General features: G+C 41.9%; 100 protein-coding genes, 5 pseudogenes and 1 riboswitch (2 of these 106 running past the window's edge). Of the genes and pseudogenes, 39 read left to right on the top strand and 66 right to left on the bottom strand.

The window, feature by feature from the left end; translation table 11 throughout:
- From modB to ANSO36C_RS24080, 4 genes and pseudogenes are all read right to left on the bottom strand, one after another.
- Positions 1-1,114, bottom strand: the 5' portion of a protein-coding gene (gene modB / locus ANSO36C_RS24095; RefSeq protein ID WP_251956569.1) for a molybdate ABC transporter permease subunit. 689 nt of this gene lie to the left of the window's left edge; only the first 1,114 of its 1,803 coding nucleotides appear in the window; its start codon is at positions 1,112-1,114; its stop codon lies beyond the left edge, outside the window.
- Between the two features lie 585 nt (positions 1,115-1,699).
- Positions 1,700-1,951: a hypothetical protein gene (locus ANSO36C_RS24090; RefSeq protein WP_251956568.1), complete on the bottom strand. Its 252-nt coding sequence runs from the start codon at positions 1,949-1,951 to the stop codon at positions 1,700-1,702.
- 70 nt (positions 1,952-2,021) lie between these two features.
- Complete coding sequence (locus ANSO36C_RS24085) at positions 2,022-2,603, bottom strand: class I SAM-dependent methyltransferase (RefSeq protein WP_251956567.1); 582 nt, start codon at positions 2,601-2,603, stop codon at positions 2,022-2,024.
- A 126-nt stretch (positions 2,604-2,729) separates the two neighbouring features.
- Positions 2,730-3,992 (bottom strand): annotated as a pseudogene (locus tag ANSO36C_RS24080) (RNA-guided endonuclease InsQ/TnpB family protein).
- Between the two features lie 341 nt (positions 3,993-4,333).
- Between ANSO36C_RS24080 and ANSO36C_RS24075 the strand changes: the two are divergent.
- Both ANSO36C_RS24075 and ANSO36C_RS24070 read left to right on the top strand, forming a co-directional pair.
- Positions 4,334-5,841, top strand: a pseudogene (locus tag ANSO36C_RS24075) (hydroxysqualene dehydroxylase).
- 107 nt (positions 5,842-5,948) lie between these two features.
- Positions 5,949-6,362 (top strand): DUF6464 family protein, encoded by a 414-nt coding sequence (locus ANSO36C_RS24070; RefSeq protein WP_251956566.1) that lies wholly within the window; start codon positions 5,949-5,951, stop codon positions 6,360-6,362.
- Positions 6,363-6,383: 21 nt separating this feature from the next.
- On the opposite strand, the gene ANSO36C_RS24065 is transcribed toward ANSO36C_RS24070, so the two are convergent.
- The gene (locus ANSO36C_RS24065) at positions 6,384-7,238 is read right to left on the bottom strand and encodes a fatty acid desaturase family protein (protein WP_251956565.1); all 855 of its coding nucleotides are present in this window, start codon (positions 7,236-7,238) and stop codon (positions 6,384-6,386) included.
- 179 nt (positions 7,239-7,417) lie between these two features.
- The gene (gene fmt, locus ANSO36C_RS24060; RefSeq protein WP_251956564.1) at positions 7,418-8,419 is read right to left on the bottom strand and encodes a methionyl-tRNA formyltransferase; all 1,002 of its coding nucleotides are present in this window, start codon (positions 8,417-8,419) and stop codon (positions 7,418-7,420) included.
- A 977-nt stretch (positions 8,420-9,396) separates the two neighbouring features.
- Between fmt and ANSO36C_RS24055 the strand changes: the two genes are divergently transcribed.
- Positions 9,397-10,719: a hypothetical protein gene (locus tag ANSO36C_RS24055; RefSeq protein WP_251956563.1), complete on the top strand. Its 1,323-nt coding sequence runs from the start codon at positions 9,397-9,399 to the stop codon at positions 10,717-10,719.
- A 430-nt stretch (positions 10,720-11,149) separates the two neighbouring features.
- On the opposite strand, the gene minE is transcribed toward ANSO36C_RS24055, so the two are convergent.
- The 5 genes from minE to ANSO36C_RS24030 all read right to left on the bottom strand — a co-directional run bounded on the left by minE (position 11,150) and on the right by ANSO36C_RS24030 (position 15,805).
- Entirely contained in the window at positions 11,150-11,437 is a 288-nt protein-coding gene (gene minE, locus ANSO36C_RS24050; protein ID WP_251956562.1) for a cell division topological specificity factor MinE, read from the bottom strand.
- A gap of 35 nt (positions 11,438-11,472) precedes the next feature.
- The gene (gene minD / locus ANSO36C_RS24045; RefSeq protein WP_229556863.1) at positions 11,473-12,279 is read right to left on the bottom strand and encodes a septum site-determining protein MinD; all 807 of its coding nucleotides are present in this window, start codon (positions 12,277-12,279) and stop codon (positions 11,473-11,475) included.
- Between the two features lie 173 nt (positions 12,280-12,452).
- Positions 12,453-13,520 (bottom strand): septum site-determining protein MinC, encoded by a 1,068-nt coding sequence (gene minC / locus ANSO36C_RS24040; protein WP_251956561.1) that lies wholly within the window; start codon positions 13,518-13,520, stop codon positions 12,453-12,455.
- 141 nt (positions 13,521-13,661) lie between these two features.
- Positions 13,662-14,984 (bottom strand): four-carbon acid sugar kinase family protein, encoded by a 1,323-nt coding sequence (locus tag ANSO36C_RS24035; protein ID WP_251956560.1) that lies wholly within the window; start codon positions 14,982-14,984, stop codon positions 13,662-13,664.
- Positions 14,985-15,142: 158 nt separating this feature from the next.
- A complete protein-coding gene (locus ANSO36C_RS24030) occupies positions 15,143-15,805 on the bottom strand; it encodes a hypothetical protein (RefSeq protein ID WP_251956559.1) in 663 nt (220 codons plus the stop codon).
- Positions 15,806-16,095: 290 nt separating this feature from the next.
- Here ANSO36C_RS24030 and ANSO36C_RS24025 point away from each other — a divergent pair, with 290 nt between their 5' ends.
- Together ANSO36C_RS24025 and ANSO36C_RS24020 are read left to right on the top strand one after the other, a co-directional pair.
- The gene (locus ANSO36C_RS24025; protein WP_251956558.1) at positions 16,096-17,181 is read left to right on the top strand and encodes an ABC transporter substrate-binding protein; all 1,086 of its coding nucleotides are present in this window, start codon (positions 16,096-16,098) and stop codon (positions 17,179-17,181) included.
- A 144-nt stretch (positions 17,182-17,325) separates the two neighbouring features.
- A complete protein-coding gene (locus tag ANSO36C_RS24020) occupies positions 17,326-18,219 on the top strand; it encodes an ABC transporter permease (RefSeq protein WP_251960428.1) in 894 nt (297 codons plus the stop codon).
- Positions 18,220-18,227: 8 nt separating this feature from the next.
- Here the strand turns inward: ANSO36C_RS24020 and ANSO36C_RS24015 are convergent, their stop codons facing one another.
- The gene (locus tag ANSO36C_RS24015; RefSeq protein ID WP_251956557.1) at positions 18,228-19,709 is read right to left on the bottom strand and encodes a GTP-binding protein; all 1,482 of its coding nucleotides are present in this window, start codon (positions 19,707-19,709) and stop codon (positions 18,228-18,230) included.
- Between the two features lie 283 nt (positions 19,710-19,992).
- On the opposite strand from ANSO36C_RS24015, the gene ANSO36C_RS24010 reads away from it, so the two are divergent.
- Positions 19,993-21,426, top strand: a complete 1,434-nt coding sequence (locus ANSO36C_RS24010) for a tyrosine-type recombinase/integrase (RefSeq protein WP_251956556.1) — start codon at positions 19,993-19,995, stop codon at positions 21,424-21,426.
- 594 nt (positions 21,427-22,020) lie between these two features.
- On the opposite strand, the gene ANSO36C_RS24005 is transcribed toward ANSO36C_RS24010, so the two are convergent.
- Positions 22,021-22,215 (bottom strand): hypothetical protein, encoded by a 195-nt coding sequence (locus ANSO36C_RS24005; RefSeq protein WP_251956555.1) that lies wholly within the window; start codon positions 22,213-22,215, stop codon positions 22,021-22,023.
- 123 nt (positions 22,216-22,338) lie between these two features.
- On the opposite strand from ANSO36C_RS24005, the gene ANSO36C_RS24000 reads away from it, so the two are divergent.
- Positions 22,339-22,716: a hypothetical protein gene (locus tag ANSO36C_RS24000; RefSeq protein WP_251956554.1), complete on the top strand. Its 378-nt coding sequence runs from the start codon at positions 22,339-22,341 to the stop codon at positions 22,714-22,716.
- 356 nt (positions 22,717-23,072) lie between these two features.
- Positions 23,073-23,804, top strand: coding sequence for a triose-phosphate isomerase (gene tpiA / locus ANSO36C_RS23995; RefSeq protein WP_251956553.1), 732 nt, complete (start codon positions 23,073-23,075; stop codon positions 23,802-23,804).
- A 228-nt stretch (positions 23,805-24,032) separates the two neighbouring features.
- Here tpiA and ANSO36C_RS23990 read toward each other — a convergent pair whose 3' ends face one another.
- Entirely contained in the window at positions 24,033-24,233 is a 201-nt protein-coding gene (locus ANSO36C_RS23990; protein ID WP_251956552.1) for a hypothetical protein, read from the bottom strand.
- Positions 24,234-24,404: 171 nt separating this feature from the next.
- Here ANSO36C_RS23990 and folP point away from each other — a divergent pair, with 171 nt between their 5' ends.
- Positions 24,405-25,265 (top strand): dihydropteroate synthase, encoded by an 861-nt coding sequence (gene folP / locus ANSO36C_RS23985; RefSeq protein ID WP_251956551.1) that lies wholly within the window; start codon positions 24,405-24,407, stop codon positions 25,263-25,265.
- Here the strand turns inward: folP and ANSO36C_RS23980 are convergent.
- Positions 25,262-26,104 (bottom strand): SPFH domain-containing protein, encoded by an 843-nt coding sequence (locus ANSO36C_RS23980; RefSeq protein ID WP_251956550.1) that lies wholly within the window; start codon positions 26,102-26,104, stop codon positions 25,262-25,264. The genes folP and ANSO36C_RS23980 overlap by 4 nt on opposite strands.
- 310 nt (positions 26,105-26,414) lie before the next feature.
- On the opposite strand from ANSO36C_RS23980, the gene rpsU reads away from it, so the two are divergent.
- Entirely contained in the window at positions 26,415-26,558 is a 144-nt protein-coding gene (gene rpsU, locus ANSO36C_RS23975) for a 30S ribosomal protein S21 (protein WP_458368253.1), read from the top strand.
- A gap of 169 nt (positions 26,559-26,727) precedes the next feature.
- Here rpsU and pth read toward each other — a convergent pair whose 3' ends face one another.
- From pth to psbH, 3 genes are all read right to left on the bottom strand, one after another.
- Positions 26,728-27,369 carry an aminoacyl-tRNA hydrolase gene (gene pth / locus ANSO36C_RS23970; protein ID WP_251956549.1) on the bottom strand — a complete coding sequence of 214 codons (642 nt, stop codon included), beginning with the start codon at positions 27,367-27,369 and terminating at the stop codon, positions 26,728-26,730.
- A gap of 33 nt (positions 27,370-27,402) precedes the next feature.
- Complete coding sequence (locus tag ANSO36C_RS23965) at positions 27,403-27,675, bottom strand: TatA/E family twin arginine-targeting protein translocase (RefSeq protein WP_251956548.1); 273 nt, start codon at positions 27,673-27,675, stop codon at positions 27,403-27,405.
- 141 nt (positions 27,676-27,816) lie between these two features.
- Positions 27,817-28,020 carry a photosystem II reaction center phosphoprotein PsbH gene (gene psbH, locus ANSO36C_RS23960; protein WP_251956547.1) on the bottom strand — a complete coding sequence of 68 codons (204 nt, stop codon included), beginning with the start codon at positions 28,018-28,020 and terminating at the stop codon, positions 27,817-27,819.
- A gap of 85 nt (positions 28,021-28,105) precedes the next feature.
- Here psbH and psbN point away from each other — a divergent pair, with 85 nt between their 5' ends.
- Complete coding sequence (gene psbN / locus ANSO36C_RS23955; protein WP_190939892.1) at positions 28,106-28,237, top strand: photosystem II reaction center protein PsbN; 132 nt, start codon at positions 28,106-28,108, stop codon at positions 28,235-28,237.
- 75 nt (positions 28,238-28,312) lie between these two features.
- Here psbN and ANSO36C_RS23950 read toward each other — a convergent pair whose 3' ends face one another.
- Positions 28,313-31,708 (bottom strand): alpha-mannosidase, encoded by a 3,396-nt coding sequence (locus ANSO36C_RS23950; protein WP_251956546.1) that lies wholly within the window; start codon positions 31,706-31,708, stop codon positions 28,313-28,315.
- Between the two features lie 88 nt (positions 31,709-31,796).
- On the opposite strand from ANSO36C_RS23950, the gene ANSO36C_RS34445 reads away from it, so the two are divergent.
- From ANSO36C_RS34445 to ANSO36C_RS34435, 3 genes are all read left to right on the top strand, one after another.
- Positions 31,797-32,090, top strand: coding sequence for a hypothetical protein (locus ANSO36C_RS34445; protein ID WP_323374494.1), 294 nt, complete (start codon positions 31,797-31,799; stop codon positions 32,088-32,090).
- Between the two features lie 80 nt (positions 32,091-32,170).
- Complete coding sequence (locus tag ANSO36C_RS34440; protein WP_323374493.1) at positions 32,171-32,794, top strand: hypothetical protein; 624 nt, start codon at positions 32,171-32,173, stop codon at positions 32,792-32,794.
- A complete protein-coding gene (locus ANSO36C_RS34435; protein WP_323374492.1) occupies positions 32,736-33,419 on the top strand; it encodes a hypothetical protein in 684 nt (227 codons plus the stop codon). The genes ANSO36C_RS34440 and ANSO36C_RS34435 overlap by 59 nt, the downstream gene beginning before the upstream one ends.
- A 190-nt stretch (positions 33,420-33,609) precedes the next feature.
- On the opposite strand, the gene arsS is transcribed toward ANSO36C_RS34435, so the two are convergent.
- The 5 genes from arsS to ANSO36C_RS23920 form a co-directional block, all read right to left on the bottom strand.
- Positions 33,610-34,617 carry an arsenosugar biosynthesis radical SAM (seleno)protein ArsS gene (arsS, locus tag ANSO36C_RS23940; protein WP_251956545.1) on the bottom strand — a complete coding sequence of 336 codons (1,008 nt, stop codon included), beginning with the start codon at positions 34,615-34,617 and terminating at the stop codon, positions 33,610-33,612.
- Between the two features lie 44 nt (positions 34,618-34,661).
- Positions 34,662-35,621, bottom strand: coding sequence for an inorganic phosphate transporter (locus ANSO36C_RS23935; protein ID WP_251956544.1), 960 nt, complete (start codon positions 35,619-35,621; stop codon positions 34,662-34,664).
- A 152-nt stretch (positions 35,622-35,773) separates the two neighbouring features.
- Positions 35,774-36,742 (bottom strand): arsenosugar biosynthesis arsenite methyltransferase ArsM, encoded by a 969-nt coding sequence (arsM, locus tag ANSO36C_RS23930; protein ID WP_251956543.1) that lies wholly within the window; start codon positions 36,740-36,742, stop codon positions 35,774-35,776.
- Positions 36,743-36,897: 155 nt separating this feature from the next.
- Entirely contained in the window at positions 36,898-37,572 is a 675-nt protein-coding gene (locus ANSO36C_RS23925; protein WP_251956542.1) for a response regulator transcription factor, read from the bottom strand.
- A 235-nt stretch (positions 37,573-37,807) separates the two neighbouring features.
- Positions 37,808-38,095: a Mo-dependent nitrogenase C-terminal domain-containing protein gene (locus tag ANSO36C_RS23920; RefSeq protein WP_251956541.1), complete on the bottom strand. Its 288-nt coding sequence runs from the start codon at positions 38,093-38,095 to the stop codon at positions 37,808-37,810.
- A gap of 200 nt (positions 38,096-38,295) precedes the next feature.
- Here ANSO36C_RS23920 and ANSO36C_RS23915 point away from each other — a divergent pair, with 200 nt between their 5' ends.
- Positions 38,296-38,913, top strand: coding sequence for a class I SAM-dependent methyltransferase (locus tag ANSO36C_RS23915; RefSeq protein WP_251956540.1), 618 nt, complete (start codon positions 38,296-38,298; stop codon positions 38,911-38,913).
- A gap of 208 nt (positions 38,914-39,121) precedes the next feature.
- Here ANSO36C_RS23915 and ANSO36C_RS23910 read toward each other — a convergent pair whose 3' ends face one another.
- The gene (locus tag ANSO36C_RS23910; RefSeq protein WP_251956539.1) at positions 39,122-39,613 is read right to left on the bottom strand and encodes a GNAT family N-acetyltransferase; all 492 of its coding nucleotides are present in this window, start codon (positions 39,611-39,613) and stop codon (positions 39,122-39,124) included.
- A gap of 190 nt (positions 39,614-39,803) precedes the next feature.
- Here ANSO36C_RS23910 and ANSO36C_RS23905 point away from each other — a divergent pair, with 190 nt between their 5' ends.
- The gene (locus ANSO36C_RS23905; protein WP_251956538.1) at positions 39,804-40,268 is read left to right on the top strand and encodes a CYTH domain-containing protein; all 465 of its coding nucleotides are present in this window, start codon (positions 39,804-39,806) and stop codon (positions 40,266-40,268) included.
- Positions 40,269-40,523: 255 nt separating this feature from the next.
- Positions 40,524-41,591 (top strand): NADPH dehydrogenase NamA, encoded by a 1,068-nt coding sequence (gene namA, locus ANSO36C_RS23900; protein WP_251956537.1) that lies wholly within the window; start codon positions 40,524-40,526, stop codon positions 41,589-41,591.
- Here namA and ANSO36C_RS23895 read toward each other — a convergent pair.
- Positions 41,590-41,757: pseudogene (locus ANSO36C_RS23895) on the bottom strand (sulfate ABC transporter substrate-binding protein); the annotation flags it as partial. The gene namA and the pseudogene ANSO36C_RS23895 overlap by 2 nt on opposite strands.
- 11 nt (positions 41,758-41,768) lie before the next feature.
- Positions 41,769-42,650, bottom strand: a complete 882-nt coding sequence (locus ANSO36C_RS23890; RefSeq protein WP_251956536.1) for a hypothetical protein — start codon at positions 42,648-42,650, stop codon at positions 41,769-41,771.
- Between the two features lie 432 nt (positions 42,651-43,082).
- On the opposite strand from ANSO36C_RS23890, the gene ANSO36C_RS23885 reads away from it, so the two are divergent.
- Positions 43,083-43,676, top strand: a complete 594-nt coding sequence (locus tag ANSO36C_RS23885; protein WP_251956535.1) for a hypothetical protein — start codon at positions 43,083-43,085, stop codon at positions 43,674-43,676.
- Positions 43,677-43,940: 264 nt separating this feature from the next.
- Positions 43,941-46,790, top strand: coding sequence for a CHAT domain-containing protein (locus tag ANSO36C_RS23880; RefSeq protein ID WP_251956534.1), 2,850 nt, complete (start codon positions 43,941-43,943; stop codon positions 46,788-46,790).
- 184 nt (positions 46,791-46,974) lie between these two features.
- Here ANSO36C_RS23880 and ANSO36C_RS23875 read toward each other — a convergent pair whose 3' ends face one another.
- From ANSO36C_RS23875 to ANSO36C_RS23855, 5 genes are all read right to left on the bottom strand, one after another.
- The gene (locus ANSO36C_RS23875) at positions 46,975-48,552 is read right to left on the bottom strand and encodes a calcium-binding protein (RefSeq protein WP_251956533.1); all 1,578 of its coding nucleotides are present in this window, start codon (positions 48,550-48,552) and stop codon (positions 46,975-46,977) included.
- A 923-nt stretch (positions 48,553-49,475) separates the two neighbouring features.
- A complete protein-coding gene (gene leuD, locus ANSO36C_RS23870; protein WP_251956532.1) occupies positions 49,476-50,084 on the bottom strand; it encodes a 3-isopropylmalate dehydratase small subunit in 609 nt (202 codons plus the stop codon).
- Positions 50,085-50,201: 117 nt separating this feature from the next.
- Positions 50,202-51,605, bottom strand: a complete 1,404-nt coding sequence (leuC, locus tag ANSO36C_RS23865) for a 3-isopropylmalate dehydratase large subunit (protein ID WP_251956531.1) — start codon at positions 51,603-51,605, stop codon at positions 50,202-50,204.
- A 575-nt stretch (positions 51,606-52,180) separates the two neighbouring features.
- Positions 52,181-52,720 carry a DOMON-like domain-containing protein gene (locus ANSO36C_RS23860; RefSeq protein WP_251956530.1) on the bottom strand — a complete coding sequence of 180 codons (540 nt, stop codon included), beginning with the start codon at positions 52,718-52,720 and terminating at the stop codon, positions 52,181-52,183.
- Positions 52,717-53,835: a phosphotransferase enzyme family protein gene (locus tag ANSO36C_RS23855; protein WP_251956529.1), complete on the bottom strand. Its 1,119-nt coding sequence runs from the start codon at positions 53,833-53,835 to the stop codon at positions 52,717-52,719. The genes ANSO36C_RS23860 and ANSO36C_RS23855 overlap by 4 nt, the downstream gene beginning before the upstream one ends.
- 515 nt (positions 53,836-54,350) lie before the next feature.
- Between ANSO36C_RS23855 and ANSO36C_RS23850 the strand changes: the two genes are divergently transcribed.
- The 7 genes from ANSO36C_RS23850 (at position 54,351) to ANSO36C_RS23820 (ending at position 64,010) form a co-directional block, all read left to right on the top strand.
- On the top strand, positions 54,351-54,851 hold the full coding sequence (locus ANSO36C_RS23850; protein ID WP_251956528.1) for a hypothetical protein: 501 nt from the start codon (positions 54,351-54,353) through the stop codon (positions 54,849-54,851).
- A gap of 178 nt (positions 54,852-55,029) precedes the next feature.
- Entirely contained in the window at positions 55,030-55,767 is a 738-nt protein-coding gene (locus tag ANSO36C_RS23845) for an RNA methyltransferase (protein ID WP_251956527.1), read from the top strand.
- 174 nt (positions 55,768-55,941) lie between these two features.
- A complete protein-coding gene (locus ANSO36C_RS23840) occupies positions 55,942-57,504 on the top strand; it encodes a serine hydrolase (RefSeq protein WP_251956526.1) in 1,563 nt (520 codons plus the stop codon).
- Between the two features lie 858 nt (positions 57,505-58,362).
- The gene (hsdR, locus tag ANSO36C_RS23835; RefSeq protein ID WP_251956525.1) at positions 58,363-60,885 is read left to right on the top strand and encodes a type I restriction-modification system endonuclease; all 2,523 of its coding nucleotides are present in this window, start codon (positions 58,363-58,365) and stop codon (positions 60,883-60,885) included.
- A 200-nt stretch (positions 60,886-61,085) separates the two neighbouring features.
- Positions 61,086-61,730 carry a type I restriction-modification enzyme R subunit C-terminal domain-containing protein gene (locus ANSO36C_RS23830; RefSeq protein ID WP_251956524.1) on the top strand — a complete coding sequence of 215 codons (645 nt, stop codon included), beginning with the start codon at positions 61,086-61,088 and terminating at the stop codon, positions 61,728-61,730.
- A gap of 408 nt (positions 61,731-62,138) precedes the next feature.
- Positions 62,139-63,608, top strand: coding sequence for a class I SAM-dependent DNA methyltransferase (locus tag ANSO36C_RS23825; protein WP_251956523.1), 1,470 nt, complete (start codon positions 62,139-62,141; stop codon positions 63,606-63,608).
- A gap of 30 nt (positions 63,609-63,638) precedes the next feature.
- On the top strand, positions 63,639-64,010 hold the full coding sequence (locus tag ANSO36C_RS23820) for a restriction endonuclease subunit S (RefSeq protein WP_251956522.1): 372 nt from the start codon (positions 63,639-63,641) through the stop codon (positions 64,008-64,010).
- Positions 64,011-64,050: 40 nt separating this feature from the next.
- Here ANSO36C_RS23820 and dprA read toward each other — a convergent pair whose 3' ends face one another.
- Complete coding sequence (dprA, locus tag ANSO36C_RS23815) at positions 64,051-65,166, bottom strand: DNA-processing protein DprA (protein ID WP_251956521.1); 1,116 nt, start codon at positions 65,164-65,166, stop codon at positions 64,051-64,053.
- A 259-nt stretch (positions 65,167-65,425) separates the two neighbouring features.
- On the opposite strand from dprA, the gene ANSO36C_RS23810 reads away from it, so the two are divergent.
- The gene (locus ANSO36C_RS23810) at positions 65,426-66,505 is read left to right on the top strand and encodes an alpha/beta hydrolase (RefSeq protein WP_251956520.1); all 1,080 of its coding nucleotides are present in this window, start codon (positions 65,426-65,428) and stop codon (positions 66,503-66,505) included.
- 315 nt (positions 66,506-66,820) lie between these two features.
- Here the strand turns inward: ANSO36C_RS23810 and ANSO36C_RS23805 are convergent, their stop codons facing one another.
- The 3 genes from ANSO36C_RS23805 to ANSO36C_RS23795 all read right to left on the bottom strand — a co-directional run bounded on the left by ANSO36C_RS23805 (position 66,821) and on the right by ANSO36C_RS23795 (position 69,094).
- Positions 66,821-67,510 (bottom strand): YdcF family protein, encoded by a 690-nt coding sequence (locus ANSO36C_RS23805; RefSeq protein WP_251956519.1) that lies wholly within the window; start codon positions 67,508-67,510, stop codon positions 66,821-66,823.
- The gene (locus ANSO36C_RS23800; protein WP_251956518.1) at positions 67,510-68,163 is read right to left on the bottom strand and encodes a DUF2301 domain-containing membrane protein; all 654 of its coding nucleotides are present in this window, start codon (positions 68,161-68,163) and stop codon (positions 67,510-67,512) included. The genes ANSO36C_RS23805 and ANSO36C_RS23800 overlap by 1 nt, the downstream gene beginning before the upstream one ends.
- A gap of 106 nt (positions 68,164-68,269) precedes the next feature.
- Positions 68,270-69,094: an SAM hydrolase/SAM-dependent halogenase family protein gene (locus ANSO36C_RS23795; protein WP_251956517.1), complete on the bottom strand. Its 825-nt coding sequence runs from the start codon at positions 69,092-69,094 to the stop codon at positions 68,270-68,272.
- 107 nt (positions 69,095-69,201) lie between these two features.
- Between ANSO36C_RS23795 and pirA the strand changes: the two genes are divergently transcribed.
- On the top strand, positions 69,202-69,357 hold the full coding sequence (pirA, locus tag ANSO36C_RS23790) for an arginine synthesis PII-interacting regulator PirA (RefSeq protein ID WP_251956516.1): 156 nt from the start codon (positions 69,202-69,204) through the stop codon (positions 69,355-69,357).
- A gap of 113 nt (positions 69,358-69,470) precedes the next feature.
- Here pirA and ANSO36C_RS23785 read toward each other — a convergent pair whose 3' ends face one another.
- The 4 genes from ANSO36C_RS23785 to ANSO36C_RS23770 form a co-directional block, all read right to left on the bottom strand.
- Positions 69,471-70,241, bottom strand: coding sequence for a Uma2 family endonuclease (locus ANSO36C_RS23785; RefSeq protein WP_251956515.1), 771 nt, complete (start codon positions 70,239-70,241; stop codon positions 69,471-69,473).
- 110 nt (positions 70,242-70,351) lie between these two features.
- Positions 70,352-70,795 carry a GNAT family N-acetyltransferase gene (locus ANSO36C_RS23780; RefSeq protein WP_251956514.1) on the bottom strand — a complete coding sequence of 148 codons (444 nt, stop codon included), beginning with the start codon at positions 70,793-70,795 and terminating at the stop codon, positions 70,352-70,354.
- A 347-nt stretch (positions 70,796-71,142) separates the two neighbouring features.
- A complete protein-coding gene (gene aspS / locus ANSO36C_RS23775; protein WP_251956513.1) occupies positions 71,143-72,930 on the bottom strand; it encodes an aspartate--tRNA ligase in 1,788 nt (595 codons plus the stop codon).
- A gap of 169 nt (positions 72,931-73,099) precedes the next feature.
- The gene (locus ANSO36C_RS23770; RefSeq protein WP_251956512.1) at positions 73,100-73,228 is read right to left on the bottom strand and encodes a type II toxin-antitoxin system HicA family toxin; all 129 of its coding nucleotides are present in this window, start codon (positions 73,226-73,228) and stop codon (positions 73,100-73,102) included.
- Positions 73,229-73,909: 681 nt separating this feature from the next.
- Positions 73,910-73,993: riboswitch (Fluoride riboswitch) on the top strand.
- A 95-nt stretch (positions 73,994-74,088) separates the two neighbouring features.
- Here ANSO36C_RS23770 and ANSO36C_RS23765 point away from each other — a divergent pair.
- Positions 74,089-75,450, top strand: coding sequence for a voltage-gated chloride channel family protein (locus ANSO36C_RS23765; protein ID WP_251956511.1), 1,362 nt, complete (start codon positions 74,089-74,091; stop codon positions 75,448-75,450).
- Between the two features lie 198 nt (positions 75,451-75,648).
- Here the strand turns inward: ANSO36C_RS23765 and ANSO36C_RS23760 are convergent, their stop codons facing one another.
- The 4 genes from ANSO36C_RS23760 to ANSO36C_RS23745 form a co-directional block, all read right to left on the bottom strand.
- On the bottom strand, positions 75,649-76,287 hold the full coding sequence (locus ANSO36C_RS23760) for a Uma2 family endonuclease (RefSeq protein WP_251956510.1): 639 nt from the start codon (positions 76,285-76,287) through the stop codon (positions 75,649-75,651).
- Between the two features lie 111 nt (positions 76,288-76,398).
- Positions 76,399-77,634, bottom strand: coding sequence for an LL-diaminopimelate aminotransferase (locus ANSO36C_RS23755; protein ID WP_251956509.1), 1,236 nt, complete (start codon positions 77,632-77,634; stop codon positions 76,399-76,401).
- A gap of 151 nt (positions 77,635-77,785) precedes the next feature.
- On the bottom strand, positions 77,786-79,141 hold the full coding sequence (locus ANSO36C_RS23750) for an NAD(P)/FAD-dependent oxidoreductase (RefSeq protein WP_251956508.1): 1,356 nt from the start codon (positions 79,139-79,141) through the stop codon (positions 77,786-77,788).
- A gap of 217 nt (positions 79,142-79,358) precedes the next feature.
- The gene (locus ANSO36C_RS23745; RefSeq protein WP_251956507.1) at positions 79,359-80,282 is read right to left on the bottom strand and encodes a DUF4349 domain-containing protein; all 924 of its coding nucleotides are present in this window, start codon (positions 80,280-80,282) and stop codon (positions 79,359-79,361) included.
- Positions 80,283-80,608: 326 nt separating this feature from the next.
- Here ANSO36C_RS23745 and ilvC point away from each other — a divergent pair, with 326 nt between their 5' ends.
- Positions 80,609-81,604 (top strand): ketol-acid reductoisomerase, encoded by a 996-nt coding sequence (gene ilvC / locus ANSO36C_RS23740; RefSeq protein ID WP_069070300.1) that lies wholly within the window; start codon positions 80,609-80,611, stop codon positions 81,602-81,604.
- A gap of 211 nt (positions 81,605-81,815) precedes the next feature.
- Here the strand turns inward: ilvC and ANSO36C_RS23735 are convergent, their stop codons facing one another.
- The 6 genes from ANSO36C_RS23735 to ANSO36C_RS23710 all read right to left on the bottom strand — a co-directional run bounded on the left by ANSO36C_RS23735 (position 81,816) and on the right by ANSO36C_RS23710 (position 88,327).
- Positions 81,816-82,298 carry an SET domain-containing protein gene (locus tag ANSO36C_RS23735; protein ID WP_251956506.1) on the bottom strand — a complete coding sequence of 161 codons (483 nt, stop codon included), beginning with the start codon at positions 82,296-82,298 and terminating at the stop codon, positions 81,816-81,818.
- Positions 82,299-82,386: 88 nt separating this feature from the next.
- Complete coding sequence (locus ANSO36C_RS23730) at positions 82,387-83,268, bottom strand: DMT family transporter (protein WP_251956505.1); 882 nt, start codon at positions 83,266-83,268, stop codon at positions 82,387-82,389.
- Entirely contained in the window at positions 83,268-83,408 is a 141-nt protein-coding gene (locus ANSO36C_RS23725) for a hypothetical protein (protein WP_251956504.1), read from the bottom strand. The genes ANSO36C_RS23730 and ANSO36C_RS23725 overlap by 1 nt, the downstream gene beginning before the upstream one ends.
- Before the next feature lie 391 nt (positions 83,409-83,799).
- A complete protein-coding gene (gene ovoA / locus ANSO36C_RS23720) occupies positions 83,800-85,137 on the bottom strand; it encodes a 5-histidylcysteine sulfoxide synthase (protein ID WP_251956503.1) in 1,338 nt (445 codons plus the stop codon).
- A gap of 347 nt (positions 85,138-85,484) precedes the next feature.
- Entirely contained in the window at positions 85,485-87,641 is a 2,157-nt protein-coding gene (locus tag ANSO36C_RS23715; protein WP_251956502.1) for a polyribonucleotide nucleotidyltransferase, read from the bottom strand.
- A 122-nt stretch (positions 87,642-87,763) separates the two neighbouring features.
- Positions 87,764-88,327 (bottom strand): GNAT family N-acetyltransferase, encoded by a 564-nt coding sequence (locus ANSO36C_RS23710; protein WP_251956501.1) that lies wholly within the window; start codon positions 88,325-88,327, stop codon positions 87,764-87,766.
- Positions 88,328-88,470: 143 nt separating this feature from the next.
- On the opposite strand from ANSO36C_RS23710, the gene ANSO36C_RS23705 reads away from it, so the two are divergent.
- Positions 88,471-91,734, top strand: a complete 3,264-nt coding sequence (locus tag ANSO36C_RS23705) for a DEAD/DEAH box helicase (RefSeq protein WP_251956500.1) — start codon at positions 88,471-88,473, stop codon at positions 91,732-91,734.
- A 156-nt stretch (positions 91,735-91,890) separates the two neighbouring features.
- Positions 91,891-92,727 carry an SWIM zinc finger family protein gene (locus ANSO36C_RS23700; RefSeq protein WP_251956499.1) on the top strand — a complete coding sequence of 279 codons (837 nt, stop codon included), beginning with the start codon at positions 91,891-91,893 and terminating at the stop codon, positions 92,725-92,727.
- Here the strand turns inward: ANSO36C_RS23700 and ANSO36C_RS23695 are convergent.
- From ANSO36C_RS23695 to psbD, 4 genes and pseudogenes are all read right to left on the bottom strand, one after another.
- Complete coding sequence (locus ANSO36C_RS23695; protein WP_251956498.1) at positions 92,670-92,861, bottom strand: hypothetical protein; 192 nt, start codon at positions 92,859-92,861, stop codon at positions 92,670-92,672. The genes ANSO36C_RS23700 and ANSO36C_RS23695 overlap by 58 nt on opposite strands.
- Positions 92,862-92,882: 21 nt before the next feature.
- Positions 92,883-93,068, bottom strand: a complete 186-nt coding sequence (locus ANSO36C_RS23690) for a PCP reductase family protein (RefSeq protein WP_251956497.1) — start codon at positions 93,066-93,068, stop codon at positions 92,883-92,885.
- A 130-nt stretch (positions 93,069-93,198) separates the two neighbouring features.
- Positions 93,199-94,591, bottom strand: a pseudogene (psbC, locus tag ANSO36C_RS23685) (photosystem II reaction center protein CP43).
- Entirely contained in the window at positions 94,575-95,630 is a 1,056-nt protein-coding gene (psbD, locus tag ANSO36C_RS23680) for a photosystem II D2 protein (photosystem q(a) protein) (protein WP_012409998.1), read from the bottom strand. Before psbD ends, psbC begins: the two are co-directional and overlap by 17 nt.
- A gap of 633 nt (positions 95,631-96,263) precedes the next feature.
- On the opposite strand from psbD, the pseudogene ANSO36C_RS23675 reads away from it, so the two are divergent.
- The 4 genes and pseudogenes from ANSO36C_RS23675 (at position 96,264) to ANSO36C_RS23660 (ending at position 100,472) form a co-directional block, all read left to right on the top strand.
- Positions 96,264-96,834, top strand: a pseudogene (locus ANSO36C_RS23675) (photosystem I assembly protein Ycf4).
- Positions 96,835-96,955: 121 nt separating this feature from the next.
- The gene (locus ANSO36C_RS23670; protein ID WP_251956496.1) at positions 96,956-97,753 is read left to right on the top strand and encodes a peptidylprolyl isomerase; all 798 of its coding nucleotides are present in this window, start codon (positions 96,956-96,958) and stop codon (positions 97,751-97,753) included.
- A gap of 66 nt (positions 97,754-97,819) precedes the next feature.
- Entirely contained in the window at positions 97,820-98,965 is a 1,146-nt protein-coding gene (locus ANSO36C_RS23665; protein WP_251956495.1) for a beta-ketoacyl-ACP synthase, read from the top strand.
- 217 nt (positions 98,966-99,182) lie between these two features.
- On the top strand, positions 99,183-100,472 hold the full coding sequence (locus tag ANSO36C_RS23660; protein ID WP_251956494.1) for a Glu/Leu/Phe/Val family dehydrogenase: 1,290 nt from the start codon (positions 99,183-99,185) through the stop codon (positions 100,470-100,472).
- A 377-nt stretch (positions 100,473-100,849) separates the two neighbouring features.
- Here ANSO36C_RS23660 and ANSO36C_RS23655 read toward each other — a convergent pair whose 3' ends face one another.
- The 3 genes from ANSO36C_RS23655 to ANSO36C_RS23645 all read right to left on the bottom strand — a co-directional run bounded on the left by ANSO36C_RS23655 (position 100,850) and on the right by ANSO36C_RS23645 (position 104,015).
- Complete coding sequence (locus tag ANSO36C_RS23655; protein ID WP_251956493.1) at positions 100,850-101,968, bottom strand: Gfo/Idh/MocA family protein; 1,119 nt, start codon at positions 101,966-101,968, stop codon at positions 100,850-100,852.
- A 649-nt stretch (positions 101,969-102,617) separates the two neighbouring features.
- Entirely contained in the window at positions 102,618-102,797 is a 180-nt protein-coding gene (locus ANSO36C_RS23650) for a hypothetical protein (RefSeq protein WP_251956492.1), read from the bottom strand.
- Between the two features lie 90 nt (positions 102,798-102,887).
- Positions 102,888-104,015: an ABC transporter ATP-binding protein gene (locus ANSO36C_RS23645; RefSeq protein ID WP_251956491.1), complete on the bottom strand. Its 1,128-nt coding sequence runs from the start codon at positions 104,013-104,015 to the stop codon at positions 102,888-102,890.
- Between the two features lie 50 nt (positions 104,016-104,065).
- On the opposite strand from ANSO36C_RS23645, the gene mrdA reads away from it, so the two are divergent.
- The 3 genes from mrdA to ANSO36C_RS23630 all read left to right on the top strand — a co-directional run bounded on the left by mrdA (position 104,066) and on the right by ANSO36C_RS23630 (position 107,551).
- Complete coding sequence (gene mrdA, locus ANSO36C_RS23640; RefSeq protein ID WP_251956490.1) at positions 104,066-105,907, top strand: penicillin-binding protein 2; 1,842 nt, start codon at positions 104,066-104,068, stop codon at positions 105,905-105,907.
- 221 nt (positions 105,908-106,128) lie between these two features.
- Complete coding sequence (locus ANSO36C_RS23635) at positions 106,129-106,323, top strand: response regulator (RefSeq protein ID WP_251956489.1); 195 nt, start codon at positions 106,129-106,131, stop codon at positions 106,321-106,323.
- Positions 106,324-106,372: 49 nt separating this feature from the next.
- Positions 106,373-107,551: a hybrid sensor histidine kinase/response regulator gene (locus tag ANSO36C_RS23630; protein WP_251956488.1), complete on the top strand. Its 1,179-nt coding sequence runs from the start codon at positions 106,373-106,375 to the stop codon at positions 107,549-107,551.
- A 79-nt stretch (positions 107,552-107,630) separates the two neighbouring features.
- On the opposite strand, the gene ANSO36C_RS23625 is transcribed toward ANSO36C_RS23630, so the two are convergent.
- The 9 genes from ANSO36C_RS23625 to nuoH form a co-directional block, all read right to left on the bottom strand.
- The gene (locus ANSO36C_RS23625) at positions 107,631-108,341 is read right to left on the bottom strand and encodes a DUF4079 domain-containing protein (protein ID WP_251956487.1); all 711 of its coding nucleotides are present in this window, start codon (positions 108,339-108,341) and stop codon (positions 107,631-107,633) included.
- Between the two features lie 304 nt (positions 108,342-108,645).
- Positions 108,646-110,301: a glycosyltransferase family 39 protein gene (locus ANSO36C_RS23620; protein WP_251956486.1), complete on the bottom strand. Its 1,656-nt coding sequence runs from the start codon at positions 110,299-110,301 to the stop codon at positions 108,646-108,648.
- A 266-nt stretch (positions 110,302-110,567) separates the two neighbouring features.
- Positions 110,568-111,368 (bottom strand): GNAT family N-acetyltransferase, encoded by an 801-nt coding sequence (locus tag ANSO36C_RS23615; RefSeq protein ID WP_251956485.1) that lies wholly within the window; start codon positions 111,366-111,368, stop codon positions 110,568-110,570.
- A gap of 272 nt (positions 111,369-111,640) precedes the next feature.
- Positions 111,641-111,733, bottom strand: a complete 93-nt coding sequence (locus ANSO36C_RS35035) for a hypothetical protein (protein WP_410174724.1) — start codon at positions 111,731-111,733, stop codon at positions 111,641-111,643.
- Between the two features lie 236 nt (positions 111,734-111,969).
- Positions 111,970-112,890 carry an NAD(+) kinase gene (locus tag ANSO36C_RS23610; RefSeq protein WP_251956484.1) on the bottom strand — a complete coding sequence of 307 codons (921 nt, stop codon included), beginning with the start codon at positions 112,888-112,890 and terminating at the stop codon, positions 111,970-111,972.
- A 6-nt stretch (positions 112,891-112,896) separates the two neighbouring features.
- Positions 112,897-113,202, bottom strand: coding sequence for an NADH-quinone oxidoreductase subunit NuoK (gene nuoK / locus ANSO36C_RS23605; protein ID WP_006199065.1), 306 nt, complete (start codon positions 113,200-113,202; stop codon positions 112,897-112,899).
- Positions 113,203-113,351: 149 nt separating this feature from the next.
- Entirely contained in the window at positions 113,352-113,966 is a 615-nt protein-coding gene (locus ANSO36C_RS23600; RefSeq protein ID WP_323374490.1) for an NADH-quinone oxidoreductase subunit J, read from the bottom strand.
- A gap of 104 nt (positions 113,967-114,070) precedes the next feature.
- Positions 114,071-114,655, bottom strand: a complete 585-nt coding sequence (gene ndhI, locus ANSO36C_RS23595; protein ID WP_251956483.1) for an NAD(P)H-quinone oxidoreductase subunit I — start codon at positions 114,653-114,655, stop codon at positions 114,071-114,073.
- Between the two features lie 89 nt (positions 114,656-114,744).
- A protein-coding gene (gene nuoH / locus ANSO36C_RS23590; RefSeq protein WP_251956482.1) for an NADH-quinone oxidoreductase subunit NuoH crosses the window boundary here: on the bottom strand, positions 114,745-115,343 show its 3' portion. It continues 520 nt past the right edge of the window; only the last 599 of its 1,119 coding nucleotides appear in the window; the start codon falls outside the window, past its right edge; its stop codon occupies positions 114,745-114,747.

Raw genomic sequence — 115,343 nt, 5'->3', positions numbered from 1 at the left:
CTAATCCCTGCAATTGCATCGCTATTAGTTGCTCCTCTACTCGTACTCTAATACTCCCAGCCGATAGTTTTTTGGGCAAACCGAAAGCGATATTTTGCGCCACACTCAAATGCGGAAATAGGGCGTAATTCTGCACCAAAAAACCGATGCGGCGATCGCGGCTGGGTAAATTAATTCCTTGTTCCGAGTCAAACAGGACTCTGCCATTTAAAACTATGCGCCCAATTGTGGGCGTTTCTATCCCCGCAAGGCAGCGCAAAATCATGCTCTTACCTGCTCCAGAACCCCCCAATAATCCCAAAGGTTGCTCATCAGTACTGAAAGCAACTTTTAAATCAAAGCTAGGAAGTATTTTTTTAATATTGACTAACAATCCACCAGATTCAAAGTTAGATTGCGGAGTATAAAGATTTTTTCCCCCCGCTCCCTGCTCCCTGCTCCCTGCTTCTTTCCCCTTTTCCCTCAATTCTTGCCAGAAGTTAACCCCAATAATTCCAGATAGAGAAATCACCATAATTGCGATCGCCCAAAACCAAGCCTCGTTCATCGCTCCCGCTTCCACAGCAAAATAAATCGCCATTGGGATTGTCTGCGTTTGTCCGGGAATATTACCAGCCAGCATTAACGTTGCGCCGAATTCTCCCAAAGCACGGGCAAAAGCCAGCATTGTGGCGGCAACAATGCCGGGTAGTGCTAGGGGTAAACTAATGCGCCAAAAGATTGTAGTTTCAGTTGCACCAAGGGTTCTGGCTACTCGCAGCAAATTCCCATCTATTTGTTCAAAGGCTCCTAATGTAGTTTTATACATTAAAGGGAAAGAAACTACCGTGGCTGCGATCGCTGCACCATACCAAGTAAAAACTATGGTGAAGTCAAAAGCCCCCATGAATTTCCCTACAGGGCCATTTTTGCCAAAAAATAGCAGCAACAAGAAACCGACAACCGTAGGAGGCAAAATCAGTGGCGCAATAAAGATACTCTCAATCAATGATTTCCCTTTGCCACGATATCCCAGCATCCAGTAGGCGGCAGCGATACCCAAAAAGAAGGTGATAAATGTGGCAAGTAATGAAGTTTTGAGTGATATCCAAAGAGGCGATAAATCCGATGGCATAGCTGTCTGGGGAAGAATTAGCTCAACTAATCCATAATTTACCAACTTTAGCTTTAATATGTCGTAAAAAGTTGGTAAATTACATCACAATCAAGGAAATCCCAAAAACTAGCCAAACTTTAAACAAAATTCGTGTTCAATTGGGTATCAAATAATCTATCCCTTGGTGGTTGCGGTTTTTTAGCCTGGGACTGACGTTGACAGGTCAAGCTTTCGTGTTGTGTGCGGATGATTATTGGAGTTTAGACTAAATAATCATACTTAAAGTAAAAAATAATACCAATTTTAAAGAAGAATGCGACAAATAGACCATCTGTAGAAACGCGATTCATCACGTCTTTACCCAAGTATGTGTTGCAATCATTAATTGAATTGATATAAAAAGCAAACTTCATGGTCATTTATTAGTAGGACTTACGCAAAATATCTCTCAAACTCTGATTTCTCCGTGTACTCTGCGCCTCTGTGGTTCGTTATTCCGTAACTCTTGCGTAAGTCCTAATTAGAAAAGTAAAAGCACAACAATGTTGTGCTTTTGTAGATTATTTGTATTCAGTTTACTGTGACAATCAGAGAGTTTATTAATTAGTCCAGTTGAGCGCTGTATGCACTAAAACCGTAAGCCAAAGTTTCTTTTAAATTCCCTGATGGCTTAAGACTTCTGTTAATAGCATTAGCAAAAGGTACTGGAATCCCTTTAATAGTTTCCGGCAAAATTGCATATTCTTGTGTTGGTTCGACAATGTATTCTGGACACTTCGTTTTCATGCCAGCAGTTTCTAACATTTCATTGATTTCAGCAGCAGAATATTGCTTGAGATAAACTGGATTTCTCACAAATGGGTTCAACCTTCTGATAAAATTGTGGATAATATGAGAAGGACAAGACTTATTGTGAAAGGAATGATTAAAAACAAAAATTCCAACCTGGTTTTAGCACACGAGATATATCAGCCAGCAGGTTTCTTAATTGTGCATCTGGGATATGCATAAAAACACAGTTAGAAATTACCAAATCTATAGAATTATCTTCTAAAGGCAATATTTCAGCAGAAGTACAAATCAAGTTAAATTCAGCTTCTGGGAAAAAATTATATTCTTGCTTAACCTTGACTAACCGCCGCAATAAAGGTTCAGAAATATCAACACCATAATATTTTTCGCATTTCAGGTTTTTCGCTTTAGAGAGATGCAAAGGTGCGCGACCATAACCCGAACCAATCTCCAAAATCGAACCAACAGATTTATTCAACGGAAATTTATTCCAAGTACCTCCAGGCGTACCAGTTAGCAAAGTGTAATCTTGTTTAATGGGCGATGTGTCTGCAATTTTTTCAATTTTTTGGGAACCATAATATGTTTTACCAATAGCGTCCCATGTTTTTTTATGTTGAGTATTATTTAATTGTTCATAATCGCTAGGAAAATAAATACCATCTCGTAATTCAAAGTCATTTAAACTGAATTTTACATTTGCTAATTGAGACATTATGATTATTCCTCATGATATAGTTAAGTCTGTTTTCTGTTATACTCCTAACTCAGCATTAACGCAAGTGATTTTTAGTGAACCGACTTACCTTAAGCCTTTTTTAAAGTCTATAACTATTGTGAACTACCCACACTGACTTGGAGTACCAAGGTACAGTGTCGGCTTCTGTAATCACAGGGGAGTGCCTAAACTTAGACTTTCGCCCAAGAGTAGGACTTACCTCCCCTCCTACAGCAGAAACGGCTGAACCTTCCGCCTTTATCATTCTGATACCCTCTGCTCTAATGTTCTGCGCGGCGTTCGCGTCCCGATCGTGATGAGTATTGCACTGAGGACAAGTCCACTCACGGACATCCAATGTCATCTCACCTATTTGATAGAAACAATTAGAGCAAAGCTTAGAACTGGGGAACCACCTATCAATCTCAACTAACTTTCCACCTCTGCGTTCTAGTTTATAGGCTAAAAAATTAGTGAATGTTCCCCATCCAACAGACGCTCGAAGACTCGCTAACGCTTCGCTATCAGATATTGATTTTGCCAATTTGTGATGGCGTACCATGCCTTTGACATGAAGATTCTCTACTATGACAGCTTGGCTATCGCTGGATAACTTATAACTAAGTTTATGTAGAAAATCCTGCCGCGAAGTGCTAACTCGCTCGTACACCTGGCAATAACTTTTCTATACCTATTTCTTGAATTACTTCCTTTTATCTTACGTGCTAATTTTTTCTGCTTGCGTTTCAGGTTTTTCTCATGCTTGGCAAGGTGCTTAGGATTATCGTATTTAGAGATTTTCTCGCCGTCAGTAACAACAGCAAAGTGTTTCAATCCTAAGTCAATGCCGTAAATCTTTCCCTCCGAGATAACGGGATTCTCACCTTCTAACTCAGTAAGGATAGATGCAAGGTATTTACCAGAAGGTGTTTTAACGACGGTACAAGTCTTGATTTTCCCCTCAATCTGTCTATGTATTTTGGCTTTTACTATCCCTATATTGCCAGGGAGTTTGACATCACCATTTACAATTTTGACGTTTTGAGGATACTGGATAGACTGTTTTCCATGCCGAGATTTGAATTTAGGAAATCCAGCACGTTTCTCAAAAAAGTTTTTGTAGGCTGTAGTTAGATTCAGTGTCGTAGCCTGTAAAACTTGACTATAACAATCAGCCAACCACACCGTTTCTTCTGCCTTTTTGAGTGTAGGAAGAAATGCGTTGAGCGCGCACGGCTAAGTCCTTTCCCGTCTCCTTATAAGTTTTCAATTGACTTAGTTTAGGGCATAGTTCCACCACCAACGAGCGCAGCCAAAAGCTTGAGCTAGTTGAATTTGCTGTTCCAGTGACGGATATAAACGGACTTGTACAACCTTGTGTAACAATCAACATCACCTCCTTGATGTACTTGTTTTACCATAAATATATATTCTGATAAAGTACTAAAACAAAACAATTGTTGATTCGTCATACATCTAATATTTCTTTTTGCTATTGCATTTAATTAATATTAGATGCAATCCGATATCTTCCGCCTTATATCCCACCACTGGAAACGGAAATACCAAATTCAGTGGGGGACTTACGGCGTAATAGTTAAATTCGATGTAATGTGCTAGCACGCCTTTTGCATCCAAGTGAAAACCGCTATAATCACAACCCGTTGCCTGATCAGAACACAAGTTCGTATACATTAGTTGAGGGACTGCAACAATCGGAGGGTGGGATGCTAGAAGGATCACAACAAAAAAAGGTGGTAGTTGTAGGTGCTGGTTGGGCTGGTTTAGGAGCAACCTACCATTTGGCAAAACAAGGTTATGATGTGACACTTCTGGAAGCAGGCCCCTATCCCGGTGGGTTGGTGGCAGGTTGGCAAACGGCAGCCGGAAAATCTGTTGAAGCTGGCATTCATGGCTTCTGGTATCCTTACAGAAATATTTTTTCCCTAATCAATGAATTAGAAATTAATCCTTTTACTACTTGGACTCGTTCTTCGCAATATTCGCCAGAACGTTTGGAAGTGAATCACCAAATTTTCAAGACTTACCGCGACTCCCTTCGCCGCTGGGAACTTTTCTCTACACTCAGTTTAAGCGGTTGCCACTAATTGACCGTCTCAGCGCCCTGCCTTTACTGTATGCGGTTGTTGATTTTGACAATTCTGATGCAGCTTGGCGGCGCTATGACTTTGTAACTGCCCGTGAATTGTTCAAAGATTTTAATGTTTCTGCACGGCTTTACCGCGATGCTTTTGAACCGATGTTATTAGTGGGCTTATTTGCCCCTGGCGAACAGTGTTCAGCCGCCGCAACTTTAGGGATGCTTTACTTTTTTATTCTGGCTCATCAACCCGATTTTGATGTAGTTTGGTGTCGGGGAACTGTCGGAGAAAAGATATTTCGTCCTTGGGTGGAACGTATTGAAAAAGCTGGTGCGAGAGTATTGCCTAACCGTCGGGTTACAGATTTAATTGTTGATAGTAATCAAGTCAAGGGTGTGGTTTGCGGTGATGAGGTTTTTGATGCAGATGCCGTAATTTTTGCCGTTGGAATCACGGGGATGAAGAAAATTGTCTCAACTAGCCCTAGTTTACAAAGCCGTGAAGAATTTCGTAATTTGAGCAATTTAGGCGCAATTGATGTTTTAGCAACACGACTATGGTTTGACCGCAAAATTGATATTCCTCGTCCTTCTAATGCTTGTTTTGGATTTGACACCAGTACAGGTTGGACGTTTTTTGATTTGAATGCTCTACATGATGAATATCGGGATGAGCCGGGAACAGTGATTGAAGCTGATTTTTATCACGCCAATCAGTTCCTGGGTTTGAGCGATGAGGAGATTTTAGTAATAGTTCAAGGTTATTTAGCAACTTGTATACCAGCGTTCCGGCAGGCAAAGATTATTGATAGCAGTGTAATTCGGCTACCTCAAGCGGTGACTCACTTTGCACCCGGCAGCTATCGTTATATGTTGCCCGCCAAGACAAGTTTTGAGAATGTGTTTATGAGCGGGGATTGGATTGTGAACCGTCATGGTTCTTGGTCGCAGGAAAAGGCTTATGTTACGGGTTTAGAGGCGGCGAATTTGGTGGTGTCTTATTTGGGAGAAGGTCAGCCATCTGAGATTTTAGCTGTAGAAGAGGATGAAGTGCATATCCAAGTGGCGCGATCGCTCAACCAAACTTTGCGTGACTTGAGCAAATCTATCCTACCTAACTTTTGGTTGCCCTAATCCGTAGGAACGCGAAGAGTTAATCAATAATTGTAATCTAAATTCGGTAAGCTAAAGAAAGCGATCGCGATACTATCTTTATAATGTAAATCAAATCACATAAGCTTATGGAGCCAGACTCTTTACAAACCGAGGTGATTCTGACACATCCGCGTGAGTCCCTCGGTAAAGTGCAACTTGATTGGACACCCCAACCCGGAAACTATCTCGATTTTGAAGGTAAAACCTACGCGGTTTTAGAACGCCGCCATCGATACCAACTTCAAGCAGGGCGCTACCGCTTACATAATATTGCCATTTATGTACAGTCTGCTAAACGACCATCTGAAAAAAGTCTGGTAGGGGGACGTTGGGTAATTGGCGATGCTACCTGCTGCTACAATGCTCATTCAGAACTCATTCGCTGTGCAGTCAACCCAGACGGCCCTTGCGAATCTTGCCGCTTTTATGAAAAAGTCAGAAGTTACAAGTTAGGAGTCAAAAAGTTCAAACATGGTTTTGTAGCCAAGTCAGGAGGATGACCTCCTAACCTAGGCATCTACTTAACTACGTGATAACTCTCTTGATAACTGTTTATAGATATCAAATAAAACGTATGAAATGTCTGAACTCTCTGGGCACAAAACCTGATGTGACTCTGGGAGTTTGTACCAAGGAATAGTCGGGTAAAGATGGTGAAGATAGTGATACCCGGTATTATGAGTTAAAAGATTAATTATTGGGTTAAGGTTTGATCTCGTACCGGATACAGTATTAAAGTGTTCATGCACCTCAGACCAACATGAATAACAAGAATAACACCATAGTAGGGGGACAAACCAGTATAAGAGTAAGATTTGGATATGTCCTGATACAAAGAAGCTGAGAACGACAACGAACCAAAACAGAAATATCTTAAAGCTGCTTTTAAACGGACGCCAGTCCAACTCTTTCATGTGAAGGTAGGAGTCTTCAAAGAAGAGATAGACACCAAATCCCATTATAGGTTTCATAAATAAGACAAATAACAAGTTTTGGTTTGGTTTATATAATCCCAACATTTCATAATATTCAGGTATGTAATCTTTATCGCTCCCAAAATAATTATGATGAGGAAGGTGGTGCTGACGATAAGTAGCTACTGTTCTAAAGACAGGGAGAGCATAGAGAAACTCTAACTTTTCATTCCAGATTTTTTTCTGAAATAAGTTATTGTGTGTTGCTTCATGTACTAATCCTTCTCCGATAGCAAATTGAAAAAGGCCAATCGCCCATACTGAAATTAAATAGACAAATATATTATTTATCCAAATGCTAAAAGCAGCAATCATAAAAATTGCCATCCAGTCTCTCAGCAAAGCTAGGAAAGCTTTAATATCGTTTCGTTCAATAAAGTCAATTGGTTTACTTTGATACATCTGTGCGTTTTTTAACAAATCAAACTACTAAACTGCTGAAGGCTAAGACAAGGGCGGTTAAGGAAGAGCATACAGAGCATACTATTATATACTGCTAGATTGTGTTGAACTCTAATAAACTGCCGTAAAAATCAGGATATCATTCAAAATTGTTACTAGTTTCAATAGACTAACTCCCCTCAACTTCCCGCACCAAAAACTTCTCCCACTGTTAAGCGGGTACCATTAACAAAATCCCATCCCGACTGGGGACGTTTACCGGCTAGCTGAACCTCTCGCAACAGCAACAAACCTTCCCCAGTCTGGACGATCGCACCAATTCCTTTAACAATGCTGACTACAACTCCCGGCTTGTCTGATGTATTTGACAAATCAGGCAACTTATGCAATAGGTTTTGTAATTCTGGCGGTACGCGATCGCTTACACAACCAAGGGGAGCAGAAGCGGTGATTTTCAGCAGGTTGTCACGAAAGGTAGCCGTGCAGTTAGGATAAAAGCCTCTAATTTGATTGTGTAATTGGATCGCGCTTTTTGACCAATCCAAACCATAATCTTGTTTTTGAATCAGAGGTGCATAAGTAGCTGCTAAATTATCTTGGGGAATTGGCTGAATTTCCTGGCGTTCCAACTTTAACAAAGTTTCTACCAACAAATCCCCACCGATCGCAGCTAGTCTTTCGGCTAAATCTTGAGTATTATCCAGTAATCCGATGGGTGTAGTGGCTATTTCTAGCATTGGCCCGGTATCCATCCCCACATCCATTAACATGGTTGTGATCCCCGTTTCCATCTCACCATTGTACAAACACCACTGAATCGGCGCTGCACCCCGATATTTGGGTAAAATCGAGCCATGCACATTAATGCAGCCTAACTTTGGCATCTTTAAGATTTTTGACGATAAAATCTGTCCATAAGCGACAACAACAAACACATCTGCGTCTAATTCTTTGAGTTTAGCCAAAGTTTCCGTGTCTTTTTTAACCCGTTCAGGTTGCCATACTGGTAAGTTGTGGGCAGTAGCGATCGCTTTTACAGGTGAAGGAGTCAGTTTATTTCCCCGTTCCCGGCGTTTATCTGGTTGGGTGACAACTGCCAACACCTCAAATTCTGCATGATTCAATAACTTTTCCAAGGTGGGTACAGCAAACTGAGGTGTACCAAAAAATACAATTTTCATTAATAAATTACTTGTAAGTCGTTAGTCATTAGTTAATCGTAAGGGCGCTCTTGATAACTCACAACATTTCAGTTGCATGTTTAAATATAATTCATCAAGCCAGCATTTAGCAGACTCCTGTATTCTGGATGGCAGTTGCAAAATATAGTTGAATTGCTATAAATAATATTGGCTGTTTGGTGGTACAATACTTTCGTATTGGTGAACCTAAACCCTGCTTGATTAACTTAATAGTTAACTTGACAAGTGTAACAGCTACGAGCATCTGCCTCTAGTGAACCTAATCACCTAGTGGTTTTTCGTTACGAGTCGCTAGAGCATCTACCGAGTAAATTTTATTGTCTTCCCGGTCATCTTCCCTAAATTGGCTTTAAATGCAGTTTGGTTCCCGAAGGACTATTGCATCTTCTAGCTGTTTTTGTAGTCTAGATAGCAATTTATAACTTTGGGTTGCTGATAGCAATATATTCTGAGTATGATGTATTATGCGTCCGCTTTCCCAGGTTTTTTAATTAACGCCTCACGTTTACCATAATGAGGTTTTGCGCTGTTATATTGAGTGTATAACCTGGATTATTTATAGCATACTAGCGATCGCTAGTACGATCCCCGATAACCGAGTTATTTCACCATTCCTTTGCAGTCGTCATTACCCAAGCTATACCTTGAATAAGCCTTGACCAAGAATTGTTTTGGTGTGGTTGGGTATAGGAATAGCAACACTATATATTGTGTAGTAATTACTGAGTTTTCAGCATATTTACTATACTCGCATATTTTTGCCAAAAAATATTCAGTACCTTAGTTAGAAAAGGTGTAGACAATGATACTTAATTTTTGTAAAACTCTGCAAACTTTGAACAAAATATCTAGTCAAAGTTTTTAGTTTCTTGTTATACATATAATTACCGCCTGCCCCATTGCTGTTGATGTATTGCTTCTCACATAGCAACCGCCCCCTCTAGAGAGTCTACGAAATGCTTAAACCCCTTTTGCTGTCAGGATGGTTCCGCGCGCAACCATTTCTCAATTATGTTGTCGTTGTGATACTGATTGCACCCTTGCTAGGGGCATCGGGTCACTCGGACTCAGTAAGATCAGAAGTAGCTAAATTTACTTCTATAACTGGAGAGTCTGACCCTGTATCAAAGGAAATAGATGTAGTTGGGGAACCTGAGATAGCTGAAATATTAACAGCAGATCAAATTAACTCTTTAACAGAAAAATTTGACTCTGTGCCAACACAAAATACTGCTGTTCAGGAACCGCAAGTATTACCAGCAAATAAATTTGAGTCTTTGCCTCAAATAGATAGTTCTGTATCAAGCGGCAATTTAACTGTTCCTGATTCTTTGGCAGCAGTTGAACTTGCACCATTAACAGATGTTTCTGTTAGTCAGCTTAATTTAATCCGAAAACTTAAAGCTGCTAATGTCAAATCTTTGAAAGGAGAAGAAAATTTTGTCTCTAGAGAAAAAACTTTTACTGGATCATTGACAGCAACTCAAGTAGCACCAACTCTTAGAGAATCGCAATCAACTACAACGGCGGAAATACCTGTTGCGGAAATAGGTGATGAATCCCAAGCAGAACAAATAGATCCGATAGGCAGTCCTCATCCGATTCCTTGGAAATGGATTACAGCTACTCAAGAGGCAATTGCTTCTGGGGGTGGTTCTGGAGTGCGTCACTATCGCAGCGTACCTGTGGTTTCTCCAGATGGTAAATATGCTGTTTATAGCCGGGTGCAGTTAGAAGTAAAACCCGAAATGTATAACAGCCGTGTCACCAGCGTTCTTTTTGTCCAAGATATGCACACTAAGAAATTGTGGGTGATGGCTTCAACAACTCCAGTTACCGATCCTTTATTAAAAGTAAAGGTTGTAAAGGCGGAGTCTTCAGAAGAAACTGATACGAGCGGTAAGATTGGGGTATTAGTTCCAGTTAGCTGGTCACAAAAAGGCGATCGCTTCTTAGCACGTAAGTTTGAAGGTCTATTTAATACAGGTGATTCTACAGATAGTGCAGTGATTTGGGATCGGCAAAAAAATCACGCTAACATAGTTGCCCCTGCGAATGAGGAAGAACAGCATGACAAAATTGCCGTATTGTTAGGCTGGAGTAAAAGCCAACCGGATCATGTCCTGTTCCGTGCAGGCGAATTGGGCGAGGAAAACTGGCCATTAATGCAAGTTACTAATGATGGCAAGACTATCACTACAACAGGTGATGATCAGCCGATTACTTTTGGTAAAAAGGTTACAGAAATTTGGGCAGGGCCACAAGTAGCCTACCGATAGTTTATTAAAAATCTTATATACTTACTTCCGTTGTTGCCAGTGGCGACAACGGGATTTTTTTATGTGGTCAATATTTTTGTAACCGCTCAATAATCCGGGGTAAATCGCTCAGTGACAAGGCTCAAATGGCGTAAACTCGTTCCTGAACTAGTAGTTCGCCCCGATTTATTGAGCGGATACATATTTTTTGACCAAAGAACGAGACGCAAGCCCTAATATCAGACATGGGGATAAGTCGGTAGGGATTTTTAAATCCCGTGAAACGATTGTCTGGCTTTAGCCACAGTGGTATAATTCAATACAATGTAGTCATGAAGCGTATCGTAGAATTCGCCCATAACTATCAACTAAAGTTAGTATGCTTTAGTCACAATTAAAGACTGTTTCACTATGTTATAAGTAAAAATACTTAAAATCAACTCTATGGAGACTAATCACCCCTTTCCCATTCAGGTATAGCGCCTTTGACGCGGCGGATGGGTAAGTTAGCAATTAAAGCTGTGGTTCGTTGGTTGCTTTCTAAAGAAAACTCTAAGCCCTCTGTCTCAACTTCGACATAGCGACAGACTACATCTAAGATTTCTTTCCGCATTTTTTCCAACGTTTGAGGATCTATGTCAGCGCGATCGTGGGCAATCACCAATTGCAGGCGACGTTTAACTTGAGTTCGACTGCTATCAGGGCCGCGAGAAAAAAGTCGTTCTAGAAGTTCAATCATTACGAATAGGTCTGGCGCGGAGACTGGAAAATAAATTAAACAATCTTTGTCCTGAACAACCTTCGTATACGGGCGAAGAAGCTGTCTTGGGACGAGTCGATCTCCAGAAATTCGACACTTTCCCCTTCTAATCTACGAGCAATGTTCTCAAAGGCTGTGGCAGCTAAAGAGGGATTTTCCGCTAAAACTAAGGGTTCGCCGCGATTGGTAGATACAATAACACGCTCGTCGTCAGGGATTACCCCGATCAGGGGAATGGCGAGAAGTTCCTGAACATCTTGCACTGACATCATATCATTTGCTTGCACCATTGCGGGTCTGATGCGGTTAATTATTAAATGAACACGTTTGATACCTTGTGCCTCAAGTAACCCCACTACCCGGTCAGCATCACGAACTGAGGAAATTTCCGGTGTGCTGATAACTAACGCTTCTTTTGCCGGGCCGATCGCATTTTTAAACCCATTTTCAATACCGGCGGGGCTATCAATAATTACATACTGATACTTTTGCGCTAGTGCATTCACCAACAACTTCATCTGTTCAGGTGTGACTGCATCTTTCGAGCGATTTTGGGCCGCCGGCAGGAGTACGAGATTTGGTTGGCGCTTATCTTTCACCAAGGCTTGTTCTAGGCGGCACTCTCTGGCTAAGACTTCCACCGCAGTATAGACGATGCGGTTTTCTAAACCTAGCAGCAAATCCAAATTTCTCAAACCAAAATCCGCATCAACCAAGGCAACTTGACGCCCCATTTTGGCTAAAGCCATGCCCAAATTTGCTGAAACGGTGGTTTTACCCACTCCTCCTTTGCCGGAGGTAATCACAATAATGCGAGTCATGATACAAATGCGGTCAATAAGGGTTCAGGAAATATAAAACAGTAAATTGCAGTATAAAGTATGAAGTATCGTATCAAGTATGAAGAAATATCTGTTCTCCCTCATGAGGGGTGAGGCATGAATATTTGTTTTATTTCATCCTTATTTATATACTTCATTCTTTAAGTAAATATTTATGGCTCTTGATTGCTCTTGGTGAATTGGGTTCTAGAAAAATCAGTAGCCCTAGCGATGCGAATTCCTTGGGGCGTAATATGTGCCACCTCTGGGGAAAACTGCATTGGCGGTTTTTCTGGGGCCCTCGCTACAGCATCTGCAATTCGTAGTTGGGTTGGTTCCATTTGCAAGGCCATAATCAGACACTCACGATTGCCTCCAGCACCAGCATGAGCAATTCCACGTAGGCGACCCCAAATAATAATATCTCCATCTGCAATTACAATACCACCTGGATTTAAATCTCCCAAGAGAATTACTGTCCCAGGATGACGAATTTCGACTCCAGAGCGGACTGTCATTTCGAGATAGAGGGCATCTGCTTGCGGTGTGGCTGTAGCTGCTGGCTCAGAACTCAGGGAAGTTACGGGCTGTAATTGTTCTACAGAATACCCTGATGTTACGGCAGCGATCGCAGTTTGCCGCCGACTAGTCGAGACTGATATCAGCCGCAGTTGCACTTCACTCAAAGCTTCGGCAAGTTCTTGGAGTTGTCTAGCATCTACTAGGCGGTCTTGTGCCATCAGATGCACAGGTGTATTAGATACACGGAAGCGATCGCCTGCATTCAGACGTTGCCTTATTTGTTGCCAAATATCAGACCAACTGAGTTCTGAGGCAGATACTTGAGATTCTGGGGGCAAAATTAATAAAAGTCGTCCCTCCTTACTTTTTAACTGGACTTGAGTATTATCATTTAAACGATGCCCTGGTAATGCTAACTCATCAGGATTTGAGTCAGTAAGGATAAAATCTAATGGCGCATCAGTATTTGACTCTAAATCTGGGTTAGTAGGGTTTGACTCTACATCTGGGTTAGTAGGATTTGACTCTACATCCCCAAGGACAGTATTCGATTTTAAATAAAGCAGGACAGAATTTAACTCCGCATCCGGGAGGATAGAATCTGACTCTACATCAGAAACAGTAGGATTTACCTCTACCTCAGAAAGGATAGAGTTTGATTCTGCATTCGGAAGTGCAGAATTTGACTTTAGATTGGGAATCGCAGAATCAGAAGTCATGCAGTACTAGCCAAAAGACAAAGGACACAAAGATTTTGGATTTTAAATTTGGGATCTTGGATTATTACTTACAAGGGTTGAAAGCGGGTGGCAAGAGTTTAGTCTGGCATGAACCAAAAGATTAGTTTTTAATCTAAAATCTTAAATTGGCAGCGTCAACCTCTGATAAACTGTCCCCAAGGCGTCAGCATCACCGACATTACCGGGAAACAGCACCACAGGTAAATCAGGAAACTGAGGATGATCGGATGACGTTAACACCATTGAACAACCAGCTAAAATTTGACCGAGTAAACGGGCTGAAGTTAAAGCTAGTCCAGTACTCAAAACATCATTAGAAGTAATGCCGCCCTTGCTGATTAAGAATCCGATATCAGATGGTAAACCGCGCACAATATCCATCAATAAACCTGAAACTTTTTCTCCAAACTCCAATCGTGTCTCGACATCTTTAAAATTCAGTTCCTGACGGCTAGTATAAACCACTGGTGTTTTGCCAGCTTCGTGTGCCGCCCGTGTACTTTCTTGGATTTCAGTTAGTAATGCCCCAGATTGATTTGCATCATCAAGTAATAGCGCTACATTGACTTCGATTCCTACAGTTCCTTCTAGTTGCAACAGCGCCTCTAATTGCTGGGTAGTCTTTTTCACATGGGAACCAACAATCACCGCACCTGGTTTGCCTTGGCGCACGTACTGCGCCATATTTTCGGCAGCAATAGGTTGGGGTGGTAAAGCAGCTATTGCGGTTAAAATACTTGCTGCACTGCGAAATAGAAAGCGTTTCCCTTGACTGGCTGCGGCTAATATATCGACTGCAAAGTGGTTGAGATCATCTTGAGTTTCACCATCAACGACAGCGCACTGATTACCACTCAGTTTTAGTAAGCGTTCCAAACTACCGGCGCGAATATCGGCTAGGAGAAATCTTTCTACAGCTTCAGCCTTAATTCGACCTTGAGTCTTTTCTTCGACGTAGTTGGGTAAGTAACTGTGATGGTAGCTGAAGACAGAATCATGGGCAAACTCACTTTCATGGACTGGGGTGGTTACATCGCCAATAATTAAATAATGAACACTGTCGCGGGTGACGCGTCCCCCTTCAAAAAATGCTGGTACAAGAAAATGAGCATCAAAGGGGCCAAGTTCTTGAGCGATCGCATCAGTTTCAATGGGATAATGTCCCCGCAAAGTAGAATCAGAACGGCTGACTATTAGAAAATCGTCAATTTCTTCCGCATTCAAAGCGATTTTTAGGTTCTGGCAAACTTCTTTGGTGACAGATGTGGCTGACTCTGGGGTTAGCGATCTAGTATTAGTCAGCACAAAGAAAATCGGCGAATCATCTTGTAACCCTCTGCGTAGAGTATCCACATCCCAGTGCATTAGCAGCAAGCAGCTGTGAACTGTTTGAGAACCTGTAGGGTCATCATCCAGGACAATTATTTTTGGTTTGTTACTCATTAAGTCAACGGGGCGATTGTTTTCTGGGAAAGTATGCGGGAACTAGAAGTCACTACTACACAAAGCTTAATCCACCTTCGTGGACTAATTAAAATCAAAGGTTTTCTAACCTGCGGAGGCAGGTAAAGTCTCGTGTAGCAGCCTTTACAAACATTCACTTAGCCTTTCTGCAATTTTCTGATTTCTGCTTGCACATCGATCGCAATTTGCAATGATTGATTTAGCAGTTGAGCATATTCGCTTGCTTGACTACTAACTTGTAAAGCTTGCAGACTGGCTAAATTATTGACAAATAACTCTTGATTATTAGCAAGCAATTTTTTATTATCTCGCAAAATTCGTTCCGTTTTCAAAGCGCGGACTAAATCTTCTCTAATTAGTTGGAGGGCGGCGGTTACTTGATCTCGGTCATGGAAACTGCTTTCTACGTTTCCTGACGCTGCCAATTGGTCATTAATATCGATGGCAGCAACTAGGTCATGATATTTATCAACTTCATCTAAAAGTATTGTCAGCCCTTCGGGACAGGTTAATTGTCGCCAGAGCCATCGCCCTACTAATATCGGCATTGGCACTAAAATTAGTAAAAGAATTCCTAGTCGAATTGAAGAACCAATTGTTGGCAGAATAATAAATGCGTAAACAAAGCCAACAATTATTGGCGTTAGCGCCAGCGTCACCAGCATTTCATTGATAAAGAACCCTAATCGCTTTTTGCTATCTCGCAAAACCGAGGGACGAAAAACGTCTTCTGGATCGAACCCAGTCAAACGTCTTAGTTCCCCCTTACTAATTTCCAAGCCTATTAAGTCCGGCTGCACGGCTGGATAACTCCTATGGAAGCCCAAGTTGCGTATTTATTTTAATCGGGTTTGGTCAATAAGCAATGGATGGTTACGTAATAGTTATGATAAAAAGCAGACTGTGCAAGACGATTAGAGACTTCCAAATAAAAAAATATCCCATCCCTGCGGGACGCTATGGGTAGCTTGCTTCCCCAAAGGGGTGCGCTTTTAGGGCAGGATGTTTAAACTAGCTATGGGCACTCCAATTAAAGGCATATCTAAAAGCAATTGGCAACAACACAGAATGATGATTGACTATTAACTTAATGACTAACAGACGCCAATTTTTAAAAGGGGTGGCAGCACTTTCTAGCTTATCTTTAGCTGGTTGTGGCTGGAAGCTGGCTGAAGTACGTGCTAATTCTAATACGAATGAGCAACGTGACCAACTTTATATTTTTACTTGGACGCAATATACTGACAACCAATTACTAAAAACTTTTAGCACCCAAACTGGCATGAAAGTGCTGGCAGATGTGTATGATTCTAATGATGTCATGCTAGCTAAATTGCAAGCTGGAGGCGGTGGCACTTATAGCATCATTAACCCATCTGATTACATGGTGCAGAAGATGGTAGACAAAGGTTTGCTAACAGAAATAAATCGCGATCGCTTAATCGGGTTAGATAATTTATTTCCCCGATTTCAAAATCCTAGCTATGACCCTAATAACCGTTACAGTATCCCTTTTAACTGGGGAACAACAGGTTTACTTTACAATTCTGAAAAAATCAAAGATGCACCACAAGACTGGGATTATCTATGGCAAAATCAAGAGCAACTCAATCAGCGAATGACCTTGCTTAATGATGTTCGAGAAGTTATGGGTGCAACCTTACGAATGCTAGGTTATTCTTACAACTCAAAAAATGAACAAGAAATCAAACAAGCTTATGAAAAATTGAAGGCTTTAAAACCTGCGATCGCACGTTTTGACACTGATGCTTGGCAAAATCAAATTCTCGCAGGAGATTTATTAGTGGCAATGTGTTATTCAGCAGATGCAGTGAAAATATCTCAAGAAAACCCTAAGCTCAAATATGTGATTCCTCGCAGTGGTTCTTCGTTATGGACAGATACGATTGTAATTCCCAAAACAGCCCCGAATCAGGCTGGAGCTTATGCTTGGATTAACATGATTTTGCAACCAGAAATAGCAGCCCAAATCACTCAACGCTTGAATATTTCCACACCAAATAGCGTCGGATTTGATCTATTGCCAAAACCTGTACAAAATAACCTTAATTTGTTTCCCCCAGAATCACTTTTGAGAAATTGTGAACGTGTTTCTCCTGTAGGAGAATTTGAAGAGGTTTACGAGCGTTATTGGACTCAATTAACTAGTAGTTAAATAAAATAAATAGGTCGGTGTAAATAATTATTGTTGGGATAAAGCAGGGAGTAGAGAAAAGGGGTTTGAACTTTGTTTACTTTTCTTCACACAGTTTGGTTTTATTATGCCGACTTACTTAGTTAAAGTTAGGAGTTAGGAGTGATAAATTTTCCCAAAAATGATATTTCTAAAACAGAAGAATTGCATCGCCAACGGGTAAATTGGCTTCAACCATTGGTGTTGCTTGCACCATCTGCGATTTGGTTATTACTTTTGTTGGTGCTGCCAACTTTGATAATTTTTCAGTTAAGTTTAGTTGCAGACATCCGTCCAGGAGATATAGTTAATCCCAATGGATTCAAAAACTACATTCGAATATTTGACTCTCTTTACATACAAGTAATCGTGCGATCGCTATTTTTTGCGTTTGGTACGACAATAATTTGTTTAATTTTAGGCTTCCCTGTGGCCTATTGGATTGCTCAGATAGCACCGCAGCGTTGGCGAAATTTGCTGATACTAGGCTTTGTCTTACCTTTGTGGACTTCCTCATTACTTCGTTCTTATGCTTGGATTACAATTCTTCGTCCTACTGGTTTATTGAATAGTTTACTCAGCACTTTCGGCTTACCTACTTGGGAATTACTTAACAATAGTCAAGCTGTATTAATTGGCATGAGTTACAGCTTATTACCCTATATGGTTTTGATTTTATATGCTTCTCTCGAAAAACTAGACAAGCGGTTGCTAGAAGCAGCAGCCGATTTAGGTGCAAATCCGGTAGAAACTTTTTTCCAAGTAACTGTACCGCAAATTTTTCCGGGAATTGCGGCAGCTTCCATGCTTGTATTCATCACCGGCTTGGGGGATTTTGTCGATCCAGAATTACTCGGCGGTGCTTCTAGTATGACGGCGGCGCGGTTAGTTTATAACCAGTTTCTGGGAGCAACACAAAATTGGGGATTTGGTTCAGCTTTGAGTATGACGTTAATTTTGCTTGTTAGTGTAGCGATCGCAATTTTAATCAAGTTTGGTGAAGGAACACCCAAACGCTAAACTTTTCGTCACTTTTTCAGTTTTACCTTGTAAAGCAACTCATCTTTAATACGGTTAAGAATTGATGTTTCATCCAGGTTTGCCAAAATCCGGCTGATGACTGCTTTCGGCCCATCAGGGCCCCAAGTTGCGCCATTGGCTAAATAAACTTTGGTAACTTGCCCAATACCGTAAGAAGAAACACCAGCTACTCCTGCTTGGGTAATTGCCACCGATATATAAGGGCCAAAGGTAGCGCCTGCTGTAGCTGTTGCAGAGATGCCAAGTAAAGTTTTTAAACCACTCAAGCCCAAATTTGCCAACAATTCACTAGCACCGATGCCGCCCATACTCAGGGCAATTTTTTGTAGCAATTGTACAGCCCCAGCTTCGGTCATGGAGAAGCCATAGAGCTTAGATAAACCCACAATCAGAGCAATATCAATTACCACACTACTCAGAATATCTACCACAGTTAGGGGATTAAGTGCGATCGCTAATGCCTTAGTCATTACAGCCTTCCAAATCAACTGATTGGCATTCTCTTCCCGAATCATCACTTTTCGCTCAACCAATTGCTCATTGACGATATCGGCATAAAGCATAGTATTGAGAGCAACCAAAGCTTTGCCCTCACGATGTAAAATCTCCAAAATTTTCAGCTTCAGTTCCTCAACTTGGGCATTCCCTGTACGCAACTGTATGCCCCTAGTCCCATCAGGACGACGAATTGCCGTCTTCACCAATGGCGATGCCGCAGCCATGACAATTTCTAGGGGTGTGAGTAATTCCCGCACCCTTTCATCCCGAATTTTATGGTAAATTGCCATCCGGTCTGCTTCTGGATACTGGTCTACTTTGTTAAACACCAGAATGATCGGTTTACCTGCTTCCCGCAACTGAGAAAGGGCCATATATTCTAGCTTCGTCATGTCGCCAGATATCACAAACAGAATCAAATCTGCTTGTTTGGCAATCTGTTCGGCTAATGCGGCACGGGTTGCACCATCTACTTCGTCTAACCCAGGAGTGTCAATTAATTCCACCTGCGATTGACCGACACCAGGGAGAGTAACTCGCAAAGCACGTTCAGTTTCTCCAATCGCCTCCTCACTAATACTCCAATTAACTCTTTGTGCAGCACGAGTGACACCGTGTAGCGGCCCAGTTTCAAATACTGTTTGCCCAACCAAAGAATTGAGTAGAGAAGACTTCCCACGTCCCACCATGCCAAAAGCCGCAATCTGTATCACCATGCGGTCTAACTTCCCCAGCATGGTTTCCAAATCAGCAATTTCCATCTCCAACCCGGTTTTTTCTTGGGGGGTGAGGTCGAGATTAGCTACCAAGCTGCGTAGCGCCGTTTGTGCTTGTTTGTAGTTCAGTTCCGTCTGAATATCTTCAAAACTGAAAATGGCACTATCCAGTTCTTCCTCCCAACTGAGAGAATTTGCGTCAGTGTTAGCAGAATCGCTTTGATGAGGTTCAGGCACGGGTAATGTCGAAGTCATATTAATTTTAGATTTTAGATTTTAAATTTTAGATACACCCCCTTTACTATCCTAGTTATTTTTAGGAGCGGTTTGGGCAGATAAGCCAGACAAAGTAGACAAGGTGACGAGAGGTGACTTGCAACAAGTCTTTCCCCTTGTCCCCAAGTCCTCTTCACCATGCCCAACTCCTAATGAATAATAAAAAGTCATAATTTAAAAAATACATCTAAATTATTATAATGCTTACAAGTCAGTTATTTAATAACTGATTTTCATAATTTGAGCATGGAATGAGCATTTCATGGTAAACAGCAACAAAACACCTACTGGTAAGGCTAAGAAAGGGCAGGTAACTGTAAGGGTAGATTCAGAGAGCATCAAAGCCTGTTTTCCCCGTCCTTACTTTCCTGGTGAACCCAATCAGGTAAAGATAGGCACGGGCATCTCTCTGGTTGATGGTTGGGAGGATAAAGCATCCAAGCTTCAGAGGCGACTACAGATAGAACTTGAGGATGGAAAGTTAAGCGGTCAAAGTGGAACCTTTAACAGAGAAAGGTATAGGGAAATATTGGAAGAGTACGGTATGCGTCCAAATTTGAAAATTGTTAGTGTTGCAACTTCCGATGGACAGTTACCACCTAAGCCAGAGTTAAGCTTGATGGAAATTTGGGATATGTACTGTGATTACAGAAAACAAGGACTGAGAGAAAGTACCTTTAAGAACATGTTTTTAAAACAGTTTAATAATTACATTAAATCAGCAATAGAAGCTACGAAGTCGGAGGATGCTTTAAAAATTAGAAACTGGTTGATAGAAAATAGAAATTTAATAACAGTTAAACAATTGTTATCCAATCTTTCAAAAGCCTATCGAGTGGGAATAAAAAATAAGCTTTTAACTCATAATCCTTTTGAAGGAATGGCAGAAGAAGTAACTAGCAAGGGAGCGCAAGGAAAGACCAAATATGAGGTTGAGACTGAAAACGATAATGATGTACTTGATAGAGGAAAAGCTTACACATGGGATGAAGCACAAGCAATACTTAATTACATCAAAAATAATTCACCTCATTGGTATAATTTCACTAAGTTTAAATTCTTTACTGGATGCCGAACGGGTGAAGCAATAGGATTTATGTGGTGTGATGTCGAATGGGATAAAGAGCGTATTCTAATACGAAGAACTTATGACAGAATAACTAAAAAGTTTTATCCATTAAAGAACAATAGAACTTACAAAGGCGAAGAAATTAGACGTTTTCCGATGCCCAAAGATGGGGAACTGTGGAGTTTTTTAAAATTGATGCCGCAAGGTGAACAAAGTGAAGTTGTTTTTAAAAGCAAAATAGGAAGAGTTATTAACTCAACAACTTTTGGTAATTCTTGGAGAGGACAAAACTCGCCGTCAATACAAGCTAAGGGAATAATACCAACACTGATAAAACAAGGTGACATTACAAAGTACTTACCGCCATACAACACGCGTCATACCTTTATCACTCATGCTGTATTCGATCTAGACATTGACGAAAAAGTAGTCAGCAAGTGGTGTGGTCACAAAATAGAAACTTCAAACAAACATTACCAGGATATAGCGATATTTGCAGATAAGACAAATCCAGAAGTACCAATGAATAAGCAGGTACAGTACCAAGCCAGGATGGAACAGTTAGAAGACCAATTAAGACAGCAGCAAGAACTAATTGATAAGCTACTCAAGAGCAAAAAAGAATAAAGTTGTCTAATTGAGTACGATATGAAATACCTGGGGTAATTCCCAGGTATTTTTATGTTTACCTTCACCTATCCTATGTTGCTAATTGTTTAAAAATTTATTAAACAAAATATTAAACAAACAATAAAAGGTTAGTAAAAAAATATTTTAACCTTTTATTTTGAGTACCCTATTCCACTAAATTAAAATAACAGTGCCTTATTTTTTAAGGCATCTGTTTTCAAAGACTTCAAAGTATTACTACTGCTGCATTCATAAGTTATTAAAAAACAACTTTATTGCTTTTATTAACTCCTCAAACCGTATAATCAGATTTACAGGGTTGCAGGGTGCGCTAAGTTTATTATAAAAAAATTATTTTCTTACATATTTCTCTTCAGCTTTAACTATTATCCCATTTTCCAAAGTAACGTAGATGATGCGATGGTAATGAAAATCAATCGGCACGGACGCGCTAAGGTTCTCACACAGCCAGAGATACAGCTATAAATTTAAGGCTAGGGTTTGAAAATTGACTCTAGCCTTAAATTTGTTAATATATATTGCTTTTCAACTATCTGTAGTTTAGACAGAATATTAGAAATAAAGCTTCAATTATTGTTGCTTTCCTTTCTCTTCATCCAGTGCCTTCTGGATAGCGCGTCTACAAAATTCTGGCGGGTCTTCCTTGGCTTTAACCTCTTCCTTCATTTCCTCGGTGCATCGAAAGCTAATGCTAGCCGTCATCGGTTGTTCATTTTTGGGTTGTATTGGCTCTAAATTTTCTGGGCTACCCTTCGGGTTAGGCATTGTTAAGAAAGATAAAAATAACTTGAATTGTCTGTATACAGGTAATTAGAGTTTTAAATCAGTGGTGACGCACGTCTTACAAACAGTTCACCACTGATACCACTTTTAAGGAATGGTTACTATATGTTTACACGAAGTGAACTTGAAATCAAAAGCATTACTCAGCTAAGAGACTTATGTAGGCGTTACGGCATCAAGCCAACAGGCAACGCTGGATATAAGGCAAGCTGGATTACATCACTTATGGCTTTTCCTGCTCTTGCGCTTTCTCAAATGGAAGAAGGCAAAGGACTAAAGCGATTATCCTTTGAGGCATACCAGAACATTGCATCTGCGCTCGATCAACTCAACTCACCTACTGATGAGCAAGCAGCACTCATTAAGCTAACGCTAGAAGGTAAACGGTATGAAGCTCCTAAGCGATGGGAGCAAGAGAAGCTACTTAACCTATATAAGGCAAAACTGAAGTTGGAAGAAGTAATAGAACTGTTGGGCGAATAGACATTAGAGATTAGACATAATTTTGCCTACGACCAAATAAGGGTTGTAGGCAAAATTATGCCTATCCTTAGCTAGTGCTTTGAGTTGTTTAAAAACTTGTTTAATAACTTGTTTAATAACTGAGATTATAGGTAAAGGGTGAAGTGTGATGATGAAAATTTGAGCATTCACTGAGCATAACTATTGTGTATAGAATAATGCTAAAAATGGCTGACAATTCACTTAAGCTAGCTTGTTTGAGCATCTAATGAGCATTTTTGCTAGCAAAATAGCTTAAAACGGTCATTTTACGTATGTTTTTCTATATACTGAAAAATGCATCTAAATAACGCGTTAGGATCTTGACTAAATTACCTGTGCGGAAAATCGTTATTGCCGGCAACTGGAAAATGTACAAAACCCAGGCAGAAACCCAAGAGTTTCTCCGAGGGTTTCTGCCTAACCTAGAGGAAACGCCCGAAAACCGAGAAGTGGTATTGTGTCCTCCCTTCACTGATTTAAGCGTTTTGTCTAAGACTTTGCACGGTAGCCTCATCCAACTGGGGGCGCAAAATATTCATTGGGAAGAATATGGAGCCTATACGGGTGAGATTTCTGGCCCAATGCTGACAGAAAGTGGTGTGCGCTTTGTGATTGTCGGTCATAGTGAACGACGGCAATACTTTGGTGAAACGGATGCCACCGTTAATCTGCGCCTCCGAACTGCTCAAAGGTTTGGTTTGACCCCAATTCTCTGTGTTGGCGAAACTAAACAACAACGTGATGCAGGAGAGACTGAATCACTGATTGCTCTCCAACTCGACAAAGGCTTGGTAGATATCGATCAAAATAATTTGGTGATTGCCTACGAGCCAATTTGGGCAATTGGCACTGGTGAAACTTGTGAAGCAGTGGAGGCGAATCGAATAATTGGCTTAATTCGTAGCCAGTTGACTAATCCGAATGTATCAATTCAATATGGCGGCTCAGTCAAGCCGAATAATATTGATGAAATTATGGCTCAACCAGAAATTGATGGTGTTTTAGTAGGAGGGGCAAGTTTAGAAGCTGAGAGTTTCGCTCGGATTGTGAATTTTAAGCCAGTGTGATGTGCCTTCTTCTCGTTCCCATGCAGAGCATGGGAACGCCTACAGGGGAGATGCCGCCTTATATTATGTCCGGTTAATCAAGCTGAAAAAAATGTTTGTAGTCAGGACTTTATAGCGGTTCTCAATTGCGTGAAATACAAACCTAACCCCCAGCCTCTTAAGAGCGGGGGAAGGGGAGTGAGCATCAAAGCCTCTCTCCTAAAAGACTACGGTGTACACACAAGTCTTTTAAAGTTGCTGTGTAACGTAGAGTGGGTTAATTTTTGTAGGTCGATGCAACAAACGTGCAGAGCAATGCATCAAACGTACAGAGCGATGCAACAAACGTGCAGAGCAATGCAACAAACGTGCAGAGCGATGCAACAAACGTGCAGAGCGATGCAACAAACGTGCAGAGCAATGCAACAAACGTGCAGAGCGATGCAACAAACGTGCAGCTCAATAGACTTGTGTGTACACCATAGCCTAAAAGGAGAGATGTCAAAATGTATTGCATCCAAGAAGCGCTATATTCTTGGTTTTGGGAACTTCAGTCCCCACTACAAACTGCTTATTATGGGTGATTTTGCGGACATCATATTACATAACTAATGTAGATATATGCCAAGCAACTTGATGATTCGAGAACGCTGTTTCGACTGGGGACAGCGAACTTATTTGATGGGCATTTTGAATGTGACGCCTGATAGCTTTAGTGATGGGGGTGAGTTTAACACTTCTTCTACCGCTTTAGTACAGGCACAAGCACTGGTAACTGCTGGTGCTGACATTATTGATGTGGGCGGTCAATCAACTCGACCAGGGGCAAAGCAAATAACTCTGGCGGAGGAACTTGACCGGGTGCTATCGGTGTTACAGGTGCTAAGACCAGAAATTTCAGTCCCGATTTCTGTAGATACAACTCGCGCTGCTGTAGCCAGGGCATCTGTAAAAGCTGGAGCGGATATTATTAATGATATTTCTGGTGGCACTTTTGACTCAGAAATGTTGCCAACAGTCGCAGAGTTAGGTGTGCCGATGATTTTAATGCATATTCGGGGAACACCACAGACAATGCAACAACACACTGATTATCAAGATTTGCTCGCTGAGATTTATAGTTTTTTGGCTCGGCAAATTGGGGTGGCAACTGCTGCGGGCATTGACCAGGATAAAATTATTATTGATCCTGGTATTGGCTTTGCTAAGAACTATGAGCAAAATTTAGAAATTTTTCGCCATTTGCGATCGCTCGCGGCACTCAATTGTCCTATTTTGATAGGAGCATCTCGTAAAAGTTTTATTGGTCGGATTTTAAATCAACCAGATCCCAAAGCACGAGTTTGGGGAACGGCAGCAGCTTGTTGCGCTGCTATTTTTAATGGCGCTGATATCCTCCGAGTTCACGATGTTCAAGAAATGCGCGATGTTTCATTAGTAGCCGATGCCCTACTAAGACAAGCTGTGCAGTTTGACTCTTAACTATCGTCGTTTTCGGGTTTCCTGCCGTTGCTTTCTTGAGTTACTGACTCGGCAATCAACTCCTGAAACATTTCACTTGAGTTGGCTGGGTCTACAAAGACAATTTTGGCATTATTGCTTTCACCAAGTTTTTGGCTAGCATCGACGTAATCTTGAGCTACAAGATACCGGAGAATGTCCCTACTGTCAGGATTGGAACGTAGAGCTTGAGAAATGATTTGTACTGAAGCCATAGTTCCTTCTGCTTTCTTAATAGCAGCTTCCTTTTCCCCTTCTGCTTCAGTAATTAGCGCCCGTTTTTTGATTACTGCGGCTTGCTCCTCTTCCCTAGACCTTCGTACACTCTCAGGTAGAGTAATTCTCTGAATATCTAACCGGAGAATCTCAACTCCCCAATCTGCCGTTATATGATTCAACTGGTCTAAGATGGCTGAGTCCATCTCTGCTCTAGAGACGTTAGTCTGCTCTAAGGTATTCTGGGCAATGATTTCCCGGAGCGTGGTTGTGGTTATTTGTGTCAATGCTCCTTGCAAATCCTCAATTTCGTAGAAGCTTCTCACAATGTCTATAATGCGCCAGTATACAATAGCATCCACTTCTACGTAAATATTATCTTGGGTGATGACATTTTGAGGTTTGATGTCTGTAAACTGCTCTCGTGTAGTATCTTCCATCACAACCTGATCTACCAAGGGAACAATAAAGTTCAGCCCAGGTCTAAGTTTCCGATGATACCGCCCTAATCGTTCGACTAGGGCTTCATTTCCTTGATTAATCAGTTTTGCAGAACCTAATGCATAACCTATAAGGGCTAAAACTATAGCAATAATTGGCTCCATGTATGCTCCTATTCAGCTTTTGGGAGAATTTAGTGTCAAAGATATGCTACTAGCTTGTCATATCTTTGAGTTTAATGTTTTAAGTAAGTTGATGAACACCAGCAGCTTGTACATATAAGACTGTTTTGCGGAATGCGTAGAAGCTCTGCTTCTTGTCGTCAGACATCGCTATTAAAGCACCTCGATCAAAGGCTGGCAAGGACTACTTTATGTAATCAACATTACTTGTATTGGCATCTTCAGCTAGTCTGGAGTTTAATTCAGTGTATTAACGTAGATTAGACTAATATAAAGTCAAATTTAGTTTGATATTAACAAGAAATGCATAGATGTGCGTCAGGTTTCCAAAGCTGGGATATTAGCTGATGTGAAATATCGTCGGCATTTTGAAACACCAATAGAAAAATGCAAACGTAAGGCAGTGGCAGCTAGACGCACAAGGCGTTTTAAATAAACTTATTTGGAGTGGTACGGGCGTTGCTTGAGGTTATGACCTAAAACAGGCAATAGCACGTAGTCTTAGCCCGTGTAGGCATCGCCATTATTCTTACAAAAATTAAGCAAACTATGCCGCACCCCGAATTAGGGTGTAGATGGGTCACTTCTGCTCTGTAAAGAAGGCGTTAAGACTCAGAATTATTAATGGTGCGGCTATTACAAACATTCATCGCCTTTTCTACTCCCTGTTTGAGGCTTAGTTCAATACACTCAACCACGAACTGAAGTACAAGAGACATTTGCTGATTTTCGGCAGCAGAAAATCGCCCCAACACATGAGAGATAGTATCGGAATCATCGTTATTAGCTGCACCTTTGGGTTTACCAATACCGATTCGTAAACGGGGAAAGTTTTGGGTACTAAGATGTGCGATCGCACTTTTCATGCCATTATGTCCACCAGCCGAACCAGATAAGCGCAAACGAGTTTTTCCCAAAGGCAAATCCATATCGTCATAAATCACCAGCACTGATTCAGGCGGCAATTTATACCAACTCGTCACCGCTTGTATTGCTTGTCCTGAGCGATTCATATAAGTTAACGGCTTTAGCAAACGAATCTTGCCTCCACCTGGGGCCATTCCCTCGCCATACTCACCCTGAAACTTGCGGTTTTCTGCTAAGGAAATGCGCCAAGAACGCGAAAGAGTTTCTAAAGCCGCAAAGCCGATATTATGGCGTGTTTGGTCATACTTGCTTTCTGGATTCCCCAACCCGACAATTAGCTGGGGAATCACCAAAGCTGATTGCGTAACAGCTTCTGTCATTTTGCCTACAGTCAATTGATATCTAGCACTCTCCTAGCTAGGTTGGGAAGAACTAGCGGTATCCTGCTCAGATTTAGCAGGGTAGATTTGCTTAGGTTCCAATTCAGCAGTGGTCTTTACAACTTCTTCTAACTGTTCTGCTTCTTTTTGAAACTCGTTTTGAAAGTCCTTAGAAGCCTCTTGGAAACTACGAATTGTTTTGCCCACACTGCGACCAATCTCTGGCAGCTTCTTTGGGCCAAAGATTAATAGCGCCACTACCATAATTACACCCATTTCCGGCAAACCGATACCAAATATATTCATTTTTTGTCTCCTGTAAACTATAGAACCACTACAGAAACTCACATATATAGTTAGTCTAATCGCAAATCGCAACTCATAAAAAAACCCGGGAGAACCGGGTGTAACTTAACTTGTTATCCAAACTCGATAGCGGTGTATCCGTTAGCGTCCTAAACTCCGCCAATCGACATTTACATCCTGAACTAAGAGTGATTTATTGTAAAGTTGCAGAATAATCAGCAAAAACACAAAAAATAGCAAAATAAAAACAGCCATCACAGGGGTAGTACCCCAACCTGGAGCCACTTTCCCATACTCAGAGTTAAGTGGTTTCAGGATATCTCCCAACCTAGTCCTTTGCGCCATAGTTCACCTAAGATTACTTGCCAAAGCTTTTTTTAATCTTCTGTAATATTCTATAAGAATAGCACTCATCATCTATCTCTCAATTATGGAACCCGCAATAGTTCTTAGCATTTCTATGGCTGCCGTGGTGGTTGCCATCACCGGAATCTCAATTTATACCTCCTTTGGCCCTCCTAGCAAGGAATTGAACGATCCGTATGATGACCATGAAGACTAGAGGAGTCATTGGTCATTGGTCATTTGTCAATGGTCTGTGGAAAACTACAACTGACCACTGACATAGCCTAGTGACTTACTCCAGCCTGGGATTAATCGCTGGGATTACCTTGAAACTGGCGATTTTCCAAGGATGTATTGTCAAGATTTGTTGCCCAGATGAGAATTCAGTTGTCGAGGAACGTTCTAACAAATCTACTGTATCTCCTAGATTCAACCCTAAATCACTTTGCCAAGATAATTCGGCTGTTTCTCCGTGAGATTCATAACACCGCAGAATTAACTGCTGTGGATTATCCTCTGATGGCTTGAAGGCCATCAAGATTAAATTTTTAGATGATAAATCTAGAAAACTCACCCCCAACCCCTCTTTACCAGAAAACAGGGGAGGATTTTTGGGTGGGTTTTCATTAACAGGATTTAATATCACTTGCAACGGTATATTCAATTCATAGCCACGCCGTACTGTATGCGCTGATTCCCAGCTACCAGCATGAGGATACAAGGTATATGTGAACTCGTGAAAGCCTTTATCAGCCTCTGAGTCTGGCCAATTAGAACTGCGTAGCAGTGTCAGGCGAAGTTGATTTGATTTGCTGTCGTAACCGTATTTACAATCATTCAGTAAACTAACACCGTAGATACCTTCCTGTGTTTCTCCTGTCAAATCAGCCCAACGCAAAGCAGGGACTTCCCATTTTGCTTGTTCTATAGGGGTTTGTGGTTTAGTTGGGCGGCGAATCGCGCCACAGGGAATTTCATAAGTAGCAAAGTCTGCTTCGACATTCAGAGGAAAAGCAGCTTTTACCAATACATGATTTTCTTGCCAATTAACGGTAGTAGCTATCTTCAGCAAAGGTAAACCAGCTTGTAGAATATAGTCTTGGCAAAATTCCGATTCACCCAACTGACGCACCACGCGCACACGACTTTGCACTGGGCCTTGTTCTAACCATTGAATAGATTGAAGATTTGTTGAGGGTAAGGGATGTTGAGCGTAGTTGGGGTCAATATTCCAAGCATCCCAATATTGACCACTGTCTTTAAAAGCTTGCAGTTGATTCCCCGCCCCACTTAAAATTTCTCGTTGATAAGTTTTGTCAAAAACACTTGATAAATCTCCGGTGTCAGGGTCTATAACAACTTGCAGGAATTCATTTTCTAGAATCCAGTCTGGGAGGAGGGGGGATGAGGGGGATAAGGGGGATGAGGGGGAAAGCCAAAATATGCGGTAGCCTATGGGTGGAATTTCGGTGGCGAGAAATAGTAGTGTTGATGGTTCAGATAATTGGGAGACAAGCTGCTTTCCAGAAGCATCATAAATCTGCCATTTTTCTGCTGTGGGTAAGGCTACAGAGACTACCTCAGAGCGTTGCCAATTGAGAGAATTGAAAACGAAAATAGGCAAACTATCGGGTTTTGGTGGTTCTGATAGGGTAATGTGAGATGCGATCGCTAATAGTGATTCTTGTAATATCTTCGTTCCTAATTGTTCAACTTGCTCCCACTGGGGCAACGCATCTGTGTAAACTTGGGTAATTGAAGAACCAGGTAAAATATCATGAAACTGTTGGAATAATACTAGTTTCCAAGCTGCTTCGATTTCTGCTTTAGGATATGTCACACCACAGCTTATGGTTGCCAAGGTAGCAAATAGTTCAGCTTCATACAATAAATTTTCACAACGACGATTCCAGCGTTTTTGATCTGCGTGGGTAGTGTAGCAACCGCGATGGAATTCGAGGTATAGTTCGTCATTCCAGGTGGGGAAGGCAGGGGGAGCAGGGGAGGTAGAGGAAGCAGGGGAGGCAGGGGGAGAATAATAACTCTTGACTTCTGAATTCTGACTTCTGACTTCTGAATTCTGCCTTCTGCCTCCTTTACTAATTTGCTGTAAATACTTTTCAGCTGTTGTAAATTCTAAGTCTGGGAAGAAAGGCGACTTTTGCCAGCGTTGGGCGGTTTCTAACATATCACGGGTGGGGCCGCCGCCGTGGTCGCCGACTCCGGGAAGCCAGAGGGATTCTACTAAACTAGTTTGGGTTTGCCATTCAAGAGCGTAGGATGCCATTTTAACCGGGTCTATAGCTTCACCGATGGGTGCAGACATCAAACTAAAGACTTCGCTACCATCAGGCGATCGCCACCAAAAAGCCCCATAATCAAATTTAGTAGTATCATTCCACCGTAACTTCTGGGTGACAAAATACTCAATGCCAGCATTAGCGAAAAACTGCGGTAAAGTTGCACAGAAACCAAAAGAATCTGGAACCCACACCACAGTTGAAAGCTGACCAAATTTTTCCTGAATGTACCGTTGACCATACAATAACTGACGGACTATTGATTCACCAGCAATTATATTGAGTTCTGGTTCCACCCACATTCCGCCGATAACTTCCCAACGTCCAGCAACTACCTGTGCTTGAATTGCCCTGAATAAATCCGGGCGATGTTCTTCAATCCAAGCATAAAGTGCGGGAGTCGAGTGACAGAAAATTAATTCAGGAAAATCTTCTTGCAGCTTCAGAACCGACTCAAAAGTGTTTTGCGCCGCATTCCAAGTTTCATTTAGCGGCCATAGCCATGCTAAATCTAAGTGAGCATGACCCAACAAGAAAATTTTAGATTTTTGATCCCCCCAACCCACGCCACTTGCTCCACTTGGGGAGACCCCAGACGCTCGCAGACTCGCTAACGCTGCGCTATCGCTTTTAGCGTCTCCCCTTGGGAGAAGACCGCAGTGGCTCCCCTTCAAAAGGGGGGCTAAGATGTCGGATTGAATTAGGTTTTGACGTAGGGACAAAAACGATCTTACTAATCCCTTCTCTACCTCCGTGTCCTCTGCGCCTCTGCGGTTCGTAACCTCCCCCACCATCGCCGCTAAAACATCCAACCTCTCCGGCGCAAACTTTTCCAAATAAACTTGCACCACAGCTAACTCATCAGCCACAAAACCCGGATCGGGATTATTATCAACAGTAGACTCATATACTAGGAGCGATCGTACTAAAGCACCATCACAATGTCCCGGACTCACTAACCGTAAAGCCACAGTAAACTCTTCCCCCGGTGTCACCCCTTGGCTAAGAAGCACTCTCGGCGAACAATCAAATAAATCACCCTCCAGCACTAACTTCCCATTCACATAAATCTCAGCAGAATCTGCCCACCAAACCAGTGCCAGCCGCAAAGACAATCCAACTAAGGGATAACCCTGTAAATCTTGGGGAACCACCAATTTTTGCACAAGCCACAGCACTTTTTTCCCGCCTGTCCAAGCTATATGTTCTTTAGCATTCAACTCGACAGGTTGCCAATGAGACAAATTAGCAGCTACAACATCAGTAATAATCAGGTCAGATTCCTGATGCAGCCACCTAGACTGAAGATTAACTTGACAAAAAGAGCGTAATTGCTCAATGGCTTGTGAGATAAATTTGGTTTGGGATTGAGAGACAGTCTGGGTCATATATTCGCTAATATGAGGTGTTGGTCGTTTTTATTGTTTGGCGCGAGTCTCACAACTTATACAAGACTTGAACTAAAAAATTACTACTATGTCTTCTGGTTCCTCTGGTCGTTATCAAAGCAGACTATTTAACTTTGTCCACCAGCAATCTCGGCGGGTAACACAACAGTGGGAACACACCTACCGACATTTGCAAGTCGCCACTAAGTGGGGCGTGGAGGTATTACTTTACCCAGTGTATCTACTGTTTCAGTCATCTGAATCATCTGGGAAAACGCTACATACTAAAGAACCACAAACCAGACTGAAGTTACAACCAAATGATACCGATTTTCAGCCTGAAACTCTTCAAATACTGATAGTCCGATTCAAAATGTATTAGAAGCAGTTTATTCTCTGTCATCTGATGAACCCGCTTCCACTCCTACGAAAACATATCAACGTTTCCAACCTTTGATTTTTTTGGGAGTTTTTCGACCAAAATTTATTAATAATAACGTTAATCTTACTCAATCATCAAATATTACAGACACTCAAGCCGTAAGTTTAAATCCTTCATATTTAGAGAATGCTCTCAAGCAGCATCCAATAGTACGGGGAATTGCTACAAATTTGAGTAACCGTAGTTTAGTACTTGTTACTACCGATAATGAAATTTTAGACATCTTAACACCCCAACAGCAGGTAAAATTAGAAAATAGAATTATTAACGAAGTTGCTAATTACTGGCAGTATTGGCGTCTGATTGAAGCTAAAAAGGAAACGCAGCTATTACCACAAATTGACAGTTTATTAGCAAAGCTCACTGACATAAATACAGCCAAAGCTCTAGTTTTAGCTGACAGAATACCCAAAGATTTACTTAATACAGATAGATTATTAGCCTTTCTAGATATAACCGTTGCTAAGTTAGAATCAAATGCTTTAGTACCTGTCCAAGAACGTAGTCAGGAAGTTGTCCAACTTGCCCAAACTCAGTTAAACATATTTCTTTATGGCAAAGAGCAATTAGCCGCTAACAGAGAAATTGCAGCTACTGCTGATAATTTGGAAAACTCATACACTGAATATTCACGCTTTGATTGAGACGGCGCTTAATTACTTTTTTGGTGTTGGTAGTAGAAAAACATTTGAGCCAACAATTACTGATGAGCAATTGCCAAGTAAACTATTCTCATCACGCCTGAGAAAAGTTTTGTCTAAAAGCCCTCAGTTGGAGAACCAGGATTTAAAAAATGATCCTTGGCTAACGTGGAATGATTTATTTGGTGACACCGAAACTGTAGGTGATAAGCCAGTTACAATTTCTCAAAGAAAAAATCCTGCTTTTGCCTCAAGTTTATCAGGAGGGCATTTTTCACCACAGAATTTGAGTGTAAAACAACCTAAACTCGAATCTGATTTAGTGAGAAGTAAACAACTAAATAGTAATCTTGCCTCAATTCAAAAAACATCGAGAAAAATCACCTCTGCTAAACAAAGCCCAACTAAAAGCGAGAGTCGTAAAGGGGAAATGTTGAAACAGCAGTTTCATCAAAGCAGTCAAGTTGAGGCACAACCAGACTGGATAGAAACCAAAGCAACTTTAACAGGTTATGAAAAGCACCCCTTAGAGCAACTTTTGGAATGGCTTGATTATGTTATGCTCTGGCTAGAAGAAAAATTTGTAAATATTTTTCGGTCGTTGCGTCGGTTATGGCAGGGGAAATAATAGTAATTTGTCGGTATGCCGCATTGGTGTCAACTATAAGGTAAAACTCCTTTCAAATCTCGTTTCCAGCCTCTGGCTGGAAATGCTCATCATAGCGGCTCTGCCGCAAGTCAGAGAGGCGGCAGCCCCTAAGATGGCAACGAGACAATGTAAAAGCTTTTTGAGACTGGTGGGTTCCCTCCTGCCTCTTTCACAGCAAAGCGCCACCACAACTAGAACCACACCCAGCAGTACAACCATAACAATAAGCAGCAGTTTGTATCTTATCAATCAGATTTAAACTACCAGCTTCTAACAATTTGCCAACTGTTAAAGTTTCACCATTGCGAGTCTTAGCAGGCAAATTCATCATTTGGTTAAAGTCACAATCATATACATTGCCTAGATAGTCAATTGAAAGTTCATCACGGCACATTAAATGTTCAACTGTGTTGAGATTAAAATGCAATTCTAAAAACTGCAAATAGCTAGCGTACAGTTTTTTCCGCTCTAAATGCATTTTAGTTCTACCAACTGGAAGGTTAGTAATGGTAAAGAGGTTATTAAATACAATATCAAAATGTTCTTGTAAGAACATTTTGTAATGTTGTTCTAGGTTACTCTGTTCTGGAGCTAGAGAAAATTTTTCATCGGTGGGTAATTGCGGATTAAAAACTAAGTCCAAAATTAAATTTTTCTCTCTACCATAGCCGAGTTGATTAAGCCACTGCAAAGCTTTGACTGAACTATCAAAAACACCAGTACCGCGCATTTTATCAACATTATCTGCTAAGTAACAGGGTAGGGAAGCGACAACTCTGACTTGGTGTTTAGCAAAATATTCTGGTAAATCGCCAAATCCATTTTCAAAATAAATGGTCAAATTAGACCGGACAATTACTTGTTTACCAGTTGCTGTTGCTGCTTCCACCAATGGCTTAAATCCATAATTCATTTCTGGTGCGCCACCAGTCAAATCCAATATTTTAATTTCGGGAAATTTATGGATTAGCGAAATCAATTGTTCGCAAATTTCAGGAGAAAGTTCTTCTGTACGTTTTGGCCCGGCTTCCACATGACAGTGTGTACAGGCAAGGTTACACCGCTTACCTAGATTAATTTGTAAAACAGTGATTCCTTTTTTTGTTAAAGGTGAAGTGAGTTTGTGGTTAAACGGTTTGACTGCTTTATCTAGTGTAATTATTGATTGAGTTTGCATTATTTACTATTCCTTAAAAATGGCACAACCATAATACAGTTTTTCTAACCTTGCAATAATCTATAGGTTATTCCACTAATAATTGCCGCAGTTGGTAAAGTTAAAATCCACGATAGGAGGATCTGATAAAAAACACGCATATTAGATTTTTTGCTAATCAATCCCACACCAAAAATAGAACCAACCGAAACGTGAGTAGTAGAAACTGGAAGCCCAAACTGACTAGCTGCAATGACGAGAACTCCAGTTACTATATTTGCTGATAAGCCTTGAGTATGATTCATTGAGGTAATCTTTTCACTCATGGTGACAGCAACTTTTTGAGAGTTGAGTAAACCGCCAAGCGCCATTGCGAGCGCTATTGTAATGATGCCTCCTTGAATCGAGAAATACTCAATAATTAGGATGAATGAAACAATTTTAGGAGTATCATTTAATCCTCTAGCAAAACTGACAATTGCAGCACTGAGAAAATGGCAAGCATCAACTATTTTTTGATTGATTGGTAGATGCCATTTGTAATTAGTATAGCCAGATAACCAGTAAATTCCTGCTCCCAAAGGAATAGCAATGATTGGACTAAGTAATAAAGGCAAAATAAAGGAAGTTCCCAAAGCGGCAAAATTAAGTTGTAGTCCGATCGCAACTAATCCAGCGCCAACAATAGCACCCGTTAAACTGTGAGTTGTGGAAACGGGAAACCCCATGAGGGTGGCAATGAGTACAGTTAAACCAGTTGCGATCGCAACTGCTATATGAAACTCTGGGGAGTTAGCGATCGCATCAGGTAATAGTCCTTCACCAGAGAAGCTTTGAATTAGTGTTCCTGCTAAAAAAGTCGCAGTGATTGCACCAGCAAAAGTTGTAAAAGTTGCCCACAAAATTGCTGTTTGATAGCTACTCGTTCTGCTACCAAACAACGTTGCTACACCTTTAAAGTTATCATTTGCGCCATTAGAATATGCCAAAAAAAGCGTAGCTAAAAACAGACTAATTAACAACATTTTGGGCTTTATAAAGAAGAAACCAGAAGTCAGAATTCACAATTCACAATATAATAAGTGAAATATCCCAACTTTGCATTCATTATCCAGTCGCAGATAATTATTTTGAATTCTGACTCCTGACTCCTGACTCCTGAATTCTGTTTGATAAATTAGCAACAGCCACCACCGCTATAGTGCCAGGTTGAATTGGTAACAATTATTTCTGCTGGCTTGATAGCAGCAAGTTTAGCAGCAGTTTTATCACACACTGCTGCGGGAATCCCTAGCTGAAGTAGATGACCTGCTGAGTCGTCAAAGAAAGGTTCAGTACCAGCATAAATTGCTGTTTTACCAGTGAAAATACAAGCACCATCTTCGGGAATTTCAACTTTAAAAGAGACAGAATCCAAACTTTCTAAAAGTAGATTTTCTTCTAAATTATAAGTTTGGGAATCTAGGAGACGATAAGGGCGACGAGCGCGAATTTCAATTTGACCAAAACCAGCATTTATAATCCGCTCAGTATACTCTTGATATGTGAGTGCGCCTGATAAACACATGGCTCTCAGTCGCTCATCTTGTTGAAGATGTGCTGGAATTGGACGAGTAGCAATTGGATCGCTCATCTGCAAGCGTCCACCTGGTTTTAATACCCGATATGCTTCTTTTAAAGCACGAGTTAAATCTTCTGGTTCAAAGATGTTGAAAAGGCAATTTTGGGCGACTATATCGACGCTAGCATCAGCAACAGGTAAGTTAAAAGCATCGCCTTCACGGATTTTTACAAAGCTGGGGTCAAACCAGGGGTTTTCTTGAGCAGCAATTTGCAAGTTACGTGCAGCTGCTTCCCGCATGGCTTCAACCGGTTCAATAGCAATTACAGCACTTGCATAGCGGGAAAAATAAGCGAATTGCAACGCTTCCAAGCCGCCGCCAACGCCGACATACAGCACAGTCGGTTGGTTTCCTAGTTCCGTGGGGTGAACAGTGGTGCCACAACCATAGTTCATTTCCTGCATTGGCAAAGAAATTTTCAATCCTGGTAGTTGCAGGGGTGTACTTTGCACACAACAAAGTCCAACTTGCGGAGTTTGGGCAACTTCGCGGTAGAATTGCGCTGCTGTTTCTAGATAGGTCATGCAGTTTTAGATTTTAGATTATGACAGCTTTGTGCATCCTAATATAATTAACTCTGAGTTGGATAAGTTTCGACTCAGATTGCCAAAAAATCTAAATCTTCATATAACGATGAATTTTGGGGATTGGAGACTAGAGACTGGGGCAATCCCCAAATTCAATCACGCAATGTGTACCCAACACCGATCACAGTTTGAATTAGGCATTTTTCGTTATTAGCTTCAAGTTTTAGGCGCAGGTAGCGAATGTAAGCTTCGATGATGTTGGCATCGCCCATGATGTCATAACCCCAGGCTTCCTTTAAAATGCGATCGCACGTAATTACCTGTCGCGGATGGGCAAGTAAATATTCTAGTAAATCAAATTCCTTAGCAGTTAACTCAATTAACCGCCGATCTCGATACACTTCCCGCGTGCGACGATTTAAACTCAGGTCTTCAAATTTTAAAACATCTGCGGCCCCTGCTTGGTGGCTTCTTCGCAGGTGAACACTGACTCTAGCTAATAATTCATCAACGGTGAAGGGTTTAACGAGGTAATCATCAGCACCAGCCTCTAAGCCTGCAATGCGATCGCTCACTTCATCTTTGACGGTTAATAAGATTATCGGCACTCTATCAACAATACTTCGCAGGCGGCGGCAAATTTCCAACCCCGATGAACCAGGCAACATCCAGTCTAAAATTACTAAATCTAGATGTAACTCCCGCGCTGCGGTGAGTGCAGTTAATCCATCGTAGGCAACACTGACTTGATAGCCTTCATAATTCAATTCCAATTCGACAAATCGTGCCAGTTTGACCTCATCTTCAACCAGTAAGATGTGCGTCATGATGATATTAATGATTTCAGCAGGATACGGTAAGCAAGAATACGGACTGGAAACACTGTCTTCGAGGTGTCAGCTACTTAATAGCCAAACATCTAATTAGGTGTACGTTAGCTTAGTATAAACCTGAGTAAGTAACAACCGTAAGTCTGCAATTTGCGTCGGCTGTGCCCGCCGTTCGCATAGCGTCTCGTAGAGAAGGCATCGCTGCTTGATCAAATAACGATCCAACTGGCTATTAGCAATAGGCTGTGACATCTTCACCGCATTCATCGGCAAGATAACAGAGCGCTTTAAAACGCAAACCGACCACTTCCTCGTATAACGGATTTAATTTACACATTGGAGGTATGTGAAGCAGCTTCCGACCAAACAGCATGATATCTCGCTCAAAGGGACACTGAGCAGGAATAGATTTGCACAGGAAATGAGCTAATTTGGAGTTATGAATTTCTATCGTTTCCAACCACTCGCGGACTGGGTGCAGTAAATCATTGTGTAACTGGGCTTGAATAAAGCTTGTCATAATTTTTCACCTTAATAATTTCAAACTAGATTGAGTTTGTTGTACTTGAACCTTTATAAATAAATACAGTTAGGTTTTGTAGTTTTATGCACTTATTGCTTGTTCTTTGGCACACTGTTAACTACATATTTAAGTCCTACAGTTCCTGATAATTTGTCTTCACTTTTGATGTCAGATTGAAAAACCAACGCGAAAAACTAATGACTGATGACTTTTTCAGTAATAAAAAGTTACTTTTTGATCTATGGGCACCGAGTTACGACTGGCTTTTTCCTTCAGTGTTTTATCGAGCCGTTCACAAACGGTTATTGCAGTATGTCGATTTACCAGAACCAGCAAATGTACTTGATATAGGGTGTGGTACTGGACGCTTGCTTGAGCGCCTTGCCACTCAGTTTCCCCATCTGCGAGCCACCGGATTGGATTTATCTGCTAATATGTTGCGGCTAGCAAGACAAAGCAACCGCCACCGTCCACGTTTAATTTATATCGAGGGCAAAGCTGAGTCTCTTCCCTTTGCTGATGGTCAATTTAATTCTGTTTTCAGCACTATCAGCTTCTTGCACTATTTGGAACCTAAACAGGTGCTTAATGAAATAGCACGGGTACTTTCTCCCGGTGGACGCTTTTATTTGGTTGACATTACTTCTAATAAAGAGGCAGAACCTCAATTATTGCCAATCTCTCCCCGTGGAATTAGACTTTACAGCCCTAATCAACGTCAACTTATTGGCTCTTCTGCTGGGCTATTGTGTTTGAATCACCACTATTTACTAGGGCCTGTCTTACTAACGATTTTTGCTAAACCTCCGATTTAAAATGGGAGTCGGGACTTGCAAAAAATAAATTATCGCAGATTATTTCTAGATTTGTAGGGGCGCAAGTCTTTGCGCCCCTACTTATGCAAAATATCTCTCAAACTCTTATTTCTCCGTGTCCTCTGCGCCTCTGTGGTACGCTTCTCCTGTCGAAGACTTTATATCTACGTTATTCCATAACTCTTGCGTAAGCTTTATTAATTACGAATCACAAATTACCTCGATGTTTCATAAACACCACAGGAATTCTGAGCAGTTTTTTAGCTAATTGCGAGAATTTATATTTCCCCTTAAGTGTAGACAAGCTGCTTGTCCTGGGAATCTGTGGCAAGTCTTCAAAAGATATTTCCACAAAGTCAAAGCGACTGTAAAACTTCGCCAATCGATGACCTAAACATTCAAGATAAAGTGGTTGTGTTGCTGTATTAATCAAATGCTGCGTTAGCAAAGTACCCAAACCGCGATTTCTCCAAGTTGATGCAACGACCAAACTACCAAGTTCTTGTGCCCCTGAAAAACTACGTAGCTGTCCGCAAGCTACAAGATTGTTATTGCATTCAATTATCCAAAATTGCTGCCAATTTAATTGGGTTGGATCAAGTTTTGCTGAGAATACCAGCAATAGAATTGACCACTGATCCGCAGAGGTTGCTTTGCGAAGGACACATCCAGATGGTAACAACAGATTACTCTGGCTCATTATCATTAATTATATTTTGATAGTTTGTCTCACAATCATCACATCATATAGCGGTTCTCGTTTAGGTGAGGTACACCCGTAGGGGCGCAAGTCCTTGCGCCCCTACTACAAAATATAAAAATTCCGATTAAGTTGATATATTTAGTTTATAAGCATAGTCTAGTTTCATACATAAAAGCAAATAGATAAAATGGCGAAAGAAATAGAGCGGAAATATTTAGTTTTAGGAGATAGCTGGAGAGGATTAGCTGAAGGTAATGTCTATCGTCAAGGATACATTGCCACACAAGACAAAGTGGCTGTACGTATACGTGTAGTGGGAGAAAAAAGTTATTTGACAATTAAAGGCCCCAGTATTAAATATTCAAGATTAGAGTTTGAGTACCCTATTCCTGTTGAAGATGCTCAAGAAATGCTTGAAACGTTGTGCGAACGTCCCTTTATTGAAAAAGTCAGATATAAAATAGAGTGGCGTGGTTTGATTTGGGAAATAGATGAGTTTGATGGTGTTAATAAAGGATTAATATTAGCAGAAGTTGAACTCAGCGATGAAAATCAACAAATTGAACTACCAACCTGGATTGGACAAGAAGTTTCTGACGATGCCAGATATTTCAATAGTAATTTAGTAAAACACCCTTTTTCCCAGTGGTAATTACTGAAATATCGGTGAGATATTAAGGAGGGCATCTTATTTTTGTAAAAATATCCTTAGCCCTGGCGAATGGAATTCACACGCCAGTTAATTTCTGATGAGGAAATCCCCAGGCGTGGTGCGATCGCAACTAATCGCTAATGAAGGGGCATAACGCGATTCTGTTAAAATTTTTAATACAGAAGCAGAACATAGATTCGATTCAGCATTTCATCATCTAGTTTAGCGATCGCACCATCAAAGGAATTAATACCAATGGCACACCTGTTTGAACCATTAAATATTCGTGAAGTTACTTTCCGCAACCGCATCGCTGTTTCACCGATGTGTCAATATTCCAGTACAAATGGATATGCTAACGATTGGCACGTGGTTCATTTAGCTTCTCGTGCAGTTGGTGGTGCAGGTATAGTGCTAACAGAAGCAGCAGCTGTAGAACCTCGCGGACGCATTAGTCCACAAGATTTGGGAATCTGGTCAGATGCACACATAGAAAATTTAGCTAAAGCTGTAGCATTAATTCATAACTTTGGAGCTGTTGCAGGTATTCAACTTGCTCATGCAGGCAGAAAGGCCAGCACTGCCAAACCGAGTAAGGGAGGAAAAGCGCTGGATGAATCTCAGGAAGGTTGGCGTCCCTTGGTTTCCAGTAGTGCCATCGCTTTTAGCAAAGATAGCCCAGTTCCAGAAGCCCTCACTCTTGAGGGAATTCAAGAAATTATTGATGCCTTTGTCCAAGCTACCAAACGTTCTCTACAAGCTGGTTTTAAGGTAGTAGAAATCCATGCTGCCCACGGTTACTTACTGCACCAATTTCTCTCACCCCTTTCTAACCACCGTCAAGATGATTATGGTGGTAGTTTTGAAAACCGGACTCGTCTCCTCAAAGAAGTGGTTCAAGCAGTTCGAGAGGTTTGGCCGCAGACACATCCACTTTGGCTACGCATCTCTGCCACCGATTGGGTAGATAATGGCTGGGACATTGAGCAAAGTATTGCTTTAAGCGACAAACTCAAGTCTTTAGGAGTAGATTTGATCGACTGTTCATCAGGCGGTATTATACCGGGCATTAATATCCCAATTAAACCTGGTTATCAGACTGAGTTTGCCGAACGCATCCGCCGCGAAGCCGATATTTATACAGGAGCTGTGGGCTTAATTACATCCCCTGAACAAGCTGACCAGATTATTCGCACAGAAGTAGCTGATATAGTGCTGTTGGGACGGGAACTACTCCGCAATCCTTACTGGCCACATTTGGCAGCTAAACAACTAGGACAGGATAAACTCTGGCCTGTTCAATATGATCGAGCTTGGTTGTGATCGTGCGAGTTCCATGTTTATCAACGTTTTTATCTACAACAGCAACCGGATTGTCGATGGAGATATTGACATCAGGCACAATATATGAAAGTTCATCGGTATTTTTTGCTGATAAAATCATCTCTTTTTCATAGTTGAGTAAAACATCACCCTGACCATCTTTAAAAAGTTGTTAAATTACAAATTAGGAAGATTGGTTTTAGAAACTTCTGGACTACGAATGATGATATGTCCCTTATCACTTTCTTGAATAGCTAACACTGAGGGTAGCTCATCAACTTTTGCATTTGGGGGCAATGCTCGAAACAAATAAATCCAGCCACCACGTTCTAGGAGTAAGCGCCAGACTCTTGGCTCTTTTGGATTGCTAATATCATTATCTTCCCTACCTCGCAAGTCCTCGAATAGACCGCGATCGCCAATAATGCGATAACCTTTTAAAGAAGGATCGGCAAATACATCATCAAGTTTGCGTCCCACAGCAAACTTCTCTTCCGGTGTAATTAACGCTATGACGGGCAAGGTGGAGTTTTGACCTGCATCTCGTCGGGCATCTGCAATGCCTTGCCAACGAGCTAACCAAAATATCACAATTAATACCCAGGATACTATTACTATTTCATTGACTAGCGATCGCAGAAAATCAACTGAGCGCAATTGCCCAAAACCAAATTCAGCTAGAGATTTAAGCTGTTTAGCTGTCCATGAGCGTTTGTGTTGAGTACCAGAGATGATGCGATTGAGTAGTAATTGGCTGGTAGAGACTACCGTATCACTGATGATTTTAATTAACCATAATGTAGCTTGAATTGCGATCGCAGCGATAAAAAAGGCGATCGCTGTTTTGCAGATTGTCCAGATATCTCCGAAAAATATTTGCAGGGGAACTATGAGAAAAGACTGTGCAGGTAAATCGAGAGTATTGACTTCTAGTTGAAAAAAGTAGAAATATGACCACCGATAAATCCAGCCTGCAAAGAAAAGCGCCGCACCCAGCAAGCCAAGTACACTAGTGAATTTACCTAAAATATTGCTTTCTTGGTTGGGTGTTTGGGTCATAGAGGAGATAGGGGATATAAGGGAAACAAATATACTGTGACCTCACTTCCAAACCTCTCTCCTAAAAGGCTACGGTGTACACACATCTTTTTGCTGGGTGCAAAATGTGTATTGATCCCCCTAAATCCCCCTTAAAAAGGGGGACTTTGAGAGCTTTTTGCCCCCCTTTTTAAGGGGGGTTGGGGGGATCAAAAGCCTGTAGTGCAACTCTAAAAGACTTGTGTGTACACCGTAGCTCCTAAGAGAAGAGAGGCTTTGAATCTTACTCCCCTTCCCTTGCAGGGAAGGGGTTGGGGGTTAGGTCATATTGCGCTCAACTGTAAACTGCTACAGGTAAATAATCAGTCGATTTTAGTAATTTTACGGAAATTTAGTATCTGCCTTTGAAGTTTAATGAGAAAGTTAAACATAGTCAAATATACTGTTAAAGCCATGAAAGCTTTTTTCCAGAGATGGGTTGTAGCAATCCTAGTAATGGCAACAGCGATCGCAGGAAACATTCAAGCTGTAATTAGCCAGGATGTCAAGACGGGAAATTTATTGTTGGCACAGACACCAGTCAACGCAGATGAATTAGAACTTGCAGTAGCATTACCAGAGTTAGCAGAGATCATCCTTAATGGTGGTGAGTCAAGCAGTGGTCGAGTAATAGGAATTGATGCACAAAGGCAAGCTCTATCAATTCAGCGTAGTGGCAAAACTGCTACAATTTCCCTGAGCCAAATTGCAAAAGTAGTTTTCAAGAATGGAGCGTTGGCTTACAGAAGCAATGGGCGGCAAATTATGCGGGGTGGGGGAGAACGTCCTACAGGCAAGACAGTAAGTTGGAGTGGTATACCCATAAATAATTTTACTGTAAAAAATACTACCCAAGGTCAAGCGGTGTTGAAGCTCAAACCACCTGTAGTTTCCCCAGCACAGTTACGGGGTATTCAATCAGTGGCGAGAGATCGGCAATATGTGGTGGATGAAATCCAGTTCAATTCGCAACAAAGAACGATCACTATTCTGGCAAAACCTTATTAATCGTGAATTATTCCATCTGTAGGGGCGCACAACTAGCTGTACGCTCTTATTTATTTCGACATTAATAACGAAAATCATGAGTTTGTAACAAAAAATCGTGAGTTTATAGCAAAAAATCGTGAGTTTGTAACAAAAAATCGTGAGTTTGTAACGAAAAATCGTGAGTTTGTAACGAAAATCATGAGTTTATAGCAAAAAATCGTGAGTTTGTAACAAGAGCTTCTGCTAACACCCAATTGAAAACAGCTACCTTTGCGCTACTCTATGAAAAAAATTCTTACCAGTCTTTTAGCTGTGGGCTTTTATCTAACGCCTTTAACAGTGATGCTGATGGCTCCACCCACCTGGGGACAGACTCAAAACTCGCGATCGCAAGAAGCAGAAAGACTGCTAGAGCAAGGGATAAAACTGACACAGCAACAGGAATACCAACAGGCAATACAAATATTTCAGCAAGGTTTAACCATTGCGCGACAACTCAAAGACCAAAAAATTGAAGCAACTGCACTGCTTGGGCTTGGGTTTAACTACGACGCTTTAGGAGAAAAGCAAAAAGCACTCGATTTTTACAACCAAGCTCTGCCCCTTTGGCGTGCTGTGGGCGATCGCACTGGTGAAGCTCGTACACTCAATAACATCGGTCTAGTCTACAACGCTTTAGGAGAAAAGCAAAAAGCACTCGATTTTTACAACCAAGCTCTGCCCCTTAGGCGGGCTGTGGGCGATCGCTCTGGTGTTGCGACTACACTCAATAACATCGCTGGAGTCTACGACACTTTAGGAGAAAAGCAAAAAGCACTCGATTACCTCAACCAAGCTCTGCCCCTTATTCAGGCTGTGGGCGATCGCTCTGGTGTTGCGACTACACTCAATAACATCGGTGCAGTCTACGACGCTTTAGGAGAAAAGCAAAAAGCACTCGATTTTTACAACCAAGCTCTGCCTATAAGACGGGCTGTAGGTGATCGCACTGGTGTTGCCACTACACTCAATAACATCGGTGCAGTCTACGACGTTTTAGGAGAAAAGCAAAAAGCACTCGATTTTTACAACCAAGCTCTGCCCCTTATTCGGGCTGTGGGCGATCGCACTGGTGAAGCTCGCACACTCAATAACATCGGTTTAGTCTACGACGATTTAGGAGAAAAGCAAAAAGCACTCGATTACCTCAACCAAGCTCTGCCCCTTTGGCGTGCTGTGGGCGATCGCTCTGGTGAAGCGACTACACTCAATAACATCGGTGCAGTCTACGACGATTTAGGAGAAAAGCAAAAAGCACTCGATTTTTACAACCAATCTCTGCCCCTTATTCGGGCTGTGGGCAATCGCACTGGTGAGGCTCGCACACTCAATAACATCGGTGGAGTCTACAACGCTTTAGGAGAAAAGCAAAAAGCACTCGATTTTTACAACCAATCTCTGCCCCTTTCGCGTGCTGTGGGCGATCACACTGGTGTTGCGGCTACACTCAATAACATCGGTGGAGTCTACAACGCTTTAGGAGAAAAGCAAAAAGCACTCGATTTTTACAACCAATCTCTGCCCCTTTCGCGTGCTGTGGGCGATCGCGCTGGTGAAACTATCACTTTGGGTAATATTGGTGTACTCTTCCAAAGTACAAATCGGCCAACTGAAGCCATTACTAATTTAGAGCAATCTCTCAAAATCAGCTTAGAAATGCGTCGGGGTTTACAACGAGAAAATCGCCAAAACTTTTTACAGCAAAACGGTTGGAGTGCAACTGCTTTAGTGGATGTCTTGATTAATCAAAAAAAATACGCTGAAGCTTTTGAATGGGTTAACCTATTCACTACAGCCGACCTTGCTGATTATACTCGCCTGATTAATGCCAAAGTTGCCAACCTAGAAGCACAAAAAGCCATTGACGACTGGAGTACAAAAAATCAACAATTAGAATCCTTGCGACAACAACTGCAAAACAACCGTTCCGAAAGCCTACCCCAACAAATTCGGCAATTAGAAGCACAAGTTTATTCAGAAGCCGAAAATATCTCTCGCCGTTTCCCTGAAGTAGCAGAACTATTTGAAACTACACCCGCAGATATTAAAAACCTGACATCCTCCATTCCCGCAGGAACGGTTATAGTCCAACCTGTCTTGCTGACTAATGCGAGAGATATACCCAAAAACGTTGCCTTTTTTATCTTTACAAAAGGTCAGTTGAGCGTTATTAAAAAATCTATTGACCCCACTGAATTTAATAAACTTGTTGCCGATTACCTAAAACAGGTACAAGACGACAGTGATGCTAACTTCACTGAAACAGGTAGCAAACTTTATGATATTCTCATTCGTCCCGTCGAAGACAAAATTAAAACTTTATCACCCAAACAACTGAGCATTATTGCTACTGGTCAACTGCGTCATTTACCTTTTGAGACTCTTTACGACAGTAAAACCGACCAATTTCTAATCCAGAAATATCCTGTCAACTATCTCACTCGCATTTCTAATAATTCCCTAAAATCTCCAGGTGTGCAAAATACCGTCCCCGGCAAACCACAAGCTGTTTTAGCATTTGGTAATCCAGTACCCCGTGACCCGCAAAATCTCCCAGGTGCAGAGATAGAAGTCACAAAGATTAAAGAAATACTGCCAGACAGTGAAGTTTATATCAATAAAGAAGCTACTCTAGAAAAGTTTAGATCCCAAGCATTGCGCTTTTCCTTTTTGCACTTAGCAACTCACGGCTGTTTCCAAACTGAAGATTGTAAACAAGTCAATTTAAAAAATAATACATTACTATTTGCTGACAAAACTTTAGACATTGCCAATGCTGCTCTTTTAGGGCTACAAGGCACACAACTGATTACTCTCAGTGCTTGTCAAACTGCTGTAGACACTAACTCTAATGACGTAGGAATTACAGGAGTTGCTTATATATTTGAGCGGGCTGGTGCTAAAGCTGTGATGGCTAGTTTGTGGGCGGTTGATGATGAAGCAACTCGGGAATTAATGGTTGATTTTTATCAAAATCTCAAGCAGGGTATGACCAAAGGTGAAGCTTTGCAAAAAGCTAAGTTAAAGCTAATTGCAGACCATCGTCATCCTTTTTATTGGTCGCCCTTTGTCTTGATTGGCGATGCACGGTAAAGTAATTCGTAATTCGTAATGACGCTCGATGACTCGCTAACGCTGCGCTATCGCCCTTGGCGTGCCGTAGGCAAGACTCGCTACCGCTACGCTAACGTAATTCGTAATTAAAGCCAAGGCGAATGGAATTCGCGGCTACACAGGCATAGTCCGCGGAGGCGGACTATGTTTAGATTCTGTATGATTACGCAACGATCTGAAAGTCTGTAGTTGCTAATACTGGTGGGGCTGTGAATGGCTTGTTATCGTTATCAATGTTGGCAAACAGACTACCTGTGCCATAGCCTGGTGATGTCAAGTTTTGGTTGAAGAATAAGTTGCCAGTTCCAAGACTGTAAGTAATGAGTCCAGAGCTAGTTGCAGCTGCTGCATCATTAGCTACTATCTGAATTTGATACAAATCATTGAGTCCGACAAAAGTTGTCTTATCTAAGACAATTTTGTCATAAGTGCGGCTGAAGTCAGTAATTTTATCTACACCCAGATCAGCACTATTGAACCATGCGCCTGTGTTGAACACAAAGCGATCGCTACCATTACCACCTGTAAGAATGTCATTACCTTTACCACCTTGCAAGATATCATTACCAGCATCACCATAGAGGCTGTCATTGCCAGCACCACCATAGAGGCTGTCATTACCCTCACCGCCAAAGCCTGTCAATGGTGTAGCTGTGCCACTACCATCAAGCAAGTCATTGCCAGCCGCGCCTGTGAACCATACCGCATTTACTCCTGTTCCTGCCAGGCTGTTGACATCAAGGGTGTCATTACCGCCACCACCATTGATTTCAAACCTCTCTGCGGTATCCACAGTTAGAGTGAAAGGAACCAGATTGAGCCGATCAAAAATTGCTCTGCCTTGGGCATCTCGTTGCAGCCGGAAGTTGTCTCCCGCAGCACCCGCACCGTTAACCTCAACTACATCATAACCAGCGTTACCACTGATTTTGTCGCTTCCGTCACCATTGTTCCAGATGAGTCGGTCGTTGCCGTTTCCGCCGATGAAGGTGTCGTTGCCCCGATTTCCGACTATGGTATCGTTCCCGTCCCCACCGGATAAAAAGTCGATACCATCGCCACCTAGTAACAAGTCATTACCAGCATCACCATAAAGGTTGTCATTGCCAGTACCACCTGTCAGGCTGTCATTCCCCTCACCGCCAAAGGCTGTCAACGGTGTAGCTGTGCCACTACCATCGAGCAAGTCATTGCCCGCCCCGCCTGTAAACCATACCGCATTTACTCCTGTTCCTGCCAGATCGTTGACATCAAGGGTGTCATCACCGCCACCACCATTGATTTCAAACCTCTCTGCGGTATCCACAGTTAGAGTAAAAGGAACCAGATTGAGCCGATCAAAAATTGCTCTGCCTTGGGCATCTCGTTGCAGGCGGAAGTTGTCCCCCGCAGCACCCGCACCGTTAACCTCAACTACGTCATAACCAGCGTTACCACTGATTTTGTCGCTTCCGTCACCATTGTTCCAGATGAGTCGGTCGTTGCCGTTTCCGCCGATGAAGGTGTCGTTGCCCCGATTTCCGACTATGGTATCGTTCCCGTCTCCACCGGATAAAAAGTCGATACCATCACCACCTAGTAACAAGTCATTACCAGCATCACCATAGATGGTGTCATTGCCAGCGCCACCATTGAGGGTGTCATTTCCAGCCCAACCACTGAAACTATCATAAGCGGCATCACCAGTACCTGTATCTGCTCCATTGGTTGGCCCTGGGCCTGGAATCCAATTTACTGCCATGATTAATACTCCTAATTGTTAATGTTTAAGTGAACAATGAGTTACTAGTACTTCATTTTTAAGAAAATAGTAAAAGTACTAGTTTCTATCTACAAACTAGAAAACTTATAGTTTTTAGCTGCTAAGTATTACTCAGAGATATGTCCTGCTTTTACGCAAAATATTGGTTTTTGTAAAAGTTCTTTACTATGAGCTTTGTAGGCAAACCTTACTATATTGTGACTTTTAACGTCATGTAAAAAAGAAAATTGGCTCCTGAATACCTTGCTTAAACTAGGTTTCAACTGATTAAATAAGTTTTGCTAAAGTTCAAATGAATGTAAATAGCTTTCAATAAATGACAGTATTAAATAGTAGCCCGTGTTTATGGTGTAATTCTAATAACAAAAGCAAAGTCATTAAATCGGTATTAATAACTGAGTCTTTGTCTAAAGGATTTTAAACTGCCTGCTACCTCAAAGTAGCCACTACAAATCAATTTATGCACTTAGTTACTAATTGTTTTTACTGAATTTAAAGCATTTATTTTTGCATTTACTCTCAAAGAAGTATTTGTCTAACGAGTAAAATATAATACTTTAATCAATACCTTCACTAAAAAAAAGAGTATGAAGAGAGAGGGGTGATGTAGTAAAGTTGTGAACTTCCAAAACGACAACTCAAAATCCACAAGCAGCCCATGTTCAAAATCGTATAGCTGTTACAATGCCTGCGATCGCAGATTACACTAGAATGATGCGATCGCTTGAATTGATTCTTTCTAGTAACATTTCCCGCCTTTAACCAATAGGCTTAACCCAAGCCTATTGGTTAATAACCCGCAACTTCGGGTGATGATTCAAGTTTTGATGTTCTTACGCAACGATTATAAAATTCTCAGTATTTTCTCATTCCCTAGCTGACAACCAGGGAACGAGAAAAGATTAACTCGCGGCAAAATTACCCCAACCGACGTAGGGTAATTTTGCCGCCGTTGTCCGAACTTGGTCAGCATTCGCCACCAACTGACCGCAAGCGTCCCAAGTCCCAGAAATAAATGTACTTCTTGTACCTTCACCGATCGCAACTGGGGCTGTGTAATCACCAATTTGCACTTGCAAAGTTTCCAAATTCACCGTTACAACGGCTTGGGGATTGGCAGCAACTAAGTCTTGCAGTTGTTTAACAGTAACAGCATCGGCTGTCAGACAAGGTATACCCATTGCCACACAGTTACCGAAAAAGATTTCGGCGAAGCTTTCACCGATTAAAGCTTGGATTCCCCATTTTGCGATCGCTTGGGGTGCATGTTCTCGTGATGAACCACAGCCAAAGTTACGGTTGACTATTAAAATCTTTGCACCTTGGTATTGGGGTTGGTCAAAGGGATGTTCACCTTTAAGTGCTGTCCGGTCATCAATAAATACACCTTCGCCTAATCCATCAAAGGTAACGGCTTTCAAATATCGCGCGGGTATGATGCGATCGGTATCTATATCATTGCCCACTAAGGGTATACCGCGTCCTGAAACTGTTTTAACTTCACTGACCATAAATTTTATAGAAAACGAACCGCAAAGAACGCATAGACACGAAGTGGCTTCCCGAAGGGTAGGACACAAAGGAAAGAAAGAAAAGTTTAAGAGATTTCTCTATGCTAGGAAGTGGGGTTACAGCAACTCACGCACATCAGAGACTTCGCCTTTAATGGCAGCAGTGGCGACCATCGCCGGACTCATTAACAATGTCCGACCGGAAGAGGAACCTTGTCTTCCTTTAAAGTTGCGATTAGATGAGGAAGCACTGATTTGTCTTCCTTGTAGCTTATCGGGGTTCATGGCTAGGCACATAGAACATCCCGGTTCACGCCATTCAAATCCAGCTTCTTCAAAGATTTTGTCCAGTCCTTCAGCTTCCGCTTCTTCCTTCACCCTTTCGGAACCGGGGACAACGAAGGCTTTGATTCCTTCTGCAACGTGGCGACCTTTGGCAATTTTCGCCGCTTCCCGCAAATCAGTAATTCTGCCGTTGGTGCAACTACCAATAAAGCAGACATCTATTTTAGTACCCTTGATGGGTTGACCAGGGTATAAATCCATGTAGCGGTAAGCTTCTTCGGCAATAAATCGGTCTTCTTCCAGCAGTTCTTCTGGCTGAGGCACTAACTGGTTGACACCGATACCTTGACCAGGAGTAATCCCCCAGGTGACAGTAGGCGGAATTTCAGCTGCGTCGAATACGACCACATCATCATACTCGGCATCAGCATCGCTCTTGATGGATTCCCACCAAGCTACTGCTTGATCCCATTCTGCACCTTTAGGAGCAAAATCTCTGCCTTGCAAGTAATCGTAGGTGACTTGATCGGGGTTGACATAGCCGCATCTAGCACCGCCCTCGATCGCCATATTGCAGACAGTCATCCTCTCTTCCATGTTCATTTGCTCAAAGGTTGTACCTGCAAATTCGTAGCCATAGCCCACGCCGCCTTTTACGCCGAGGGTGCGGATGATATGCAGGATGACATCTTTGGCGTAAACTCCAGGGTTGAGAGTGCCGTTAACTTCAACTTTGCGGACTTTTAGTTTGGAGAGGGCGAGAGTTTGGGAAGCGAGAACATCCCGGACTTGACTAGTACCGATACCAAATGCGATCGCACCAAATGCCCCATGACTCGAAGTGTGACTATCTCCACAAGCGATCGTCATTCCTGGTTGGGTCAGCCCAAGTTCTGGAGCGATCACATGAACTATACCCTGACTGCCAGAACCAATGTTGTAAAAAGTTATGTTATTTTCTCGACAGTTATTTTCGAGCGCCTGAATCATTTCCTCTGCCAAGCTATCGGCAAAGGGACGCGCCTGATTTTCTGTAGGCACAATATGATCGACTGTAGCAACGGTACGCTCTGGAAAGAGTACTTTTAGTCCCCTCTCGCGTAACATAGCAAAAGCCTGGGGACTGGTGACTTCATGAATTAGGTGAAGCCCAATAAATAGTTGCGTCAGCCCTGAAGGAAGTGTACCAACGGTGTGTAAGTCCCAAACTTTATCAAACAGGGTACCTTTGCTCATACGTCAATCAATATTTAAACAGTCCGGCCTCAACATAGTATCAAAAAAAAGTCTAGCTTTAGCGGTATCACCAAATTCTCAAGCGTAGGCAAGCCACTGGCTTGTGATTACTCAAATATCTAAATCCCGCCGGTAGCAACAGATGCTGGCTTGTTGTAATTTATCACCAAACACCTCTCGCCGTGGAAGCCCCTGTTTTCAAACATGGGGGCAAGGCGTAGGCAATTTTAAGACGCTCGCGGACTCGCCTTGCGCGTCGCTAACGCTGTCCAAAAATACTTGTGTTTCATGAGATAATAAGAGTATGTCGAAATGGGCGCTTACACTGTGTAAACCCGCAGAAACGGCTTCGCCAGTAGACATAGAGGCTGTCGCGTAGCCTTGATAGGGTAGAAACACACTGCTTGTTAAGTGGCAAACCAATGTGTTTTTGGGGCGTGGGGATGAGTCCATCCTCTGTTTAATCGTAACCGCGCCTAGAGGTTCGGGGGATAGTGTTTCGGAACCTGCGCGCGTTCTAAGCCGCTATTTCTCAGGGCTACTAAAAGCCCCCGGATTCATCCGTGGGGAATGCGTTACAACTCAATGATAAAGCTATTCCACAAATGAAAGTCCGCCTCTGCACCTTTATGAGTTAATGCCCAGTAAGTCACCTCATCATCTCTATTTTTAATAACGGTAGTAATACCAACTTCAATAGCTTGTTCTACCGAAATAATTTTATCCAAATTAATATTTAAAGGCAGTGTTAAACTATCAGCTTGATTCTGAACGTTAAAGGGTAGCTTTTCAAAAGCTGTTTCCTCTTGCATTTCTTGACGATAACCATCAAATCGATAGACATTCCAGTGACCAGCAGGAGAAAGATTGAATTCCCAATAGCGTTGAGAATTCTTGATGCCAAGAAAGAACTCAAAGCAGGTATTTTCCCATAATTGATGCTGGCGTGATGGTGCATTTGCTGCTGGAGCGATTGCAATTTCTTTTAAGTCGCCTTCTAGGGTGTAAGAGATGGTAAGTTGATTAGCATTTCGGGCGATATTGCCTGCAATTTTTAAATTAGGAAAGGACACGATAGAGGGGAAGGCTTGCAGAGTAAATGTTTGGTCGTTCATTTCATATCTTTAATAATGTTGCAAATCTGTATTTTTTGAGATTCAATACTTTCGGTAAGCTTAAACTGGACGAGCGCTCTTGCTAAGTTATGTTCTAGATGCTTGACTTTGAAGTAGATATTCCCCGCTAAATAATCAGCAAAAAATCTCAGTCCTAGTTCAAAAGTAATTAAACGAATTGCATCATATATGTATGCATAATCATTCTCCGTAAGAAATGCTTTGGCGACAGCAAGATAACCTTGGAGGATTTCTTGACACAAATCAGTGTCGAAATAAATACTTTCCCAATTCTCGGTTTCTTCACCAGCAAGATTGCAACCCGATCGCAGGCAATCACCAATATCGTAATGTACCAAACCGGGTTTAACAGTGTCGAGGTCTATGACGCTGACGGCTTGCTGGGTAACAGTGTCAAACATGACATTGTTGATTTTTGGATCGCCGTGCATCAAACGCAGGGGTAGAATACCTTGAGATTTGGCATTTTCTAGGATATGTGCAAAGGATTGGCGATCGCTAACAAACTGCAAGCAATAATTAACTTCAGAAGATTGACTCACACTAGCTTTTGCCAAAACTTTCTCGTAATGCTGGAGATAAAGCGGTGTAATATGAAATCCGGTGAGGGTGTCTGCGAGTTTTTCTGCTGGCAAATCGCTGATTAGATTGTGGAACATCCCCAAGGCATAACCGATTTCTTTGGCGTGTGAGCGATCGCTTATAGTATCAAAGGACTGAGAACCTTCAATAAAGCTGATTGCCCGCCAAAAGGAGCCATCTGCATCCTTGCAGTGATCTTGAGCGTTTTTGGTTAATAGTACGCGTGGCACTTCCCAGCGACGATTCAGGGGTGTGTGCTGTAACCGATGGCGAACGTGTTCAGTGAAGGTACACATATTCTGCATAATCAGTTCTGGCTGACGAAACACCTGCGTGTTGATGCGTTGCAGGACAAAATGTTGTTCTTCTGAGGAATCTATAGTCACCAAAAAGGTATCATTGATATTACCACTTCCCAATGGTTTAACGGCTGCAACCTTCCCCAATTGGGCAAATTGGTTAGCGATCGCTACTAGATTTTCTGCGCCCTGTGTATTAAATTTTTCTGTCATCTGTTTGGCCTGTACTATTCCTCACATACATTGCACGAAGGCAATAGGGGATATCGTAGCGCAAGTGTCAATACAATTCGTAATAGATATCTGTTGAATCGAAAAGACTTTGAGATGCCGATTAAGTAGGTAGGCATGATTAAATACAAGATGTCATTGCGAGTGGAACGAAGCAATCGCAAAGTCTCTGGGATTGCTTCGTTTCACTCGCAATGACAGAACATACAGCACTTCCGGCAGCTATGAGGTACATCCTCAAAGCTAAAAGCTATGTTAGGAGAGAGGCAATAAGAAAAACTGTATTGCATAATAGCGGGAAGCGCTGTATTATATTTTATTTACGCTCATTTACTTATACGTAATAGCCCTAACGTGTAGCGTAACTAAAGATTGATGTGACGAATGGCTATATTTGCCATAAAAAGCTAATTTTATATTTTATTACGGAAAAATATTTGGGAATTATAAGAAAGGGATTGTAAGCCTTATGTCCCATCCCAGATAAGTGCATAAATATGAAAAATTTACCTGATTTACTGCTGCGTTTATTTTTTGGTGCTGCTTTGGTTGTAATTGGTATAAATATTCAACGGTATGGCTCTGGGGGTTCATTTGTTATCTGCAAAGCTACTCCCTCAAAAACTGCATCTTGCACAGTAACTGAACGTTTCGCATTTAGTCAACAGATAATCGAAGAGAAAACTATTGATAATGTTACACAGGGAAAAGTTGCCATAATTAATGCTATACGATCAGACCTAGATGGTAATAGTGAAGATATACAGTTTTTTCGGGTGTTATTGGTAACAAAAAAGGGTATTAGTTACAAAATTGGTCAAGATGGAAAAGACCCGACGGAAGCCAAAGCTGTCGCAGCAAATATTAATTTTTTAATCGAGAATCCAAATGCTTCACCAATTCAATTAGATTATTCCTCCAATATTACTAATTTTTTAGGTTGGGGATTGATCGGGTTGGGAGTAACTGTGTCTCTTTTTATGCGTACTGAGAAATAATTAGAGCGGGGAGATGAGTAATGAGTAATGAGTAAATACCTATTACTTATAAAGTAAATAACTATCGGGAAGTATGTACTTAAAAGTTACAATAATGTCAAGGAAACTTGTCAGCAGAATACATAATGCTGAGAATTAGCCGAAAAATATCTTATGGTACGATCGCAGGAGGCAAAAAATGAGCTTGGCTGGATTAAGAATTGTGTTGGTAGAGCCAGCTGGGGCGATAAATATCGGCGCGATCGCCAGGGTAATGAAAAATTTCGGGCTATATAATTTAGTATTAGTGAACCCCCAATGCGATCCGCTATCGTCGGAAGCTTTGATGATGGCTGTTCATGGTCAGGAAATTATCGAATCTGCGGTATTAGTGCCGACCTTACCAGAAGCATTACATGGATGTGTCAGGGCGATCGCTACTACTGGTCGCGTCCGCAGTTTGGAAACACCTCTAGAAAATCCCCGCACTGCACTACCCTGGTTACTGGAGGAACCAGAAAAACCCTCAGCATTAATCTTTGGCAGAGAAGACCGGGGATTAAGCAATGAAGAATTAAATTATGCACAGCGATTTGTTGGCATTCCCACAAGTCCAGATTATGTCGCCCTCAATTTGGCTACTGCTGTGGCAATCTGTTGTTATGAATTGTCACAATGTGCCCAGCCTGACACTCAAACCTTACCTCAAACTGAACTCGCACCAATAGAAGTTGTGGAAGGATATTACCAGCAATTAGAAGCACTATTACTGAAAATTGGTTATGTATATCCCCATACGGCAGCTAGTCGCATGGGAAAATTTCGCCAATTGTATAATCGCGCTCACCTAAAAAATAAGGAGGTAGCGATGCTGCGAGGAATTTTGCAGCAGGTAGAATGGGCCCTTGAAACTCAAAGGGATGGTGAAAAGTTGTAATTATTCGTTTAGCATATACGCAATCATCCCCCAAAATATTTAATATGGCTTAAAGTAAACACAAAATGCTACTTAGTGGCAAAGTGTAATTTGAGTATTAATATTGCTTTTAAAGATTAAATTTTGGGTCAAGAGTCTGCAAGAAAACAGTCAAGTGGGTCACAAGGAGTAACAGTGTCAGAGTCAAGTGACGAACTAACAGGTTTCTCGCGGCGTCAGCCCTTAAATCGCCGCCAGCCGCCACAAAAAGTTCAAAAAGTGGTAAAAAAGAAAGTTAAAGCTAACAGCCAGCAGCAAACTACGAGTGGACGAGAAGGAGCGCTAACACGCGCCAAAAATCCGATTAGTCCTCCCCCAATCCCTGGTGCTAGACGTAGGGTAAAATCGGGGTTAGTTATGCCAGCAGCAGTAAAACCAATACCTAATGCAAGGGGGATTCCCCCCTTTCGACCAGGTGCTGTAATGGTCAAAACAGTGCGGATGGAAAAGCCAAAAATGGGCAGGCGCTCATCGCCAAAGACGCGGTTAAAGCCAATGGCAAAAACCATACTCTATATTGTGCGGTTATTGATTGTGGGTGTTGGCATGGGAGCCATTGTGGGTACTGTGTTGTCAGTATTAGACCCAGCGAATCGCGTCAGTCCTAATTCAGCGCAGCAATCTAATAGTAATGTGGTGCGATCGCAGCCACAACCTACCCAAACTCCCCCAGGTACACCTTCAAGCCTATATTTATCTCAGGAAATTACCTCTTTGAAAATTGCCGTGCAAAATTTGGCGGACAATAACCCAAATCTTACACCCGGAGTTTTCTTAGTAGATTTAGATACTGGTAATTATGTAGATGTTAATGGCTCTAACAGTTTTCCGGCGGCTAGCACAATTAAAGTGCCAATTCTGATTGCCTTTTTTCAGGATGTGGACGCAGGGAAAATTCGGCTGGATGAAATGCTGACGATGGAACAGAATATGATCGCTGGCGGTTCGGGAAATCTGCAATACAAGTCAGCAGGAACTCAGTATACTGCTCTAGAAGTCGTCACTAAAATGATTACAATCAGTGACAACACAGCGACAAATATGCTGATTGCCAAACTGGGAGGAATGGACGCTTTAAACCAGCGTTTCCGCACTTGGGGATTGACAACCACAATGATTCGCAATCAACTCCCAGATTTGCAAGGGACAAACACCACTAGTCCCAAAGAACTAGGAAATTTGATGGCGATTGTCAGTCAGGGAAATTTAGTAAGTATGCCATCACGCGATCTCATGCTCGATATCTTGCGTCGCACCGAGAGAAACACTCTGCTGCCATCGGGTTTGGGAACAGGAGCAAGAGTATATCACAAAACGGGCGATATTGGCACAATGTTGGCAGATGCAGGTTTAATTATTGTTCCAACTGGCAAACGCTACGTTGCTGCTGTGATGGTACAACGCCCTGGAAACGATCCTCGCGCCGAAAAACTGATTAGCTCAATTTCTCGTGCTGCCTACGAAGAGTTTAGCAAGAATGCTGTCATACCCAACAGCACTACAAACATTATACCCACGAATGGTTATCAGCCCCAGGTGATGAATCCTGCTTTACCCAACAGTACAACAGGCACAATGCCTATGAGCGTTTATCAGCCTCCTGTGGTGAGTCCTGTACCCAACGGCATGGGAAGTACTGTACCGGCTAACGGTTATCAATCTCCAGTGATGAATCCGCAGTATTACCCTCCAAGATAAGGGACTTTTAAATATAAAAAATATCCTATTGCTTTTAGAGCAGGGGGCAGGGGGCAGGGAGCAGGGGAAACTAGTACCGCAAGGCGAAAGTTAAAAGGTTGATATATCAAGGCTTGTGCCTGTTTGAAATGGCAGGTTATTTATGCCGTGCTGCACTGAATTAAAACCGTAAAGTATACTCCGTAGAGGCTAGCGATCGCAATCGTAGTGACAATTTCTGTTTGCAAATCAAATAGGATTGCTATACCCGAAACTATCAACCAAATAGTCTTTGCTCAAATTCAAACACTAATTGTCAAAATTCAAACGTTTGCAACAAATATAGGACTTACGCATTGACAGAAAAGCCGAAATGACAGTTATGCTTTTCAAGGCTTTTAGCTAGATTTTTCAACTATCTTTTTGCGATCGCAACTAACCAAGGGTGGTTTAGAAAAGCCTGAAACGACCTATTTACGTTAATACACAAGATAATTTGTTTGTACAGTGCGTAAGTCCTAAAATACTCTTCCATGTATAAAGAAAGGCTTAAATCATTGCAACAATTGTTGTAGTGAACTTATGAATTGATTAGTTATTGGTCATTAGACTTGTTGCAAAAGTCCCTAATACCTCTCCTGTAAGGACATTCACAAAATTATTGATACAAATCAATACGGTTCAGTTAAGGACAAGACTTATCCAAAATTAAGAAAAAACGAACCACAAAGGGCGCAAAGGACACAAAGGAATAAGAGTTTCTGAGAGTTTTTACATAAGTCCTGAAAGGTTTTTGGCGCTAACTGAACCGTATTGTGATATAAGTCACTATTCTTGCCTCCCCTGCTCCCCCTGCTTGCCATCTGTATCAATTTTGGAGTGAAATGGTATGACTCCGTGCAGTTAGTGTTACCAAATATGCCATCATTAAACTTCTCATTTCTTGCAGTCCACGATACACAACTTGTAAGATTAGGCGCTTTAGCTGAACGATATTTTGCAGATGACCCCAATACTTGTTTAATTAAGTTGCGACAGTTTGGGGAATTGCTGGCTCAGTTAGCGGCAGCCAACGTTGGACTTTATGAGGTAGCGGATGAACGGCAGATTAATTTACTGAATCGGTTGCGCGATCGCGGTTTAATTAAAGGAGAAGTCGATCGCTTGTTTCATGAGTTACGAAAAATTGGCAATCAGGCAACTCATGAGATTTCTGGAAATCACCGCACGGCTTTAAGTGGGCTGAAGTATGCGCGTGAGTTGGGGATTTGGTTTCATCGTTCATTTAGTGGTAATCGCAATTTTGACCCAGGCGCGTTTATTCCCCCACCTGACCCCAAAATAGAGACACAGGCACTTAAAACCGAGTTAGAACGCCTCCGAGATGAAGTACAAAAGAGTTTTTCGGAGGCTGAGGCGGCACAAGCATTAGTAACAGATGAGACGCTGCGTAGAAGTGCCGCCGAAGATTTGGCACGGGAAGTAGAGTCGAAAGTACAGGAGGTGTTAAATCACCTAGCAGAAATTCAGGCTCAAGCAAAAAGTGAGACTCAGCAAATCATTCAGCAAACTATTACTCAAGCTCAAGTCGCTGAAAGTGGCATACTGCTGGATGAAAGAGAGACACGCAGACTCATTGATGCTCAACTGCAAGCAGCCGGTTGGGAAGCAGATTCCGAAGAACTGACTCATCAAAATGGTGTGCGTCCTCAAAAGGGAAGAAATTTAGCAATAGCTGAGTATCCCACTGCGAATGGACGGGCTGATTATGCGTTATTCTGCGGTTTGCAAATTGTGGGAGTAGTGGAAGCTAAACGGCAAAGCAAAGATGTTTCCGAAGGTGCGCTCAACCAAGCTAAACGATACAGTGAAGGGTTCCAAATTACGGGAGAAATGTTTGCAGGTGGGCTGTGGCAAAATTATCAGGTTCCATTTGTCTTTGCAACCAACGGACGACCATATTTACAGCAACTTCTAACTAAGAGTGGCATCTGGTTTTGTGATTTGCGGCGATCGACTAATCTTCGCGTCTGTCTACCCACCTGGCACTCTCCTCAAGGATTACTTGATATTTTAACTCAAGATGTTGACCAGGCAGTAACTCGTTTAGCCCAAGAAGGTTTTAGCTATGGGTTGAAATTGCGCGATTATCAAATTCGCTCCATTCAAGCGGTAGAGTCTGCCTTGGCACGAGGACAACGGGAATTACTCGTGGCGATGGCAACAGGAACAGGAAAAACTAAAACTTGCATTGGTTTAGTTTATCGGCTGCTGAAAACTAAGCGGTTTCGCCGGGTGTTGTTTTTAGTCGATCGCACTGCATTAAAAGAGCAAACCACTAATGCCTTTAAAGATTCTCGCATGGAAAACCTGCAAAGTTTCGCTGATATATTTGAAATTAGCGATCGCCACAACACTGAGTTTGATCGTGATCTTAAAGTTCACATTACCACGGTGCAGGGTATGGTCAAGCGAGTTCTTTACCCTGCTGATGGTACAATAGTTACACCCGATCAATATGATTGCATTGTGATCGATGAGTGTCACCGGGGCTATTTATTAGATCGAGATTTAAGTGATACAGAATTAGAGTTTCGGGATTTTAACGATTACGTGTCAAAATATCGGCGGGTTTTGGAGCAGTTCGACGCAGTTAAAATTGGTTTAACCGCAACTCCAGCGCTACATACTACAGAAATTTTTGGCAACCCTGTCTACACTTACAGTTATCGGGAAGCTGTAATCGATGGTTGGTTAATTGACCATGAGCCGCCCTTTCAAATTAAAACAAAGCTTTCTGAAGAAGGGATGGTGTGGAATCCTGGTGAGCAGATGGAGTTTTTCAATCCCCAAACAGGGCAACTTGATTTAGTTCATGCCCCGGATGAAGTGCGGATTGATGTCGAGCAATTTAACCGCCGAGTTGTGACTGAAGAATTTAATCGCGTCGTCTGTGAAGCTTTAGCGGAGCATATTCACCCCTCACTAGCAGAAAAAACCTTGATTTTTTGCGCTACTGATGCTCATGCAGATATTGTTGTCAACCAACTTAAACAGACGTTTCAGGATAGATATGACGGCGTTGAGGATGATGCTGTGGTCAAAATTACCGGGAATGCAGATAAGCCATTGGAGTTGATTCGCAAATTCCGTAATGAAGTCAATCCCAAAGTTGCTGTAACCGTAGACTTATTAACTACCGGGATTGATGTGCCGGCGATTTGTAATCTGGTGTTTATTCGCCGAGTCAATTCTCGGATTCTCTACGAGCAGATGTTGGGAAGGGCTACCCGCCCTTGTGATGAAATTGGGAAAGAAGTGTTTCACATCTTTGATGCAGTGCGGCTATATGAAGCGATCGCACCTATTTCGACGATGAAACCCATTGTAGTTAAATCCTAACATTACCTTTACCCAACTACTGCAAGAGTAGAGACAGTTAACACTGATGCTGTCAAGATAGTAATTGAGCAACTGCTAGCCAAACTGCAACGCCAACGGAGACATTTAAGCGACAGTAACCGCGAACAATTAGAAAGCGATCGCGCAAATGCCAATAGAAAAGTATTGGATCTCACCTCAAGCAAAGTACAATACAGCAAGTGCGGGAATGGTTTCGAGACAAAAAAGCGATCGCTCAAATTCTTGACCGTCGAGATGGTGGAACTCAGCCAATATTAATTTCCCATCATCAAGATGAATTAGTCTCAATTGAACGCGGTTATGGCAGTGCTGCACGTCCAGAAGATTATTTAGAAAGTTTTAGAGCCTTTTTACTAGAGAACATGAATAAAATTCCGGCGCTGATTGTTGTCACACAGCGCCCCCGTGAGTTAACAAGGGCGCAACTTAAAGAACTGCGAATGCAGCTTGATGCAGCTGGATACTCTCAAACCAGCTTACAAACGGCATGGCGAGAAACGACTAATGAAGATATTGCCGCTTCTATCATCGGCTTTATTCGTCAAGCGGCCTTGGGTGATGCTTTAATTGCTTACAGTGAAAGGGTTGAACGCGCGATGAAAAAAATTCTAGCGAGTCAGCCTTGGAATACACCGCAACGCAAATGGTTAGAACGGATTGGGAAGCAACTCAAAGCGGAAATAATTGTTGATTGCGAAGCCTTTGATAAAGGAGAGTTTAAAACTCAAGGTGGTGGATTTGAGCGATTAAATAAGGTTTTCGGTGGAGAATTAGAGAATATTGTGATCAAGATTCATGAGAGCCTTTGGGATGTTGCTATTTGATATAAACTGCGTCCACCTTGAAAACTGTAGATATTCCGTATGAACAGAAAAAACCCTCATCCCCCAGCCCCTTCTCCCAATATTGGGAGAAGGGGAGCCGGAAAAAAGTCCCTCTCCCAAGTTGGGAGAGGGATTTAGGGTGAGGGCAAAAACTACGGTTCTCAACATAGATGAGGTTTAATTCGCGTTTATACCAATTTTTTATGAAGCTGCATAGAATTCGATCCCCCCTAACCCCCCTTTTTTAAGGGGGGAACCGGAATTAAAGTCCCCCTTATTAAGGGGGATTTAGGGGGATCTAAACGTTTTGCTACCGAGAAGAGGACTTTTCAAACATCCTCTAAGAAAAAATTCAGCTTTTACCTGTGTAGACACGGTTTCTAACCGCCCTTTTTCCCATTACAAATTATGACCGCTACCACCGATATTGTTCAAAAACTCTGGAATTTATGCCACGTTCTGCGGGATGACGGCGTTACTTATTTGCAATATGTTACAGAATTAACCTATCTGCTGTTCTTAAAGATGGCGCAGGAAACGGGGGCGGAGGCGCAATTATTACAAGGCTATCGCTGGGATGACTTGGTTACTCAGGATGGGGTAGAGCAACTAACATCTTATAGAAAACTCTTACTTATGTTGGGTTCGGAGAATTCATCTTTGCGAGTACAGGCGATTTTTGCTAATGCTCAAACTTCCCTCAAGCAACCCCGCATTCTCAAGAAGCTTGTCACCAGTATTGATGAATTGGACTGGTTTTCAGAACATCGAGACGAGTTTGGCGATTTGTATGAAGGACTATTACAGAAAAACGCCGACGAGAAAAAATCTGGTGCAGGACAGTATTTTACACCCAGACCGTTGATTGATTGCATGGTTTCCTTACTGAAGCCACAACCAGGAGAGTTGATTCAAGATCCGGCGGCTGGAACTGGAGGGTTTTTGATAGCCAGCGATCGCTATATTCGACAATACCACGATTCCTTCGAGTGGACAGAAGCACAACAATCTTTCCAACAGCATCAGGCGTTTTATGGTATGGAATTGGTGCAAGATGCTCACCGCTTGCTGTTGATGAATATGATGCTACACGGAATTGAAGGGGCTGTAGATTTGGGTGATAGCCTTTCCGCAGAGGGACAGCGACTAGCAAAAGCCGATGTAATTCTGACTAATCCACCCTTTGGGACAAAAAAAGGAGGTGGGCTACCTTCGCGGGATGATTTTACTTATCCCACCTCAAACAAGCAATTAGCATTTTTGCAACATATCTATAGAACCCTCAAACCAGGGGGACGGGCTGCGGTAGTTTTGCCAGATAATGTATTGTTTGAAGATGGACAAGGGCGGGCAATTCGGGCTGACTTGATGGCTAAATGTAATTTGCATACCATTTTAAGATTGCCCACTGGGATATTTTACGCCCAAGGTGTGAAGACAAATGTATTATTTTTCCAGCGTGGCACAACGGAGAAAGACAACACCAAAGCAGTTTGGATTTACGATATGCGTACCAATATGCCCAGCTTTGGTAAACGTATTCCCTTGACTCGTGGGCATTTATCTGAGTTTGAGCAGTGCTATGGAGATGAACCCAATGGCAATAGTCTGCGTGTCGATTTGGGAGAAAATGGGCGTTTTCGGTGCTTCACGCGAGAGCAGATTACCAAGCGTAACGAAAATTTAGATATTTCCTGGCTGCGAGATGATAGCTTGCGATCGGGCGATAATTTACCAGAGCCGGAGATAATTGCAGCTGAGATTATGGAAAAGCTGCGAATTGCCACAAAGGAGATGGAAGCTTTGATGATATTGCTAGAAGGTGAAGAAGCGGCGGAGGCTGTCAGTGCTTCCGTGGGGTTGTCAACTTTAGAATAGAAGCATGAGTGGTAGTGCATCAAGGATTAATTGATAGATAAATTTACAGGTAGTGCAATTAAAAACTTTCACCTTATTGATTTTCGAGAGTTAGCAATTCCTATACCACCACTGAAGGAACAAAAAGAGATTGTTCAACAGGTGAAATCGCTATTAGACATTAGCATAAAAGTTAAACAGCAACATCAATATGCTGAAACTTACTTAGACAAACTCAACCAATCAATCCTCGCCAAAGCCTTCCGGGGTGAACTCGTCCCCCAAGATCCCGATGATGAACCTGCATCAGTCTTACTAGAACGAATTCGAGCAGAACGAGAAAAATTAAACAATGGCAAACAAAAAAGCCAACGAACAAGCAAGCGCAAAAGCAAGACAGTAGAAGAACAAGGAGTAACGTAATTGCGAATTGCGAATTGCGAATTGCGAATTGCGAATTGTTTTAACTTTTTTGATACCGCATCCCTGGTAATTGCGAAACAAAACCCATAAGTTCCAACTGCAACAAAGCACCCGAAACTGAGCCAGCACCCATGCCGGTTTGTTGGACAATAAAATCAAAGGGTAAAGCATCACTTGTAAACGCATCCATTACCCTTTGCAATTCTGGCTCTAAAGTTGGCCTTAACTGTTCTGGTGCTGTAGAAGCCTCAATTGGATCAATTTGTGGTATTGCTCCCAGCATTGTTAACAGTTCATCTAATTCCTTGACAATCAAAGAAGCTCCCTGACTAAGTAACTTTAAGCACCCTTGAGATGGATGATCGTCCACTCTTCCAGGTAAAGCATAGACATCTCTGCCAAATTCATTTGCGTAGGTTGCAGTAATTAACGCACCTGATTTTAATGGCGCTTCTATTACGAGGATGGCGCGGCTTAAACCCGCAATAATCCGGTTGCGGCGGGGAAAGTGGGTGCGATCGGGTGGGGTTTTTGTGGGGTACTCACTTACAACTAACCCAGCCGTCAAAATTTGCTTGTACAAATCCCGATTTTTATGGGGATAGATGACATCTACACCAGTTCCCAAAACTGCGATCGTCCGTCCACCTGCTTTCATGGCGGCGATGTGGCTTTCTGTGTCAATTCCCTCAGCCATCCCAGAAACAACTGTAAAGCCATTTTTAGCCAATGCTGTACTAATTTGGCGAGTCCAACGGATACCGTATTCTGAGGGTTGGCGGGTTCCGACAATTCCAACCATCGGTTTTTGTCCGAGATTTTCTTGCAGTTCGACTTCACCGCGATAGTACAAAATCGGCGGTGGGCTTGGAGTCTCCAGCAGTAAGCGGGGATAATCTGCATCTGCTGGTGTCCAGAAATGAGAATTTTCCTGCTGGTGCTTGGTAAATAGTTGTTCTGGGTGTAGGCGCGATCGCTGTTGTACTACTTTTTCTAGTGTTTGCAAACCAAAACCCTCTACCTCTGCCAACTGTACTTTAGTAGCGTTCCAAGCTGTTGCTAGCGTACCAAAATGCTGTTCCAGCCGCCGCAGTAATACCGGGCCAATTCCCGAAATTTGTGCCCAAGCTAGCCAATATGCACCCTCTTCTACCACTGTTCCATCCTCACGCCTACTGGATTGAGTATTCCCAAATTGGGGTTGTTTGTTGATAGGGATGGGGGCAATGCTGTTCGGTTAAGGCAAGAGACGCGATGAATCGCCGTCTCTACAAAGACTTCTTTGCTAATTCCCCTTGACTTTTGACTCTTGACTCTTGACTATTAACTATTGACTATCTATATTCTGATTTTCTGTGATGAAATATTTTTATCGTCTTTTAATAAGCCTATCTGGGTGCTTAATATTTTTACTGGTGCATAGTGGCCTTGGTTTATTGCCTAGTTTGGCAGCCGAAAAAGTTACTGTCAGATACGGATTGTTTGAGCAATCGATTCCGGTGGCAGATATACGCAACTATGGCGAGACGCAAAAGGCTTCTAGCGATTTGCAATCTTTCTTAGATTACCTCAGCGCTAAAGAGAAAGAGAAGTTTCAAGATGCTCTGCAAGTGAAAATGTCTCTGGATATTGTGGCTTTAGATAAACTGCTAAATACAGGAATGGGCAAGCAAATTTTATCTTTTGCTTCTAGTGCGATCGCCCGTCGCGATCAAGCCAGTATACAAGCTCTACGATCTGCCATTATCATAGGAGCAAGATCACCAGAAGGTTTAGGAATAACTACCTTTCTAGAAGCCTATCCCAGCAATCAACTAGTTGTTGATGTGTCAAAAATTTCTAAACTAGTTGGTATGGCAAATTCATCTTCTAGTGCTGCTGATGCACCACCAAAAGATAATGTAACTTCTTCACCTTTAGGCAAAATTGCCCTGCAATATCAGACACTCGCCGCCCAAAATAAACAGTTCTCAGGTTGTTTATTTGGCGATTCTATTTCCGCCGGACTCGGTAACACACTTGGGAACGGTACTTTTAATTTTGGGTTAAATGGGCTGAGTACAATTTCATTACTGGAACAACTGAAAAGTTTAATTCCTACCAAGGTGAAATGTGAAAAAGCCATTATTGCTGTAGGTGGAAATGATGCTTGGTATGGAACTAGTGATGAGTTGTTTAGCAAAAATTTACAAGAAGCGATCGCACTAGTCCGCACAATGGGAACTAAAGAGATTTTCCTAATCCCGGCTTTTTATTCTACAGTTGCAGCAAGCTCAGATCCAACTGTAGCAGCCCCACTTTCTCGAGTTGAACAAATTAATGTTCTGATTAATCAAGTTGCTGAAGCAGAAAAAGTACCAGTCGCAGCATCAGGATTAGCACCATTGTATGAAAATAATGTTCTTAAAGATAATTTGACCAGTGATGGGGAGCATCTGAATGCAGAAGGTCTAAAAATTTATCGGCAAGCATTATTACAAATTCTCGGTAAGTAGTTCAACTGGAGACTGGGACAATTTTGATAGATTTATCGTAGGGGCATGGCATTGCCCATACGTGTCAACTTAAGCTAGAAATAGCTTAACTGTTGGCTTCCTCGCCCGCCCAGAAATAAATTTCAGGGCTAATAGCTAAAGTCTACTGAAGTAGACTAAAGATTTTTCGGATTATTTAGTCATCTTCAGATGACTTTCGCTATTAGCAAGGAACTTCAGTTCCTTGCGGGACATGACTCTTACGTTAAGTTGACACCAATGGGCAAAGACAAGCCCTTACCAGCGTATTTATATCATTATTAAAGTTAAATGGTATTAAGCTTTCCAATTCAAAAACCTTGCATAAATATAAGCTATGCCTTCATCAATAATTGTCCGCGCACCTGCGCTAGAAACCCACCATTTCTCTGGATTGTAATCTTGCGTTTTGGCAGCAATCACACCAACTTTGATATCAGGATTCAGTAATTTTTTGAAAAGTAGCCAACTCCTACGAGTATGAGCATCCAATGAAAAAAGATTAATTGATTTTATCTGTAAATTTGAATTAGATAGCCAACGATAAAATTCAGCAGCAGACGCATAGCTACGATCTTTAACCACCAAAGGTGTAGGAACAGCTACCACTTTTTCTGCTTCTAAACCGAGTTTTATCAAAGTGGCAACTGTCACTTCTGCAAAATTATTATATTCGGTAAGATGGCTTCCTTTTCCTAATGAGCCTCCGGTAGTAACTATTTGACGATAAGAACCGATTTTAAATTCAGCCAATGCTTCCTCTACAGCATAATCTGGTAGCCATCCTTCAACAATTAATACTTCTGCTGATTTGATTGGGGAAGTTACGGCAAGAAATGAGTGTACATTAGTAATGGCGAAAAATATGAAATAAATAATCAAAGCGATCGCAATCGCCCACCCCTGAGCCGTAAGTGTCCAGATTTCTTGGCGTTTGATTAATTTTATTTTTGGAAAATTTTGACGCTGACTATTTTTTGTCCGCATTAAACCTTAGCTAAACGTTGTTCTTTCAAGTAAGTAAATACAGACTTATCTCCAATATCAGCAGGAATTGCTTGCACTGTCTTTCGCAGAGCAAACACTAAAAATAATGTTGCCCAAATTCCTAATAAAATACTTTCTACCTGAGTTGGTAAAATTCCCACTAAATGTCCTAACAATAGTAGCGGTACTATTGGGGTTAATACTTTAGTTTCCAGGCGATTGAAGCAAAAAGCTTCTTTAAAATAAATACCTGTTAATGCAACGAAGATAAAACCAATTCCCAATAAGGTAATCGGCTGATTGTAAACAGCAAGAGCTAAAGGTTCACTACTAGACAGTGCCAATATCACTGATGCGATATTACCGATTGCCCAAAAAATTTGTAACGTTCGATGCAATGATGCCATGTAGATATGAATGGTAAATAAACTCACACCGAGAGCGAGACTAAAACAAGCATATAGAGGTGTCAGCGCAGTTATAATTGGGTTATTGTTGAGTAAAACCAAAGCGCTGCCTATAGCAAAGCTCAGTGCTGCTACCATTAATCCAGCACGGTAGATAATTACGCCAGTGCGATCGCTCTGAGTAATTGTAAATTCGCCAAACTGACCTTGATAAACTTCTGGTGCAGACAGTGTTTGTGTAGTCATAGTTAAGAATATAATGATGATTCTCTAGTAGAGTACAACAGGAAATTGCTCAAGGGTTACTTTTATTATTATGGGCAATGAAACGAACTTTATTGCAATTCAAGTGTTATGTAAACAAAACTTGTAGTGCATCTTGTAAATTAATCTGTAACTGTGAGTGAGCATTGCCACGATTAATAGCAATTTCTACCCAGCCGTGACTGCCAACTAAAGCTATCATCTCTCCAACGTTGACATCACTATAAATTTCACAGCCTGGGATACTCAACCCAGCGACTTGCACACACCAAGTTTTGCTTTGTACATAAGTCCCTGCAATATTGCTCACTAAGTTGCCAAAGTGGTCAATATATTGAATGCAACCCGCTACACCATTGCTTGTTTGCTTGCAGTTGCTTATATCCAACTTTACCAAACTTGCTGGATCAATTTCTTGTCCTAGCTCTTTGAGGGGAACACCACTAGCAAGATTAGCTGCTACTGGTGCAAAGATATCTCTACCGTGAAAAGTCTTACTTGGTTGAGGAGTTCGCCAATAGTTAAGATTTGTGAGTTCAACGGCTGCGTAGGCGTAGCCCGTCGTAGACATCGCTGGACTTTGACTGAGTACTCCGCTAAAGATACCATTATCTGGGCCTACCAAAAACCCTTGAGCAAATTCTACTGCGATCGCTCGTCGCTTGCTTCCCACACCTGGATCTACTACTGCCACATGCACTGTCCCAACGGGGAAATAGGCATAAGCATTCATTAAGCTAAACCTCGCTGCGGCGATATCTTGCGGCGGAATTTGGTGCGTTAAGTCTACCACCGTCAGTCTGGGGTTGATTTGGGCTATAACTCCTTTCATTATGGCGACATAAACATCGCGATCGCTAAAATCGCTCAACAAAGTTACGAGTGGTTGTTGCCCTATCTCATTCTTAGACATATTTTGACCAATTTATATAAAAAATAATTTTTCTGTAGCAACAGCTACAAAATATATGTTATGTTAGGGATACAAGATAAAACGAATAATTAAAGCAGGTAATCACTATGAGTCAAAATAGACTACAAAGTGTGAGCAAAGCACGAGAAGCTCACAGAGCAAATATTCAAAAAAGCCTAGAGCATCGCTTGCAAATAGCCAGAGCAAAAGGCGACGAAGAGCTGATTCGTCAGCTAGAAGCTGAGATGAGATATTCCAGCTAAATCAAGTTTTCATTGTTCATAGTTTTGTTGTTTAACCCGCTACGGCGGGTTTTTTTTGTTTTGAGGAGGTTTCCTGGCATTTGGCTCTGACAGCGTTTTTCAATTAATTGAACTCACACTTCTGGCTCAATACCCAAGGCTCGTAACTGTGCCGCCAAGTGTTCAGCTCGTTGCAGAGCAGTTTCTTTAGCTTCTCGCTCAAGTTCTGCTCGTAAACGTTCTTGTTCGGCTCGTAAGCGTTCTTGTTCGGCTCGTTCTGCACCAGTAGGAATTATATTCCCTGTCGCGTCACACCACCTCAGCCAAACATCCTGCTTCCCTTCATACGCACCTTCCCACAAACATAAACCTAGCTCAACTTCAGTCAGCCATTGCTCACTCATGGATATATATTGCCGCCCACGCAACTCGTACATCTGTAGAACTTCACCACCAAGTTGTCGAGTTGGATCAAAGATAATGTAGTACATTACCCGCATCCTGGCATACTCTAAGATTTTTCGTCCTGTTTCATTGCCTTCTTGATTTGAAACAATTTCAATCACCACCTCTGGCGGTTTACCAAAATCCCAGAAGAAATAAGAGCGATGCCGTCTTTCCCACCAGTTATCAGCTACTTGTACATCCAGGCTCAAAAATACATCAGGCACAATCGGCGGTTGTTTGTTACTGGGAAACAACCCCACATTGGCAGCCACGAGAAACCCTTGGGTATTACTAAGCCCGTTCCAAGAACTGTAAAGTGTTTCTGTCAGCAGCCGTTGTTGTTTTTCAGATGGCAGATTATCCAAGGGTTCATCGTCCTCTGTCACCAGATGACTAACATCTGGTAACACATCTTCTGGTAATAAGCCAGTGTCTGTCAAGATGATAGATTCACTCATAAGGAATTCTGAGGGTAGGAGCTTAATTCTATTGTGGCAGCAGCAATCCCCTTCATCCTACCAGTAGATTTTCTACACTTACTGTTGTCGTCGTAGTTGCTACTATGTCATTATTGCAACCGCAAAGCATAATGGTAAAACTCCTCATCCTGAACGTAACCTCGCGCTTCATAGAGTTTTTGTGCAGTTATGTTAGAAATTTGAGTTGCTAAAATTACTCTAACGGCTCCACTTTCTTTGGCGTATTCTTCTGCAACACTCATCAATAATTTTGCAATTCCCCTGCGGCGATGTGACTCTTCTACATACAAATCGTTCAATATCCATACTCGTTTCATCGACACTGAAGAGAAACTGGGATAAAGCTGAGTAAATCCGACTAATTCTCCATTGTCATTAGCTGCAAATACTACTGATTCTTTATTATTGAAACGTTCTTTAAGAAACTCTTTGGTAGCTTCAAGGTTTGATGCTTGATTGTAAAAAATACGATACCGATTAAATAGTACTGAAATACTTTCAAGATGATTAATATTAGCTAAGAAAACTTCCATTGAGTATCCTCTCAATTCAATGCAGTTTACACCTAATACTACTTGGTTAAGTGAAATAGAAGGTGAAATTAAAAAATATGTTCGTGTTTTTTTAACGAGAAAAGCAAGCTTTGATAATTGAACTTATTTTTTATTTTTGAGACTGTTGTACAAATCAACCCAGCGTTGTCGAAGAGAATCGATGTATGATTGCAAGTAATGGGTGGGCAATGCCCACCTTACTTAGACAATTTATTAGTTATAGCGGTTCCCATTCAGATGAAGTACAACATTATATAGCAAGGTGTAGGGGCACGGCAGTGCCGTGCCCCTACGAGTGTATCTTACTAGGCCGGGAAACGCTATAACTAAGATTTTGGTTTATAAGTCGAAGCAACGTGCAATTCTTTCAACTGTTTAGCATCTACACTTGAAGGCGCATCTGTTAACAAACAACGTGCTTGTTGTGTCTTTGGAAAAGCAATGACATCTCGAATAGATTCTTCTCCAGCTAGCAACATTACCAAACGATCTAAACCGTAGGCAATGCCACCGTGCGGTGGTGTACCATACTCAAATGCTTCTAAGAGAAAGCCAAATTTGCTTTGTGCTTCTTCAGGAGATAAACCAATGGCTTCAAACACTTGTTGTTGAATTTCTCGCTGATAAATCCGCAGACTTCCGCCGCCAACTTCTACGCCGTTGAGTACCAAGTCGTAAGCTTGAGCGCGTGCAGTCTTTAAATCGCTCAAATCATCAGGATGTGGTGCTGTAAAGGGGTGGTGCAGTGCTTCTAGGCGTTTTTCGTCAGCATTCCACTCGAACATGGGGAAATCTGTAATCCAGAGCAAGTTGATTTTTTCTGAATCAATTAAGTTAAATTCTTTAGCGATCGCTTGCCGTAATCTATCTAATGTTTTATTAACTGTAGCAGCTTCCCCTGCACCAAACAACAGCAAATGTCCAGCTTTAGCACCTGTACGGCGTAAAATTTCTTGTTTTTGTTCTTCGCTTAAGTTGTCTTTAATCGCGCCAATGGTGTCAATTTCGCCATCATCTCTGACGCGGATATAAGCTAAACCTTTAGCACCGGCTTCGCTGGCTTCTTTAAATAAATCACCACCTGGTTTAATGCGGACATTAGAAATTACATCGTTACCGTTGGGAATGGGTAGGATTTTGACGATACCACCATTGGTAACAGTGTCTCGAAAGACTTTGAAACCAGAGTCTTTGACAATATCTGAGACATCAACTAATTCCAAACCATAGCGGGTATCTGGTTTATCACTTCCGTAACGTTCCATCCCTTCAGCGTAAGTGAGACGAGGGAAAGGGCGCTGTAACTCAATACCTTTAACCGTCTTGAAGATATGACAAACTAAATTCTCGTTTAGTTCGATAATTTCTTCTTGAGACATGAAGCTCATTTCCATGTCCAACTGAGTGAATTCTGGTTGTCTGTCGGCGCGTAAGTCTTCGTCACGAAAGCAACGCGCAATCTGATAATATCTATCCAAACCGGATACCATCAGCAATTGTTTAAATAGCTGGGGTGATTGCGGCAAAGCATACCAGTCACCAGGATTGACGCGACTGGGTAAAACATAATCCCGCGCCCCTTCTGGGGTAGAACGGGTAAGTATTGGGGTTTCGACTTCGATAAAACCTTCCAAATCTTCTAGATAACGACGCATGGCTTTGACAATTTGATGACGCAATTGCAAATTTTGCGCCATGCGTTCGCGTCGCAAATCTAAATAACGATATTTCAGCCGCAAATCTTCCCGCACTGTTTCGGTGTCAGCTACGGAAACTTGGAAAGGTAACTGCTTGCGAACAGCATTGAGGAGTTTTATTTTATCGGCGTAGATTTCTACCTCGCCTGTTGGGATGCGGGTATTCAGAGATTCTTCGGGGCGTTGTGTTACCCTACCAGTGATTTCGACAACATATTCATTTCGTAGGGCGTTCGCATATTCGTAGGAATCGGGGGTGCGTTGTGGATCGCTGACGATTTGGACAATTCCAGAGCGATCGCGTAAATCTAAAAATATCACACCACCGTGATCGCGGCGACGGTCTACCCATCCGTAAAAGGTAACAGTTTCTCCAATATGTTCTTTTCGGAGTTCGCCGCAATAGTGAGTTCGCATAAGTCTTAGTTATTGTTTCCGGGCTAGAATGGCAAGAAAATGTCAAAGCTTTCCCATTATCTAGCATCAATAGTAATTGTAGTAGCTCTGGTGAAAGAAAAAATCAAATAATCTCAGACTATATATATAAAAGAATCAATGACACCAGAAGGGTAAGTTTTACCAATTTTTACAATAGTTCCCGGAATTCATCACGGCTGATTTGACAGTCACGGAGTATCTGTGCTAACAAACCAGAACCAATTATTTCACCAGAATGAACTGCAACAACAGTTCGACGACCATTACTGTGTATCAAAAAATGGTGACTGAAATTCTCTGATCATCTTGAGGTTGTTGTTTGGTGAGGTAATCTAATTTTAGAGTGGTTGAGTAGGTGCGATCGCAGGTTTTTACGATCCTCCTTTTCAAATTGCCGTCCAGTCATAAGTTGTAATGCTGGTAACTAAAATTACAACATTTCTTATTAATGTTGTAATCTTAAGGAGAAACATTGTAATGTTAATGACCAACGTTGTAATGTTAAGGAGAAACATTGTAATGTTGATGACCAGCCTTGTAATGTTAAGAAGAAACACTGTAAGGTTGATGACCAGCGTTGTAATCTTAAGAAGAAACATTGTAATGTTGATGACTAACGTTGTACTTCTGATAAGTACAGTTTAATTTTATTGTCCTCAAGAAGGGGCACTGCAAAAGGCGGCAGAAACGGCTATAAAGATTTTAAAAAGGACGATCGCTAGTTTACCCAGTGCCACAAAGTTAGATTTATATTTATAGATACCAAAAATACATCTATCTGTAGGAGTAAATTCTTTATCCAGGCAAATACCAGTTTGCTAGCTGGTAGATTATGGCAAACACTGGGAGCAGAGGCGACATTTATCGCTGAGAGCTTGTTTGCGTTGGCAGTTGTATTATTGTTAGTTTCTCAAAGAAACAAATATTGAAAAGCAAAAATGGTATCCTTGATTTAAATCAAATCAATGGCGATGGAGCTCGCCGAAACCGCCTTTTCAGTCCTAAAATTTATCACTGTAAGGCTGATGGCTCCTACTTTCTTCGCTGACTGCGGGAGAGTAGGGCTTGGCTAAATGCATTACCTGACTCACCTGTAGAAAGTATCTGTCTACAAATCGCACCTCAAGGAGTCATGGAATGCTAGCCAATGTATTGTGGATTTTACTTCGTAAATTTGAACCGTTTATTGCATTACCCCACCTAATTAAATGGTTGCCCATTTCCTTTGTGGTTGGCATTTTTGCTGGAACAGCTTCTGCGGCTCTTTTAGCATCATTAGAATGGGCAACTGATTGGCGAGAATCACATCGCTGGATTATCGCCTTGCTTCCCTTCGGTGGCTTTTTAAGTGGTTGGATTTATCATCAATTTGGTCGGACTGTAGAAGCTGGAAATAACCTTTTACTAGAAGAAATTCATAACCCTAAAAAGGTTATTCCCTTTCGTATGGCTCCTCTAGTTTTACTAGGAACAGACCTGACGCATTTATTTGGTGGTTCAGCCGGTCGTGAAGGTACAGCATTACAAATGGGTGCTTCTTTGGCAGACCAGCTAACTAAAATATTGCATTTTCAAGGGGCTAATCGGCGAATTGTCTTAACAGCAGGTATCAGTGGAGGATTTGCTTCAGTTTTCGGTACTCCCTTAGCTGGAACTGTATTTGGTTTGGAAGTTTTAACGATTGGTAAAATCCATTACGACGCTCTTTTTCCTTCTTTAATTGCTGCGATCGTTGGAAATCAAGTAACCTTACTATTGGGTTTACATCATACAGCATATCGACACGCTCCCTCTATACCGACGCTCACAATTTGGGGATTGATTTCTGCCATTATCGCAGGTGCAATTTTTGGAATTGTCGCAAGATTCTTTGCTAAATTAACTCACCAAATTAGCCACTTCTTTAAAGCAAAAATATTTTATCCTCCAATCCGTCCTTTGATAGGCGGTGCGATAATAGCAGCAATTGTGGGGTTGAGTGGTACGACTAAATACATTGGGCTTGGTATACCTACTATTGTTGATTCTTTCTATACTCAGCTACCTCCTTGGGATTTTGCTGCCAAATTGGGTATGACTGCTTTAACTTTAGGAGCAGGTTTTAAAGGTGGGGAAGTGACACCTTTGTTTTTTATTGGTGCGACTTTAGGTAATGCTTTATCGCTACTTTTAGCATTACCTGCACCACTCTTAGCAGGAATGGGATTTGTGGGTGTATTTGCGGGTGCAGCAAATACACCATTGGCATCTACCTTAATGGGAATTGAATTATTTGGTCTGGAATCGGGGCTATTTATTGGTATTGGCTGTATAGTGAGTTATTTATTTTCAGGTCATTCAGGAATTTACTCTGCACAACGTATTGGGTTGAGTAAATACTCTGCTGTAGATTTAGAAGAAGGGGTGACTTTGGCTAATTATGGACGAGCAAAAGTTGAGCCAAAAATTGATTTACCTGATGATGGGGAAGAAGAAAAAAGTGATTCTAGCACAACGTGAAGGCGATCGCAGATGCCAAAATTGTGGGTAAGTTAAGTCAAGGGTATACTGTACGATATTAGTACAGCGCGGCGGAAATAAACAACCCATTCCAAATCAACAAAACGCTTATGCTGTATTCGTTTTGACTTTTGACTTTTGATTTTTGACTTCCGCCTTGCGGTACTAGTATCCACAGCAGTGATGCGGTAGCAGTTACTAAATCATCGCTTCAAATTCTTCCAAAGCTTGAAAACTTCCTACTTGCCAACTACGTTCTACGGCAGCAGGGATAATCTGAGTAATAGCTATATCCTTAAAATTAGGACTGGTATTAGATTTTATATATTTTCCATCTCTTAACAAATAAATAGAAAGGTTTCCACTGTCGTAAACCCATAATTCTGGGACTCCAATGGCTTCATAAGCATCGAGAGTAGTTTTGGATGTGACATCAGTCTCAATCGCTAAATCTGGCGGCGGATCATCAGCTTGCAAGCGACGATGGCCAATCATTTGTTGATAATTTTGAATATAAAAGCAAGCATCAGGTTCAACTCCTGCTACACCTTGCCGTTTAAAGGTAGTAGAACCAAAAGGTTGGTATCTGATATCTTTAGCCTTCAACAATATTTTGACAATATCAGAAATTAAATCTTTAGGTATTTCATGTTCTGGTAAAGGAGCCATAATTTCTAAAACACTCTGGCTGTAGGCAATTCGTGTAGTTCTTTTTTCTCCCAATTCTTGTAAAATAGATTCAAATTCTTCCCAGCTAACATCTGGAATTGTCACTGTGCTACCAGGTGCTAACTGCATCTGGCTAACAGGTTTGAAAACAGGGATGGCAGCAGTCATAACCAGAATATGAGTAATCTGAGTTTAAATAATTATCTGTTAGGTTGCGGTGGATAATATAGCCCACCGTAACCTTTAGACTAATAGATTGAGTTTAACAAAAGCGATCGCTTACACTTTAAACTTCTCTGCAATCCGCTTCATTGCCTCTTCGACATTCTCCCGGCTGTTAAACGCTGAAATGCGGAAGTAACCTTCACCCGCAGCACCAAAGCCAGAACCGGGTGTTCCCACAACGTTCACGGTTTGCAACAATTTATCAAAGAATTCCCAACTGGATAAACCATTAGGCGTTTTCACCCAAACGTAAGGTGCATTCACGCCACCATAAACTGATAATCCGGCGGCTGTGAGTTTATCACGGATAATTTTGGCGTTTTCTAGATAGAAATTCACCAATCCTTTGATTTGTGCCTGTCCTTCTTCAGAGTAAACCGCTTCGGCTCCCCGTTGGACGATGTAAGAAACACCGTTGAATTTGGTAGACTGGCGACGATTCCAAAGTTTCCATAGTTCGACATCGGAACCATCGGCGGCTTTTGCTGTGAGTGTCTTCGGTACTACAGTTAAGGCGCAACGAGTTCCTGTAAAACCTGCGTTTTTGGAAAAAGACCGAAATTCGATCGCAACATCTCTTGCACCTTCAATTTCATAAATTGAGTGAGGAAGCGACGGATCGGTAATGTAAGCTTCGTAGGCTGCATCAAAGAAAATAATCGAGTTATTAGCTTTGGCATAGTCCACCCATGCTTTGAGGTATTCCTTAGTAGCAGTTGCGCCAGTGGGGTTATTGGGAAAGCAGAGATAAATTAAATCGACTTTCTTTGAGGGAATCTCTGCGGTGAAGTTGTTATCAGCCGTAATTGGTAGATAAACTAAACCCTCAAACTCGCCTTTATCGTTGGCATCTCCAGTATTTCCCACCATTACGTTAGTGTCTACATACACAGGGTAAACGGGGTCAGTAACGGCGATGATGTTGTCATGTCCAAAGATTTCCAGAATGTTGCCCGTGTCGCACTTGGAACCATCGGAGATAAAGATTTCGGATGCATCTATATCAGCTCCCCGTGCTTGGAAATCTTGAGTTGCAATTTTCTCCCGCAACCAAGCATAGCCTTGCTCTGGCCCGTAGCCTTTAAAGGTATTGCGATCGCCCATTTCTTCCACAGCTTTAATCATCGCTGTACGGCAAGCCTCTGGCAGAGGTTCGGTAACATCGCCAATGCCCAGCCGAATGATTTTAGCATCAGGATTCGCTTCTGCAAAGACATTCACCCGCCGAGCAATTTCTGGAAACAGATAACCCGCTTTCAGCTTCAGGTAGTTGTCGTTAATAGTTGCCATTATGTAGATTATGAAAAACGCCCTCAAATAGCTTACTGCTAATTTATGAGGGCGGGGAGTGGGGAGTGTAGAGTTAGGAGTTAGGAATTTGGAGTTATAAGAGTTCTTTCTCCCATGCCCAATGCCCCATACCCAATTCCCAATTCCCAATTTAGACATTTATCGGCTGTTTATTATCGGCTGAATAATTCTTGCGATCGCTAATTACAAACTCCGTGAGGGTTTCTTTTCCTGTAATTAATCTTGCTCCGCGATTCCGAGTGAAGTAGTTCCATGCCCACTGAATCATTACTACTAATTTGTTGTCAAATTCAATTAAGAAGTAGATGTGAATCACTAGCCAAAACAGCCATGCAACGAAACCTTTCAGCTTGATAAAGCCCAAATCTACCACAGCAGAATTGTGCCCAATCATTGCTAAACTACCATGATCGGTATAAGCAAAGGGTGGCAAATTTTTACCTGCAAGCCTGTTTTGGACTAATGCTGCTACATATTCACCTTCTTGCTTCGCTACAGGTGCAACACCGGGTAGGGGTTTACCATTTTGATGAGAAAAATTTGCTAAGTCGCCAACTACAAAAATATTGGGATGTCCCTTAATACTCAAGTCAGGTTCAACGATAATCCGTCCAGCGCGATCGCATTCAGCACCTGTGCGTTCTGCTAGCACTTTGCCCATTGCTGATGCTTTTACACCTGCTGCCCATAATACCGTTTTTGCGGCAATTTCTTTAACTTCATCGCCTTGTTTGAGGGTAACTACATCATCTTCAATATTTGTTACCAGTGTTTTTGTCTGCACAACCACCCCCAAGCGCGTCAGGGATGCTTCTGCTTCTTGTGATAACTCTGGTGCAAAGGGTGGCAAAATGCGATCCAGCCCTTCTAATAACAAAATCTTGGCTTCTGAGGTGTCGATGTTGCGGAAGTCTTCTTTGAGGGTTTGATTTGCTAATTCTGCGATCGCACCTGCTAACTCTACACCAGTAGGGCCACCACCCACAATTACAAAGGTTAACCAAGCACGGCGTTTTTCTGGATCAGTTTCTTTTTCTGCGGCTTCAAACGCTGAAAAAATCCGGCTACGCATTTCTATCGCATCTTCTACAGTTTTCAAGCCTGGGGCGAATTCTTCCCAGTTATCTTTGCCAAAGTAGGAATGCTTCGCACCTGTGGCAACAATTAACGTATCGTAAGCTATTGCTTCGTCGCCCACAATCACTTGTTTTGCTTCTGGATCAATATTATTCACCTCTCCCAACAGCACTTTCGTATTCTTGCTTTTGCTGAGGACAGAACGCAACGGTGAGGAGATATCCGCAGGAGACAGCGCACCTGTGGCGACTTGATATAGGAGAGGTTGGAATAGGTGAAAGTTACGTTTATCAATCAGAGTAACTTTTACTGCCGCCTTAGCGAGTGTTTTAGCTGCATAAAGTCCACCAAAGCCACCACCAACGATAACTACTTGATGGGGTGGATTATTGTCAAGTGAATTTACCATAAGAAATATTATCGTGTATGCCGACTATTTTAACTATTCTTAACAAATTTGTATCAAAATTGTCATCACATATTTTGTATTGGTGTTTACATTTGAAGAATGATTTAAGTAATCAGAACTTTTCAAGATGGATGCTCAAATAATAAGATTTGGCAATATTTGAATTACTTTTTGCTTATGTAAATTCATCAACCATAAATGTAGGATTTATGCAATCTCACTCAGAAGTAGTTGATTCTGGTGCTTGTGTTAAACGTGGTGAATGAGTTCGCCGCCAACGGTTAAAGCCATAAACAAGGGCAGCAAAAATTAACAAATAGGGACTATAAACAATTAACCAAATACCCAGCTTGAGTAAGCCAACGGAAAATGAACTAAGGGAGTGAGTAGATTTATTCCAAGTCTCCTGAACTTGCAAACCAAAGGCAGGTTGTGAACTGGTGCTAGAAACTGCTGCTTGTAAATTCAGCGTAATAGTGGAATAAGCAACTTGATTTTGTAGGCTTTTGAGTTGGGCATTAATTTGTTCTATGGTTTCTCGGACATTACTTAGTTCTTGGGCAACACTAAGCACATCTCTAATAGAACCAGCCCGATCCATAATTTTTTGCAAATTGGCTTCAGTCTTTTGCAAATTGGTTAGTCTGGCTTGGAAATCTACCAAGCGATCGCCTACATCTTCGGCAGTGATATTACGACTCTCGACAGTGCCCAATTTAGCTAGTTTTTCTAAGGTAGGTTCTAGCAAGTTCTCTGCTACCCGTAATTGTATTGTTGCTGTGTGACGCGGGTTGTCACTTTTGGGTTGTTGTTGTTTCAACCCGATTAAATCCCCTTGCTGTTGATTGATAATTTGCGAAACAGCATCAACAGTCTTATCTACAGAGTTGACAGTCAAAGAGATTGCTGCCTTTTTGATGAGTTGAGGACGAGAACGAACTATTGATGAAGCAGTTTCCGCCTTTTGGGAAATACTGTTTTCACGAGCAGTTAATTGATTTACCGCGCCATTGGCTGCAATTTGAGGTGCAGACTGATTTGTTGATCGATCCGAAGAGGCGCAACTGGTGAAAATCACCCCTCCCAATAACGCACTTATAAACAAAGCAGATGTGCGAGGCAATTTAATCGAAGTATACATAATCTACCCCCAGATAGATGAAGTTAACCCCAGTATTGCTGATGAAAAACTTAAAGCCTGTATTGTTGCAATTTATGTAACAGAATTTGTCATTTGTTATTAGACATCTCTGATAAAGACGTAGCAGTGCTACGTCTCTACAAGGGTTTCAGTGAACGCATAATTAATTTCATCAGATGTCTATTCTCCTTGTCCTCTCATCTCCCCATCTCCTGAGTTCAAAGGAATAAATTCAATGTCTCACAGTTAATCTGTGGTTACTCAATTTGAGGTACAATCGTAAGCCTGCCAATAAATGACAATGCTTGCTGACAGGAGATGCTTCTATGGCCCGGATGTATTATGACGAAGATGCCAATTTAGACCTTTTGGCTGGAAAAACTATTGCTATCATCGGCTATGGTTCTCAAGGTCATGCCCACGCTCTCAATCTCAAAGATAGTGGTTTGAATGTGATTGTGGGACTATATCCGGGTAGTAAGTCAGTAGCAAAAGCTGAAGCTGCTGGGTTAACTGTGAAGAATGTTGCAGACGCTGCCAATGCTGCTGACTTCATCATGATTTTGTTACCCGATGAAGTCCAAAAAACGATTTACAAAAACGAAATTGAACCCAATCTAGAAGAAGGGAATGTGTTAGCTTTTGCCCACGGTTTCAATATTCACTTTGGACAAGTTGTACCACCGGCTAACGTCGATGTGGTGATGGTAGCACCAAAAGGGCCAGGGCATTTGGTACGGCGGACTTATGAAGGTGGGGAAGGCGTACCAGCGCTGTTTGCAGTTTATCAAGATGCGAGTGGTCAGGCACGCGATCGCGCCATGTCTTATGCTAAAGGTATCGGTGGTACTCGCGCCGGTGTTCTTGAAACGACTTTCCGCGAAGAAACCGAAACCGATTTATTTGGCGAACAAGCCGTATTGTGCGGTGGTTTGAGTGCTTTAATCAAAGCCGGATTTGAAACTTTAGTAGAAGCTGGTTATCAACCAGAATTGGCTTATTTTGAATGTCTGCATGAAGTCAAGCTGATTGTTGACTTGGTTGTAGAAGGTGGTTTAGCCAAAATGCGCGACAGCATTTCTAACACAGCCGAATATGGCGATTATACCCGTGGCCCAAGAATTGTTACCGAACAAACCAAAGCTGAAATGCAAAAGATTCTCAGCGAAATTCAATCTGGACAATTTGCACGAGAATTCGTTCTAGAAAACCAAGCTGGTAAACCAGGATTTACCGCCATGCGTCGTAAAGAATCTGAACACAAAATTGAAGAAGTTGGTAAAGATTTACGCGCTATGTTTAGCTGGTTGAAAAAGGCTTAAGCAAAACAATAACATTAGACATCTCTAAAAAAAAAGAATTGTTTTGACGGGCGTTGCTGAATTAAAGTATGAATCTGGATGTAGAGACGTAGCACTGCTACGTCTCTACAAAGATTTTGGTATTATGCAAAATCATTTTTTGACTTAGCACTGCTACGTCAAAACAAGGGTTATGGTTACAGCATATTTAATTTCTGGAGATGTATAAACATCATTTGCTTTGAGTTTTGAGATAATCTGCAATGTACTCTCTGTAGCGATCGCGCAACATTTGTTCGCGGAATTTGAATCCTAATGTTTTCCCCCGACAAGATAGAGATCCGCACAAGCACCGGGAAACAGCAATTGATTCATATTCAGTGGTTTCGTAGTCCCAGGTAATCTCCTCATCTGCTTCGATATCACCCAAAGCAACAAAGTCATATCCTCCAAACTGGTTGTTTCTTACCCCAGTATTTGGGGAGCAAGAATGGTTAATGACGACAGCAGGCTCGTCTAGGTTGACATACAAATTAAAATCCATCTGAAAGGAATAAATTGTTCGTTCGGGAACTTCTTCAATTGGGATACCCACAACAACAGTTTCCCCTTGGGCAAATTTTTTGCTAGCAAAAACTCCTCGTCCTTTTGCTGTTTCCTGAATCGTGATATGAGAATTGAGTTTGACAGCTGAAATCGACTCTATTGTAGTCATAGATAAAGATCCATTGGATTTAAATTTCTTGCAGCTTCCAAGTTTTAAACTTGGCTTAGTTAGATTTCACTTTCGAGCTAAGAGTCCGTTAACTACTCTGTACCTCAACTTTTGCTTCCGGCTCAATCTTTTGAGAGCTTTGACTTAGAACCAGAGCAACTAAGACAAGAATCGCGCCAATTAGACCGCGTATTCCCAGATGTTCGCCAAGTAGCCAAAACGAGAAAATTGTGGCGAACAATGGCTCAAGTGTAAAAAGTAAAGCAGCTTCGTCAGATGAAACCCATTGCTGTGCCATTGTTTGAAGCCAGATAACAGCAGCAGTCGCCAACAGCCCTAAGTAAAAAATCGCTCCCCAGTGCTGGCGAATTACCTCAAATTGGTTAAAGATTTGTGTGTTACTCCAGAGTACCCCTATCGTTGCAATGAACAAAAGTTGAACACTAGTGAGCGTTAAAGTGGGGTGACGAGAGGCGACTCGCTCTAGGAAAAGTATGTAGCCTGCATAGACAAAAGCATCCACGAACATCAATAAATCGCCAATAGCTAGTTCTCCCCCTTCCCAAAACATCACACCAATACCAATCACAGCTACTCCAGCAGCTAGGAAAGTTTTCAAAGGTACGCGCTGACCACTCAGCCATCCCAGCAGAGGGACGATGAGGGCGTTCAAACTGCCAATGAATGCCGCCCGGTTCGCTGGTATAGTCTTGAGTGCAATTGTTTCTATAGCTAAGAAAAAGAAAAGCAAAAGCCCTAGTAATATACCATCACGGACTAAAAGTGCATTAAGATTACGTAAATTTAAGGTAAAAACCCCTGCTGCTATGACAAAACGGCTGGCAATCAATGTACTTGGCGAAAGGTCAGTAACGATGTCTTTAGTTAATGGAAAAGTTGTAGCGCTAATTACATTAACAAGGATGAGCAGCATTATTCCTTTTAAATGCAAAGTATTTTTATTTTCCATTAAACTAATTGATTGAATAATGTTTCTTTACATCCATTGAGAAGGCGATCGCCTAAAGAATATTGGTTTTGTTGCGTCCAGTTAGTGCCTTCAGTATCTAGGATTTTTAGTTGAGGAAGTTTTACTAATCCAATTTTCATAATTTCATGTCTTTTTCCAGATTGTAATTAAAAGGTAAAGCAAGTTCGCATAATCCAATCTAAATTGGATTATTGGCTGTGTTATGTTCGGGATTTATAATCACTAAAAATCCTGGAGTAACAAAAATTCTATCATTAAAGTAGTAGTGCTAAACTGACAGTTTTCAATGAAAGCTGTATTTTTTTATAAACCCTCTATAGTATCATTAATAATGTACAGCTATTTAGCAAATTCTTCTTGGAATCTTTAGAAAACCGCTAACTATTCTTGAATAGCAAATTTATTGCTCAGGCTGTAAATTGAACAATTAGATAAAATTTGATATCAGAATATAAATTAAAAATTTTTGCATCTCTGCAAATTTGTAGTATGTGACTAAAGCATACTCTGTTAATCTTTCATATCTTGAACAATCCGAAAACCAGCGTGCTGATAAAAATTGGGACGAAACCAATTGCGGTAATATTTTAAAGCTTCTGTACCATTAGTTATCCAGCATCCTCCTAACATCATCTGATGTTTATCATCAAAAAAGATGGCAGAATTATCTTCATAAAGATAATGAGGTTTATACCCTGTCAGAGGGTTTAAGTTATCACTCAACCATTCCCAAACATTTCCACGCAAATCGTACAATCCAGAATAACTTTTGGCTGTTTTTAACATCCCAACTGGACTAGGTGAGCCAAATTTGAAATTGAGATTGTAATTTTCTACATCATCTAATAAACTATTACCGTAAGTTGCTAAATGGTATTCTGATTCGCTCATTAAGCGAGTATCTTTTACTTGCCAACGACAATAAGCCATTGCTTCATAATGATTGACTTCTACAGGCCAATCTAAAGGTAAATCTATTTCATCAAACATAGCTCGATATTTATAGCTACCATTTTCATGTAACCAAAATTTGGGACATTGAATGTTGTATCGAGTTTTCCAATTCCAAGATTCTTCCTCCCAATTTCCTTGATTTTCGTAGCCGCCAGCTTTCATAAAATAAAGAAAATCGGCATTAGTTATCAGATATTTACTGGCGAAAAAGGGTGCAACTTCAACAGTGCGATCGCCATAATCAATATCCCATCCATAAGTCGAATCATCAAAGCTTTTTCCGAGTTTTACTACCCCACCAGCAACTTCTATCATCTCGTTCTCAGGAGTGTAACCATTAAAAGGGGCATATTGCCAGTTTTGGGGACGTTTCACTCTCTCAATCGGCAGTTGGCGAATTAACATCGAAGAAGTTTCAATATGAATACGCTGGTGTTCAATCCCCATGATTAAAGCCCAAAGGGGATGAGTGGGATGAATTGGCAGAGTAATTGGGGTAATTTGAATTAGTTCAGAAATTACAGAATACGCTTGTTTTCGATACTCCCAAGCCTGGGCAACTTGCGGCCATTCTAGATGAGCGATCGCTTCATTCAACTCTTCTGGTATTTCTGGATCAACGCCAATTTCAAATAGGATTTCATAGTCAGAATTGAGGCGTTTTTCTAATAATCCTACCTGAATTAATTTATTGATGTAGAATACAGCCGAATGTCCTAGATAAAAAATTAGTGGATTTCTCAACGGGTCGGGATTTATATAAAATGTATCTTCCCCCACCAGACTTTTCAACAACATATCTTCCAGTTGCCAAGCATTCTCAAAGTAATCGAGGATAGCTTGGTTAGTGCAACTATCAAGTTTTGGCGGATAAGTAGAGTGAAAATTGTTCATGGTGTTACTTAAATTGACATTTACAACAATCTACAAAATGAAGATTTATCTCTAAGTAATTCTAGTTTTATCTAATTCGTATTTAGCCATAACAAATGGATCAAAGCTGTAGGAAAAATTCATTAACTGCCCTTACTTGGCATAATTAAACATAAAATAAAATCCTAGTTTGTAGTGAGTAATTCATCGCTCAAAACAAGGATTATCAAAACTAAAGTTTTATTAATTATATTTCAATTGCTGTTTGTGATAAATGTCGTGCAATTAATTAGAGAAGCATACGGCGATGCCTTCACGATAGGCATCGCGGATTTTAGATTTAATCTAATCTAAAATCCCAAATCGAGTTACCGATTCACCGCCGCAGCTTCCCTTGCTGCTGTTGCTTGATCTGGGTGGATACCCAAGCGGGTAAGATTAATCCGACCTTTGTTATCAATTTCGCGCACTTTGATAATCACTTCGTCGCCCACTGCGACTTCATCCTCAACTTTGCCAACTCGGTAGTCAGCTAGTTGTGAAATGTGGATCATCCCCTCTTTCCCAGGCAGAAATTCCACAAATGCACCTATCGGTATAATCCGAGTAATGCGTCCGGCGTAGACATCCCCTTCGTGCAGCTTGCGGGTCATGCCTTGGATAATATTTCTGGCTCTCTTCGCCTTGTTCTCATCCACAGCAGAAATTGTCACGGTGCCATCATCTTCGATGTCAATTTTTGCACCAGTTTCCTCTGTAATTCCCTTAATCGTCTTGCCTCCAGGCCCGATAACCAGACCAATCATGTCTGAATCAATCTTGATTGTTAACAGACGTGGGGCATAAGGTGAGGTTTCAATCCTCGGCGTGTCAATGCAGGCGAGCATTTTCTCCAGAATGTGCAACCGGGCTGCTTTGGCTTGGTGAACGGCTTGGGAAATAACCTCCAATGACAAACCGGAGATTTTCATATCCATTTGCAAGGCGGTTATCCCGGTATCCGTCCCGGCAACTTTGAAGTCCATGTCGCCCAAAAAGTCTTCAATCCCCTGAATATCGGTGAGGATTCGCACTTCGTCCCCATCCTTAATCAGACCCATTGCTGCACCACTAACGGGTTTGAGAATTGGTACACCAGCATCCATCAGGGCGAGGGTGGAACCGCAGACTGAACCCATTGAGGTGGAACCGTTGGAGGAAAGTACTTCCGATACAATCCGAATCACGTAGGGAAAATCTTCCTTTGACGGTAGCACAGGTAATAGCGCTCGTTCTGCTAATGCCCCGTGACCAATTTCGCGCCTTCCTGGAGAACGCATTGGCTTGGTTTCTCCGACTGAGAACGGCGGGAAGTTGTAATGATGCAGGTAACGCTTGTGCTGATCTAGCTGCATATCATCGTTGAGGTTTTGGGCATCTCCCGGTGTACCCAGGGTACAAGCCGATAATACCTGAGTTAGTTCTCGGTTAAATAAACCACTGCCGTGGACTCGCTTTGGTAAGACACCAACTAAACAAGAAACGGGACGCACTTGATCGAGTTTACGACCATCAACACGGACGTTATCTTCGATGATTTGCCGCCGCATGAAGTGTTTGGTAATATCTTTAAAAGTGTTACCAAGTGCCTTCTTATTCGCAGTTGCGGCAACTCGAATTGGGTCTTCTTCTGGCAGTTCGGTAATCGTCGCGGCTATTTCATCCTTGACGACATCTAAAGCGGCATCGCGTTCGGGTTTGGTGAAACTAAATTGAGCCAAGATTTTCTTAATCTCACCGCTAGCGCGATCGCGGATATAATTTTCCAGAGTCTGGTCTACCTCTGCTGGTGCTTCTTGCACTATTACCAAACCCAGTTCTGCGATTAAATCTTGCTGTGCTTTGATTAAGTCCCGCACTGCTTCATAGCCAAAATCAATCGCCTCGATAATATCTCGCTCTGGCAACTGATTGGCTCCCGCCTCCACCATGATTACGCCGTATGGTGAACCAGCTACTACCAGATCCAAGTCTCCAGCTTCAGTTTCTGCATAAGTGGGGTTAATAATGAAATCATCTCCCACTAAACCAACGCGAACTGCTGCCATTGGCCCATTAAAAGGAATTTGGGCAATCAGGGTAGCAATGGAAGCGCCTGTAACTGCTAACACATCGGGTGGAACTAACTCATCCATCGACAGCGTTAAGGCAATAATTTGCAGGTCATCCCGTAGCCATGAAGGGAACAGGGGACGCATGGGGCGGTCTATAAGACGGCTGGTGAGAATTGTTTTTTCTGGTGGACGACCTTCTCGGCGCATGATCCCTCCGGGAATCCTACCAGCGGCATATAGCCTTTCTTCGTAATCTACTGTAAGTGGAAGAAAATCAATGCCTTCTCTGGCCTGTGATCGCGTAGCCGTCACTAAAACGGATGTATCCCCTGATTCTATCAAAACCGACCCACCAGCCTGGGGAGCTAGTAAGCCTACTTTCAGTCGAATATCCCTTCCATCGAAGGATATTGACTTATCAACTTCTGCCATTCAGTTTTTTTTCCTTCTCTTTCGCTATCTCTTTCTGTGGCAATCCTAACATTTATGCACTATGACTGACTTCTAGTACATAGAAAGATAACTGATGACTGTTGACTGATGACTGTTAACCGTCAACCGTCAACAGTAGACATCTCCAAAGTGCGATACATCATCAGCGCATCTACAACTTGTTCATCCCCCAGCTTCGCCGCATACGGGATTCGCCCAATAATCTCAAATCCTAGCGATTGCCAAAGGGTAATTGAAGGTATATTAGTTTCAAAGATCAAATTGAACATTACTGCTTCGTAGCCCAAGTTTGCTGCTATCAAGAGCATAGCTTCCCCCATGAACCGCCCGATTCCCTGACCGCGTAACTCAGGTTGTACAATAAAACCAGCGTTGCAAATATGGCAACACCGACCGGGGAAGTTTGGTTTTAGATAAAACGCCCCTAATATTTTTTTTGGCTTATGTGTAGCGTCCTGAACAAATGACCTAACAACAAAGGCATCCTTACTCAACCAGTAAGCTGTAAATTCTGCCTGAGATAGAGGTTGCTTGTGGGGATAAGTTTTACCTTCAACAATTACAACATTGAGTAATGCTCTTACAACCTCCTGTTCTTGAGGATGCATATAATCTAGTTCCACTAATATTCCATTTTTTAAAGCTTTAATTAGAGGAAAATTCATTATCAATAATGTTTATATGAAATCTTTACTTAAATGTTTATTATATGCAAAATTTAATTAGAAAATCTTCTTGATAAGATGTAAAAAATAAAATAACTGCGGTTTTAATTCTTGAGTTTTGGAAAAATATAAGTAGTTAGCAAATGGCGATTTTACACTGTAATTGGTTACTAAAAAGTCAAAATGGTTGTTTATTTCTTTGGGGGGAAACTTGGCGATCGCTACGAGGTAATTTTGAGCCGAATGGATCTGGAGATATACCCCTACATCCATTGGCAATGACATCAGTTGAGTTGAGTGAGTGGTTGGTTTCCCAGAACATGGCGATTACCAACTTCATCCAGAAACCTCAAGTTGCGTTCGCAACTACTGGACGAACACGTAAACCCGTCAGTACGACTGAGATAAAATTACCAACGCATTCGCAAATAATTGCCCTACCAACTCATATCTCTGAAAATAATGTAGAAGGAACATCTGCAATTTTCCCCGTCCATTCTGCCAGCTTGGGACTAGAAACAGACTCCCCACAATATTTGCAACCGTGGCGAGTTGAAGGTTTTTGTCTTAACCCTAGCGAAGCAGTAAAATTTCTTGCTGCTATTCCTTTAAATGCTGCAAAAGGTGAAGATGCCTTTTTAGGAGGAGATTTACGTTTTTGGTCGCAAGTTGCCCGATGGAGTTTAGATTTAATCTCACGTTGTAAGTTTTTACCAACAATTGACCGACAATCAGACGGTGCATTTGCTGCTAGATGGCAAGTACTTCTAGACAGCGCTGTAGATGGAACTCGGCTAGAAAAATTTTCTGCGGATATGCCGTTGGTTTGTCGCACGTATCAGGAGGGACTGGGGACTGGAGAGGAGTTTTCTCAATCGCCGTTCTGCGTGGACTTTCCGATTGAACCTCAAGAATTACTTTTAGGATTTCTCAACAGTACGATAGATGCCCAAGTGCGAGAAATGGTAAGTTCTCAACCTCCAATTGAAGCTAAAGCGATGTCTACGACGGGCAGTGCCTACGCATCTTTACCATCTGCGATGCGACAGTGGTTGCTAAGTTTAACTAGTTCATCTTATGCAGTCAATGCAGATGCAAATGAAATAGAACGATTAGAAGCGGCACTAAAGGCTTGGACTATGCCGCTACAATACCAATTAACTATTAAAACTCTATTTCGTACCTGTTTTCAACTGCGTTCTCCAGAGTCAGGCGAAACAGATTGGACATTGGCGTATTTTCTGCAAGCGGCTGATGATCCTGAGTTTGTGGTGGATGCAGCAACTATTTGGAACAATCCAGTTGAAAGATTGGTTTATGAAAATCGGACAATTGAGCAACCACAGGAAACCTTTTTGCGAGGTTTGGGGGTAGCTTCTCGATTGTATCCTGCGATCGCACCCAGTTTTGAAACCGAATATCCCCAATTTTCTCGGATCACCCCTATGCAAGCTTATGAGTTTATCAAAGCTGTAGCTTGGCGGTTGGAAGACAGTGGTTTGGGAGTAATTTTGCCTCCCAGTTTAGCGAACCGTGAAGGATGGGCAAATCGTTTGGGTTTGAAAATTTCAGCCGAAACCCCAAAGAAAAAGCAAGGACGTTTAGGATTGCAAAGTCTACTAAATTTCCAATGGCAATTGGCAATTGGTGGACAAACTATTTCTAAAGCTGAATTTGATAAACTTGTGGCTTTAAATAGTCCGCTAGTAGAAATTAACGGCGAGTGGGTGGAATTGCGACCCCAAGATATCAAAACAGCCCAAACTTTTTTTACCACTCGCAAAGATCAAATGGCGCTTTCTTTGGAAGATGCCTTGCGTTTTAGTACAGGAGATACCCAGGTAATTGAAAAATTACCAGTGGTTAGCTTTGAGGCATCTGGGGCGTTGCAAGAGTTAATTGGGGCGTTAAACAATAATCAAGCGATCGCACCTTTACCGACACCAGCAGGCTTTAAAGGACAGTTGCGACCTTATCAAGAACGTGGTGCTGCTTGGCTATCCTTCTTAGAACGTTGGGGTTTAGGCGCGTGTCTCGCAGACGACATGGGACTCGGTAAAACCGTGCAGTTTATTGCTTTTTTGCTACATCTTAAAGAACAGTATACACTAGAAAATCCAACATTGCTAGTTTGTCCAACTTCTGTTTTAGGTAACTGGGAAAGGGAAGTTAATAAATTTGCACCAAGCCTGAAAATTTTGCAATATCACGGTGACAAACGTCCAAAAGGAAAAGCTTTTTTAGAAGCAGTGAAAAAGCACGATTTAATTGTTACCAGCTATTCACTTCTTCATCGAGATATCAAGTCATTGCAAAGTGTCTCTTGGCAGATAATTGTTTTAGATGAAGCCCAGAATGTGAAAAATCCAGATGCGAAGCAGTCAAAAGCAGTCCGGGAATTAGAAGCAGCATTTCGCATTGCATTGACGGGGACACCAGTAGAAAATAGACTGCAAGAACTCTGGTCTATTTTGGATTTCCTCAATCCTGGCTATTTAGGCAATAAGCAATTTTTCCAGCGTCGGTTTGCCATGCCAATTGAAAAGTATGGCGATACGGCTTCTTTGACTCAATTACGTTCATTAGTGCAACCATTTATACTGCGGCGATTGAAAAGCGATCGCGACATCATTCAAGACTTACCAGATAAGCAAGAAATGACCGTATTTTGCGGTCTGACTGGTGAACAAGCTGCACTTTATCAACAAGTTGTAGAACAATCTTTAGTAGAGATAGAATCTGCGGAAGGATTGCAACGGCGGGGGATGATTTTGGGTTTACTAATTAAACTCAAACAAATCTGCAATCACCCAGCCCAATATTTGAAACAAGCGACATTAGATCAACATAATTCAGCCAAACTTCTGCGGCTAGAAGAAATGTTAGAAGAAGTTTTAGCAGAAGGCGACAGAGCTTTAATTTTCACACAATTTGCTGAATGGGGTAAGTTACTTAAACCCTATTTAGAAAAACAGCTTGGGCGAGAAATATTCTTTTTATATGGCAGCACCAGCAAAAAACAACGTGAGGAAATGATCGACCGTTTCCAACACGATCCTCAAGGGCCACCGATTATGATTCTTTCTCTGAAAGCGGGTGGAGTAGGACTGAATTTAACACGAGCAAATCATGTATTCCACTTTGATAGATGGTGGAATCCAGCCGTGGAAAATCAAGCCACAGATAGAGTATTTCGGATTGGTCAAACCCGGAATGTGCAAGTACATAAATTTGTCTGCACTGGCACTTTAGAAGAAAAAATTCATGACATGATTGAAAGTAAAAAACAACTGGCTGAACAAGTAGTGGGTGCTGGTGAAGAATGGTTGACTGAATTAGATACAGACCAACTTCGCAACTTACTAATACTCGATCGCAGTGCAGTAATTGACGATGATGCAGAATAAGTTTGTAGTAAAGGCTTTAGTTCTTGAATTTAGGGTTAGAGCCACCTACTACAGAGTAAACTCATTCTTAACTTTTCTTCCTTTGCGCCCTTTGCGGTTCGTTTCTCACCCCTCTGATTAAATAACCAAATAAACCACTAGATTAAATATGCGATTATGACTAATTACACATTACAAGCAAGCCGAGAATGGTGGTCACAACAATGGCTAGATTTGCTAGATTCCTATCGCTTTAAAAAGCGTTTAGAACGCGCGAGAAATTATGCTCGTCAAGGAAATGTTCTGAGCATTGAATTTAAAGGTGCAAAAGTATTGGCTAGGGTACAAGGTAGTGAAATCGAACCTTATAAAGTTTCCCTTTCCCTTGAACCATTTACTGATGAACAATGGGGTTATGTCATTGAAACCATGTCCCAAAGGGCAATTTTTGCTGCCAAGCTACTAGCAGGAGAAATGCCACAAAATATAGAAGAAGTCTTCACGGCTAATGGTCTTTCGATATTTCCATTTACCCTTGGTGATGTCCAGAGTAAATGCTCTTGTCCTGATAAAGCAAATCCCTGTAAGCATATTGGTGCATTGTACTATCAGTTAGGCGATCGCTTCAGTGAAGACCCCTTTGTACTATTTCAATTACGCGGACGCACCAAAGAGCAAATTATCAGCGATTTACGTCAATTACGTAGTGCCAAGATTCAGCCCAATACCACAGAAACGCCCGAAATTCAACAGTTAATTCCTAATAACAAATACTCCGTAAAAATTGATTCTTTCTGGCAATACAGTGAGCCACTAGAGTCATCATTAGTAGTGATTGCGCCGTCTACTAATGAGATGGTACTAGATGTATTAGGAGCAATCCCCCTAGCTAAGGAAGAAGAAAATACAGCAAATTCAACTTCTAGTGATGTGGTAATGAAGTCTTTGAATACAGTTTACAGAGATGTGAGCCAGAAGGCTTTTTTAGCAGCAATGAATGTGGGGGGAAGCTGATCATAAAAGGTAGTGCGATCGTAAGCTAACCGTACTGCCCGATGCTCCCCCAAGTCTTTTAGAAGATTTTCAAACTGTTCCCAGCTAATGTTATGAAGCATTACTCGGTCTGCTCGATTTTTGGCGACTGTCATTGTTACGACCTCCAGAATCTTTTATTGTCCAAACTCAAGCCTAGCCTGTTCTACCAAATTAGCAGTAACAAGCTCTTGTCCTGCTTCACGGGCTAGTTGTTCAATTCTGGCTTTAGCTTGAGAGCGGACAAAAAAGGGAATATTTTGTAACTTTTCTTTAGCTTCAGATGTCCATCGCAAAGCATCAATAAAATCGGAATCGCTCATAGTATTAATTCCTTTGGTGAGTCGCTGACTTTAATCAATAGATGACTAATTTTCCTATAAAAAAAGCCCTTGCTTTTACGCAAGAGCTTTTAAATTATTTAATTGTCAGTGATGAGATAAACTTTACAACCTAATCTAGGTCGTCCATGAACATCACTGGCTCAGTCTCACGGTTAATTCCTTTCTCAAAACCACCAGCAGCAGCCCGTGCGCGACCAGCGTGCCACAAGTGACCAACTAGGAAGAAGAATCCTAGTACGAAGTGAGAAGTCGCCAACCAAGCGCGAGGAGATACATAGTTGAACGAGTTAATCTCGGTAGCCACACCACCCACAGAGTTCAAAGAACCCAAAGGTGCGTGAGTCATGTATTCAGCAGCGCGACGAGCTTGCCAAGGCTGAATATCATTCTTGATTTTTTCCAAGTCAAGACCATTGGGGCCACGTAGAGGCTCCAACCAAGGGCCACGGAAATCCCAGAAGCGCATGGTTTCACCACCGAAGATGATTTCACCAGTTGGAGAGCGCATCAGGTATTTACCTAGACCAGTGGGGCCTTGGGCAGAACCAACGTTAGCACCCAAGCGCTGGTCACGAATCAAGAAGGTCAAAGCCTGAGCTTGTGAAGCTTCTGGGCCGGTAGGGCCAAAGAATTCGCTTGGATAAACGGTGTTGTTAAACCAAACAAAGATTGAGGCAATGAAGCCCATTAGGGAAAGAGCGCCCAAGCTGTAGGAGAGGTAAGCCTCACCAGACCAGATGGATGCACGACGTGACCAAGCAAAAGGCTTGGTAAGAATGTGGAAAATACCGCCAGCGATACAGATAAAGGCAATCCAGATATGACCCCCGACCACATCTTCCAAGTTATCGACGCTGACAATCCAGCCTTCGCCACCAAAGGGAGACTTGATTACATAACCGAAGATAACGGCTGGGTTCAATGTCGGATTGGTAATAACACGAACATCACCACCGCCTGGTGCCCAAGTATCATACAAACCACCAAAGAACATTGCCTTCAGCACCAACAGCAAGGCACCGCATCCCAAAATAATCAGGTGGAACCCGATGATGTTGGTCATCTTGTTCTTGTCTTTCCAGTCGTAACCAAAGAAAGAAGAGTATTCTTCTAAAGTTTCTGGGCCACGAACGGCATGATAAATACCGCCAAAACCAAGAACGGCTGAAGAAATAAGATGGAGTACACCGACAACAAAGTAGGGGAAGGTGTCGATGACTTCACCACCAGCACCAACACCCCAACCCTGAGCGGCGAGGTGAGGTAACAAGATCAAGCCCTGCTCGTACATGGGCTTTTCAGGAATGAAGTGAGCGACTTCAAACAAAGTCATCGCTCCAGCCCTAGAATACAATCAAGCCAGCGTGGGCAACGTGAGCGCCCAAGAGTTTGCCAGATAGATTGATTAAACGCGCATTACCAGACCACCAGGCAAAGCCAGTAGATTCTTGGTCGCGTCCAGTGCCGCCTAATATATTTGGTCTATTAGAGAGCGTTACCACGTGGTAATACCTCCTCAGGGAATACAAATTGTTCGTGGGGTTGATCTTGAGGAGCCATCCAAGCGCGGATACCCTCGTTCAGCAAAATGTTTTTGGTATAGAAGGTTTCAAACTCAGGGTCTTCCGCCGCCCGTAATTCTTGGGAAACGAAATCATAAGCCCGCAGGTTGAGTGCTAAACCGACGATGCCGACGGCGCTCATCCACAAGCCTGTGACTGGCACGAACAACATAAAGAAGTGCAACCAGCGCTTGTTAGAGAAAGCAATACCGAAAATCTGTGACCAGAAACGGTTTGCTGTCACCATTGAGTAGGTTTCTTCTGACTGGGTGGGATTGAAGGCGCGGAAGGTGTTAGCACCATCACCGTCTTCAAACAAGGTGTTTTCGACTGTGGCTCCGTGAATGGCGCACAATAATGCACCACCTAATACACCAGCAACACCCATCATGTGGAAGGGGTTGAGTGTCCAGTTGTGGAACCCTTGCAGGAATAGTAGGAACCGGAAAATTGCTGCGACACCAAAGCTGGGTGCAAAGAACCAGCTTGATTGTCCCAAGGGGTACATCAGAAATACGCTGACGAATACTGCAATGGGAGCGGAGAAGGCGAGGGCGTTGTAAGGACGTATTCCTACTAGACGCGCAATTTCAAATTGGCGCAACATGAAGCCAATCAAACCGAAGGCTCCGTGTAAGGCGACAAATGGCCACAAACCACCCAATTGGAACCAGCGGGTGAGGTCGCCTTGAGCTTCTGGGCCCCACAACAGCAATAGGGAATGTCCCATGCTGTCGGCGGGGGTGGATACTGCCACTGTCAAGAAGTTAGCACCTTCTAGGTACGAGGAGGCTAATCCGTGGGTGTACCAAGAGGTGACGAAGGTTGTACCGGTCAGCCAACCGCCTAGTGCTAGGAAGGCGCAGGGGAACAGTAGTATCCCTGACCAACCTACGAATACGAAGCGATCGCGCTTGAGCCAGTCGTCTAATACGTCAAACCACCCTCTACTAGGGGCGCGTCCAACTGCGATGGTCATCGGACTAAAATCCTCTTTTTTTACTAAAATTGCAACGTTTCTAAGACAGTGCGGAGAGCCAGTGTAACCGACTGCCGTGAGGAACTAACGTTTTTTTTGACAATCTCAACAGCATCAAAGCAACTGAGATTCTGAGAGCCTGCTGATTAGTGAAATCAGTATTTCTCTTTGTTTATGCCATTACACGTACCATCGGCTAGTAATCTAGCCTGTGGTAACTTAATGATTCTTAACTTATCACATTAGTCAGGGTTTTTGCCTGATACGCAGAAGCAAATGTAGCTCTGAAACACGAACCTTATAAATAATATAAATATCAGAAATTTTACAATTTGACACAAGTTTTCTCAGAAATCTCAAAAAAATTAATGCAAATGGACGTATCTAGGTAACTTAATTCCCAAGAAGTCAAGAAGAGGTAAGGAGGGAGGAGCAAAGGAGCAGGGTAAAAACAATTGTGAGCCACTGAGTAAAAAAATTATGTAGCGTGCCCTAACAAATTATATGGGTAACAGCGACACGCAGGGGCGCAGTTGAGTTTTTGTCAACAATGTTTGGTAAAATGCACACAGAGCCACCACTCAATGCAAAAACATTTAGTGTGCAAGTAGGTCACGGGGCAATGGTAGTTTAATGACGACATCAACAACGATTAACAAAGGCGATCGCCTCCTGCATCAAAACGTTCTCGGTTCTCGTCGGTTCAGTAACTACTGGTGGGCAAACTATCGTTACCTTGGGAGCAAGCGGCTTTTTATTGGCTGGGGTATCCAGTTATTTAAAAGTTAATTTACTCATAGTTTCCGATCCAACTCAACTGGTATTTGTCCCCCAAGGATTGGTGATGGGGTTATATGGCACTGCTGGCTTGCTATTAGCCACATATCTGTGGCTAGTAATTTTATGGGACGTGGGAGGCGGTTACAATGAATTTAATCAGGAAACTGGGACAATCAAAATCTTCCGTTGGGGATTTCCTGGGAAAAATCGCCGAATTGAGATTAATAGCCGCATAGCAGATGTGCAATCTGTGATCATAACCGTCAAAGAAGGTCTTAATCCCCGTCGCGCCCTCTATCTACGCATTAAGGGTCGGCGAGATATACCCTTAACACGGGTTGGACAACCGATATCTTTAACAGAGTTGGAAACAGAAGGCGCAAAGTTAGCCCGCTTTTTAGAAGTTTCGCTAGAAGGACTTTGAAGGATGAGGGTAGAGGTTACAGTGTACAGATTATTCCTTATCACCTGTTAGCTGTCACCTCTCCCATAATCCCAATGCCCCCGAAAACGATAAGATACTCTGGTTAAATCAGTAACAGGCAATGCGGTTAAAAATTTCACAATTTTTGCTTTCTCTTGTGATCATCAGTGCCTTGATGTTGGGAGGATGTTCAACACAGCAAGTAGCTTCTAATGCATCTTCTCCAACCTCTACAGCTACCTCGACCACAAACGAGACAGGAATCAAGACAACTACTGAAGCAACATCTGTATCTCAAACTAGTAGTGATATTCCTGGAATAACAGATTTACCAAGGCTCGAAGGCAAGGCTACTGTGGTGCTAACGGTTAAAGGTTCGCCGATTACTATCGAAGTAGACGGCACTGATGCCCCCATTACAGCTGGCAACTTCGTAGATTTAGTGCAAAAGGGTGTGTACGATGGTTTGGCTTTCCATCGAGTTGTGCGCGAACCCCAACCCTTTGTAGTTCAAGGGGGCGACCCCCAAAGCAAAGATCCGAAAGTTCCGGCAGATAGACTGGGAACTGGTAGCTATATTGATCCAAAAACGGGAAATGCTCGTTATATACCTTTAGAAGTTAAGGCGAAAGGTTCCGATACTCCGACTTACAATAAACCATTTGATGCTACTGCTCAAGCCGTAGTATTGCCCCATAAGCTGGGTGCAGTAGCGATGGCGCGATCGCAAGCACCAGATTCCGCTTCTGCTCAGTTTTACATTGCTTTAGCAGATTTAGCGTTCTTAGATGGTAACTACGCCGTGTTTGGCAATGTCACTCAAGGCTTTGATGTTGTGAACAAAATTAAGCAAGGCGATCGCATCGATTCGGCTAAAGTTACCCAGGGTGCTGAAAATCTGAAAATACCAGGGCAGTAGGAGGAAGAGAGCAGGGGGCAGCCGGAAAATAATACAACTCCTAACTCCTAACTATTAACTCCTAAATTGGCAAAGGTTGTTGTCACTGGTATTGGTCTTGTTTCCGCCTTGGGTGGAAGCTTAGAGGATAGCTGGCAAAACTTGCTAGCAAGCAAATCTGGAATTAAGTTACATCAACCATTTCCAGAACTTAAACCACTTCCTCTAGGTTTAATTGCTCAACAACCATCTGAGTTGACAATGTTAACTCAGATGGTTGTTTCTTCTGCTTTGCAAGATGCTGGTTTAGTTCCACCCTTAGCTGATTGTGCTGTAGTTATTGGATCAAGTCGCTCTTATCAAGCATCTTGGGAGAGACTGGCGCGGCAAATGTATAAAGATGTGGAAAATTTGCCCGTTTCTGATTTTGAAAATTGGTTAGATATATTGCCTCATATCAATGCGATCGCAGCTGCAAGGCAAATCGGTGCATCAGGTATACTTTTAGCACCGATGGCAGCTTGTGCAACTGGAATTTGGGCGATCGCCCAAGCAGCTTTGCTTATCCAAACTGGGCAATGTCAACAGGCGATCGCAGGCGCAGTGGAAGCACCGATTACACCCCTAACTTTAGCTGGGTTTCAGCAGATGGGTGCTTTGGCAAAAACTGGGGCTTATCCCTTTGATTTACACCGGGAAGGTTTAGTGTTGGGTGAAGGCGCAGCTGTGTTTGTCTTGGAATCAGCAGAGTTAGCAAAACAGCGTCAAGCAAAAGTGTATGGTGAAATTCTCGGTTTCGGCTTAACTAACGACGCATATCATGGTAATTCACCAGAACCTGAAGGTAAAAGTGCGATCGCAGCTATCAAACAATGTTTAGAACGTAGTTGTCTGACACCAAGTGACATTGATTACATTCATGCTCATGGTACAGCAACCCAGCTAAATGACCAGATAGAGAGTATGGTAATTCAGCGTTTGTTTCCCCAAGGTGTGGCAGTTAGTTCCACTAAAGGAAGCACAGGTCATACACTAGGGGCATCTGGAGCTTTAGGTGTAGCTTTTTCTCTCATGGCATTAAAGCATCAAATCTTACCACCCTGTGTAGGATTGCAGCAGCCAGAGTTTGACTTAGACATCGTGACAGCAGCACGTTTAAGCAAAATTAGGCAGGTACTATGTTGCAGTTTTGGCTTTGGGGGACAGAATGCCGCGATCGCGTTAGCAAAGTAGAAACTTGTCAGTTTAACTATCTGAGCCACATTACATATAAGTTTTACTTAAGTATTTGCTTTTGATATATAATTATCCTGCTTTTGCAGGCATTAGCAGAATATAAAAAATAAAACTGTAACAAAAACTACAAAATTCCTATTTTCCCAAAAAACAGGATAAGCTAAATACAGATGATATCCGGTTCGTAAAGATACCGTGATTAGGAGAAAATTTTATGATTTCAAAATCTCTGCTGCTGCCAGAACCTGCTTCTCCAGCGCATATATGCCCATTTGACCAAGCCTGTAGTTACTTAGAAGCGGCAGCTAAAGAATTAAATTTAAATCAGGGTTTGCTAGAAATTCTCAGCCACCCGCGTAAGGTTGTCACGGTTTCCATTCCCGTGAAACTAGATAATGGGGAAATACAAGTTCTCGCTGGACACCGGGTGCAGCACTCTGATGTCTTAGGCCCATATAAAGGCGGAATCCGTTACCATCCGGCTGTGACATTGCGCGAAGTATCCGCTCTAGCAATGTTGATGACCTGGAAATGCGCCTTATTAGGTATTCCCTACGGTGGTGGAAAGGGTGGCATTGCTATAGATCCCAAACGCTACAGTGTTGGCGAATTAGAGCGAATCAGCCGCCGTTATATCAGCGAGTTGATTAAAGATATTGGGCCTTCCGTAGATATTCCTGCCCCAGATATGGGTACTTCTGCCCGTGAAATGGCTTGGATGATGGACACCTACTCTGTAAACGTTGGTCATGCTGTACCAGGAGTTGTAACTGGGAAACCCCTTTCTATTGGTGGTTCTTTGGGACGAGAAATGGCAACTGGACGTGGCACGATGATTATTGTCCGTGAGGCCCTAGCAGATCAAGGTAAATCTCTGGCAGGAGTGCGAGTAGCCATTCAGGGTTTCGGTAACGTCGGCTGTGCCGCAGCAGAATTACTATATGAAGCAGGTGCGAAAATTATCGCTGTTTCAACTGGTGCTGGAGGAATATTTTCCGAAGTTGGTCTTGATATTCCCAAGTTGAAAGTCTACGCTGCTGAAAATCGCAAGAGTATTGTCGGTTTCCCGCAATCTGTACCAATTAGCAATGCAGATTTATTAACTTTACCCTGTGATGTCTTAATACCAGCAGCTTTGGAGAACCAAATCACTGAAGAAAATGTGAATCAAGTACAGGCGCAGATTGTCGCAGAAGCAGCTAACGGCCCGGTTACTCTTGAGGCTAACTTGGCATTAGAGGCGCGGGGTGTGACAGTGCTACCCGATATTTTGGCCAATGCTGGCGGTGTAGTAGTCAGTTATTTGGAGTGGGTGCAGGGTCTTTCTTACGTATTTTGGGATGAGGAGCGCGTCAACCGCGAAATGGAGCATTTGATGGTGCAAGCCTACCGTAAGGTGATTCACCAGTCTGAGGTGCGCCAAATTTCTTTAAGGTTAGCAGCTTACACACTGGGGGTAGGTAGAGTGGCTCAGGCGCTGACTGACAGAGGTCTTTATCCTTAATATTTATTTGGACATAGACAGCAGTTTTTAATTGAATAAAAAACATATAAGGGCACAACTATAATATTGTGCCCTTATATTATGTTGTGAATAGCGAGTATTTTTTGTTCTGACTTTTCACATTATGTGGAAAAGTCCACCAAGAACCTAACCCCCAACTCGTCGCGGGAAGGCGGAAAATTCAAAGTCTCTCTCCTTTTAGGAGAGAGATTTAGAGAGAGGTTTTCCAGATACCGTGAAAAGTCAGATTTTTGTTGAGCGATCGCTACAAAATGACTAGTACTAAGTGTCTATTATCCAATAATTATACACTTAGTACATTCTTTATCTCACCAAGCTTGATTTTGTGCAACTTCACCAAGAATCAGTATTAGTAATCATTGCCCAGAAGGTGCAGCAGCATGAATCAAATCTGGCTTCTCGTCACTAGGAGGACGCTCAATAGTTTGATCCAATGTTGGACGTTGATGGCGATCGCTAGTTTGAATCTGCACAGGTTGACGCGTCTCAATTGACTGGTAAAGCGCTTGAATGATCGAAACATCAATCAAGCCTTCTGTCCCAGATGGTTCTGGGTCTTTATCTTCGAGAATACAATCAGAGAAGTACGTAAATTCAGCCGCTAGTTGATCGTGATCCTCAAAGGTACGCTCTTGAGTTTCACCATTAATTGTCAGATAATGCTTGATTTCTCCCTGCCAAGGATATGCAGGTTTTACTCGTAAATCACCTTGATTACCTATAATCTGATAGGTTGAAACACTTGCACCTCCAAAGCTACAGGTAAATGTTGCCAATCGCTCATTCGGGAAACGCAAGATGACGCTAGCCATTTCTTCCACTTCACTGAAGCGTTGTTCTCCATTATTGGCAGCTACAGCAAATACTTCAATTGGTTCATCTTGAAATAAATAACGTGCAGCATTAATGCAGTAGATGCCAATATCATAGAGTGTTCCACCACCGGTAACATCTCGTAAACGAATATTGCCTCCTTCTACTTGCTGAGTAAAAATCGAGTTGAAAATTCGTGGTTCACCAATTTGCTTTGAGCGGACAATTTCCACAGCTTGTAAATTGGCTTCTTCTAAATGTAAGCGATAGGCAATCATCAGCTTCACATTATTATCATTGGCAGCTTTAATCATTGCCTCACAGTCTTCTTCTGTGACTGCCATCGGCTTTTCACATAATATATGAATTGCCTGATTAGCAGCCCGCACAGTGAAGTCACAATGCAAGTGATTCGGCAGCGCAATATAAACTGCATCAATCTCGCCACTTGCTAGACAGTCCTCATACTCCTCGTAAGAGTAAGTATGCTCTATACTATACTTTTTGCTCAGTTCTTCGTTTTTAGTAGGGTCATCTGAAACCAGTGCCACTAATTCTGAGTTGTCAGCGTGGGCAAAGGAAGGTAAGGCAGCTTCTTGGGCAAACCAACCTAAACCAACAACTGCGTAACGAATTTTGCGTTTACCATTTGTAGCAATCATTATCTACTCCGTGATGAATACTTTTGTAACTTTCATGCACTAATTACATGCAAATCATGGCTAATCAGCAATAATCAATTTATAAGTTTAAGAATTTGGAGATTAATGAATGGGATCTCGTATATTCTCAATGACTTGGTAAATTAAAACCTCATTCTTTTAGTAAGCTTTAGTTTAGACTTAAGGAATATTTGCGCTATTACACCCTAGCTGAAATTCATAACCTCAGCATGATGGATACTGAGTATATAGCGTTAGCACCCCAAGGCTATGATCCAAAACTTGAATGCCATTTGAAAAATCTCACACATTTGGTGCAGCCTCACAAAAAAGTGGTGGAAGTCCTAAACGCAACTAAGCTTTGCTTGTATTTTATGTTACAAAAAAATGAGTAAGTACTTGGTATATATGGCAACTTACAGCAAATTGCAATCAAACGTGCCACAGATAAAAGTACTGAAAGCAACACTGGGCTTTGTTTTAGGATTTATTTTGTGGTGGGTTTGATCGAAAACTGCTGTAACTCCCTAAGCAGAGTACTGTAGTGGTTTAATTTCCAATAGACATCTCCAGAAATTAAATATGCGTTATCCAGAATCCTTGTAGAGACTTAGCACTGCTATGTCTCTACATTCATTTTCGGAGATGTCTAATCTGCATCTTCTGCAATCAATTGATGTATGCGTTGAAATAGTTCTTCATTGATACGCTGTTGACGTTCAGCTAGATCGTGTTCCGTGAAATCGCTAGTCTCTTTTACCTCTGTAATAGGAGCTGCGGTTTCTGTAAAAAGAGTATTCATGCGATCGCTAGCATCTACACGAGTCATGGTAATTATAATTGTTGTCGGGAGCTTAAATCTAGCTTTTACACCTTTACTCGCCATATAGTGATTGGTTTCTTGGTTTCGTGCAGATTGTTATTGAGTAATAGCTAAACAATCACTTTCTGCCCACCAAGCGTAGATAGGCGTGTCGCGGTCTGGCAAAATTCCAAAAGTATTAGGTTGTAAGACATTGATGCTAATACCATTTGTTAATTCCATAACATAATTAACGTGTGTGCCCAAATACATAACGTTGATCAGCCGTCCTTCAAAGCAGTTAGCTGGCAAATTGGGTGGATAAAGTGAAAGCTGTATTTTCTCTGGACGCACGCAAACTACCACCGCTTGTGATAATTCAGTTGGTGTATCTTCAGCCCGGCTAATGACAATTGAAAGTCCTGTTTTCGTTGAAATTCGCACATTAGAGGAGTCTACCTCGGCGATTTCACCGCTAAATAAATTAGTATCGCCAATAAAATCAGCAACAAAGGATGTCTGGGGACGTTCGTAAATTTGGCTGGGAGTGCCAACTTGTTCAATTTTGCCTTGGTTCATCACGGCAATGCGATCGCTCAAAGACAATGCCTCTTCTTGGTCGTGTGTCACCATCACAAAGGTCACTCCCAAGTCTTTGTGTAAATTTGATAACTCAACCTGCATCTCTTTACGTAGTTTTAAATCTAACGCCCCTAAAGGTTCATCCAGTAATACAACAGTAGGACGGTTGACTAAAGCCCTTGCTAAGGCGACCCGTTGCTGTTGGCCACCAGAAAGTTGATTGGGAAAGCGCGATCGCAAACTTTCCATTTTCACGAGTTTTAACGCTTCTTGGACTCTAGCTTCAATTTTCGATTTGGGTATTTTTTTTAACCGCAGTCCGAAGGCGATGTTATTCCAGACATTCAGGTGGTTAAATAGGGCGTAACTTTGAAATACAGTATTGACGGGTCGGCGGTAAGGCGGCACATTAGTCATAGATTGACCCTGAATTAGCACCTTGCCAGCGTCAGCGATTTCAAAGCCAGCTATTAAGCGCAGCGTTGTTGTTTTACCACAACCGGAGGGGCCTAAAATGCTAAAAAATTCTCCTTGTCTGACATCCAAATCGATTCCATTGACTGCTGGTTCTTGGTTAAAAAACTTGAAGACATTACGCAGTTCAACATCAAGTGGCTGAAAAGTTGTTATCCCCCTCTGATTCTGCATGACAATTTGAGCCATAATCTTCCGTAGAATGCCGTGATCTTACGTTATTTTGTCAATTATTGCTTATGTTTCCATCAATTGGTAGCAAAAAAGATACACGTACCGTTGGACGTGGTTTCCAATCAATATTTTTAATCGTATTTACGCTATTAATGCTCGCTGGTATTGAGGCTCGTTTGGCATATTTGCAAATTGTTGAAGGGCCAAAACTTCGAGAACGAGCCGAAGCGAACCGAATTCGGATGATTCTTAAACAACCAGAACGAGGTAATATTTTTGACCGAAATGGCAAACTTTTAGCTAGTACTCGCTATCCTAGCTCTGTATATTTGTGGCCGATGGCACATACTAAGCCTTCGTGGTCTATGGTTGGCCCGCGTCTAGCGCAAATTCTTAATATTCCCCAAGATGAGATGGAAAAGAAATTAGAACAAGCAGGTGTTAATTCTTCTTCACTCATTCGGGTTGCTCGTGATTTAAATGAAGCAGAAATCACGGCATTAAAGGAGTATAAAAATGAACTGCCAGAAGTAGAAATTAATACAGATTCTGTGCGTTATTATCCCCACGGCAAGGACTTAGCCCATGTACTAGGTTATACGCGAGAGTTGACCGCCGACCAGTTAAAGGACAAAAAGCAGGATGGCTACCGATTGGGAGATGTAATCGGCCAAATGGGGGTGGAAAAGGCTTACGAGAAAATGCTGCGGGGTGAATGGGGCGGTCAGCAGGTGGAAGTAGATGGTGCGGGTAGACCAATCCGAGTTTTAGGAGAGAAACAAGCAAAAGCTGGTAACGATTTACACCTAACCCTAGATTTGGATGTGCAAAAAGCAGCAGAAAAAGCTTTGGGAAATCATCGAGGTGCGATCGCCGCAATTGATCCGAATAATGGTGCTGTTTTAGCTTTGGTATCTTACCCCACCTTTGACCCGAATATCTTCTCTAAACAAAAACTCTCCCAGAAAGATTGGGAAAGCGTACAAGGGAAAGATCATCCCTTAGTCAACCGTGCCCTAAGTGGCTTTCCACCCGCCAGTACGTTCAAAATTGTCACCACAACAGCCGGACTAGAATCAGGTGAATTCTCCCCTGATACAATATTACAAACCTTCGGTTCTCTTACCGTTGGTGGCGTGACTTTTGGTGAGTGGAACCACGCCGGATTTGGGCCATTAGGATTTCCCAGAGCAATGGCTATGAGTAGTGATACTTTCTTCTATCAAGTTGGTAGGAAAGTCGGTGGCCCAACTTTAATCGAATGGAGTCGCAAATACGGGTTTGGTCAAAGAACTGGCATTGAATTTCAGGGCGAAGAATCAAAAGGTTTGGTTCCAGATGAAACATGGAAGCAGAGAGTTTTAAAAACACCTTGGAGTGTAGGCGACACTATTAATATGTCAATTGGTCAAGGCGCTTTGCAAGTAACACCTCTGCAATCGGCGATTATGTTTTCTGTTCCTGCTAATGGTGGGTATCGAGTTCAGCCGCATTTGCTTAAAGACAACGAAGAAGCAAAAAGTTGGCGAGAATCCTTAAATATGAAGCCGACAACTATTAAAGTTCTCCGCGACGGACTGCGGAGGGTAGTGAGTGAGGGTACTGGTAAGCGCTTAGATGTGCCGACAATTGCCCCAGCATCTGGGAAGAGTGGCACTGCTGAAGCTGGTGTTGGTCGCCCAAATCATACTTGGTTTGGTGCTTATGCCCCCAGTAATAAGCCGGAAATTGTAGTTGTGGCCTTTGGGGAAAACTCCGGCGAACATGGTGGTACTATTTGCGGGCCAATGGTTTTACAAGTACTAGAAGCTTATTTTCAGCACAAGTATCCAGGTAGGTATCAAAAACCTCAGCCTGAGCCATCAGAAGCTAAAACTCAGAGTTCAGGACATGGCACTGGAGATTAATGCTTTGTCCCATTAATTTTGAGGAGGTTGAGAAACCAACCGCATACTCCTACGGAGAAGCAAGCTACCGGCACGGCATGGTGGTCGCATCTGGGCTGAGTGACAACTGAGCATAAGAACAGTATTTTTTTTACCTTAAACACAAATTAAGGTATCTTTAGTATATATACTAAAGATCAGCTTAATAACCTCTTAATACCTGCCTGACTAACCGTCAGACATTGCGATCGATTGAAGTTTTGCTAATTGAAGACTCTCCTAGTGATGCTAACTTAACCATTAAAGGCTTTTTAAATACTCAAATCACCAACAACTTCCACTGGGTTGAAGATGGTAGCAGCAAGATTACTAAAAAAGTAATTGGGTTGGAAATTTCAATTTTTGCTTACAAAACCAGAAAATTAATCCCTGTCTAAGAAATAGAAAATCAGGTAATTGTCTAGCAAATTGATATAACCCTGTACTATGGAAAAACTCACCATTCACATTCTATTAGTAGAAGATAGTGCCAGTGATGCCTATCTGCTGCACCAGATATTTTTACATGCACATCAAGAACAATGGCAGATGTTACATGTTGAACGGCTATCTGAGGCAATAGAGGCTAGCAGGGAAAATTCTACATCCAACCTTGATAATTCTCAGGTAGTGAGTCGAAGTCAACGCAGATTCGACCTAGTTTTGCTAGACCTCAGCCTCCCAGACTCTATTGGATTGGACACGTTAAAAGAATATCAGGCAGTAGTGCCTGATATCCCAGTTGTGGTGTTAACAGGTCTTGATGATGAAGATTTAGCACTGCAAGCATTAGCAGAAGGCGCACAAGACTATTTAGTTAAAGATCAGATTACTATACAACGCTTAGTGCGTGCTATTCGTTATGCCATTGAAAGGAGCGAAATTCTCAATCAAGTACGGGAGAGCGAAGAACGTACCCGTCAAGCGCTGGCAAAGGAACAGGAACTCAACGAGTTAAAGTCGAACTTTGTAGCAATGGTTTCCCACGAGTTTCGCACCCCTATGACGACGATTCGGACGGCTGTAGAGATATTGGAATACAACAACGATAAACTAACTAATGACCGAAGAACTAAATATTTTGATCGAATACAAAATGCTATCAACCAAATGCTTCATCTTTTAGATGAGATATTGTTCTTGAGTAAAACCGAAGCAACCAAACTCGAATATAATCCTACACTTTTAAATTTAGAAAATTTCTGTAGTGAACTCATAGATATTCTCCAACTCAATGCAGGTAGTCAGCACAACATTATCTTTACTTTTCAAGGAGAATCGACCCAAGCCCAAATGGATGAAGATTTACTAAATTGTATTTTAACCAATTTGATTTCCAATGCCATCAAATATTCCCCTCAAAATCATACTATTTGGTTTGATTTGATTTGCAAAGATAGGCTTGCAACTTTCCAGGTAAGAGATCAGGGCATGGGCATTCCTCTCAAAGACCAAAGCCGTCTATTTCAAACTTTCTATCGCGCTAGCAATGTGGGTGTAATTCAAGGAACAGGGCTAGGACTCACTATAGTTAAAAAATGTGTGGAGCTACATGGTGGTCATATTCAATTAGAAAGTGAGCAGAATGTTGGCACAACAGTAATTGTAACTTTACCACTGCAATGATTAGCCAAGTAAATTAAAACGCTCTCATAATAGTTGAACATTGGACAGAGGGCAGTTCAAGAAATTTCTACCTATTTTGTTACTTAGGATTTGACATTGGACAAGTTTTCTTAGCAAAATCACACTGATAAATATATGGTTCTTGCCAACTTAAGGGAATTTCTAATAAGTCTCGTGTCCCTGTCATGCCTTGTCCAATAAATAGCAGCAAAGCAATGCAGTTTAAAATTGTATGGATAATACGCCAGCGATTGGACTTATCTTGATAAATGTCTTGAACAATTGCTAATGAAAAAATCATCAGTAGTGCTGCGGTAATACCAATATAATAATGTGACCAATACCACTCATTGGTACGGCGGTATACTCCATCTTGACAGCCTAAAATAACTAAACCTGCACCAGCTAAAGTTGCAAAAACTACTCGCCACAAGCGCTGCTTTGCCCGAAAAAGAAATACTAAAGAGGCAATAGTCGCAGCAAATAGTAACAGGATAAAAATAACTTGAAAAGGTGTTTTATTCCACAATTGATTTGTGATAATATTTTTGCCAATAGGGTAGCTTAATCCAATTAAAGTTAATCCGACAACTGCACTTGTGAGCCTTTCACCTAACTGCTTATGTTCTCCACCCACCACTGGAGGAATCTTGCTCTTATTCCCGGCTAAAATTTGCAATCTGCGTTGGCGTGTTTGCCAAGCAAAGTTAACCACTGTACCGATGAGTGGAAACACAAATATAACTGCGATCGCAGGATGTAAAAGCCCAAGAAAATCTGTTATCTGCATAGAACACCTTTCAATGAATCATTGAATTCATCTCAAAGGACAATTTAAAGCATCGTACCACCACTTAAATTAATTTCCGATGAGAATCTGTTTAAGATTTATTTTCGCTATTTTTAGCTGATCTTAAGAAAACAAATATTTGAATATCTTATAAAAGATGATGACTATTTTAAGTATTGCTCTATGTAGTTAAAAACACATAGATTAATATTTAACTATGAAATAATACAAAATTTGATCTCTACTTATAATTACTTTTTATTTTTTTGCATCAAATATAAAATACAATATGTAAATTACCACACTATAAACCAGCAGCTAATTTATTATTAGGTGAGATATTACGTTGGCGTAACTTACGAGGTTTAGCCAATTTCCATAATGAATAATAGTTATCACTATAAACAATATCTGTCTTTAATTTATACTTGTTTTCTATTGTTTCGCGCCAAGTGTCTGAAGGATTGAATAAAAAAATATCAGTAAAACCATTAGGAATTTTGGGAGTTTTTTGATTATTCACCAACAAAAATCGCACTTTTGGTTCTAAAAGATAACTTAGAGAAAAGACATTCCCATAATTGTTGCCTAAAGCATCACTAATCAAAAGTGGGCGATTACTCTGGTTGATTATTTGGGCAACTTGTGGATTTCCATAGTTCATACCCTTATTCCACCAAGTTTCTGCCTGGGAACTCACTTTAAAAGAAATCAGACCACAAACAATTACTAATGCCATGATTATATGCCAGATATTCCGGCGTGATCCGCTTCCATTATAAAGTTGCGTAGCTAGTAGATGAGCAACAGCCACTTGAATTCCTAAATAAGATGGTATTAAATACGGTTCGGTAGATGCTCGTATACCCCCAGCAATTAAATCGGGCATTATTAGTGGTAGTGCTGGGACTACAATCAATGTGATGATAAAAAACCAGACTTTATAGTTAGTTGTCTGACAAAGAAAATAAATTGAATATCCCACCAAAATCAAGAAAAGTGTTGCAATTAAATAGTTTAAGGTGTTTTCTAGACTTAGGTTAATATCAAAAAATATCCGGATTAACTGCATTAGCAAAAATGGAAATATAGGTATTAAAGGTGGCTGCGCGGTTGTTTTATCTGCTGAAATCAAAAATTGAAAGAAGTCACCAATTACAACTGTTATCCAAGGTATGAAGGCTAAAAAAGATACTAATGATGCCAACAGATAAGTCCTAACAGTTTCAGTAAACTTAAATTTGGCAGTAATCATCACATAAATTCCATGAGCAAGTGCTACAAATGCACTCCAAATAAATGTATAAAGGCTGATAGTCAAAGTTACTGCATAAATGCTCCAGATAGCGAATAAATCTGGTCGTTGTCGTTCTTTTGCTAGCTCATCTTGTAGTCGCATTGCTCTCAGCAGAGACGCACCAGATAGTAAGATCGTGACTAACCAAAGAATATATTCTTGTGCTTCTTGGGCGTATACTAGCTGAATTGGAGAGATTGCCATGAGTGCGATCGCTACACCAGGAACCGATAATGGTACATTAAATAATTCTCGACATAGCCAATAAACACAAGGAAAAACTAGCAAACTAATACATGCGGATAAACTTCTAATCGCCGTCACCGAATTACCAAAGATTTCCATCCACAATCTGGCTATTATGTAATACAACGGTGGATGCTGAGAATCTTGTTTTGCCAAAGACATAATTGTGTCATTCAAGCTATTTTCTGAGTTTGCACCTTGAAACTGGGCAAAACTCTCCCTACCAATGACACGATTATTAAAAAGTTGCCGTTTTGCTTCATTAATTGTGTAACCAGAAATCCGCAATGAGGCATAAGTTTCATCATGCCAATAAACTTTGCCATCAAGATTAGAAAAGCGAAACAATATACCCATCGCCAATAAGAAAATAATTAAAAATCGCAACCAACTCGGAGCAAATTTGAGATGGCGCATAAGCAAGCTTCCTTAAAAATTTTCTCAAATTATCTAATCGAATAGATTGGATGAGGTGTCGCAGCTACGCCCGTTCTAGCCATCGCCAAGATTTCAAGCAAAGCCTATTTGTTAAACATCGCCAACCTTACTTTAATTCGATTGGGAAGATTGGTAATCAACACCCCTTCTTTATTAACTACAAAAATAAATGGACAAGGTTGTATCAAATCCCGCAAAACTAAACTTGGTTTTAAAAACGAGATATTAATGAAGTGTAAAATACACTAAGTGTAACCGTTTGGATAACGCCATCCAGCAAAATCTGCAATATTAGATATAGTTAAAAAATCAATAGTCTTAAACTGCCGATCAATAGCTGGAAGGCTGCATATTTTAGCTCCAATATTCAAGTATGACTGCAAAACTTTAGGAATTTCAACATTATATGAATCTGGATAATTGTGAGACAATTCTAGACAAAATTGGGGATTTGGATAAACCAAAATATTCGGATGCATCAAGCCTTTATGCCGAAAATAATTATAAGTGCAAGTCGCTTGCCAAGGACATTGTGTTAGTAATGATGCACAGCCAAAGAAATATTGGTTTTTACTCCAGATGAGATAATTTGCCAGCCCTTCCCAAAGTAATAAAAGTGCCTGACTATTGCGATATTCTTTAGCTATACATGCACGCCCAACTTCTACTGATACTTGAAGCACAGAATTAGGAATTCCATTAAGATTAAATATATCGGCAGCATCAAAGCCCAGTCTTTGAGAAGCCATTGTATAGGTTTGCATCCGATAAGTTCCAATGGTTTTACCCGTTTGTTTGGAGATCAGGATTAGATGATGGCAAACCGCATCAAACTTATCTATATCCATCTGGGTAAAATTAGAAGTAGAGAATCCTAAGCCTAGTTCAAGATTAAAAACTTCAAAACGCAACCGAAAAATTGATTCTAATTCTCCTTCAGTAGAAGCAAGTTGTAGGATATATTTTTCAGTTTGAAGGACGGGAAAATCTTCAAGATTGGGAGGAAAATTTAGTGGGTAATTGATGTTGCGTCCAGAAACTTCCATCTATCTTCCTACTTAGATTTGCGAAAATATTCTACTAGGATTTAAGCACTATACAAATAGCTCACATTATGAATTAATGTGTCGAAGGGTGATTGAGACGGTTTTTGACAAAATATCCTTTAGAAAGCTTTTTTACTTTCTTGGATTAGAGGTAGAGTGCTTTTATTATGGACATTATTACTAAAAAATCTGGCAATAAGATACAAAATTTTCCTTTGAGATACGCTATAAATACTAGCCAGTTAAAATAATCAAAATCAGGACAGCCGCATCTAAATCAGTCCTTCAGGCGCAAGACGACCTTGATCCCGAAACCTACGATACACGGGCAGAGGATCTTCATTTTTAAAGTGTTCAACAATCATGTAAAGCATATCAGTATTGGATTGTGTGGAATTGAATTTTTTTCTAATTCTTCCTCTGCTTCCCCTGAGAAAGCCCTGGATAAATCCAGGGGCTTAAATATTTTGGCTGCGATGCTTGCAGTGAGCGTAGCAGTCGTCTAGGGCGGGTATGCGATCGCCTACAGTGGGCAGCGCGATGCCTACGGCGGGCGGGTACGCCATCGCAATCTGCGGTAGATGCACTCTAAAATACTTAATTAATTACGGTGATTATTGCTGTAGTGAATCCGTGTACCGGCCCAAAGCAACTTCTCCCGTAGCGTCTGATAGTAGGAATTGTTCTCGCGCAAAATAATAAATTTAGCCCGACAATCTGCCATCCGCACATCAACGCGGTGTCCCGGCCAAATTGAAGTCCCCAAAACCCCATCTGTCCAAAGCTTGGTACTCAAATCGTAATCCCCCAAAGGCCAAATACTCACCACAGAACCAGGGGGTAAAACAAGGGGGCGACTAGAAAGGCTCATTGCACAAATGGGAGTGATAGTAATCGCCTCCATACCATCATGCATAATTGGCCCATTAGCAGAAACAGTGTAACCAGTGGAACCTGTAGGGGTAGAAATAATCAACCCGTCCCCGACGTACTGATCGACTACCTCACCGTCAATTTCCATTTCCAGAATTGAAGTAATCATTCGATCTGCGGAGGCAGGTTTGACACAAAATTCATTCAGAGCCAGATAATGCTCACTCACTGGTTCTAAATTAGACCCGTGACCCTCATACACAGCAGCTTGTAACATCATCCGTCGTTGGATAGCATAGCGATCCTCAAACAGTCGATCCCAAACTTTCTCTGTATCCTGAAACTCTTCCACCGACTCAGTTAAAAACCCCAGATGGCCTCCCACATTCACTCCCAGAATTGGGATGCCAGCTGGGGCCAAATGTCTGGCACCAGTTAAAACAGTACCATCGCCACCAAGTACCAAGGCGAGATCAATTGGTTGAGCCGCCGAAGCCAAAAAGACAGGATAGGGGTTGTCTTTCGGCCCGCTAGGCCCCATCAACACCTGGCACTCGCGGCTTTCTAGTTGTTTAGCACAGAGTTCTGCCCATTGTTTACTCCGGGCATCTCGCGCTTTATAAGCAATGATTACCTGCTTGAGTTGCACGCACAATTACCACTTCAGGAGATTAAACTGCTCCATATCGACGGTATCACGGTTGCGATAAATGGCAAGCACGATCGCTAAACCCACCGCCGCCTCGGCTGCGGCCACGGTGATCACAAATACTGTGAAAACCTGACCCTTAATTAATGTTGAGTCGAGGAAGTTGGAAAATGCCATTAAATTCAGATTAACAGCATTGAGCAGTAACTCAATCGACATCAGCACCCGCACAGCGTTGCGGCTGGTAATTAAACCGTAGATGCCGATGCAGAATAAAGCTGCTGCTAGTAATAAAAAGTACTGGAGTTGCATGAATCTAAGTATCCCTCCTGAAAAGTCTGGCTATTTATCTGCGACTTATGGCTGTTTTCAATTCGGCAAAATACAGCTGGCAGGGGCGCACATCTGTACGCCCCTACGACATATTTCATCCAAATGATAATTGCTACAAATCACAAATATTACTCTTTTGTTTCGCTGGTTGTTGATACAAGTTCTCTGGGGCGTTCTTGCAAAGTCAAAACAGTTTGCCCCAGTTTAGATGGTGTCAACAGGTCTGGCAAATACTCGCGGCGTGCCAAAATAATTGCTCCTACCATCGCTATCAGCAGCAAAATGGAAGCCAGTTCAAAAGGTAATAAAAAGTCAGTGAAGAAATGTTCTCCAATTAAAACTATAGAACTTTCACCACCTGCCACAGGAGCAGCTGAGTAAGCCCAAGGAGTAGCCAGCACCATCGTACTTAAAAGACCGAACAATCCTATACTGACTATACCTGTTAGTACTTTCCGCACCCAAGAGTTGGGAAATGCTACAAAATCCTCGCGCTTGTTCACCAACATAATGGCAAACAAAATCAATACGTTAACCGCCCCAACGTAAATCAGTATTTGTGCAGCTGCAACAAAATCAGCATTTAGCAACAGGTAGATTCCCGCTATGCTGATGAACACACCCCCAAGCATAAAGGCAGAATAGACGATGTTGGAAAACAGCACCACACCAATGGCTGCCCCAATCATCATCACGCCTAATATGCCAAGCGATACAAACTGTACTCCTTCCGCTAGATTCACTGTTTTTTGTCCTTAGTCATTGGTCATTGGTCATTGGTCATTGGTCATTAGTCATTAGTCATTGGTCAAATAACAAAGAACAACGGACAAATGACAAATTACATTTATTTTTCTGTTTTTTCTACCAGGTCTTCTGGACGCGCACCTGCACGTGGCGCATCTGCGGGAAGTCCATGTGGTTCGAGGACGCCTTTGGGTAGATAAACTAGTTCGCGCAGTGGTGTAACCATTGGATCATCTGTTACCTTGTAGGGCAGACGACCTAGCGCTACGTTGTCATAGTTCAATTCATGGCGATCGTAAGTGGAAAGCTCATACTCTTCTGTCATCGATAGACAGTTAGTCGGGCAAAATTCCACGCAATTACCGCAAAAGATACAAACTCCAAAGTCAATACTGTAGTGGTTGAGTTTTTTCTTTTTGCTGGCTTTGTCGTATTCCCAATCTACTACAGGCAGGTTAATCGGACAAACGCGAACGCAAACTTCGCAGGCGATGCACTTATCAAATTCAAAGTGAATCCTACCGCGAAACCGTTCGCCAGGGATCAGTTTTTCGTAAGGGTACTGTACGGTAATCGGACGCCGCCGCATGTGGTCAAAGGTGACAGAAAGTCCCTGACCAATGTAACGCGCAGCTTGTACCGTTTCTTTGGCGTAATCACCAACTTGTTTCAGGAACTTTAGCATTGTGTTTCACTCTCTCTTTTGGATTTTGGATTTTGAATTTTAGATTTTAGATTCAATCCAAAATCTAAAATCTAAAATCTAAAATTGGTTCACCCGCCGAAGGCGAAGGGAAAGGCTAGTTTTAGGGCGGCGGTTAATAGAAGATTAACCAAACCAACTGGCAACAAAAACTTCCATCCTAAATCTAATAGTTGGTCAATCCGTACCCGTGGCACTGTCCAGCGCAACAGAATGGCGACAAACACTAGTAAATAGGCTTTGAACACGGTCATCGTAATCCCCAAAGCAGCAGTTACTATCTGGAACACGGGGTTTAGTTCACTGACTCCCAGCCAACCAGCGATCAGGTTGAGGGGAATGGGAAAGTCCCAACCGCCCAGGTAAAGAATTGCTACTAGTAAGGAAGAAAGAATCAAGTTAACGTAGGAACCCAGGTAGAACAGACCGAATTTCATACCTGAGTATTCAGTCTGATAGCCTGCGACGATTTCTTCTTCCGCTTCGGGTAAGTCAAAGGGTAATCGTTCGCATTCAGCTAGGGCGGCTATCCAAAAGATTAGGAAACCGATTGGTTGTCGCCAAATGTTCCAGCCCAGAATGCCGTAGCCAGACTGTTGATTGACAATATCAACTGTGTCGAGGCTGTTAGACATCATAGCGATCGCTAAGACCGCCAGTGACAAAGGAA

It is taken from the genome of Nostoc cf. commune SO-36 (assembly GCF_023734775.1).
GTDB classification, from domain to species: Bacteria; Cyanobacteriota; Cyanobacteriia; order Cyanobacteriales; family Nostocaceae; genus Nostoc; species Nostoc commune_A.
This window is presented reverse-complemented; position numbering and strand designations above follow the sequence as displayed.

What these genes read in the sequence shown, in the direction of transcription:
- arsS (WP_251956545.1), bottom strand. Translation starts at nt 34,617, where the DNA reads ATGCAAACTCAATCAATAATTACACTAGATAAAGCAGTCAAACCGTTT.
- ANSO36C_RS24025 (WP_251956558.1), top strand. Translation starts at nt 16,096, where the DNA reads ATGACTAACAGACGCCAATTTTTAAAAGGGGTGGCAGCACTTTCTAGC.
- psbH (WP_251956547.1), bottom strand. Translation starts at nt 28,020, where the DNA reads ATGGCGCAAAGGACTAGGTTGGGAGATATCCTGAAACCACTTAACTCT.
- ANSO36C_RS35035 (WP_410174724.1), bottom strand. Translation starts at nt 111,733, where the DNA reads ATGATTGTTGAACACTTTAAAAATGAAGATCCTCTGCCCGTGTATCGT.
- ANSO36C_RS23620 (WP_251956486.1), bottom strand. Translation starts at nt 110,301, where the DNA reads ATGCGCCATCTCAAATTTGCTCCGAGTTGGTTGCGATTTTTAATTATT.
- ANSO36C_RS23760 (WP_251956510.1), bottom strand. Translation starts at nt 76,287, where the DNA reads ATGACTGCTGCCATCCCTGTTTTCAAACCTGTTAGCCAGATGCAGTTA.
- ANSO36C_RS24065 (WP_251956565.1), bottom strand. Translation starts at nt 7,238, where the DNA reads ATGTATCAAAGTAAACCAATTGACTTTATTGAACGAAACGATATTAAA.
- ANSO36C_RS23880 (WP_251956534.1), top strand. Translation starts at nt 43,941, where the DNA reads ATGAAAAAAATTCTTACCAGTCTTTTAGCTGTGGGCTTTTATCTAACG.
- ANSO36C_RS23705 (WP_251956500.1), top strand. Translation starts at nt 88,471, where the DNA reads ATGGCGATTTTACACTGTAATTGGTTACTAAAAAGTCAAAATGGTTGT.
- ANSO36C_RS24035 (WP_251956560.1), bottom strand. Translation starts at nt 14,984, where the DNA reads ATGAGTAACAAACCAAAAATAATTGTCCTGGATGATGACCCTACAGGT.
- ANSO36C_RS23645 (WP_251956491.1), bottom strand. Translation starts at nt 104,015, where the DNA reads ATGGCTCAAATTGTCATGCAGAATCAGAGGGGGATAACAACTTTTCAG.
- ANSO36C_RS23890 (WP_251956536.1), bottom strand. Translation starts at nt 42,650, where the DNA reads ATGACCCAAACACCCAACCAAGAAAGCAATATTTTAGGTAAATTCACT.
- ANSO36C_RS23785 (WP_251956515.1), bottom strand. Translation starts at nt 70,241, where the DNA reads ATGAGTGAATCTATCATCTTGACAGACACTGGCTTATTACCAGAAGAT.
- ANSO36C_RS24070 (WP_251956566.1), top strand. Translation starts at nt 5,949, where the DNA reads ATGGAGCCAGACTCTTTACAAACCGAGGTGATTCTGACACATCCGCGT.
- ANSO36C_RS23935 (WP_251956544.1), bottom strand. Translation starts at nt 35,621, where the DNA reads ATGTTGTTAATTAGTCTGTTTTTAGCTACGCTTTTTTTGGCATATTCT.
- ndhI (WP_251956483.1), bottom strand. Translation starts at nt 114,655, where the DNA reads ATGCTAAAGTTCCTGAAACAAGTTGGTGATTACGCCAAAGAAACGGTA.
- ANSO36C_RS24055 (WP_251956563.1), top strand. Translation starts at nt 9,397, where the DNA reads ATGCTTAAACCCCTTTTGCTGTCAGGATGGTTCCGCGCGCAACCATTT.
- ANSO36C_RS23730 (WP_251956505.1), bottom strand. Translation starts at nt 83,268, where the DNA reads ATGGAAAATAAAAATACTTTGCATTTAAAAGGAATAATGCTGCTCATC.
- ANSO36C_RS23795 (WP_251956517.1), bottom strand. Translation starts at nt 69,094, where the DNA reads ATGTCTAAGAATGAGATAGGGCAACAACCACTCGTAACTTTGTTGAGC.
- ANSO36C_RS23965 (WP_251956548.1), bottom strand. Translation starts at nt 27,675, where the DNA reads ATGAATATATTTGGTATCGGTTTGCCGGAAATGGGTGTAATTATGGTA.
- ANSO36C_RS23920 (WP_251956541.1), bottom strand. Translation starts at nt 38,095, where the DNA reads ATGACAAGCTTTATTCAAGCCCAGTTACACAATGATTTACTGCACCCA.
- ANSO36C_RS23725 (WP_251956504.1), bottom strand. Translation starts at nt 83,408, where the DNA reads ATGAAAATTGGATTAGTAAAACTTCCTCAACTAAAAATCCTAGATACT.
- mrdA (WP_251956490.1), top strand. Translation starts at nt 104,066, where the DNA reads ATGTTTCCATCAATTGGTAGCAAAAAAGATACACGTACCGTTGGACGT.
- ANSO36C_RS23915 (WP_251956540.1), top strand. Translation starts at nt 38,296, where the DNA reads ATGACTGATGACTTTTTCAGTAATAAAAAGTTACTTTTTGATCTATGG.
- ANSO36C_RS23630 (WP_251956488.1), top strand. Translation starts at nt 106,373, where the DNA reads ATGGAAAAACTCACCATTCACATTCTATTAGTAGAAGATAGTGCCAGT.
- ANSO36C_RS23650 (WP_251956492.1), bottom strand. Translation starts at nt 102,797, where the DNA reads ATGACTCGTGTAGATGCTAGCGATCGCATGAATACTCTTTTTACAGAA.
- minC (WP_251956561.1), bottom strand. Translation starts at nt 13,520, where the DNA reads ATGACTTCTGATTCTGCGATTCCCAATCTAAAGTCAAATTCTGCACTT.
- ANSO36C_RS23860 (WP_251956530.1), bottom strand. Translation starts at nt 52,720, where the DNA reads ATGAACGACCAAACATTTACTCTGCAAGCCTTCCCCTCTATCGTGTCC.
- ovoA (WP_251956503.1), bottom strand. Translation starts at nt 85,137, where the DNA reads ATGAACAATTTTCACTCTACTTATCCGCCAAAACTTGATAGTTGCACT.
- ANSO36C_RS24005 (WP_251956555.1), bottom strand. Translation starts at nt 22,215, where the DNA reads ATGCCTAACCCGAAGGGTAGCCCAGAAAATTTAGAGCCAATACAACCC.
- ANSO36C_RS23625 (WP_251956487.1), bottom strand. Translation starts at nt 108,341, where the DNA reads ATGCAGATAACAGATTTTCTTGGGCTTTTACATCCTGCGATCGCAGTT.
- ANSO36C_RS23780 (WP_251956514.1), bottom strand. Translation starts at nt 70,795, where the DNA reads ATGGAAGTTTTCTTAGCTAATATTAATCATCTTGAAAGTATTTCAGTA.
- leuC (WP_251956531.1), bottom strand. Translation starts at nt 51,605, where the DNA reads ATGAGCAAAGGTACCCTGTTTGATAAAGTTTGGGACTTACACACCGTT.
- ANSO36C_RS23655 (WP_251956493.1), bottom strand. Translation starts at nt 101,968, where the DNA reads ATGATTGCTACAAATGGTAAACGCAAAATTCGTTACGCAGTTGTTGGT.
- ANSO36C_RS23765 (WP_251956511.1), top strand. Translation starts at nt 74,089, where the DNA reads ATGCTAGCCAATGTATTGTGGATTTTACTTCGTAAATTTGAACCGTTT.
- ANSO36C_RS23885 (WP_251956535.1), top strand. Translation starts at nt 43,083, where the DNA reads ATGAAAGCTTTTTTCCAGAGATGGGTTGTAGCAATCCTAGTAATGGCA.
- ANSO36C_RS24085 (WP_251956567.1), bottom strand. Translation starts at nt 2,603, where the DNA reads ATGTCTCAATTAGCAAATGTAAAATTCAGTTTAAATGACTTTGAATTA.
- nuoK (WP_006199065.1), bottom strand. Translation starts at nt 113,202, where the DNA reads ATGCAACTCCAGTACTTTTTATTACTAGCAGCAGCTTTATTCTGCATC.
- ANSO36C_RS23855 (WP_251956529.1), bottom strand. Translation starts at nt 53,835, where the DNA reads ATGACAGAAAAATTTAATACACAGGGCGCAGAAAATCTAGTAGCGATC.
- fmt (WP_251956564.1), bottom strand. Translation starts at nt 8,419, where the DNA reads ATGAAAATTGTATTTTTTGGTACACCTCAGTTTGCTGTACCCACCTTG.
- ANSO36C_RS23850 (WP_251956528.1), top strand. Translation starts at nt 54,351, where the DNA reads ATGAAAAATTTACCTGATTTACTGCTGCGTTTATTTTTTGGTGCTGCT.
- pirA (WP_251956516.1), top strand. Translation starts at nt 69,202, where the DNA reads ATGAGTCAAAATAGACTACAAAGTGTGAGCAAAGCACGAGAAGCTCAC.
- ANSO36C_RS23980 (WP_251956550.1), bottom strand. Translation starts at nt 26,104, where the DNA reads ATGGAGCCAATTATTGCTATAGTTTTAGCCCTTATAGGTTATGCATTA.
- ANSO36C_RS23700 (WP_251956499.1), top strand. Translation starts at nt 91,891, where the DNA reads ATGACTAATTACACATTACAAGCAAGCCGAGAATGGTGGTCACAACAA.
- ANSO36C_RS23845 (WP_251956527.1), top strand. Translation starts at nt 55,030, where the DNA reads ATGAGCTTGGCTGGATTAAGAATTGTGTTGGTAGAGCCAGCTGGGGCG.
- ANSO36C_RS23660 (WP_251956494.1), top strand. Translation starts at nt 99,183, where the DNA reads ATGATTTCAAAATCTCTGCTGCTGCCAGAACCTGCTTCTCCAGCGCAT.
- ANSO36C_RS24015 (WP_251956557.1), bottom strand. Translation starts at nt 19,709, where the DNA reads ATGACTTCGACATTACCCGTGCCTGAACCTCATCAAAGCGATTCTGCT.
- ANSO36C_RS23715 (WP_251956502.1), bottom strand. Translation starts at nt 87,641, where the DNA reads ATGGCAGAAGTTGATAAGTCAATATCCTTCGATGGAAGGGATATTCGA.
- ANSO36C_RS23755 (WP_251956509.1), bottom strand. Translation starts at nt 77,634, where the DNA reads ATGGCAACTATTAACGACAACTACCTGAAGCTGAAAGCGGGTTATCTG.
- ilvC (WP_069070300.1), top strand. Translation starts at nt 80,609, where the DNA reads ATGGCCCGGATGTATTATGACGAAGATGCCAATTTAGACCTTTTGGCT.
- folP (WP_251956551.1), top strand. Translation starts at nt 24,405, where the DNA reads ATGCCAAGCAACTTGATGATTCGAGAACGCTGTTTCGACTGGGGACAG.
- minD (WP_229556863.1), bottom strand. Translation starts at nt 12,279, where the DNA reads ATGACTCGCATTATTGTGATTACCTCCGGCAAAGGAGGAGTGGGTAAA.
- psbD (WP_012409998.1), bottom strand. Translation starts at nt 95,630, where the DNA reads ATGACCATCGCAGTTGGACGCGCCCCTAGTAGAGGGTGGTTTGACGTA.
- ANSO36C_RS34445 (WP_323374494.1), top strand. Translation starts at nt 31,797, where the DNA reads ATGTCTTCTGGTTCCTCTGGTCGTTATCAAAGCAGACTATTTAACTTT.
- ANSO36C_RS23690 (WP_251956497.1), bottom strand. Translation starts at nt 93,068, where the DNA reads ATGAGCGATTCCGATTTTATTGATGCTTTGCGATGGACATCTGAAGCT.
- ANSO36C_RS23875 (WP_251956533.1), bottom strand. Translation starts at nt 48,552, where the DNA reads ATGGCAGTAAATTGGATTCCAGGCCCAGGGCCAACCAATGGAGCAGAT.
- ANSO36C_RS23695 (WP_251956498.1), bottom strand. Translation starts at nt 92,861, where the DNA reads ATGACAGTCGCCAAAAATCGAGCAGACCGAGTAATGCTTCATAACATT.
- leuD (WP_251956532.1), bottom strand. Translation starts at nt 50,084, where the DNA reads ATGGTCAGTGAAGTTAAAACAGTTTCAGGACGCGGTATACCCTTAGTG.
- ANSO36C_RS23905 (WP_251956538.1), top strand. Translation starts at nt 39,804, where the DNA reads ATGGCGAAAGAAATAGAGCGGAAATATTTAGTTTTAGGAGATAGCTGG.
- pth (WP_251956549.1), bottom strand. Translation starts at nt 27,369, where the DNA reads ATGACAGAAGCTGTTACGCAATCAGCTTTGGTGATTCCCCAGCTAATT.
- ANSO36C_RS23710 (WP_251956501.1), bottom strand. Translation starts at nt 88,327, where the DNA reads ATGAATTTTCCTCTAATTAAAGCTTTAAAAAATGGAATATTAGTGGAA.
- ANSO36C_RS23925 (WP_251956542.1), bottom strand. Translation starts at nt 37,572, where the DNA reads ATGACGCACATCTTACTGGTTGAAGATGAGGTCAAACTGGCACGATTT.
- ANSO36C_RS23670 (WP_251956496.1), top strand. Translation starts at nt 96,956, where the DNA reads ATGCGGTTAAAAATTTCACAATTTTTGCTTTCTCTTGTGATCATCAGT.
- ANSO36C_RS24010 (WP_251956556.1), top strand. Translation starts at nt 19,993, where the DNA reads ATGGTAAACAGCAACAAAACACCTACTGGTAAGGCTAAGAAAGGGCAG.
- minE (WP_251956562.1), bottom strand. Translation starts at nt 11,437, where the DNA reads ATGATTGAACTTCTAGAACGACTTTTTTCTCGCGGCCCTGATAGCAGT.
- ANSO36C_RS23735 (WP_251956506.1), bottom strand. Translation starts at nt 82,298, where the DNA reads ATGACTACAATAGAGTCGATTTCAGCTGTCAAACTCAATTCTCATATC.
- ANSO36C_RS23750 (WP_251956508.1), bottom strand. Translation starts at nt 79,141, where the DNA reads ATGGTAAATTCACTTGACAATAATCCACCCCATCAAGTAGTTATCGTT.
- arsM (WP_251956543.1), bottom strand. Translation starts at nt 36,742, where the DNA reads ATGACCTATCTAGAAACAGCAGCGCAATTCTACCGCGAAGTTGCCCAA.
- ANSO36C_RS23745 (WP_251956507.1), bottom strand. Translation starts at nt 80,282, where the DNA reads ATGTATACTTCGATTAAATTGCCTCGCACATCTGCTTTGTTTATAAGT.
- ANSO36C_RS23805 (WP_251956519.1), bottom strand. Translation starts at nt 67,510, where the DNA reads ATGCGGACAAAAAATAGTCAGCGTCAAAATTTTCCAAAAATAAAATTA.
- ANSO36C_RS24000 (WP_251956554.1), top strand. Translation starts at nt 22,339, where the DNA reads ATGTTTACACGAAGTGAACTTGAAATCAAAAGCATTACTCAGCTAAGA.
- ANSO36C_RS23825 (WP_251956523.1), top strand. Translation starts at nt 62,139, where the DNA reads ATGACCGCTACCACCGATATTGTTCAAAAACTCTGGAATTTATGCCAC.
- aspS (WP_251956513.1), bottom strand. Translation starts at nt 72,930, where the DNA reads ATGCGAACTCACTATTGCGGCGAACTCCGAAAAGAACATATTGGAGAA.
- ANSO36C_RS23950 (WP_251956546.1), bottom strand. Translation starts at nt 31,708, where the DNA reads ATGACCCAGACTGTCTCTCAATCCCAAACCAAATTTATCTCACAAGCC.
- ANSO36C_RS23910 (WP_251956539.1), bottom strand. Translation starts at nt 39,613, where the DNA reads ATGAGCCAGAGTAATCTGTTGTTACCATCTGGATGTGTCCTTCGCAAA.
- ANSO36C_RS23800 (WP_251956518.1), bottom strand. Translation starts at nt 68,163, where the DNA reads ATGACTACACAAACACTGTCTGCACCAGAAGTTTATCAAGGTCAGTTT.
- ANSO36C_RS23615 (WP_251956485.1), bottom strand. Translation starts at nt 111,368, where the DNA reads ATGGAAGTTTCTGGACGCAACATCAATTACCCACTAAATTTTCCTCCC.
- namA (WP_251956537.1), top strand. Translation starts at nt 40,524, where the DNA reads ATGGCACACCTGTTTGAACCATTAAATATTCGTGAAGTTACTTTCCGC.
- psbN (WP_190939892.1), top strand. Translation starts at nt 28,106, where the DNA reads ATGGAACCCGCAATAGTTCTTAGCATTTCTATGGCTGCCGTGGTGGTT.